The sequence below is a fragment of the Streptomyces smyrnaeus genome (assembly GCF_017676345.1).
GTDB classification, from domain to species: Bacteria; Actinomycetota; Actinomycetes; order Streptomycetales; family Streptomycetaceae; genus Streptomyces; species Streptomyces smyrnaeus.
Genome location: NZ_JAFFZM010000023.1, coordinates 1 through 114,504, shown reverse-complemented (window position 1 = coordinate 114,504; position 114,504 = coordinate 1). Strand labels below are relative to the sequence as shown.

The 114,504-nt window shown below is 71.2% G+C and carries 99 protein-coding genes, 2 pseudogenes and 1 riboswitch; of the genes and pseudogenes, 36 read left to right on the top strand and 65 right to left on the bottom strand.

Features of this window, described 5'->3' with window-relative positions; all coding sequences use genetic code 11:
* The 6 genes from JW613_RS29855 to JW613_RS29830 all read right to left on the bottom strand — a co-directional run.
* On the bottom strand, positions 1 to 506 hold a 506-nt coding region (locus JW613_RS29855), incomplete at its 3' end, for an ATP-binding cassette domain-containing protein (RefSeq protein WP_209213994.1).
* The gene (locus JW613_RS29850) at positions 469 to 1,413 is read right to left on the bottom strand and encodes an ABC transporter permease (protein WP_209213993.1); all 945 of its coding nucleotides are present in this window, start codon (positions 1,411 to 1,413) and stop codon (positions 469 to 471) included. The genes JW613_RS29850 and JW613_RS29855, both read right to left, overlap by 38 nt.
* On the bottom strand, positions 1,406 to 2,335 hold the full coding sequence (locus JW613_RS29845) for an ABC transporter permease (RefSeq protein ID WP_099883823.1): 930 nt from the start codon (positions 2,333 to 2,335) through the stop codon (positions 1,406 to 1,408). The genes JW613_RS29850 and JW613_RS29845 overlap by 8 nt, the downstream gene beginning before the upstream one ends.
* Positions 2,336 to 2,421: 86 nt before the next feature.
* Entirely contained in the window at positions 2,422 to 4,032 is a 1,611-nt protein-coding gene (locus JW613_RS29840; RefSeq protein ID WP_209213992.1) for a peptide ABC transporter substrate-binding protein, read from the bottom strand.
* A gap of 468 nt (positions 4,033 to 4,500) precedes the next feature.
* Positions 4,501 to 6,372, bottom strand: coding sequence for a translational GTPase TypA (gene typA / locus JW613_RS29835; RefSeq protein WP_209213991.1), 1,872 nt, complete (start codon positions 6,370 to 6,372; stop codon positions 4,501 to 4,503).
* Positions 6,373 to 6,574: 202 nt separating this feature from the next.
* A complete protein-coding gene (locus JW613_RS29830) occupies positions 6,575 to 8,842 on the bottom strand; it encodes an ABC transporter family substrate-binding protein (RefSeq protein ID WP_245226520.1) in 2,268 nt (755 codons plus the stop codon).
* Positions 8,843 to 9,286: 444 nt separating this feature from the next.
* Between JW613_RS29830 and JW613_RS29825 the strand changes: the two genes are divergently transcribed.
* The 7 genes from JW613_RS29825 to JW613_RS29795 all read left to right on the top strand — a co-directional run bounded on the left by JW613_RS29825 (position 9,287) and on the right by JW613_RS29795 (position 16,363).
* Positions 9,287 to 9,892 carry a Uma2 family endonuclease gene (locus JW613_RS29825; RefSeq protein ID WP_209213989.1) on the top strand — a complete coding sequence of 202 codons (606 nt, stop codon included), beginning with the start codon at positions 9,287 to 9,289 and terminating at the stop codon, positions 9,890 to 9,892.
* Between the two features lie 127 nt (positions 9,893 to 10,019).
* Positions 10,020 to 10,307, top strand: coding sequence for an Rv0250c family protein (locus tag JW613_RS29820; protein WP_099883813.1), 288 nt, complete (start codon positions 10,020 to 10,022; stop codon positions 10,305 to 10,307).
* Positions 10,308 to 10,388: 81 nt separating this feature from the next.
* A complete protein-coding gene (gene sdhC / locus JW613_RS29815) occupies positions 10,389 to 11,240 on the top strand; it encodes a succinate dehydrogenase subunit SdhC (protein ID WP_245226500.1) in 852 nt (283 codons plus the stop codon).
* A gap of 16 nt (positions 11,241 to 11,256) precedes the next feature.
* The gene (locus JW613_RS29810; protein WP_209213987.1) at positions 11,257 to 13,236 is read left to right on the top strand and encodes a fumarate reductase/succinate dehydrogenase flavoprotein subunit; all 1,980 of its coding nucleotides are present in this window, start codon (positions 11,257 to 11,259) and stop codon (positions 13,234 to 13,236) included.
* Positions 13,237 to 13,277: 41 nt separating this feature from the next.
* Positions 13,278 to 14,093, top strand: a complete 816-nt coding sequence (locus JW613_RS29805) for a succinate dehydrogenase/fumarate reductase iron-sulfur subunit (protein ID WP_209214005.1) — start codon at positions 13,278 to 13,280, stop codon at positions 14,091 to 14,093.
* Positions 14,094 to 14,229: 136 nt separating this feature from the next.
* Positions 14,230 to 15,663 (top strand): sensor histidine kinase, encoded by a 1,434-nt coding sequence (locus JW613_RS29800; protein ID WP_209213986.1) that lies wholly within the window; start codon positions 14,230 to 14,232, stop codon positions 15,661 to 15,663.
* A gap of 13 nt (positions 15,664 to 15,676) precedes the next feature.
* Positions 15,677 to 16,363, top strand: a complete 687-nt coding sequence (locus JW613_RS29795; protein ID WP_209213985.1) for a response regulator — start codon at positions 15,677 to 15,679, stop codon at positions 16,361 to 16,363.
* Between the two features lie 67 nt (positions 16,364 to 16,430).
* On the opposite strand, the gene JW613_RS29790 is transcribed toward JW613_RS29795, so the two are convergent.
* From JW613_RS29790 to JW613_RS29750, 9 genes are all read right to left on the bottom strand, one after another.
* Entirely contained in the window at positions 16,431 to 17,162 is a 732-nt protein-coding gene (locus tag JW613_RS29790; RefSeq protein ID WP_209213984.1) for a phosphatase PAP2 family protein, read from the bottom strand.
* 160 nt (positions 17,163 to 17,322) lie between these two features.
* Positions 17,323 to 18,171 carry an ABC transporter permease gene (locus tag JW613_RS29785; RefSeq protein ID WP_245226499.1) on the bottom strand — a complete coding sequence of 283 codons (849 nt, stop codon included), beginning with the start codon at positions 18,169 to 18,171 and terminating at the stop codon, positions 17,323 to 17,325.
* Positions 18,168 to 19,145 carry an ATP-binding cassette domain-containing protein gene (locus JW613_RS29780; RefSeq protein ID WP_209213983.1) on the bottom strand — a complete coding sequence of 326 codons (978 nt, stop codon included), beginning with the start codon at positions 19,143 to 19,145 and terminating at the stop codon, positions 18,168 to 18,170. Before JW613_RS29780 ends, JW613_RS29785 begins: the two co-directional genes overlap by 4 nt.
* Positions 19,132 to 19,638: a lasso peptide biosynthesis B2 protein gene (locus tag JW613_RS29775; RefSeq protein WP_209213982.1), complete on the bottom strand. Its 507-nt coding sequence runs from the start codon at positions 19,636 to 19,638 to the stop codon at positions 19,132 to 19,134. The genes JW613_RS29780 and JW613_RS29775 overlap by 14 nt, the downstream gene beginning before the upstream one ends.
* The gene (locus JW613_RS29770) at positions 19,635 to 19,901 is read right to left on the bottom strand and encodes a lasso peptide biosynthesis PqqD family chaperone (protein WP_209213981.1); all 267 of its coding nucleotides are present in this window, start codon (positions 19,899 to 19,901) and stop codon (positions 19,635 to 19,637) included. Before JW613_RS29770 ends, JW613_RS29775 begins: the two co-directional genes overlap by 4 nt.
* On the bottom strand, positions 19,898 to 21,865 hold the full coding sequence (locus tag JW613_RS29765; protein WP_209213980.1) for an asparagine synthase-related protein: 1,968 nt from the start codon (positions 21,863 to 21,865) through the stop codon (positions 19,898 to 19,900). Before JW613_RS29765 ends, JW613_RS29770 begins: the two co-directional genes overlap by 4 nt.
* 138 nt (positions 21,866 to 22,003) lie before the next feature.
* The gene (locus JW613_RS29760; RefSeq protein WP_107488709.1) at positions 22,004 to 22,129 is read right to left on the bottom strand and encodes a lasso RiPP family leader peptide-containing protein; all 126 of its coding nucleotides are present in this window, start codon (positions 22,127 to 22,129) and stop codon (positions 22,004 to 22,006) included.
* A 168-nt stretch (positions 22,130 to 22,297) separates the two neighbouring features.
* Positions 22,298 to 23,161, bottom strand: a complete 864-nt coding sequence (locus JW613_RS29755) for a DUF2705 family protein (RefSeq protein ID WP_209213979.1) — start codon at positions 23,159 to 23,161, stop codon at positions 22,298 to 22,300.
* Complete coding sequence (locus JW613_RS29750; RefSeq protein WP_209213978.1) at positions 23,148 to 24,092, bottom strand: ATP-binding cassette domain-containing protein; 945 nt, start codon at positions 24,090 to 24,092, stop codon at positions 23,148 to 23,150. Before JW613_RS29750 ends, JW613_RS29755 begins: the two co-directional genes overlap by 14 nt.
* 168 nt (positions 24,093 to 24,260) lie before the next feature.
* Here JW613_RS29750 and JW613_RS29745 point away from each other — a divergent pair, with 168 nt between their 5' ends.
* Both JW613_RS29745 and JW613_RS29740 read left to right on the top strand, forming a co-directional pair.
* Positions 24,261 to 25,640, top strand: a complete 1,380-nt coding sequence (locus JW613_RS29745) for a sensor histidine kinase (RefSeq protein ID WP_307866097.1) — start codon at positions 24,261 to 24,263, stop codon at positions 25,638 to 25,640.
* Positions 25,637 to 26,335 (top strand): response regulator, encoded by a 699-nt coding sequence (locus tag JW613_RS29740; protein ID WP_209213977.1) that lies wholly within the window; start codon positions 25,637 to 25,639, stop codon positions 26,333 to 26,335. The genes JW613_RS29745 and JW613_RS29740 overlap by 4 nt, the downstream gene beginning before the upstream one ends.
* 246 nt (positions 26,336 to 26,581) lie before the next feature.
* Here the strand turns inward: JW613_RS29740 and JW613_RS29735 are convergent, their stop codons facing one another.
* From JW613_RS29735 to JW613_RS29715, 5 genes are all read right to left on the bottom strand, one after another.
* Positions 26,582 to 27,265: a response regulator transcription factor gene (locus tag JW613_RS29735; protein WP_209213976.1), complete on the bottom strand. Its 684-nt coding sequence runs from the start codon at positions 27,263 to 27,265 to the stop codon at positions 26,582 to 26,584.
* Positions 27,266 to 27,470: 205 nt separating this feature from the next.
* Entirely contained in the window at positions 27,471 to 29,564 is a 2,094-nt protein-coding gene (locus JW613_RS29730) for a SpoIIE family protein phosphatase (RefSeq protein WP_209213975.1), read from the bottom strand.
* Between the two features lie 401 nt (positions 29,565 to 29,965).
* Positions 29,966 to 32,551, bottom strand: a complete 2,586-nt coding sequence (locus JW613_RS29725; RefSeq protein ID WP_307866096.1) for a SpoIIE family protein phosphatase — start codon at positions 32,549 to 32,551, stop codon at positions 29,966 to 29,968.
* Positions 32,552 to 32,720: 169 nt separating this feature from the next.
* Positions 32,721 to 32,936, bottom strand: a complete 216-nt coding sequence (locus tag JW613_RS29720; RefSeq protein ID WP_099883781.1) for a hypothetical protein — start codon at positions 32,934 to 32,936, stop codon at positions 32,721 to 32,723.
* Positions 32,937 to 33,110: 174 nt separating this feature from the next.
* Entirely contained in the window at positions 33,111 to 33,863 is a 753-nt protein-coding gene (locus tag JW613_RS29715; protein ID WP_209213973.1) for a GntR family transcriptional regulator, read from the bottom strand.
* 289 nt (positions 33,864 to 34,152) lie between these two features.
* Here JW613_RS29715 and JW613_RS29710 point away from each other — a divergent pair, with 289 nt between their 5' ends.
* Complete coding sequence (locus tag JW613_RS29710) at positions 34,153 to 34,776, top strand: hypothetical protein (protein ID WP_209213972.1); 624 nt, start codon at positions 34,153 to 34,155, stop codon at positions 34,774 to 34,776.
* 91 nt (positions 34,777 to 34,867) lie between these two features.
* Here JW613_RS29710 and JW613_RS29705 read toward each other — a convergent pair whose 3' ends face one another.
* Together JW613_RS29705 and JW613_RS29700 are read right to left on the bottom strand one after the other, a co-directional pair.
* Positions 34,868 to 35,530, bottom strand: a complete 663-nt coding sequence (locus tag JW613_RS29705) for a helix-turn-helix domain-containing protein (protein WP_307866095.1) — start codon at positions 35,528 to 35,530, stop codon at positions 34,868 to 34,870.
* Positions 35,527 to 36,828, bottom strand: a complete 1,302-nt coding sequence (locus JW613_RS29700) for an MFS transporter (protein ID WP_307866094.1) — start codon at positions 36,826 to 36,828, stop codon at positions 35,527 to 35,529. The genes JW613_RS29705 and JW613_RS29700 overlap by 4 nt, the downstream gene beginning before the upstream one ends.
* 145 nt (positions 36,829 to 36,973) lie before the next feature.
* Here JW613_RS29700 and JW613_RS29695 point away from each other — a divergent pair, with 145 nt between their 5' ends.
* Positions 36,974 to 37,465 carry a VOC family protein gene (locus tag JW613_RS29695; protein ID WP_209213970.1) on the top strand — a complete coding sequence of 164 codons (492 nt, stop codon included), beginning with the start codon at positions 36,974 to 36,976 and terminating at the stop codon, positions 37,463 to 37,465.
* Positions 37,466 to 37,596: 131 nt separating this feature from the next.
* Here the strand turns inward: JW613_RS29695 and JW613_RS29690 are convergent, their stop codons facing one another.
* Entirely contained in the window at positions 37,597 to 39,318 is a 1,722-nt protein-coding gene (locus JW613_RS29690) for a BCCT family transporter (RefSeq protein WP_307866093.1), read from the bottom strand.
* 514 nt (positions 39,319 to 39,832) lie between these two features.
* On the opposite strand from JW613_RS29690, the gene JW613_RS29685 reads away from it, so the two are divergent.
* On the top strand, positions 39,833 to 40,213 hold the full coding sequence (locus tag JW613_RS29685; RefSeq protein WP_209213969.1) for a hypothetical protein: 381 nt from the start codon (positions 39,833 to 39,835) through the stop codon (positions 40,211 to 40,213).
* 209 nt (positions 40,214 to 40,422) lie between these two features.
* Positions 40,423 to 41,199 (top strand): DUF4232 domain-containing protein, encoded by a 777-nt coding sequence (locus JW613_RS29680; protein WP_307866092.1) that lies wholly within the window; start codon positions 40,423 to 40,425, stop codon positions 41,197 to 41,199.
* A 222-nt stretch (positions 41,200 to 41,421) separates the two neighbouring features.
* On the opposite strand, the gene JW613_RS29675 is transcribed toward JW613_RS29680, so the two are convergent.
* The 3 genes from JW613_RS29675 to JW613_RS29665 all read right to left on the bottom strand — a co-directional run bounded on the left by JW613_RS29675 (position 41,422) and on the right by JW613_RS29665 (position 46,489).
* A complete protein-coding gene (locus tag JW613_RS29675) occupies positions 41,422 to 44,739 on the bottom strand; it encodes a lantibiotic dehydratase (protein ID WP_209213967.1) in 3,318 nt (1,105 codons plus the stop codon).
* Positions 44,736 to 46,169: a lanthionine synthetase C family protein gene (locus tag JW613_RS29670; RefSeq protein WP_209213966.1), complete on the bottom strand. Its 1,434-nt coding sequence runs from the start codon at positions 46,167 to 46,169 to the stop codon at positions 44,736 to 44,738. The genes JW613_RS29675 and JW613_RS29670 overlap by 4 nt, the downstream gene beginning before the upstream one ends.
* Positions 46,170 to 46,336: 167 nt before the next feature.
* Positions 46,337 to 46,489 carry a hypothetical protein gene (locus tag JW613_RS29665; protein WP_209213965.1) on the bottom strand — a complete coding sequence of 51 codons (153 nt, stop codon included), beginning with the start codon at positions 46,487 to 46,489 and terminating at the stop codon, positions 46,337 to 46,339.
* Positions 46,490 to 47,016: 527 nt separating this feature from the next.
* Between JW613_RS29665 and JW613_RS29660 the strand changes: the two genes are divergently transcribed.
* Positions 47,017 to 47,664 carry a dihydrofolate reductase family protein gene (locus JW613_RS29660; protein WP_209213964.1) on the top strand — a complete coding sequence of 216 codons (648 nt, stop codon included), beginning with the start codon at positions 47,017 to 47,019 and terminating at the stop codon, positions 47,662 to 47,664.
* Between the two features lie 212 nt (positions 47,665 to 47,876).
* Here JW613_RS29660 and JW613_RS29655 read toward each other — a convergent pair whose 3' ends face one another.
* The 5 genes and pseudogenes from JW613_RS29655 to ychF all read right to left on the bottom strand — a co-directional run bounded on the left by JW613_RS29655 (position 47,877) and on the right by ychF (position 52,473).
* Positions 47,877 to 48,986 (bottom strand): cytochrome P450, encoded by a 1,110-nt coding sequence (locus JW613_RS29655; protein WP_307866091.1) that lies wholly within the window; start codon positions 48,984 to 48,986, stop codon positions 47,877 to 47,879.
* Positions 48,983 to 50,281 (bottom strand): cytochrome P450 family protein, encoded by a 1,299-nt coding sequence (locus JW613_RS36085; RefSeq protein ID WP_307866090.1) that lies wholly within the window; start codon positions 50,279 to 50,281, stop codon positions 48,983 to 48,985. Before JW613_RS36085 ends, JW613_RS29655 begins: the two co-directional genes overlap by 4 nt.
* A gap of 399 nt (positions 50,282 to 50,680) precedes the next feature.
* Positions 50,681 to 50,879 (bottom strand): annotated as a pseudogene (locus JW613_RS36965) (sugar phosphate isomerase/epimerase); the annotation flags it as partial.
* Between the two features lie 29 nt (positions 50,880 to 50,908).
* Positions 50,909 to 51,109 (bottom strand): annotated as a pseudogene (locus JW613_RS36960) (sugar phosphate isomerase/epimerase); the annotation flags it as partial.
* A 275-nt stretch (positions 51,110 to 51,384) separates the two neighbouring features.
* On the bottom strand, positions 51,385 to 52,473 hold the full coding sequence (ychF, locus tag JW613_RS29645) for a redox-regulated ATPase YchF (RefSeq protein WP_209213962.1): 1,089 nt from the start codon (positions 52,471 to 52,473) through the stop codon (positions 51,385 to 51,387).
* A 213-nt stretch (positions 52,474 to 52,686) separates the two neighbouring features.
* Here ychF and JW613_RS29640 point away from each other — a divergent pair, with 213 nt between their 5' ends.
* Positions 52,687 to 53,409 carry a DUF6542 domain-containing protein gene (locus JW613_RS29640; RefSeq protein ID WP_209213961.1) on the top strand — a complete coding sequence of 241 codons (723 nt, stop codon included), beginning with the start codon at positions 52,687 to 52,689 and terminating at the stop codon, positions 53,407 to 53,409.
* A gap of 18 nt (positions 53,410 to 53,427) precedes the next feature.
* On the opposite strand, the gene JW613_RS29635 is transcribed toward JW613_RS29640, so the two are convergent.
* Entirely contained in the window at positions 53,428 to 54,465 is a 1,038-nt protein-coding gene (locus JW613_RS29635; protein ID WP_099883750.1) for a 4-hydroxy-3-methylbut-2-enyl diphosphate reductase, read from the bottom strand.
* 142 nt (positions 54,466 to 54,607) lie between these two features.
* Between JW613_RS29635 and JW613_RS29630 the strand changes: the two genes are divergently transcribed.
* The 4 genes from JW613_RS29630 (at position 54,608) to JW613_RS29615 (ending at position 58,441) form a co-directional block, all read left to right on the top strand.
* A complete protein-coding gene (locus JW613_RS29630) occupies positions 54,608 to 56,056 on the top strand; it encodes an APC family permease (RefSeq protein WP_209213960.1) in 1,449 nt (482 codons plus the stop codon).
* Positions 56,057 to 56,128: 72 nt separating this feature from the next.
* Complete coding sequence (gene xseA / locus JW613_RS29625) at positions 56,129 to 57,343, top strand: exodeoxyribonuclease VII large subunit (protein ID WP_209213959.1); 1,215 nt, start codon at positions 56,129 to 56,131, stop codon at positions 57,341 to 57,343.
* A 10-nt stretch (positions 57,344 to 57,353) separates the two neighbouring features.
* Positions 57,354 to 57,674: an exodeoxyribonuclease VII small subunit gene (locus JW613_RS29620; RefSeq protein WP_245226497.1), complete on the top strand. Its 321-nt coding sequence runs from the start codon at positions 57,354 to 57,356 to the stop codon at positions 57,672 to 57,674.
* A 173-nt stretch (positions 57,675 to 57,847) separates the two neighbouring features.
* Positions 57,848 to 58,441, top strand: coding sequence for a malonic semialdehyde reductase (locus JW613_RS29615; protein ID WP_209213958.1), 594 nt, complete (start codon positions 57,848 to 57,850; stop codon positions 58,439 to 58,441).
* A gap of 185 nt (positions 58,442 to 58,626) precedes the next feature.
* On the opposite strand, the gene JW613_RS29610 is transcribed toward JW613_RS29615, so the two are convergent.
* Positions 58,627 to 59,229: a DUF4245 domain-containing protein gene (locus JW613_RS29610; protein WP_307866089.1), complete on the bottom strand. Its 603-nt coding sequence runs from the start codon at positions 59,227 to 59,229 to the stop codon at positions 58,627 to 58,629.
* 241 nt (positions 59,230 to 59,470) lie between these two features.
* Between JW613_RS29610 and glpX the strand changes: the two genes are divergently transcribed.
* Positions 59,471 to 60,505, top strand: coding sequence for a class II fructose-bisphosphatase (gene glpX, locus JW613_RS29605; protein ID WP_209213957.1), 1,035 nt, complete (start codon positions 59,471 to 59,473; stop codon positions 60,503 to 60,505).
* 256 nt (positions 60,506 to 60,761) lie between these two features.
* Here the strand turns inward: glpX and JW613_RS29600 are convergent, their stop codons facing one another.
* A complete protein-coding gene (locus JW613_RS29600) occupies positions 60,762 to 61,136 on the bottom strand; it encodes a WhiB family transcriptional regulator (RefSeq protein WP_209213956.1) in 375 nt (124 codons plus the stop codon).
* Between the two features lie 238 nt (positions 61,137 to 61,374).
* The gene (locus tag JW613_RS29595; RefSeq protein WP_209213955.1) at positions 61,375 to 62,148 is read right to left on the bottom strand and encodes a DUF1707 SHOCT-like domain-containing protein; all 774 of its coding nucleotides are present in this window, start codon (positions 62,146 to 62,148) and stop codon (positions 61,375 to 61,377) included.
* Between the two features lie 157 nt (positions 62,149 to 62,305).
* On the opposite strand from JW613_RS29595, the gene JW613_RS29590 reads away from it, so the two are divergent.
* Both JW613_RS29590 and JW613_RS29585 read left to right on the top strand, forming a co-directional pair.
* A complete protein-coding gene (locus tag JW613_RS29590; RefSeq protein WP_245226496.1) occupies positions 62,306 to 64,006 on the top strand; it encodes a fumarate hydratase in 1,701 nt (566 codons plus the stop codon).
* Positions 64,007 to 64,099: 93 nt separating this feature from the next.
* Positions 64,100 to 67,615, top strand: a complete 3,516-nt coding sequence (locus tag JW613_RS29585; protein WP_209213954.1) for an NACHT domain-containing protein — start codon at positions 64,100 to 64,102, stop codon at positions 67,613 to 67,615.
* A gap of 50 nt (positions 67,616 to 67,665) precedes the next feature.
* Here JW613_RS29585 and JW613_RS29580 read toward each other — a convergent pair whose 3' ends face one another.
* Positions 67,666 to 68,034: a VOC family protein gene (locus JW613_RS29580; protein ID WP_209213953.1), complete on the bottom strand. Its 369-nt coding sequence runs from the start codon at positions 68,032 to 68,034 to the stop codon at positions 67,666 to 67,668.
* A gap of 65 nt (positions 68,035 to 68,099) precedes the next feature.
* Here JW613_RS29580 and JW613_RS29575 point away from each other — a divergent pair, with 65 nt between their 5' ends.
* The 4 genes from JW613_RS29575 (at position 68,100) to JW613_RS29560 (ending at position 73,347) form a co-directional block, all read left to right on the top strand.
* Positions 68,100 to 69,548, top strand: coding sequence for a class II fumarate hydratase (locus JW613_RS29575; RefSeq protein ID WP_209213952.1), 1,449 nt, complete (start codon positions 68,100 to 68,102; stop codon positions 69,546 to 69,548).
* 142 nt (positions 69,549 to 69,690) lie between these two features.
* Positions 69,691 to 70,407 (top strand): cytidylyl-2-hydroxypropylphosphonate hydrolase, encoded by a 717-nt coding sequence (gene fomD, locus JW613_RS29570; protein ID WP_209213951.1) that lies wholly within the window; start codon positions 69,691 to 69,693, stop codon positions 70,405 to 70,407.
* 104 nt (positions 70,408 to 70,511) lie between these two features.
* Positions 70,512 to 71,222, top strand: a complete 711-nt coding sequence (locus tag JW613_RS29565; protein WP_209213950.1) for a class I SAM-dependent methyltransferase — start codon at positions 70,512 to 70,514, stop codon at positions 71,220 to 71,222.
* A 49-nt stretch (positions 71,223 to 71,271) separates the two neighbouring features.
* Complete coding sequence (locus JW613_RS29560; protein ID WP_209213949.1) at positions 71,272 to 73,347, top strand: SpoIIE family protein phosphatase; 2,076 nt, start codon at positions 71,272 to 71,274, stop codon at positions 73,345 to 73,347.
* Positions 73,348 to 73,541: 194 nt separating this feature from the next.
* On the opposite strand, the gene JW613_RS29555 is transcribed toward JW613_RS29560, so the two are convergent.
* The 3 genes from JW613_RS29555 to JW613_RS29545 form a co-directional block, all read right to left on the bottom strand.
* Positions 73,542 to 74,072 carry an alkyl hydroperoxide reductase gene (locus JW613_RS29555; RefSeq protein ID WP_209213948.1) on the bottom strand — a complete coding sequence of 177 codons (531 nt, stop codon included), beginning with the start codon at positions 74,070 to 74,072 and terminating at the stop codon, positions 73,542 to 73,544.
* Positions 74,073 to 74,078: 6 nt separating this feature from the next.
* Entirely contained in the window at positions 74,079 to 74,633 is a 555-nt protein-coding gene (locus JW613_RS29550) for a peroxiredoxin (RefSeq protein WP_209213947.1), read from the bottom strand.
* 217 nt (positions 74,634 to 74,850) lie between these two features.
* Positions 74,851 to 75,153, bottom strand: coding sequence for a hypothetical protein (locus JW613_RS29545; protein ID WP_209213946.1), 303 nt, complete (start codon positions 75,151 to 75,153; stop codon positions 74,851 to 74,853).
* Between the two features lie 271 nt (positions 75,154 to 75,424).
* On the opposite strand from JW613_RS29545, the gene JW613_RS29540 reads away from it, so the two are divergent.
* On the top strand, positions 75,425 to 76,399 hold the full coding sequence (locus JW613_RS29540; protein WP_209213945.1) for a LysR substrate-binding domain-containing protein: 975 nt from the start codon (positions 75,425 to 75,427) through the stop codon (positions 76,397 to 76,399).
* A 14-nt stretch (positions 76,400 to 76,413) separates the two neighbouring features.
* Here JW613_RS29540 and JW613_RS36665 read toward each other — a convergent pair whose 3' ends face one another.
* Both JW613_RS36665 and JW613_RS29530 read right to left on the bottom strand, forming a co-directional pair.
* Positions 76,414 to 76,743: a type II toxin-antitoxin system antitoxin gene (locus tag JW613_RS36665; protein WP_209213944.1), complete on the bottom strand. Its 330-nt coding sequence runs from the start codon at positions 76,741 to 76,743 to the stop codon at positions 76,414 to 76,416.
* Positions 76,740 to 77,675, bottom strand: coding sequence for an SPFH domain-containing protein (locus tag JW613_RS29530; protein WP_209213943.1), 936 nt, complete (start codon positions 77,673 to 77,675; stop codon positions 76,740 to 76,742). Before JW613_RS29530 ends, JW613_RS36665 begins: the two co-directional genes overlap by 4 nt.
* A gap of 221 nt (positions 77,676 to 77,896) precedes the next feature.
* On the opposite strand from JW613_RS29530, the gene JW613_RS29525 reads away from it, so the two are divergent.
* Positions 77,897 to 79,873, top strand: coding sequence for an alpha/beta hydrolase (locus JW613_RS29525; RefSeq protein WP_245226495.1), 1,977 nt, complete (start codon positions 77,897 to 77,899; stop codon positions 79,871 to 79,873).
* A gap of 34 nt (positions 79,874 to 79,907) precedes the next feature.
* On the opposite strand, the gene JW613_RS29520 is transcribed toward JW613_RS29525, so the two are convergent.
* From JW613_RS29520 to JW613_RS29505, 4 genes are all read right to left on the bottom strand, one after another.
* Positions 79,908 to 81,317 (bottom strand): AI-2E family transporter, encoded by a 1,410-nt coding sequence (locus JW613_RS29520; protein WP_209213942.1) that lies wholly within the window; start codon positions 81,315 to 81,317, stop codon positions 79,908 to 79,910.
* 241 nt (positions 81,318 to 81,558) lie between these two features.
* Complete coding sequence (locus tag JW613_RS29515) at positions 81,559 to 82,293, bottom strand: aggregation-promoting factor C-terminal-like domain-containing protein (protein WP_209213941.1); 735 nt, start codon at positions 82,291 to 82,293, stop codon at positions 81,559 to 81,561.
* Positions 82,294 to 82,712: 419 nt separating this feature from the next.
* Positions 82,713 to 84,053, bottom strand: a complete 1,341-nt coding sequence (gene phoH2 / locus JW613_RS29510) for an RNA 5'-3' helicase PhoH2 (RefSeq protein WP_209213940.1) — start codon at positions 84,051 to 84,053, stop codon at positions 82,713 to 82,715.
* Positions 84,054 to 84,625: 572 nt separating this feature from the next.
* A complete protein-coding gene (locus JW613_RS29505) occupies positions 84,626 to 85,387 on the bottom strand; it encodes an isoprenyl transferase (RefSeq protein ID WP_099883706.1) in 762 nt (253 codons plus the stop codon).
* Positions 85,388 to 85,536: 149 nt separating this feature from the next.
* Here JW613_RS29505 and mgrA point away from each other — a divergent pair, with 149 nt between their 5' ends.
* Positions 85,537 to 86,631, top strand: coding sequence for an L-glyceraldehyde 3-phosphate reductase (gene mgrA / locus JW613_RS29500; RefSeq protein ID WP_209213939.1), 1,095 nt, complete (start codon positions 85,537 to 85,539; stop codon positions 86,629 to 86,631).
* Between the two features lie 137 nt (positions 86,632 to 86,768).
* Here the strand turns inward: mgrA and JW613_RS29495 are convergent, their stop codons facing one another.
* Positions 86,769 to 87,530, bottom strand: coding sequence for a prepilin peptidase (locus tag JW613_RS29495; protein WP_209213938.1), 762 nt, complete (start codon positions 87,528 to 87,530; stop codon positions 86,769 to 86,771).
* Positions 87,531 to 87,739: 209 nt separating this feature from the next.
* On the opposite strand from JW613_RS29495, the gene JW613_RS29490 reads away from it, so the two are divergent.
* Together JW613_RS29490 and JW613_RS29485 are read left to right on the top strand one after the other, a co-directional pair.
* Entirely contained in the window at positions 87,740 to 87,961 is a 222-nt protein-coding gene (locus JW613_RS29490; protein ID WP_099883702.1) for a hypothetical protein, read from the top strand.
* Between the two features lie 146 nt (positions 87,962 to 88,107).
* Positions 88,108 to 88,995 carry a hypothetical protein gene (locus tag JW613_RS29485; protein WP_209213937.1) on the top strand — a complete coding sequence of 296 codons (888 nt, stop codon included), beginning with the start codon at positions 88,108 to 88,110 and terminating at the stop codon, positions 88,993 to 88,995.
* A 22-nt stretch (positions 88,996 to 89,017) separates the two neighbouring features.
* Here the strand turns inward: JW613_RS29485 and JW613_RS29480 are convergent, their stop codons facing one another.
* The 5 genes from JW613_RS29480 to JW613_RS29460 all read right to left on the bottom strand — a co-directional run bounded on the left by JW613_RS29480 (position 89,018) and on the right by JW613_RS29460 (position 92,030).
* Positions 89,018 to 89,629 carry a hypothetical protein gene (locus JW613_RS29480; protein ID WP_209213936.1) on the bottom strand — a complete coding sequence of 204 codons (612 nt, stop codon included), beginning with the start codon at positions 89,627 to 89,629 and terminating at the stop codon, positions 89,018 to 89,020.
* Between the two features lie 165 nt (positions 89,630 to 89,794).
* Positions 89,795 to 90,547, bottom strand: coding sequence for an OmpA family protein (locus tag JW613_RS29475; RefSeq protein WP_209213935.1), 753 nt, complete (start codon positions 90,545 to 90,547; stop codon positions 89,795 to 89,797).
* A gap of 3 nt (positions 90,548 to 90,550) precedes the next feature.
* A complete protein-coding gene (locus tag JW613_RS29470) occupies positions 90,551 to 91,159 on the bottom strand; it encodes a hypothetical protein (protein ID WP_209213934.1) in 609 nt (202 codons plus the stop codon).
* A gap of 32 nt (positions 91,160 to 91,191) precedes the next feature.
* Positions 91,192 to 91,803, bottom strand: coding sequence for a hypothetical protein (locus JW613_RS29465; RefSeq protein ID WP_245226494.1), 612 nt, complete (start codon positions 91,801 to 91,803; stop codon positions 91,192 to 91,194).
* A gap of 11 nt (positions 91,804 to 91,814) precedes the next feature.
* Positions 91,815 to 92,030: a hypothetical protein gene (locus JW613_RS29460; protein ID WP_099883690.1), complete on the bottom strand. Its 216-nt coding sequence runs from the start codon at positions 92,028 to 92,030 to the stop codon at positions 91,815 to 91,817.
* An 837-nt stretch (positions 92,031 to 92,867) separates the two neighbouring features.
* Positions 92,868 to 93,077: riboswitch (cyclic di-AMP (ydaO/yuaA leader) on the top strand.
* A 5-nt stretch (positions 93,078 to 93,082) separates the two neighbouring features.
* Here JW613_RS29460 and JW613_RS37080 point away from each other — a divergent pair.
* Complete coding sequence (locus JW613_RS37080) at positions 93,083 to 94,303, top strand: transglycosylase family protein (RefSeq protein WP_209213933.1); 1,221 nt, start codon at positions 93,083 to 93,085, stop codon at positions 94,301 to 94,303.
* Positions 94,304 to 94,383: 80 nt separating this feature from the next.
* On the opposite strand, the gene JW613_RS29450 is transcribed toward JW613_RS37080, so the two are convergent.
* From JW613_RS29450 to JW613_RS29420, 7 genes are read right to left on the bottom strand one after another with little or no spacing between them, the layout of a single operon-like run.
* Complete coding sequence (locus tag JW613_RS29450) at positions 94,384 to 95,274, bottom strand: DUF5936 domain-containing protein (protein WP_209213932.1); 891 nt, start codon at positions 95,272 to 95,274, stop codon at positions 94,384 to 94,386.
* A 4-nt stretch (positions 95,275 to 95,278) separates the two neighbouring features.
* On the bottom strand, positions 95,279 to 96,241 hold the full coding sequence (locus JW613_RS29445) for a type II secretion system F family protein (protein WP_209213996.1): 963 nt from the start codon (positions 96,239 to 96,241) through the stop codon (positions 95,279 to 95,281).
* A gap of 35 nt (positions 96,242 to 96,276) precedes the next feature.
* Complete coding sequence (locus JW613_RS29440; RefSeq protein WP_099883684.1) at positions 96,277 to 97,644, bottom strand: TadA family conjugal transfer-associated ATPase; 1,368 nt, start codon at positions 97,642 to 97,644, stop codon at positions 96,277 to 96,279.
* A 13-nt stretch (positions 97,645 to 97,657) separates the two neighbouring features.
* Positions 97,658 to 98,056: a TadE family protein gene (locus JW613_RS29435; protein WP_209213931.1), complete on the bottom strand. Its 399-nt coding sequence runs from the start codon at positions 98,054 to 98,056 to the stop codon at positions 97,658 to 97,660.
* 6 nt (positions 98,057 to 98,062) lie between these two features.
* Positions 98,063 to 99,910: an AAA family ATPase gene (locus JW613_RS29430; RefSeq protein WP_209213930.1), complete on the bottom strand. Its 1,848-nt coding sequence runs from the start codon at positions 99,908 to 99,910 to the stop codon at positions 98,063 to 98,065.
* 7 nt (positions 99,911 to 99,917) lie between these two features.
* Positions 99,918 to 100,667, bottom strand: a complete 750-nt coding sequence (gene cpaB / locus JW613_RS29425; RefSeq protein WP_209213929.1) for a Flp pilus assembly protein CpaB — start codon at positions 100,665 to 100,667, stop codon at positions 99,918 to 99,920.
* Positions 100,664 to 101,617, bottom strand: coding sequence for a hypothetical protein (locus JW613_RS29420; protein WP_209213928.1), 954 nt, complete (start codon positions 101,615 to 101,617; stop codon positions 100,664 to 100,666). The genes cpaB and JW613_RS29420 overlap by 4 nt, the downstream gene beginning before the upstream one ends.
* A gap of 238 nt (positions 101,618 to 101,855) precedes the next feature.
* On the opposite strand from JW613_RS29420, the gene JW613_RS29415 reads away from it, so the two are divergent.
* Positions 101,856 to 102,818 carry an RpnC/YadD family protein gene (locus JW613_RS29415; RefSeq protein ID WP_209213927.1) on the top strand — a complete coding sequence of 321 codons (963 nt, stop codon included), beginning with the start codon at positions 101,856 to 101,858 and terminating at the stop codon, positions 102,816 to 102,818.
* Positions 102,819 to 102,851: 33 nt separating this feature from the next.
* On the opposite strand, the gene JW613_RS29410 is transcribed toward JW613_RS29415, so the two are convergent.
* Positions 102,852 to 104,159 (bottom strand): Nramp family divalent metal transporter, encoded by a 1,308-nt coding sequence (locus JW613_RS29410; protein ID WP_209213926.1) that lies wholly within the window; start codon positions 104,157 to 104,159, stop codon positions 102,852 to 102,854.
* A 235-nt stretch (positions 104,160 to 104,394) separates the two neighbouring features.
* Here JW613_RS29410 and JW613_RS29405 point away from each other — a divergent pair, with 235 nt between their 5' ends.
* On the top strand, positions 104,395 to 105,420 hold the full coding sequence (locus JW613_RS29405) for a chitinase (protein WP_209213925.1): 1,026 nt from the start codon (positions 104,395 to 104,397) through the stop codon (positions 105,418 to 105,420).
* Positions 105,421 to 105,486: 66 nt separating this feature from the next.
* On the opposite strand, the gene JW613_RS29400 is transcribed toward JW613_RS29405, so the two are convergent.
* From JW613_RS29400 to JW613_RS29375, 6 genes are all read right to left on the bottom strand, one after another.
* Positions 105,487 to 106,329 (bottom strand): S1 family peptidase, encoded by an 843-nt coding sequence (locus JW613_RS29400; RefSeq protein ID WP_209213924.1) that lies wholly within the window; start codon positions 106,327 to 106,329, stop codon positions 105,487 to 105,489.
* A gap of 69 nt (positions 106,330 to 106,398) precedes the next feature.
* On the bottom strand, positions 106,399 to 107,253 hold the full coding sequence (locus tag JW613_RS29395) for a S1 family peptidase (protein ID WP_209213923.1): 855 nt from the start codon (positions 107,251 to 107,253) through the stop codon (positions 106,399 to 106,401).
* A gap of 152 nt (positions 107,254 to 107,405) precedes the next feature.
* Positions 107,406 to 108,869 (bottom strand): GntP family permease, encoded by a 1,464-nt coding sequence (locus tag JW613_RS29390; protein WP_209213922.1) that lies wholly within the window; start codon positions 108,867 to 108,869, stop codon positions 107,406 to 107,408.
* 87 nt (positions 108,870 to 108,956) lie between these two features.
* Positions 108,957 to 109,370 (bottom strand): RidA family protein, encoded by a 414-nt coding sequence (locus tag JW613_RS29385; RefSeq protein WP_209213921.1) that lies wholly within the window; start codon positions 109,368 to 109,370, stop codon positions 108,957 to 108,959.
* On the bottom strand, positions 109,367 to 110,161 hold the full coding sequence (locus JW613_RS29380) for an IclR family transcriptional regulator (protein WP_209213920.1): 795 nt from the start codon (positions 110,159 to 110,161) through the stop codon (positions 109,367 to 109,369). The genes JW613_RS29385 and JW613_RS29380 overlap by 4 nt, the downstream gene beginning before the upstream one ends.
* On the bottom strand, positions 110,158 to 111,345 hold the full coding sequence (locus JW613_RS29375) for a sugar kinase (protein ID WP_209213919.1): 1,188 nt from the start codon (positions 111,343 to 111,345) through the stop codon (positions 110,158 to 110,160). Before JW613_RS29375 ends, JW613_RS29380 begins: the two co-directional genes overlap by 4 nt.
* 197 nt (positions 111,346 to 111,542) lie before the next feature.
* On the opposite strand from JW613_RS29375, the gene JW613_RS29370 reads away from it, so the two are divergent.
* Complete coding sequence (locus JW613_RS29370) at positions 111,543 to 112,871, top strand: alanine racemase (RefSeq protein ID WP_209213918.1); 1,329 nt, start codon at positions 111,543 to 111,545, stop codon at positions 112,869 to 112,871.
* A 14-nt stretch (positions 112,872 to 112,885) separates the two neighbouring features.
* Positions 112,886 to 114,487: an N-acyl-D-amino-acid deacylase family protein gene (locus JW613_RS29365; protein WP_209213995.1), complete on the top strand. Its 1,602-nt coding sequence runs from the start codon at positions 112,886 to 112,888 to the stop codon at positions 114,485 to 114,487.
* Positions 114,488 to 114,504: the final 17 nt, after the last annotated feature.

Sequence of the window (114,504 nt, the reverse complement as noted above, 5' to 3'; positions counted from 1 at the left end):
TAGTCGTTCACCCGGGCCTTGGCCGCGGGGATCTTCACCCGCTCCATCAGCTCGACCGCCTTGGCCTTGGCCTCCTTGCGGCCCAGGCCCTGGTGGACCCGGAACATCTCGGCCAGCTGATAGCCCACCGTCAGCACCGGATTGAGCGACGAGAGCGCATCCTGGAAGATCATCGCGATCCGGGCGCCGCGGATCTTGCGCCGCTCCTCCTTGGACATGGTGAGCATGTCCTCGCCGTGGAAGAGGATCTCGCCCTTGGGGATACGGCCGGGCGGCATGTCGAGGATGCCCATCACCGCCTGGGCGGTCACCGACTTGCCGGAGCCGGACTCGCCGAGCACCGCGAGCGTCTCGCCTGCCTCGACGCTGTAGTTGACACCGTTGACGGCCTTGACGACACCGTCCCGGGTCTGGAAGTCGACGTGCAGATCACGCACTTCGAGCAGGGTCATGTTGGACGCGCCTCCCTCAACGGCTCTTCGGATCGAGGGCGTTGCGGACCGCATCGCCGAGCATGATGAACGCCAGCACGGTGAGGGACACCATGACGGCGGGGGATATGAGAATGTGCGGCGCCGTACGCAGCGCGTCCTTGCCGGTGTCCACGTCGACGCCCCAGGAGACGGCCGGTGCGGCCAGGCCGATGCCCAGGTAGGAGAGGGTCGCCTCGGCGGCGATGTAGCCGCCGAGCGCGGTGGTGGCGACGACCACGACGGGGGCCAGCGCGTTGGGCACGATGTGCCGGAACATGATCCGCATGGTGCTCGCGCCCAGCGACTTCGCCGCGTGCACGAAGTCGCTCTGCTTGACGGTGATGACGGCGCCCCGGGCCACCCGGGCGATCTGGGTCCAGCCCAGGAAGAGCAGGGCAGCGCTGACGACCCACACGTTCCGGTCGGTGAACGTGGTGAGCACCACCATGGAGCCCAGCAGGAACGGAATGCCCTGGAACATGTCGGTGATCCGGGACAGCACGCTGTCCAGCCAGCCGCCGAAGTATCCGGCCACCATGCCGACGACGCCGCCGCAGAGGGTCACCGACAGGGTCACCAGGAGGCCGACGGTCACCGAGGCACGTGCGCCGTAGACCATCCGGGCCCACACCGAGCGGCCCTGGGTGTCGTAGCCGAACCAGTCGGGGGCGAAGAAGTGCCCGTAGTGGGGGTCGCCCTGGTAGTGGTTGGCCAGGTCGGCGTCGTTGGGCGAGGCGGAGGTGAACAGGCTGGGGAAGGCGACCATCGCCAGCAGCAGCACGATCAGCACGGCGGAGACGACGAACAGCGGGTTGCGCCGCAGGTCGTGCCAGGCGTCCGACCACAGGCTCCGGCCCTTGGCCGGCTTCTCGCCCTTGCCCGTGGGGGCGGGGTCGGGAGCGGTGGGCAGCTTCGCGGCCGTGTCCAGGGTCTCAGTCATAACGGATCCTCGGGTCCAGGACCGCGTAAAGCAGGTCGACGAGCAGGCTTGCGACGAGGTAGACGATGACGATCAGCGTGGCGATGCCGACCACCGTGGATCCCTCACGCCGGTTGAGCGCCTCGAAGATGGCGTTGCCGACACCGTGCACGTTGAAGATGCCTTCGGTGACGACGGCGCCCGCCATCAGGGAGCCGATGTCGGTACCGAGGAAGGTGACCACCGGTATCAGGGAGTTGCGCAGCAGGTGCACACCGACCACCCGGCGCCGGGGCAGCCCCTTGGCGATCGCCGTACGGATGTAGTCAGCGCGCAGGTTCTCGGCCACCGAGGTGCGGGTGAGCCGGGTGACGTAGGCCAGGGAGAGCGCGGCCAGCACGATCGCCGGCAACAGCAGCTGCCCCAGGTCCCGGGAGTTCTGCACGGTGGGGGTGACCCAGCCGAGCTGGAAGGCGAACAGGTACTGGAAGAGGAAGCCGAGCACGAAGCTGGGGACCGAGATCAGCAGCAGGGTGAAGACGAGCACGATCCGGTCGAGCGCCTTGTCGGCGCGCAGACCGGAGACCAGGCCGAGCAGGATGCCCGCGACGACGGTGAAGACGAAGGCGAAGAGCGTGAGCCGGATGGTCACGGGGAACGCCTGCTCGATCACGTCGAACACCGGCCGCTGGCTGGCTATCTGGGTGCCGAAGTCCCCCTGGAAGAGCCCGGTGAGGTAGTTCCAGTACTGGTGCCACAGGGGCAGATCCAGTCCGAGCTGGTGCTTGATGGCCGCGATCTGCGCCGGGTCGGGCGCCTTCTCGCCGTACAGCGCCCGCACCGGGTCGCCCGGCAGCGCGTACATCATGCAGAAGATCAGCAGAGTCGACCCGATGAAGACCGGGATCATCTGGAGCAGTCGCCGCGCGACATAGCGCCCCATAGTGCCTCCGTAACGGAAATGGAGATCAGGCGACAGCCGGTGCCGCCCGCGCAGAGCGCGGGCGGCCCGGCGTCGGCGACGTACTGCTACTTGACGGTGATGTCGGTCAGGAGGACGTTGCCGTCGAAGCCGACCTTCACGTCGTCGATGTTCTCGCTGTGCACGATGTTGGCCGCGTAGTCCCACAGCGGGATGGCCGGCATCTTCTTCAGCAGTTCCTTCTCCGCCGCCTGGTAGTCCTTGATGGACTCGTCCAGGGACTCGGCGTGGTCGCCCTTGTCGAAGAGCTCGTCGACCTTCTTGTCGGAGAACCGGCCGTAGTTGGTGGAGGCGCCGGTCTTGTACAGGTCCTGCATGAAGTTGATGTTCAGCGGGTAGTCCGCGAGCCAGCCGCCCCGGTACATGCCCTTGACCTTGTTGGCCTGGCGGCCCTCCAGGTCCGTCTGGAAGTCGGGCTTGGAGTCACCGACGCAGGTGACGCCGGTGGCCTTCTTGATGCTGTTGCAGACCGCGGTCACCCACTCCTTGTGCCCGCCGTCGGCGTTGTACTGGATCCAGATCTTGTTGCCCGGGACCCCGCCGCCCTCCTTGATGTACTGCTTGGCCTTCTTCGGGTTGTAGGACAGCACATCGGTGTCGAGCTTCTGGTAGCCCTTGACCTGCGGCGGGGTGAAGCCCTTGGAGGGGATGCGGGTGCCCTGCAGGACCGTCTTGGTGATCGTCTCGCGGTCGATGGCCATCGACAGACCCTGGATCACCTTGGGGTCGACGTCCTTGAACGGCTTGGAGTAGAAGGCCGGGACGATGCTCTGGGTGCCCGCGTAGGGCACGTCCAGGGCGCGGTCACCGAAGTCGGCCTTGCGCTTGGGCAGGTCCTTGGGGCCGACACCGTCGACCATGTCCAGGTTGCCGGAGAGGGCGTCCTGGTAGGCGGACTCCAGCTTGGAGTAGTTCTTGAACTGGATGCCCTTGTTCTTGGCCTTGTTCGGGCCCTTGTAGCTGCTGACGGCCTTGACCTGGATCAGCTTGTTGTGGGTCCACTTCTGGAACTTGTAGGGCCCGTTGCCGACCGGCTTCTGGCCGAAGCCCTTGGGGTCCTTGTAGAAGGACTCGGGCAGCGGGGTGAAGGTCTTGTAGCCCAGCTTGTACTCGAAGTACGGGACCGGCTTGGACAGCTCGATGGTGAAGGTGTGGTCGTCGACGACCTTCAGCCCCTCCATCTCGTCCTTCTTCGGCTCGCCCTTCTCCGGGTGGACGTCCTGGTAGCCCTTGATGTCGTCGAACCAGTAGCTGTTGGCCTGCTTGTTCTTGACGTTGGCCATCCAGTTCCAGGCCTTGACGTAGGACTCGGCGGTCACGTCGGTGCCGTCGTGGAACTTCCAGCCCTTCTTGAGTTTGACCGTCCAGGTCTTGTTGTCCTTGGAGTCGACCGACTCGGCGTTCATGTCGGTCAGTCCGCCCTTGGCGTCGTAGCCGACGAGTCCGGTGAACAGCGCGTCGATGACGTAGCCGCCGAACTTCTCGTTCGTGTTGGACGGCAGGAGCGGGTGCTGCGGCTCGCCGTTGAAAATCGAGACGTACCCCGCGGGCTTGCCGGCGGCCGAGCCGCCGTCGCCGCCCGACCCGCCGCAGGCCGTCGCCGCCAGGGCGACGGCCGCCGCGAGAGCGGACCACTTCATCGTCTTCGCGCCACGCATGGGCCCGTCCTCCTCAGAGTTTTCGCCAAGAGAAAAAGGGCGGTGCCAGGACCGGCAATCTGCCGACCCCGCAACAACGCCCCCACGCTCGCTGAGTCGGCGCCCATTTGACGGTGCGTGACCCTTTAACCCGAGCTCGATGGCTTCACTATCCGCCCTCGCACCCCTGTTGAACCAGGGTCAACCGGTTTCATTTTGGTTACACGTACAACTTCTTTTCCGTTATTCGGAGATCAACACCGGGCAAACACCAGCAAAACAGACAGCCGATGCGGGCTGCTGCTCTCTTTCCGGACACCGAGGAGGTGTCAAGACGTCGCCGGGCAGGAGGCGGAACGCAGGAAGGGGCCCCATCCTGGCGGATGGGACCCCTTCCTGAACTCCTCCGGCCGTTACGGAGCGCGACCGACGGTATGAGAAGGCGGCCGATGCCCGGCTGCGTCCGACCGGCGTTCGGCCGCCGTGCGGCTAGCGCTTGGCGCGTGCCGCCGCGCGGGCCCGCTCCTTCATGTCGAGGTTGACCTTCCGGATGCGCACCGTCTCCGGCGTCACCTCGATGCACTCGTCCTCGCGGCAGAACTCCAGCGCCTGCTCCAAGGAAAGCTTCCGCGGCGGCACCAGGTTCTCGGTGGTGTCCGCGGAGGCGGCCCGCATGTTGGTGAGCTTCTTCTCCTTGGTGATGTTGACGTCCATGTCGTCGGAGCGGGAGTTCTCCCCGACGATCATGCCCTCGTACACCTCGGTGCCCGGCTCGATGAAGATGACGCCCCGCTCCTGCAGGTTCATCATCGCGAACGGCGTCGCGGTCCCGGAGCGGTCGGCCACCAGCGAACCGCTGCGCCGCGTCCGCAGCTCACCGAACCACGGCTCGTGGCCCTCGAAGATCGAGTGCGCGATACCGGTGCCGCGGGTCTCGGTCAAGAACTCCGTACGGAAGCCGATCAGCCCGCGCGAGGGGACGAGCCACTCCATGCGCACCCAGCCGGAGCCGTGATTGGTCATGGTCTCCATCCGGCCCTTGCGGCCGGCCATGAGCTGGGTGATGGCGCCCAGATGCTCCTCGGGAGCGTCGATCGTCATACGCTCGACCGGCTCGTGCAGCTTGCCGTCGATCTCCCGGGTGACGACCTCCGGCTTGCCCACGGTCAGCTCGAAGCCCTCGCGGCGCATCGTCTCCACCAGGATGGCCAGGGCCAGCTCGCCACGGCCCTGCACCTCCCAGGTGTCGGGACGCTCGGTGGGCAGCACCCGCAGCGAGACGTTGCCGATCAGCTCGCGGTCCAGCCGGTCCTTGACCAGCCGCGCCGTGACCTTGTGGCCCTTGCCGCCCTTGCCCACCAGCGGCGAGTTGTTGGTACCGATCGTCATCGAGATGGCGGGCTCGTCGACAGTGATCAACGGCAGCGCGACCGGGTTCTCGGCGTCCGCCAGCGTCTCGCCGATCATGATGTCCGGGATACCCGCGACCGCGCAGATGTCGCCGGGGCCGGCCTCGGCCGCGGGCTTGCGGGTCAGCGCCTCGGTCATCAGCAGCTCGGTGATCCGCACGTTCTGCACGGAGCCGTCCCGCTTCATCCAGGCCACGGTCTGGCCCTTCTTCAGCGAGCCCTCCTTGACGCGCAGCAGCGCGATCCGGCCCAGGAAGTTGTCGGCGTCCAGGTTGGTGACGTGCGCCTGGAGCGGAGCGCCCTCCTCGTAGGTGGGGGCGGGCACCGTCTCCAGCAGGGTGGTGAAGAACGGCTCCAGGCTGTCGCTGTCCGCGGGCACCGCGCCGTCGGCGGGCTGGGTCAGCGAGGCGACACCGTCGCGGGCACAGGCGTAGACGATGGGGAACTCGATCTGCTCCTCGTCCGCGTCCAGGTCCAGGAAGAGGTCGTAGGTCTCGTCCACGACCTCGGAGATCCGGGCGTCGGGGCGGTCCGTCTTGTTGACGCAGAGGATGACGGGGAGCCGCGCCTGGAGCGCCTTGCGGAGCACGAAGCGGGTCTGCGGCAGGGGACCCTCGGAGGCGTCGACCAGCAGTACGACCGCGTCCACCATCGACAGACCGCGCTCGACCTCGCCACCGAAGTCGGCGTGACCGGGGGTGTCGATGATGTTGATGGTGACCGGCTCGCCACCGTCCTTGGGGTGGTACTTGACCGCGGTGTTCTTGGCGAGAATGGTGATGCCCTTCTCGCGCTCCAGGTCGTTCGAGTCCATCACCCGGTCGTCGACGGATTCGAGCTGGTGGGCCGCGAAAGCTCCGGCCTGCTTGAGCATGGCGTCGACGAGAGTCGTCTTGCCGTGGTCGACGTGGGCGACGATGGCGACGTTACGGATGTCGTGGCGCGTGGGCACTGAGGGGTGTCTCCCGGGTTGACGGATCGGGCCGCGCTCCCCCGGTCTTCGGCCGGGAGCCCCCGGCCTGTGCGGCCGGGCCGCGCCCCTGACGCCGGGCATGGCTCGCCGCGGCCTCGTCAACCATGGTACGGGCCCCGCCGCGAAGCGCCGGACGGGGCCACTGTGCGGTCCGCCCGGCGCTCTGCGTGGTCGAAGGTGCTCAGCCCTTGCGGTAGCCCATGTCCTCGTAGACCGGGCTGGTGAACCCGAAGGCCCCCACATTGGCCAGGTCCCGCTTGGCCGCCACCAGCTGCGGCCGCTGGTAGAGCGGCAGCGAGCCGGCCACCGCCCAGATCCGCCGATCGGCCTTCTCCATCAGCGCCCGGCGCCGCCCGTCGTCCAGCTCGCCCGCCGCCTGCTCGAAGAGCTGGTCGATCCGGTCGGTACCCACCCGGGCGTAGTTCTGCTCGACCAGCAGCGAGCCGTCCGAGGCGGGCTGCGGCTTGGCGAAGATCGGCCGCGCCTCGGTGGCGGGGAACGCCGTCGCGGGCCAGGAGTACAGCGCCAGGTCGTACTCGCCCGTCGCGATGTGGTCCTTGAAGTAGCTGTCGCCCGGCACTTCCTTGATCTGCGTACGGATACCGACCTCGGTCAGCATCCGGGCGATGCGCTTGCCGGTCTCCCGCAGCTGCGCCGAGCCCTTGCCGCCCGGCAGGACGAACCGCAGCGCGAGGGGCTTGCCGTCCTTGCTGCGCACCGCGCTGGCCGGGTCGCCCGCCAGCAGTCGCAGTTCCCGGGCCGTCGCCCGCACCTTCTCGGCCGTCTCCAGCGCCGCCTTGGCCCGGCTCAGCTTGCGCTCGGAGCCGGCCTGTCTGGCGGAGGCGAGGCTGGAGTGCGCGGCCTGCGCGAGGATGGAGGCGCGCTGGGCCGTGGCCGAGACGGAGAGGCCCAGCGGCCTGTCGACGACCCGGGCGATCTGGGCGGCGGTCAGCCGGACGACGGACGCCTCGGCCTCGGCGCGGTGCGGCGCACGGCCGCCCGCGTCGGGGGAGCCTGCCGCACCGGGCGGCTCGGCGGGCCCGCCGTCGGCCCGCTTCTCCTTCTCCTTGTCGTCCTCCTTGCCGCGCTCCTTGGACCTGTCCTCGGCCCGGTCCCGCGCGTGGGCGTCCTGGGCACGCTTGTCGGCGCCTGCCCCACCGAGGCCACCGGTCTTCCAGCCCGCGTCGGCCAGCAGGGACTGCGCGGAGTCGAGGTCCGCGCTGCCGAAGGCGCCGCTGTTGTCCCGGTAGCCGTCCTGGTCGGCCATCCGCAGATGGCTGCCGAGCGGATCATCCGGCAGACCGGTGCCCGCGAGCGCCTTCTCGGCCAGCTCGTCCCGGTCGATGGCGCGGGCCACCGCGCGGCGCACCCGCTCATCGGCCAGGGGGCCGCTCGCACCGTTGAGGGTGAGCTGGGTGTAGGCGGGATCCAGCGCCCGGCGCACCTCGTACTTGCCCAGCTGCCGCGCGGCGGAGGCGCCGAAGCGCTCGCGGGCCTTCCGCTTGCGTGCCTCGCGCAGCTCGGCCTCGCGCTTGCGGGCCTCCTGCGCGTTCTTGGCGCCCTTGGCCGCGTCGGGGCGCTGGGGACCGCCCAGCCCGTTCGCCGAGCCGATCCGCTCCGCCGTCGCGGCGCCGACGTCGGCGACGTCCACCTTCCCCTTGGCCAGCGCCTTGGCCACCTTGTCGCGGGGCACGGCCGTCAGCACGATGCGGTCCAGCTTCGCCCGCTCGCCCCACCAGCGGTGATTGCGCTTGAGGACGGTGCGCGAGCGGTCCTTGTCCGCCTTGACGACCCGGAACGGGCCGGCCACGGCGGGCAGCGAGGTGCGGACACCGTCGTTGAAGACCTTGGGACTGCTCATGGCCTGCTTGGGATACAGCGGCGTGAACAGCGAGCGCCAGTCCGCGTAGGGCTTGCCGAAGATGACCTTGACCTCGTCGGCCCCCTCCCCTTCGGTGACCTTCCGGATGCGGTCGTACCCGGCGTTCCGTGCCGTCCAGTAGGCGTTGTTCTTGCCGCGCAGCGCCTTCCACTGGGCGCGGAAGTCCGCCGCGCCCAGCCGGCGGCCGTCGCTCCAGCGTGCCTTCGGGTTGAGCTTGTAGACGACGGTCTGACGGGGTTCGGTCTCGGTGACCTCGGCGCCGCGCAGGAAGTCCTCGTCGGCCTGCGGCCGCCCGTGCTTGTCCAGGGTGAACAGCGTGGGGAGAGTGGCCGCCGCGACCCGCTTGGTGGCCTCGGTCGAGTCGGGCTGGAAGACGTTGAAGGTGCTGGGCGCCGCGTCCACCGCCCAGCGCAGGGTGCCGCCGGAGGCGACCCGCGCCCGCTCGGTGGCCCGTACGTCGCCGGCCGCCTCCGCCGATCCGAGCCCGGCTCCGGCCTCGGAGTCCTGCGAGTCCGAGTCGCCGCACGCGGCCAGCGGCAGTGGCAGCAGCACGCCGGCGACGAGCATCGCCACCCAGCGCCGGGTGCAGCGCCGGTTCCGGCAGGGCCGGACGGTCGCGCCACGGCTCGGGGACTCCCCCGGCTGCGGCGGCCTGGGGGGCCTTGGTGATTCGGCTGGGACGGCTCGCATGCTGAAACCTCCGGGGCTGGCCGCGCACCCGCGTACGTCCACTTTCGGCGGTTTTGGCGGCTCATCACATCTTTTCGCCCCACTGAAGGCGGCCCCACACCCGGGACCGGGCAGACACGTCGTACGGAGCACATCTGACCACTCGTGCGGAGCAGCCCCGGGGCAGGACATGGGGGCGCACGCCCGGGCTTCGCACCGCCGTAACACCCGAACGGGGTAACCAGCGGGAAAACCTCGCACATAGCTGCGGGGAGGGCCGCAGGATGCCCCCGGGGTGTCCGGCCCCGGCGTAATCTGGGAGAGCCAGCGAGAGGACCAACGATGACCGCCGAACCTGTGATGGAGCCGGTGAAGGCCATGGACCCCGTCGACAAGCTGATCGCGGTCGAAGATGCCTCCGAGGAGGCGATTCGTCCGGAATACATCGAGGGAATGGTCATCGTGCCGCCGCACCCGGACTATCAGCACAACGATGCTGCGCTGAGTCTCGTCATCCACCTCCGAGAAGCCGGTTTCCGCCATAGCGGAATCGGCACAGGCTTCCGTGCCGCTCTTGGAACAACCACTCAAAGCCTCGTGGTTCCCGACTTCTTCGTGCTCCACCGTCGGCCGAGCGAGGTGGACGAGGCGTACCGAGAGGCCCACCGCGGCTGGTACTCGGCCGATCTCCTGGCCCTGGTGGGTGAGGTCACCTCCAGCAACCACGAAGTGGACTCCGGGCCGAAGTACCGGGCCTACGCCGCGGCCGGCGTGCCCGTATATGTGTTGATCCACCGCAAGGAAGGCAAGGCGTACGCCTTCTCCGACCCGGTTTCACACGAAGGCGACGCGCGGTACAAGACGACTTCCGAGGTCAAGCTCGGGGACCCGCTGCCCCTGCCCTCCCCCTACCCCGCCCTCGACACCTCCGCGCTGCTCCGCGGCTGAAGGCCGCCGGCAGGGTCTCGTACGGGCGGAAAGGCGTGCCGCACCCTTCACAAGCGGGAGTGTGACGCGCAACACTCGCCACGCGCATCGACCACGCCAGCCGCACCACCGCGGAGGTGGGCACGTCATGTCCTTGCACGATGAACTGACAGCCGCTCAGCGATGTCTGGACGATCTCGCGCGCTGCGTCAGCCGACTGGAGAAGCATGTCGGCAGCGGCCTGGAGATCCGGCGGGTACGCAGCGACACCGAGCATCTGAAGGAATCCCTCGCCCTGCTGGGAGCCACCGCCCCACGGCCGAGGGCCGAGCCGCACGCCGAGATGGTGACCATCACCGACCAGCCCTACGACCCGGGCCTGTGGACGGATGTCGACGACGAAGGGCTCGGAGCGCGCGACCGGCACGCACCGTGACTCGTTGGACAGCGAGTCGTTGAAGGCAGGCGCCTGCTGCCGGGCCTGCCCTGATCCCAGCCGTCTCATCCGGAGAAACCGTTGGCCACTGGCACCGAACCACAACAGAGCACGGGGCCCCGCCCACCCGCGGGCCCCCGGCCCACCGGCGTGCACACCAGCACGCGCGCCGCCATCGCCGAGCCCCATCTGCGCAAGGACCGCTGGTGGCTCGCGCCCGCCGCGACCGCGCTCGGGCTGCTGGCGTTCGTCGTCTACTCCAGCTGGCGCGCGTTCGCGAACACGGACTACTACCACGCGCCGTATGTGTCACCGTTCTACTCGCCCTGCCTCGCGGACAACTGCGCGACGATGAAGGGCGGGCCCAACTGGGGGCTGTTCGGCGAGTGGTGGGGGCTGTCCCCCGCGCTGCTCATCCTGATCTTCCCGTTGGGCTTCCGGCTCACCTGCTACTACTACCGCAAGGCCTACTACCGCGGTTTCTGGGCCTCTCCCCCGGCCTGCGCGGTGGCCGAGCCGCACAAGAAGTACACCGGCGAGACCCGCTTCCCGCTCATCCTGCAGAACATCCACCGCTACTTCTTCTACGCGGCGATGCTGGTCGCGGTGATCCTCACCTGGGACACCGTGCTCGGCTTCCGCAACGAGGAGTACGAGTGGGGCCACATGGGTGTGGGCACCCTGGTCTTCCTCGCCAACATCGTGCTGATCTGGGCGTACACCCTCTCCTGCCACTCCTGTCGGCACATCGTCGGCGGCAGGCTGCGGCACTTCTCCAAGCACCCGGTGCGCTACCGGCTGTGGGGCTGGGTCGGAAAGCTCAACGAGCGGCACATGCTGCTCGCCTGGGCCTCGTTGCTCAGCGTGGCGCTGGCGGACTTCTACGTCTACCTGCTCGCCACCGGCACCATCACCGACCCGCGGCTCTTCTGAGAGGGACTTGAGCGACATGGCACACGTCGAACGTCAGCAGTGGGACGTCGTCATCGTCGGCGCGGGCGGCGCCGGGTTGCGGGCCGCGATCGAGGCACGGGAGCAGGGCCTGCGCACCGCGGTGATCTGCAAGTCCCTCTTCGGCAAGGCCCATACGGTGATGGCCGAGGGCGGCATCGCCGCCAGCATGGGCAACGTCAACGAGGGCGACAACTGGCAGGTGCACTTCCGCGACACCATGCGCGGCGGCAAGTTCCTCAACCAGTGGCGGATGGCCGAACTCCACGCCCGTGAGGCACCCGAGAGGGTGTGGGAGCTGGAGACCTGGGGCGCGCTGTTCGACCGCACGCCGGACGGGCGGATCTCGCAGCGCAACTTCGGTGGCCACGAGTATCCGCGCCTGGCGCACGTCGGCGACCGTACCGGCCTGGAGCTGATCCGTACGCTCCAGCAGAAGGTCGTCTCGCTGCAGCAGGAGGACTTCAAGGAGAGCGGCGACTACGAGGCCCGCATCAAGGTCTTCCAGGAGTGCACCGTCACCCAGATCTTGAAAGAACCCGGTTCGGAGGGGGAGGACCGGGTGTCCGGTGTCTTCTGCTACGAGCGCGAGAGCGGCCGGTTCTTCGTCATCGAGGCTCCGGCCGTGGTGCTGGCGACCGGTGGCATCGGCAAGTCGTTCAAGGTCACCTCCAACTCCTGGGAGTACACCGGGGACGGGCACGCGCTGGCGCTGCTGGCCGGGGCCTCGCTGATCAACATGGAGTTCGTGCAGTTCCACCCGACGGGGATGGTCTGGCCGCCGTCGGTGAAGGGCATCCTGGTCACCGAGTCGGTGCGGGGCGACGGCGGGGTGCTGCGCAACTCCGAGGGCAAGCGGTTCATGTTCGACTACGTCCCGGACGTCTTCAAGGAGAAGTACGCGGAGTCCGAGCAGGAGGCCGACGGCTGGTACGAGGACCCGGACAACAACCGCCGCCCACCCGAGCTGCTGCCCCGCGACGAGGTGGCGCGCGCCATCAACGCCGAGGTCAAGGCGGGGCGGGGCTCCCCGCACGGCGGCGTCTTCCTGGACGTGTCCACCCGGATGTCCGCCGAGACGATCAAACGCCGACTGCCCTCGATGCACCACCAGTTCCGCGAGCTGGCCGATGTGGACATCACGGCCGAGCCCATGGAGGTCGGCCCCACCTGCCACTACGTGATGGGCGGTGTGGACGTCGACTCGGACACGGCGGCGGCGCGCGGGGTGCCGGGGCTGTTCGCGGCGGGTGAGGTCGCCGGCGGTATGCACGGCTCCAACCGGCTGGGCGGCAACTCCCTCTCCGACCTGCTGGTCTTCGGCCGCCGTGCGGGGCTGTACGCGGCGGAGTACGCGCGCGGCTGTGCGCGGGAGCGGCCCCGGGTGGCGGACGAGCAGATCGACACGGCGGCGGCCGAGGCGCTGCGGCCGTTCGGCGTCGGTCCGGCCCCGGCGGACGAGGAGACGGCCGGGGAGGCAGCCGAGGAGTCGGCCGAGAACCCGTACGCGGTGCACCAGGACCTCCAGCGGGCCATGAACGACCTGGTGGGCATCATCCGCCGCGAGGAGGAGATGTCCGAGGCGCTGGACCGCCTCGCCGAGCTGCGCGAGCGCGCCCGGCGCGCGAAGGTGGAGGGCCACCGGCAGTTCAACCCCGGCTGGCACCTCGCCCTGGACCTGCGCAACATGCTGCTGGTCAGCGAGTGCGTGGCCCGCGCCGCGCTGAACCGTACGGAGTCGCGCGGCGGGCACACCCGCGACGACCACCCCGAGATGGACCGCGAGTGGCGGCGCGCCAATCTCGTCTGCACCCTCGCAGCCGAGGGCGCGTCGGGCGCCGAGGCCGAGACGGGCCGCGCGGGGCGGATCGCGCTGCGGCGCCGCGAGATGCCACCGATCCGCAAGGACCTTCTTGAGCTGTTCGAGAAGGAGGAGTTGATCAAGTACCTGACCGACGAGGAGCTGACGAGCGAGTGACTACCCAAGCGCATCACGGTGCGGGCCCGGGAACCGAGGGCATCGGTGGCGCGGTCAGCGGCGAAGCCCCCGACACGACGCGGCCGGAGACGAGCTACGACGCGCACTTCGAGGTCTGGCGCGGCGATGTGGACGGCGGCGGCCTGGAGGACTTCACCGTCGAGGTGAACGAGGGCGAGGTCGTTCTCGACATCATCCACCGCCTCCAGGCGACCCAGGCCCCCGACCTCGCGGTCCGCTGGAACTGCAAGGCGGGCAAGTGCGGCTCGTGCAGCGCGGAGATCAACGGGCGGCCCCGGCTGCTGTGCATGACCCGCATGTCGGTCTTCGACCGGGACGAGATTGTCACGGTGACCCCGTTGCGCGCCTTCCCGGTGGTCAGGGACCTGGTGACCGACGTCGGCTTCAACTACGAGAAGGCCCGCCAGGTGCCGGCCTTCGTACCGCCGCCGGACCTGGGGCCGGGCGAGTACCGGATGCAGCAGGAGGACGTCGGGCGCTCGCAGGAGTTCCGCAAGTGCATCGAGTGCTTCCTGTGCCAGGACACCTGCCATGTCGTGCGCGACCACGAGGAGAACAAGGCGGCCTTCGCGGGACCGCGCTTTCTGATGCGGGTCGCCGAACTGGACATGCACCCGCTGGACGCCGCCGAGGAAGCGGGCCACGACCGCAAGACCGCCGCGCAGGACGACCACGGGCTCGGCTACTGCAACATCACCAAGTGCTGCACGGAGGTCTGCCCGGAGAACATCAAGATCACGGACAACGCCCTCATCCCGCTCAAGGAGCGGGCCGCGGACCGCAAGTACGACCCGCTGGTCTGGCTGGGCAACAAGATCCGCCGCCGGACGACATGACGGCGCAAGGCCGGGCGACGGTGTGAGGCCGGGCGACTCGACGGCGTAAGGACGCGGGGGCCGGTGGCCGGTGGCCGGTGGCTCTACTACTTTCGGCAGTGTCACCGGTCGGCGGAGCCCGGCTACCGTCGGCCTTGTGACTGTGACGGATGTACGCGGTCGGGCCCTCACCCACACCCTCACCGCCGCCGCGGGGGTGGCGGCGCTGCTGGGTGTGCTCGCCGGCCCCTGGTGGATCGCCCTGGCCGCCGGGTGCGCCTTTCTGGCCGGTCGGCGCCCCGGCAGCGCGCTCGTGCCCGCCCTGTTCCTGGCCGGGGCCCTCGCCGCGGGCATGACGGCGGCCCTGGCCCGTCCCGCCTGGCTGACACCGGGCACCCGGTTCGTCGCGGTGGCGCTCACCGCGGGGATGCTCTCCTGGTGCGCAGGCCGGTTCTGGCGGCAGTACCAGGAGCTGGCCCGTGCGGGCTGGGAGCGGGCCGAACAGCTGACGCGGGAACGCGAACTGGTCGCCGGGCAGGCCCGGCTGCAGGAGCGGTCCCGCATCGCACAGGACATGCACGACGCCCTCGGCCACGAGCTGAGCCTGCTGGCGCTCTCCGCCGGTGCCCTCAAGCTGGCGGACGGCCTGGCGGCCGAGCACCGCACGGCGGCCGAGGAGATCAGAAGCCGCGCCGAGTCGGCGGTGGACCGGCTCGGGGAAGTGATCGGCGTGCTGCGGGAGACCGCTCAGGAGGCCCCTACCCGTCCGCCGGACACCAGCGTCCGGCAGCTGGTCGAGGAGGCGTCGGCCGCCGGTCTGTCCGTCACGGCGCGGATCGAGGGCGAGCCGGACGGCGAGCACGGCCCGCCGCCGCACGCGCTCCGGGCGGCGTACCGCGTCGTCCAGGAGGCCCTGACGAACGTCGCCAAGCACGCGCCGGAGGCCGACGTCATGGTCGCGGTCACCTATGGGGCGGACGGGATCCAGGTGACGGTGGAGAACGGTCCGGGTGCCGGGCCGGACGCCGGGCAGGAGGAGCGCCCCCGCGTCGGCGGGCGCGGGCTGGTCGGGCTCGACGAGCGGGTCCGACTGGCGGGCGGCACCTTCGGCTGTGGGCCGACGCCGGAGGGCGGCTTCGCCGTACGAGCCACCCTCCCCCGCGCCCGTACCCCCCGGCCGCCCGCCGCCCCCGCCGCCGTGTACGCGGGACCGGCGCTGGAGCAGCGGCACGCCCGCCGCAGGCTGGGCCGCACCGCGCTCGTCGCCGTCACCGCCTGTCTGTCCCTGGGCGCCCTGCTGGGCGGGGCACTGACCTGGTGGGACATCCTGGTGACCGAGCGGGCCGTGCTGCCGGCCGAGGACTTCGACCGGCTGCGGGCCGGGCAGCAGCGGGCACGGATCGCCCCCTACCTGCCCGACGAGCAGACCCGGCACCGGCCCGCCGACGCCCCGCCCCCGCCACAGAGAGCCGGAACGACGTGCGAGTACTACGCGATCACCGCCAACCCCTTCGACGACCGCTCCGGGGACGCCTACCGGATCTGCTTCCGCTCGGACACGCTGATCTCGGCCGAGGTGCTGCGGGCGTGAGGGGCCGCGGGCGATGACCGGGGCACCGATCCGGGTACTGATCGCCGACGACGAACCGATGGTGCGCACCGGCGTACGCACCATTCTGGCCACGGACCCCGCCATCGAGGTCGTCGCCGAGGCGGGCGACGGGCACGAGGCCGTCGAGCTGGCACGCAGCCACCGTCCCGACGTGGCCGTGCTCGACATCCGGATGCCCAAGGCCGACGGCATCGAGACACTTGCCGCACTCGGCCGGACCGTGCCCGGCACCCGCGCGGTGATCCTGACGACGTTCGGCGAGGACGACTACATCCTGCGGGCCCTGAGCGGCGGCGCCGCCGGATTCCTGGTCAAGGCCGGGGAACCGGAAGAACTTCTCACGGGCGTACGGGCGGTGGCCGACGGCGCCGCCTACCTCTCCCCGAAGGTGGCCGCCCGCGTCGTCGCCCACCTGGCGGCGACCGGCGCCGGATCGGCGGCCGGCCGCCGCGCCTCGGCCCGTGCCCGGACCGAGGCGCTGACCGCCCGCGAGCGGGAGGTCCTCTCCCATCTGGGGGCGGGACTGTCCAACGCGCAGATCGCACGCCGCCTACGGGTGGTGGAGGGCACGGTGAAGGCCCACGTCAGCGCCGTCCTGGCGGGGTTGGGCGTGGACAACCGGGCAGCCGCCGCCGTGGTGGCCCACGAGGCGGGGCTGGTGCCACCGCCCCCGCCGTGAGGCCGCGCCCCATGAGGGGCGCGGGTAAGTGCACGACCAGCCACCACGCGCCGGCGGACGACAATCGTCAGGAAGGGGCGCCCTCTCTCCGGGGCAGGGCCGAAGACGGCGGCGCCGCAGCGCGCCGCCGGGGCCGCAGCAGCACCGCCGCACCCGCGACCGCGGCCCCCAGCAGTGCGCCCGCGAGCACATCGTGCGGATAGTGCACCCCCACCAGCACCCGCAGCAGCGCCCCGGCGACCGCCAGCGGCAGCGTCACGGCAGCGAGGCGGGGCAGCGTCAGGGCCAGGCCCACGGCCAGCGCGGCAGCCAGCGTGGCATGGTTGCTGGGGAACGACCAGTCACCCGGCGGCGGGCACTCCGCCAGCGGGTGGGCCCCGGCCAGCGCCCGGCACGGCCGCTCCTGGTCCACCACCAGCTTCAGCGCCTCGCTCGCCGCGTACGCCACGACGGTGCCGACGCCTGTCAGCACCGCGCCGACCAGCCGCGGGTCCTTGGCACGCGACCCGCACCAGCCCCGCCACCCCACCCAGAGCAGCAGCAGGCCGAGGGCGACCAGGGTGCCCTCGGTGGCCAGTTCGAAGAGCACACCCAGCCATTCGGGGCCGTCGGCCGCGGCCTCGCTCAGCTCGCGGTATCCGGAGGCCGATGCCCCGCCCGTGACCCGTACGGGGTCCTCCTGACCGAGTCCGCCGGGCGTAAGCACCCAGACTCCCGCACCGCCGACCACCAGCGCCGCCACCGCTCCGAGCGGCCCGCGCGCAGGCGACCGCCGTCGTATTCCTCGTTCCGTGGACATGGCAGCGAAGCTACGGGCGGCTCCGCTCCCTGGTCGCGGGCCGAACGTCGGCCTCCTTGTCGGTCGTTCGGCACCCTGGCCATTGGTCTTTCGTCAGGGTCCGCGCGCCGGTCCGCGGCTCCCGCTCCCGGGCCGGGGCGGCGCGCGTCGGCCCTGGGGGTCACCCCCGGCGGGCGAAACGCCGGGCCGCCACCACCAGCATCAGGGCGGCGAGCACGGTGACGAAGCAGACCTCCAGCACGACCGGCGGAGTCCACCCCGCGATCTGCGGTGGCCCCGCATAGCCGCCCATGTCGAGCTCGCCGGGCAGGGTGCGGCGCACCGCGTCGACGGCATAGGTGAGCGGATTGAGGTGAACCACCACACCCAGCCAGCGGGGCAGCCCGCTCGGGGAGAACATCGCTCCGGACAGGAACATCAACGGCATCAGAGCCAGCCCCATCAGCACCTGGAAGGTCTGGATGCGCTGGATGGTGACGGCCGCCAGCATGCCGCCCGCCGTGAACAGCAGCGCGATGACCGCGACTTCCAGGAGGGCGACCAGCAGCAGCGGGTGATAGGCGATGCCGACGGTGCCGGAGATGGCGAGCACCAACCCGCCGTAGACGGCACCGCAGGTGGCGCCGCCCAGCGACAGGCCCAGCAGCAGACTGACCCGGTGGACCGGCGCGACCATCGCCTGCCGCAGCATCCCGCTCTGCCGGTCCATCACCACGGACAGGCCCACAGCCAGTGCGGGCGCCTGGGTCGCCATCACCAGGACGCCGGGGAACAGGAAGCTGCGGAACTGCTCGAAGGAGTCCCCGGCCGTGGTGCCCATCGACTCCAGGCCGGTGCCCATCACCAGCAGGAACATCACAGGTGTCACCAGTCCCATGACGATCTGCACCTTGGTGCGCAGCAGCCGCACCATCTCGCGGTGCCACAGCACCCGCACCGCCCGCAGTTCGCGAGCGGGACGGCCACACCGTGCCCCGGCCCTGTGCGGTAGTGCCGCAACGGCGCTCATCGCCGCCTCCCCACGTCGTCGACGGTCAGCGGACCGCTGCGCTCGGTTCGGATGGTGCGCCCGGTGTGGTGCAGGAACACATCGTCGAGGGAGGGCGGGGTCACCGTCGCCGACAGCACCGGAATGCCTGCCTCCGCACAGAACTTCGGGACGAACGCGGCGCCGTCCGCCACACTCAGCCGCACCCCGTCCGGACCGGCCGACGCCTCTAGGCCGAACCGCTCCCGCACCAGGCGCACCGCATCCGCGTCGTCCCGGGTACGCAGCAGCACGGTGTCACGCGCCACCTCCGCCTTCAGCTCGGCAGGGCTGCCCTCCACCTCGACCTGACCGTCGTCGATGATGGCGAGCCGGTCGCAGTGTTCGGCCTCCTCCAGGTGGTGGGTCGTCAGGAAGAGGGTGATGCCCCGCTCCTCCCGCAGCCGGTGCAGATGCTCCCAGATGACGGTGCGGGTCTGCGGATCCAGCCCGGTGGTCGGCTCGTCCAGGAAGAGCACCTGCGGCGCGGTGAGCAACCCCCTGGCGATCTCCAGCCGGCGACGCATCCCGCCGGAGAACTCCCGCACCGGGCGGTCCCGGCACGCGGTCAGGCCCACCAGGTCGAGCATCGCCGCCACCGTGCGCCGGCTCTCCCGCCACGGGACCCCGAACAGCTCGGCGTGGAAACGCAACGCCTCCCGCGCCGTCAGATCCAGGTCGAGCGTCGTCTCCTGGAAGACGAGCCCGATCCGTTCCCTTACCGCGTGCGGCTCGGCCACCACGTCGCACCCGCCGACGAAGGCCCGCCCGGCGGTGGGCCGCAGCAGGGTGCACAGCATGCTGATGGTCGTGGTCTTGCCCGCTCCGTTCGGCCCCAGGAAGCCGAACGTCACCCCTCGGGGCACGGCCAGATCGAGGCCGACGACCGCGGGCGCGTCACCGTACGTCTTGCCCAGGTCAACGGTGCGGACCGCGCACTCCTCAACCACGGTCATACCCCTCACCCACTCCCTCACCCGGGCGGACGGGCCGCCCACCACGGACGCGTTCCGCCCGCGGCACCCGCCCGGGCACCGGATCGGCGCGTACGGCCATCACCGTGCGGAAGGCACCGATCGCTCCGCCCTCACCGACCGGTTCGCCGTCCACCTCGATCCACGCGTGCGCCCCGAACGGCCTGGTGCGAAAGCCCGAGCACCAGTCGGGCCACTCGCCGTGCAACCGGCACAACAGCGCCGCGGCGACGGACCGCTGCAGACAGCCGAGCCCGGCGCAGCGCACGCTCACGGAGACGGCCGCCTGCCGTGCGCGGAGCGCCCGCGCCCGCCCGGCGGGCCGGGCGCCACGGCTGAGCACCGCCAGTACGCGGCGCAGCCGCCCCGGCTTCAGCTTCACCAGCAGCCGGGCCGCCCCGACCGCCAGCCGCGCCTCCACCTGCCGGTGCGGCGCGAGCCGTACCGCACGCTCCCCCACTCCCGGCAGGCTCATGGCGCCTCCGCAACCAGCAGACCCGCGCTCCTGAGCGCATCGACCAGCCCGTGCACATCGGCGGTGGCCCGCTCCAGGAACTGCGGGCCGGCGGCGCTCAGCTCCTCCGCCGCCTCCCGGGGCGTGCGGCCCTCCAGCAGCAACCACAGCACGGTGGCGCCCGAGCCGTTCAGCCGCCAGAAGCGGCCGTCCTTCTCGTTGAGCAGCACCACTCCGGATTCGGTCTCGGTGAGAATGACCTCGCGGGGCAGGGCGAGCGTCATGATGCCTCCTTCAGCGGGATCGTCGGCCCGGACCCGGCCAGTGGCGCCGGGTCGGTGTGCGGGGAGCGCAGCCAGGCCTCGACCGCCACGGTGCTCTCCAGGTGCGCCGCGTAGCGGCCCTCGTCGGACGGGCTGAGCAGCGCCGTACGCAGCACATCGGGATCGGCCAGACCACGGGCGCCCAGCCGCAGCCTGGCGCACATCTCGACGGCCGCCTCCTTGCCCCGCGCCAGGCCCTCGTACAACTCGGCGCTGAACTCGCCCTTGTCGGTGCGCTCCAGGATCTCCTGCGGGACGATGCCGCGCATCGCCGCTGTCAGCAGCGGTTTGAACCGGCCGGACGGCATCCGCTCGGACAGCCGTACCGACAGCGCGGCCTCGATCACCCGGTCGTCGAGGAACGGTGCCTCCCAGGCGATCCCGTACCGCGCCATGGCCCGCGCCGTCTGCCGGATGGTGGTGCCCTCGACCGCGAGGAACTCCAGCACCTGGTGCCCGAACCGGTCACCGTCCAACGGCGGGGTCCCCGCGCGGGCCTCGGCCAGCAGCGCCCCGCGCACCAGGTCGACGGCCTCCGCGGTGCTCCACGCGGGCATCCGCGACTCGCCTGTCCAGCCGAAGCCGATCTGCCAGCGCTGCGGCGGCGGGCCGGTCAGCCGCCCGGCGAGGCCGCGCAGCGCCTCCGGGAAGTCCGAGCGGTCCGCCAGCCCACGCACGGTGGCCGGCAGCGACCAGCGGTTGAGGAGTTGGCGGCGACGGATCTGGGGGAGGGCGGCGCGGGGCTCGGTGCGCAGCATCGCCCACAGCCCGTTGGGCAGCGGACCGAACAGTTCGTCGCCGCCCAGTCCCATCAGATGCAGCCGGGAGCCCGCCTCGGCCGCCGTCCGGGACAGCGCCCGCAGATGGGGGCCGCCCCAGCGCCAGTTGAGGGGGCCCTCCCCGCCGTCGGGCTCGTCGGCGCCGGCGGTGCCGGCCAGGGGGTCGCCGGTGGCCAGGCCGAACAGCCGCGCGGAGTGGTCGTGGGGCAGGTCGGTGTGGCGCACGGTGGGGCCGAAGCGCGCAGCTGCTCGCCGGGCCCAGCGGTGGTCCGGGTTGCGCGGATCGAGCGGAACCGCGTGGTAGGTGTGCGTGGTGGCGGCCACATCGTCGGCGACGAAACACAGCGAGGTGGAGTCCAGTCCACCGGACAGATCCGCACTGAGCGTGCCGACCGTCCCGGCCCGCACCCGCACGGCCTCGCGCAGCGCATCCCGTACCGCTGTCGCGGCCTGCGGCAACGGGAGGTCGGGCGCGGGCCGCTGCCACCAGCGCCGCTCCCGCGCGGTGCCGTCGGGTGCGAGCTCCAGCCAGTGCCCGGGAGTGACCGCCCGCACTCCGCGCCACACCGAACGGCGGGAGAGCGGCCACGGCACATACGGCGTCAGCAGTCGGCAGGCCAAGGCCGTCTCGTCGCACGGCGCTTCGGTGAGCGCGGCGAGCGGTGCGGGGCTGCCGGCGGCGACCGTGACACCCGCGACCCGGACGGTGAACAGCTGCCGTGCGGTGGAGAGCGTCCCCTGAGCGCGCACCCGCCCGTCGAAGCTGGCCACCAGATGGCAGCAGCCCGCCGACGACCGGGCGGCGTGATCGAGTGCGGACAGCGATCCGGCCTGGTCCAGCAGGCGCTGGAGGCGTTCGGCCGGGGGTCGGGTGTGCCCGAGCACCGCCAGCCGCCGCGCCCCGGAGCCGAACACCCGCACCCGGCCCCCCGCTCCCTCCCCTGTCCCGGACCCGGTACCGGGACAGGGACCGGGGCGCTCCATGTCCCCACGCCCGCCCGCCTTTTCGTCCGCTTCCCACAAGGGCAGAAGAAGCAGCCAGGGGCGGCCGGAGGCATGCGGAATCACCTCGGCAGCAGCCAGTGCGGGGTTGCGGGCGACGAGGTCCTGGGCGGCCGGGTGGTCGGGAAGAATGAGAAAGTCCATGTCCTGCGCGTCTCCTGATACATGGCGACAGGTGTACGCCTCCGACAGGGCCCCGCAGCGGGCCTGACAGGCAGTGGCCGGGAAGGTCGCTTCCCGGCCACTGCGCGACATCGGCTCAGCCGTGCGGCTGGTCGGACGTCAGATGCACCACAGCGCGCGGCCGCAGCCGAGGAAGTCGGGGCAGTCGCCCGACGGCAGGCACTGCGTCAGTTCCTCGAAGTCGCCGAGCTCGATCAGGGCCGGGGGCTCGTAGGTGTGCTCCATGGGATCCTCCGTTGTGAGTCATCGGTCGGTCGGGCGATGTCGGCCGATGCACCGCCGTAACCCTTGAACATCACCGAAGTTAAGGCCCCTTGTGTCCTGGTGAGTTGGGACAGTGGTCCCTGATATGTCCCGATGTGCTCCTTCACCTCCGCATCGCCGGATTCCTGTTCACACCTCCCGGCGCCGGAAGGCCAGCCAGCCGGCCAGCAGGGCGAGCGCCGTCCAGCCGACGACGACGAGGATGCCGCCCCAGGGACCGAGGGCGGGGTCCGCGTCGGCGCCCACCTTCAGTGCCTGGATACCGGCTTTGTCGGGCAGATAGCGCGCGGCCTCCTTCAGTCCGGGGACGGCCTGGCTGAGGGGTGAGAGGGCGAACAGGAAGAGATACATCGCCCCCAGCGCGAACGCGGTGGAGCGCACCGCCGTCGCCACACCGAACGCCAGCAGCGCGATCAGGGTCAGATACACCGTGCCCAGCGCCATGCCCCGCACCACACCGGGTTCGTCCAGCGGGACGCCGTACTCGCCCAGTCCCGCCTGGTCGAGGAGGAAGGAGAGCACCACGGTGACCGCTGCCAGCGGCAGCGTCACAGCGACGCATACCGCGGCCTTCGCCAGATAGAGCCGGGCGCGCCGGGGCACCGCTGCGAGGGAGATCCGGATCATGCCGCTGCCGAACTCGCCGGTGATCAGCAGCACTCCGAAGGCGACGAGTCCCAGCTGGGTGTACCAGACGATGTTGAAGCCGGAGTCCACCGGATGGAAGTCCGGGCGCACCCTGCCGTTGTCGGCCTCCAGCGCGTTGCCGACCGAGATACCGGAGAGCAGCGCGAGCCCGACGCTGACCACGAAGGTGGCGGCCAGCACGGCGAGGGTGGAGCGCAGCGTACGCACCTTCGTCCACTCCGCACGGATCGCCGCCGGCATGGTGTTGCCGCGCACGGCGGGGCGGGCGGTGGCCCCGGAGGAGCCGGAGGCTCGGGAGCTTTCAGCGGGGCCCGAGGCGGTGGCGGGGGCTTCAGAGGACGTCATGGCGGGCACCTTTCCGCGAGCCTGCGGCGCTGTCGGCAGCAAACTGCGTCTCGCTCGCTGTCATCTCCAAGAACGCCTCCTCCAGCGAGGTGGACTCCCCCGCCAGCTCGTCGAATCCGATGTCGTGGGCGCGGGCCAGTTTCGCCACCTCGCGGCTCTCCATCCCGGTGACGCGCAGGGTGCCGTCCGGCTCCGGTGCGGCCTCGGCACCGGACTCGCGCAGCAGGACGCGCAGTCGCTCGGGCTCGTGGCTGCGGACGCGGACCACGCTGCGGCAGTGCTCGGCGGTGAAGTCGGCCAGGCTGCTGTCGGCCAGCAGCCTCCCGCGCCCGATCACGATCAGATGGTCGGCGGTGACGGCCATCTCGTTCATCAGATGGCTGGAGAGCAGGACCGTGTGCCCGGCGGCGGCCCGCTCCTTGAGCAGATTGCGGAGCCAGTGCACGCCCTCGGGGTCGAGCCCGTTGACCGGCTCGTCCAGCAGCAGCACGTCCGGGTCGCCCAGCAGTGCGGCGGCGATGCCCAGCCGCTGGGACATACCGAGCGAGAAGCCGCCCGAGCTGCGCCGCGCAACCTCCCGGAGGCCGACCATGTCGAGCACCTCCCGCACCCGGGAGGGCGGGATGCGGTGGGTGCGGGCCAGCCACAGCAGGTGGTGGTAGGCGCTGCGGGTGCGCTGGGTCGACTTGGCCTCCAGCAGCCCCCCGGCCCGCAGCAGCGGGTCGCTCAGCTCCCGGTAGGGCTTGCCGAACAGCAGGGCCCGGCCCGCGTCCGGCTCCCCCAGGCCCAGGAGCAGTCGTAGCGTGGTCGACTTGCCGGCTCCGTTGGGGCCGAGGAAGCCGGTGACCCTTCCCGGCCGCACCACGAAGCTGAGGTCGTCGACGGCCCGGGTGGGGCCGTAGGACTTGGTCAGATGCTGGACTTCGATCACCCGTCGAGCATGGCCGGGGACAGGGCCCGCGCACATCGGACCGGGCTCCGAAATGCCGAAGGGGACCGGGGGTGGAGGCGGCCGAGGTCGGCGCGGTGGGTTTCCTACCGTGGTCTGACCGACCGTGGTCCGACGTGCGCAGGACCGGGTGCGGGCTACGGTGTGCGAGTGGCCGGTGACTCCGAGGAAAGCAGGGAAGGGCAGCGCCGCGGCTGGGCGCAGCACGGTCTGACCCGGCGGCAGCTCGTGGCGTGGGACGGCGCCGCGGCGCTGGCCTTCGCCGTGGGCTACCCCGTGCTGTCCCCCGTGCAGCACGGGGATCCGGCGCCCGTCGCCTCCCATCTGCCGCTGTTCCTCGCGATGAGTCTGCCGCTGGCCGTGCGCCGGCTGTGGCCGCGCACCGTGCTGCTCGTCGTCGTGGCGGCGTCGGCGGCGGGCGCGATGCTCGACATCGTCCTGGAGCCGTTCCTGGCGGTGGCGTACGCGCTGTACGCCGTCGCCGTGAGCACGTCGAAGGCCGGTCGCGCGGCGCGGTGGATCGTCATCGGCGGCAGCGCCCTGATCCTGCTCGTGCTGGTCGCCGGAGGCGCGCCGTCCGCCGCTTTCGGCGCGGGGCTGCCCGTCCGGCTGTCCGGCCTCATCGTGTGCGGGCTCACCTGGGTCTCCGGGCAGGCCGTTCGGGAGCGGCGCGCCTATGCCGAGCGGGCCGCCCGGCAGCTGGCGCTCAACGCGGTGGCGCAGGAGCGGCTGCGGATCGCACGCGAGCTGCACGACGTGGTCGCGCATCACGTCGGGGTGATCGCGGTGAAGGCGGGCGTCGCGCGCCATGTGGCCGCGGTGGCGCCCGAGGAGGCGACCGAGGCGCTGCGCGTGATCGACCAGGAGAGCCGTACGGCGCTCCAGGAGATGCGCGGCATCCTGGGCCTGCTGCGCAACGAGCCCGACGGCACGGAAGGGCCGCGCCACCCGGACCGGAGCCTGGCCCATGAGGCGGACGTCCAGGCGCTGGTGCACCGCGCTGGCGAGGCCGGCGTGGAGGTGAAGCTGAGTGCGCAGGGGCTCGGCGCGCTGCCGGACGGGGTGGCGCGGGCCGGGCACCGGGTGGTGCAGGAGGCGTTGACGAACGTCATCAAGCACGCGGCACCCTGCTATTGCCGACTCGTGCTGCTGGCCGGTCGCGATCAGTTGCGGTTGGAGATCCTCGACGACGGCGGCCATTGGGAGAGCCACGGCAGGAAGGGCGTGGCGCACCGGGTGGCACACGGGACGTCTCCCGAGGGGGAGCCGCGGAGCGCAGCCGGTACGGGCCACGGGCGGGCGGGGCACGGGCTGATCGGCATGCGGGAGCGGGTGGCGATGTACGGCGGTGAGTTGACGGCGGGCCCGCTGCCCGGTGGCGGTTTCGTGGTGCGTGCCCGCATCCCGCTGCCGCCTCGACAGGTTGCACCACATGCGGCGCGGGCGGCGGCCCCGGACGCGCCCGGCGAGAGCGGCTCCGCGTCGGAGCCGGTGCAGGACACGGATCAGGAGGCGTCACAGTCGAGATGAGCGAATCCCCCGAACCGGTGCGGGTGTTGATCGCCGACGACCAGGAGCTGCTGCGCGAGAGCTTCCGGGTGCTGGTGAACGCCGAACCGGGGCTTGAGGTCGTCGGGCTGGCCGAGGACGGTGACGCCGCGGTCCGGTCCGCGCTGCGGGAGCGCCCGGATGTGGTGCTGATGGATGTACGGATGCCCGGTCTCGACGGTATCGAGGCGACCCGGCTGATCCGTTCGCATCCGGACGCCGAGGGCGTGCGGGTGCTGGTGCTGACCATGTTCGACATGGACTCGTACGTGTTCGCCGCGCTGCGGGCGGGGGCCAGCGGCTTCCTCCTCAAGGATGTCGCGCCCGCCGATCTGGTGCGGGCCATCCGTACGGTGGCGGCGGGGCAAGGGCTGTTGGCGCCGAGCGTCACGGCGCGGCTGATCGCGGAGTTCTGCCGTCAGCCGCAGGGCGTGCCCGCTGTGTCCGACAGCCTTGCCCCGCTGACCGGCCGGGAGCGCGAGGTGCTGCTGCTGGTGACCCAGGGACTGTCGAACACGGAGATCGCCGCCGAACTGCATGTGTCCATGGCCACGGTGAAGACGTACATCGGACGGCTGCTCGACAAGCTCGGCGCCCGGGACCGCGTCCAGCTCGTGATCACCGGGTACGAGCACGGCCTCGTCACCCCTTCCGTATCGAGGCCGAAAGGGAGATGAACGGGGCACCGGCCGGGGACCGGTGCCCCACCGCGCCACCGCCTCGCGAACCCGCCACCTCACGAACCCGCCGCACCGCACGAATCGGCACCCTCGCGAATCCGCACCGCACGAATCCGCCGACTCGCGGCGACTCAGGGAGAAATCACGGCGCGTGATTCCGTGCCCTCGATTTTCCGTGGGTGGCATCCATTGGATTTCTCACTGTCCGTGAATTCCTGGCCGCAGGATTCCCGAGCTCTGAATTCAGACCTCCGCCGCTTTCTGCTCCACACCGATCCCCACCGCCCGCGCCCGCATCATGGCAGCGTTCCGGTCGGGGACCTCCAGCTTTCTGAAGAGACCGGTGATGTGGTTGCGCACCGTCTTCTCCGCGAGCACCAGGCGACGGGCGATGCGCTTGTTCTCCCAACCGAGCGCGAGCAGTTCCAGGATGTCCCGCTCCCGCTCGGTCAGGGTGGGGAAGGCGAGTCGGCTGGGCAGTTGGGGCAGCATCCCCAGACCGCCGCGCAGCCCCTCGGCGACCCCGGCCCCGAAGGCGGCGCCTCCCTCGGCGAGCAGATGCACCGATCTGAGCAGCGTGCGGGCGCTGACGCTCTTCATCACATAGCCCATGGCACCGGAGCGGACCACCGAGACGACAGCTGCGGTGTTGCCGTCGTCGGAGGCCACCAGCACCCGCGCCACCGGCCCGGCGCGCTGCCGCGCCTGCTGGGCGTCGAGCGCCGGCAGCCGCTGCGCGTCGGAGGTCAGCAGCCGTACCGTACGGGCCAGCCGGGCCGGGCTCGGGCCGCCGACGAGCACCACGTCCGACTGCGCCACCAGCTCCGCGAGCGCGGGCGGCTTCCGGCCGGGGCGCCACTCGGGAAGGCCCTGCTCCGCCACGACGGCGATGGCGCTGTCGCTTTCCGCCGCCGCTCTGACGCCCATCCGATACACCGGGTCGTCATCAAGGATTATGAGCCGCACACCCACGCAGCATCCCCCGTTTCAAGAATCACTGATCCCCGAGCGGAAATCTTATCGGGGCGGGGACCCAGAAAAAAGGGGCATCCAGCCATATGAAGGGTGCTGTGCAGCGCCTTGGAATACAGGCGCTGCATTTCAGCCACTTTCTCCAACCGCTGTGCGTCACTCAGAACAATTTCAGCAACGCCTCGGTCGGATCCGGTGCGGCCCTGCCCTCCTCGGGCCGGGGCATCTGGAACCAGACGGCCTTCCCCGTGGGCACCCGTCGGCTCCCCCAGCCGGTGCTGAGCAGATCCACCAGCTGCAGCCCCCGGCCGCCCTCGTCGGTGTCCTGTGCCCGGCGCCTGCGCGGCTGGACCTGGCCCGCGTCCCACACCTCGCACACCAGCGTGCGCTCCAGCAGCAGACGCAGCCGGATGTTGCCCTCGCCGTACCGCAGCGCGTTGGTGACCAGCTCACTCACCAGCAGCTCCGCGGTGTCGCTGAGTGCGTCCAGCCCCCAGGCGGCGAGCTGTTCGCAGGTCAGCTCGCGGGCCCGCGCCACCGAACGCGGCTCGGGCGGCAGCGTCCAGTCGCCCACCTGCTCCGGGTCCAGGCCCTGCACCCGGGCGACGAGCAGCGCGATGTCGTCCTCGCCGTGATGCACGTTGAGGGTGCGCAGCACCCGGTCGGCGGTGTCCTCCAGCGGCTCGGTGGCATCCGTGAGCGCCGAGCGGAACCGGTCGAGGCCCTCGTCGAGCGGGTGGTCGCGGGACTCGACCAGCCCGTCGGTGTAGAGGGCGAGCATGGCGCCCTCCGGCAGTTCGATCTCGATCTCCTCGAACGGTTCGCCGCCCACCCCCAGCGGCACCCCCTTGGGGACCTCCAGCAGCAGTGCGGGCTCCCCCGGTTCGACCATGATGGGCGGCAGGTGCCCGGCGTTGGCGAAGGTGCAGCGGCGCGAGACGGGGTCGTAGACGGCGTAGATGCAGGTGGCCAGGTACACCTCGGACAGGTCGGTGTCGCTGCCGCGGTGCCCGCGCTGCGGGTGCTGTCTACGGGGGTCGCCGAGTCCGCGGGCGATCTCGTCCAGCGCCCCCAGCACCTCGGCCGGTTCCATGTCGGTGAGAGCCAGCGTGCGTACGGCGGTGCGGAGTTCGCCCATGGCGACAGCCGCACGCAGCCCCCGCCCCATCACATCGCCGACGACGATGGCGGTGCGGTGCCCGGGCAGTTCGATGACGTCGAACCAGTCGCCACCCACCTCGGTGGCCGGGTTGCCCGGCAGATAGCGGCAGGCGATCTCCAGGCCCGCCGCCTCCGGGTCGCCCGGCGGCAGCAGGCTGCGCTGCAGGATGAGGGCGCGCTCGTGTTCCCTGCGGTAGAGGCGCGCGTTGTCGATGCAGACGGCGGCGCGGGCCGCCAGCTCGGCGGCGAGGGCACCGTCCCGCTCGCCGAACGGCTCGCTGCCCTTGGCGCGCGAGAACTGCGCCAGTCCCAGCACCCGGTCCCTGGCGACCATCGGTACCGCGAGCGTCGACTGCACGACGGCCCCGAACTGCGCCGGGACGGTGCCGTCCTGGCTCGTGATGTTCTGCACCCGACCGGTGCGCAGCGCTATGGCGAACGGGGAGTGCTCGGCGTAGCAGTGTGTGGAGCCGACCTCTGCGGGCTGCCCCGGCTGTGCGGCATCAGCGGGCGGGACGCCGTTGGCGTGGGCCCGGCCGGCACCGCCCTGCGCAGGGTGGCCGCCCGGCCCGGCTGCATCCCGCCCGGCTGCGTCCTGCTCGAATGCGTCCCGCCCGGCTGCGTCCTCGTGCGCCGCCTCACGCGGGCCGACCACCGTCTCGCCGGTGCGGGCCTCCTCGTCCGGAAGCCCGTAGGTGTAGGGGGTGTTCGAGACGGCGCTGGCGAAGGCCACCCGGCGCAGCTCGCCGCGCGGCGAGCCGACCGGTGTCCGGCGGCGCCGCGGCAGCTCGCCGGGAAGGCGCACCACCGGCCCCTCCCGGCGTACGGTGTCCGCGTCGTGGAAGCCGGTCTGCCCGGTCGGCGCGGAGTCCGTCGGTCCTACCGGGCGCGGCTCGTCTCCGGCCAACACGCTCTCGTAGAGGTCGACGGAGGCCAGATCGCAGAACTGGGGCACCGCCACGTCCAGCAGTTCGCGGGCCGTGGTCTCCAGATCCAGTGAGTTGCCGATCCGCGCGCCTGCGGCGTTCAGCAGGGCCAGGGCACGACGTACGTCGTCCTGCTTACCGGCCGCCTCCACCGGGATATCGCTCAATGCCGCCCCTTCCACTGCCGGTGCTCGCCTCCGGTCCGAGCAGTGTGGCAGCCCGGAGAGCCATCCGGAGCCCGCTCTTCCCGATCGCCACAAGTCTTCCTTGTCACGACGAGGCAACATGCGCATACCCCCGTTTTCACGGGGGTCACCCCTGACTCCTAACCAGGTAATGCCGGGTCGAACCCCAGGAGTACGCACGGGCCCCGGGCCGTCTTGTGCGGCAGCTCCTCGCCACCCCGCGCCACCGCGGTCCCTCCGGGAGAAACCGTTACCGACACGTTGTTCCGAATACGTTGTTCCAGGCCGTTCGAGGCCCTTTCAAGGGCCTGGCGGACCGCTGCGGGCCGCTGCGGACCGTTGCGGGCCGGAGGGGGCGCGTTGCGCACGAACAGCGGCGCTGCTCAGGGCAGGGGCAGTTCGAACCACACCGTCTTGCCCTCCGGTCCGTGCCGGGTACCCCATCGGCGGGCCTCACTCGCCACCATTTGAATCCCCCGGCCGCCCTCCTGCTCCTCGGTGACGACGCGTTCACGCGGCGGCTCGGTCAGCGGGTCCGAGACCTCCACGATCAGCACCCCTTCGCGGCCGGCCGGGTCACGGCTGGTGTCGCGCACCATCCGCACCCCGATGGGCCCGTGCGCGTACCGCAGCGCGTTGGTGACCAGTTCACTCACCAGCAGCACACCGGTGTCCTCCAGCCCCCTGAGCCCCCACTCGCGCAGTGTCTCGCGTACGGCCTCCCGCGCCCGGCGCACCGCGTAGCTCCCGGTGGTGAACGACCAGGAGGCGGCGGTGTGACCCGGCAGCCCGCCCAGCCGGGCCATCAGCAGCGCGACGTCGTCGCCCGTGCTGAGGTGGCCGTTGACGCTGGAACCGTGCCGGCGCAGCGAGTCGATGAGAACGTCGCACGCCTCCTCGATGCTGCCGCAGCCGGTCTCCGCCATCGGTCCGGGCGAGACGTGGACGCCGGCACCGTTCCAGGTGAGTTCTTCCTCCGATGCCACCCGGTGGCAGTCGGGACCGGCGAGCAGCGCACAGACCCGGTCGATGCCCTCGGTGATGTCCTCGCCCCTGCTCTCCACGAGCCCGTCGGTGTAGAGGACGAAGACGCTGCCTTCCTCGATCTCCACCTCGGCCAGCTCGTACGCCCCGCCCGGGGCGGCCCCCACGACGCCGAGCGGGGTGCCCGAGGGGATGTGGACGGGCCGGGCCCGGCAGCCGCCGCCGCTCTCCTGCGTGACCAGCAGCGGGGGCACATGCCCGGCGCTGGCCATGGTCAGCACTCCGCAGCGGCGGCCCGCCGAGGTGGGCGCCGGCTCGTAGACCGCGTACAGGCAGGTCGCCATCAGTGGCTCGTCCGGCCCGTGGGACAGATCGTCGCCGACAGTGCTGACGCGGGCGAGCAGCTCGTCCGGCGGCAGATCGAGCCCCGCCAGCGTACGGACGGCCGTACGCAGCCGACCCATGGTGACGGCCGAGTGCAGGCCATGGCCCATCACATCCCCGACCACGAAGGCGACCCGGCCGCCCGGCAGCGGAATGACGTCGAACCAGTCGCCGCCCACCTCCGTACCGCTGCTGCCGGGTACATAGCGGTAGGCGAGACTGACGCCGGGCGGCTCGTGGATGTGCTGCGGCAGCAGACTGCGCTGGAGCATCAGCGCTCCCTCGCGCTCCCGCGCGTACAGCCGGGCGTTGTCGAGGAAGGTACCGGCGCGATCGCTCAGTTCCACCGCGAGCGCCCGGTCCTCACCCACGTACGGCAGGTCCCCGTGTGCCCGGCTCACCAGCAACAGCCCGAGCACCGTCCCACGCGCCCGCAACGGCACCGCCATCAGCGAGTGCACCCCCAGCTCGAAGGTGGCCTGCACCTTGGGATCGCCGGGCCGGGTGGCGCGCAGAATCTCCTCGGGCGTGGTGGCCAGTTGGGGCGTCCCGCTGTCCAGCGCCCGGCCGAGCAGCGACTCGCGCTCGTAGATGATCTCTCCGCCGAGCCGCAGCAGTCTCTCCACCCGCTCACCGGCCTCCCGGGCCGCGAAGCCGAACAGGTGCAGCGGCGTGCCCACGGGGATGACGGGTTCGGGCAGTTCGCCACCGACAGCGACCTCGCCGCGCAGCATGACCCCGGCGTAGTCGGCGAAGCGCGGTACCAGCACATCGGCCAGCGCCTGGGAGATGGAGCGGACGTCGAGCAGATCGCCGAGGGCCACCCCCACGTCGTCCAGCAGCGCGAGCCGCTGCCGTGCCGCCTCCGCCTTGTTGAGCGCCTCCAGCCGCTCGGTGATGTCCATGACGGTGCAGCTGACACCGAGCACCTTGCCGCTGCGGTCGGTGATCCGGGAGTACGAGACGGAACGTGCGCCCGTACCGTCCGGCGCGGTGGTCACCACGTCCACGACGGAGCGTCCGGTCTCCAGCACGCTGGAGATGATCTGCCTCACCTCCTCGGCCATCTCGGCGGGAAGCAGTTCGGCGACCGAGCGGCCGAGGAGGTCGGTGTCGGTGGCGTTGTTCAGCCGTACGAGGGCGTCGTTGAAGCGGACGAACCGCTGCTCCGTGTCGAAGACGGCGATCCCCAGGGGCGAGGAGGCGAACAGCGCGTCCAGCGCCGCCAGATCGTGTTCGACGGCGCTGATCCTGCTGGTCTCCATGATGTTCGCGAGGACGAACGGACGCCGGTCGGTGCCCCGCAGCAGCGATCCGCGCCCCTCGACCTCGACCACATGTCCGTCCCGGTGGCGGATGCGCAGATTGCCGCGCCAGCTTCCGGCGCGGCCGAGGCTGTTGCGGCGGGTGCGGCGCTCGACGTCGTCGCTCTCCAGGAAGTCCTCGATCGGGCGGCCCACGGTCTCCTCGGCCGGCCAGCCCAGGATCTCCTCGGTGGTCGGACTCCACACCAGCACGGTGCCGTGGCCGTCGAGCATGACGATCCCGACGCGGAGGGTGTCGAGGAGCGAGGTCGCCTCGTCGGCGGGTTCGGTGCTCACACGGCCCACGCCCCCGGTCGGGATCTGGATACGTCCAAGATGGACCAATTATCCACACGTCGGGCACGCTGTGCTGTCGTACGCACACGGAGCGTCGCAGGTGCGCAGAAGTCCGATGCCCCGGAAGCCCAGCCGGTGCCGGTTGGCCGAGACCCGGCGGCGCCAGGCGTCAGGCGTGGCCGTCGTCCGCGCGCTCGCCGTGCGCGGCGAGGCGGTCGCGGTGTTCCACCAGGTAGCCCTCGCCCTGTTCGCTCAGCCGTTCGGCGAGATGCTGGGCCTCGCCCCGGGTGGCATAACTGCCGACGCGGTAGCGGTTGCCGTGGCAGTCCTGGCGGATGAGCTGCCAGGGCAGCACCGCTTCACTGTCGCCGCTCGCACTTCGCATATGCCAGAGCTTACGCCCGGCCCTCACTCACCGCATTCAGCTTTGCACACCGGGCCAAATTTTTCGGCCAGATGTTCGCTCTCGCGGAAAGTACGCCGACGCGCAGGCCGGGGAGCCAGAAGATCCCCCCCCCCGAGCGGACGGCCATGGCGGGGGGCGAGAGAAAGAAGCCCGCTACTTCACCGGAAGGTGGTACGCCAGCCTGAAGCGGTCGGCGGGCACCACCACGTCCGCCGTCTCCACGGGCCGCTTGCCCGCCAAGTACGTACGCGCGATGACCAGCACCGCATGGCCCGGCACGCCCCCCAGCGCCGTCATCTCCTCGGCCCGGCCTGGACGGGTGCCGACCTCCTCGGTCACGTTGTCCACCACCAGGTCGATCGCCGCCATCCGCTCCACCACCCCCCGGCCGCCCAGCGGGCCCTCCTCGGGCAGCATCACCGGCGTCCGGCCGGTCACCGCCAGCGGCTCCCAGGAGGTGGAGAGCATCACCGGGGCGCCGTCGACGTGGAAGACGTAGCGGGTGCGCATCACCCTCTCGCCCCGCTCGATGAACAGCCGCTCGGCGATGTCGGCCGGGGCGTCCTCCTGCTCGCTCTGCGACTCCCAGGTGCCCTGCACCCGCTCGTCGGACTGCTCCTGCCGGAAGGGGGTGCACTCGCCGAGTGAGCGGTAGCCCGTACGTGAGACCCGGCGCGCGGCCGGGAGCTCCCGTACATAGGTTCCGGAGCCTGAGCGGCCCTCCACCAGCCCCTCGGCCATCAGCACCTTGCGCGCTTCCAGCGCGACCGTGTCGGAGACGCCGTACTCCTCGCGGATGCGGGCCTGCGAGGGGAGCCGGGCGTGCGGCGGCAGGGAACCGTCCGCGATCTTCTTGCGCAGATCCGAGGCCACACGCAGATACGCGGGCTGCTCACCGAATGGCACGTGTGCCCTCCCCGTTTCGGCCAGATACTGGTGAAGCCGACTGGTGCTGAGTACTGCTGACGGTCAGCAACAGCTTGGCAACAGAGGGTTGTTGGCCGCAACAGTCGGCCAAAGTTTCACCCGATGTGATGAGCGCCTGCTCAGACCCCTCACATCCCCTCCTTCCGCCCGCGCTCGGAACGGAACCGGGGCGCACGGGGAGTTCGGGACGGAGTGGGCCCGACGCGGACGCGCCCGGTGCCGAGCGCCCCGCTAGAGTTCCGCACCACCGGCCCTGGGAGCACACTCGATGACCTTCCGACAGCACATGAGACAGCTGGCGGTGAACGCCCTCGCGGAATTCCCCGACGCTGCGGAGTCCGGCCTCTACACCGTCACCTTCCGGATCGACAGCGTCGACCAGGACCCTCGCTTCCCCTGTCTGGCCCTCGGCTACAACACTGAGGCCGAGGTGGCCCGACTGCTCGCGGAGCCGAACCCGCCCGAGCCGTGGGAGGCGCGCTGGAACTACGCGTACTTCCCACCCTCCGGACTGGAGGGCGTCCGCGTCATCGGGCACGACGAGGAACACGACCCGCACGGAGCCGCCCTGCACCGCCAGGAGGCAGCGGCCAACGGCCTCTGGTACGAGGACGACGCCCCGCAGCATCTGCAGGACGAGCGGGCGGAGCTGCTCGACGCCGAGTTCCACCAGTTGTGCGTCGAGGTGGCGCGGCAGCTGCACGCCGACGGCGACCTCGTCCGCGCCCTGGGGCGACCGGTGCCCGTGATCCTCTACGACATGTTCGACCCGGAGGCGATGTTCGCCCTCACCCGCGCCGCCAACCCGCCGGAGCTGGCCGCCGACTTCCTCAGTGGACAAGAGGCGGACGAACAGGCAGCTGAGGAGCCGGCGCCCGAGCCGGGCGTGTGACCGGGCCACCGGTCCGGCGTCGCGACGGTCGGACCCGTCCGCGACGGCGACGCCCGCTCCGGCGCCTCACGCGCGGCCTCGCCGCGCGGCCTCAGCCGCCCTTGCTCTCCCCCTGGTTCGCCTCCCCCTTCATCGCGAACAGCACCATGGTGGCGCTGACCCGTACCGCGCCGTCCGTGCCGGGCGGGAGGGCGTGCCGATGCAGGTCCTCGCCCAGCTCCTTGGCGCTCTCCCGCACCCGCGCCCACATCTGCGGCTCCAGCCAGACCTCGGCGTCCGTCATCTCTCCCCGCACCTCGGTGTCCCGCTGCGCCGTTCGGCGCCGCAGTTCCTCGCCCAGCGCCCCCGCCAGAGCGAGGTACGCGTCGACGCCCTGCGGAGTACCACGTCCCACGCGTTCCCCGCTGTCCGGATCGTGGCGGTACCGCTTGGCCGTGCCCCCGCGTACGGCGACCTCGGCCACCGCGTCCACCAGTCCGGCGGCGTGCAATCGGCGCAGGTGGTAGCTGACGTTGGCCTGTGACTGGTCGAGGACGCGCGCCGCCTCGGCCGCGCTGTACGCCTGGCCGGTCAGCAGCGACAGCAGCCGCAGCCGCAGCGGGTGGGCCAGCACCCGCAGATCCGCGACCGAGGCCTCGGTCGCGGCGGAGCGGCCGGACGGTTCGGCAGGGCGGGACGGTCCGGCAGAGCCAGGTGGATCGGAAGGGCCGCGTGGGTGGGTGCGAGGTTCGGGCACCCGGTCAGTCTGCCTCACACCTCGACACCTTCCCGAGCGCCCTGATCCGGCACCGCTCCGCCCGTCGTCAGCCCCCGCACCTGACTGCTGCCCAGCGCACCCACCGTCACCAGCGCGACGAGCACGACCCCGCACAGCAGCGTCGGGCGCACCCCGAAGCGTTCGGCCAGCGGTCCGGCCGCCATCTCGCCCACCGGGAGGGCGAGGGTGGAGCCGAGCGCGTCGTAGGAGTAGACACGGGCCAACTTCTCCTGCGGGACGTTCTCCTGGAGGGAGAGGTCCCAGGCGACGCTGAACTGCTCGATGGCGATGCCGTTGACGAACATCGCCGCCAGCAGCAGAGCCACATCGGCCGACTGCGCGAGAGCCAGGAGCGGGAGCGCGTCCAGCGCGACGACGGCGACACCGATCCGCAGCGCGTGCCGGGAACGGGAGCGGGCCACCAGCAGCCCGCCGACCAGCGCCCCGGCCATCTGGGCCGCCAGGACGAAGCCCCACACGGTGCGGCCGAACGTCGCGTCGGCGACCGTCGGCCCCAGTACCTGGATGCCGCCGGCCGCGACCGCGTTCACCACGAAGAACTGGAGCACCACCACCCACACCCAGGTACGGGAGACGAACTCCGTCCAGCCCTCGCGCAGTTCCTGCCAGGGCCGCACCGGCTCGCCGACCGGGGCGGGTCCCGGCCCGGCGTCGTGCCGGGCGAGCTCGCGTCCTGCGAGACGGTAGGCGAGCGCGGCGCCCAGGAACGCCGCCCCGTTGAGCACCATGCCCCACCCCGGCCCCGCGACGGCGGCCAGCAGCCCGCCGAGCGATGTGCCCGCGATCATCCCGGTGTTGACCCCCATCCGGGAGAGGGCGTTGGCGGGCCGCAGCTCACCGGGCGGCACGGTGAGCGGAAGCAGCGCGGCAGAGGCCGGTATGGAGACGGCGGCCACCGCTCCTTGCACCACGCTGAGCACGAGGAGCACACCCATCGGCGCCCGGTCCGCCAGCACCGCTAGCCCGACCCCGCCTTGCACCAGAGCGGCGGACAGTGCCGCGCCCTGCAGCACCAGGGCCCGGGGCAGCCGGTCGGCCAGCAGCCCGCCGAACAACAGCAGCGCCACATTGCTGATCGACCGGGCCCCGACGACCAGCCCCACGTCCACCGCGGAGCCGCCCAGGTCCAGGACGGCGAAGGCCAGTACGACAGGTGCCATGGAGTTGCCGAAGAAGGACAGCGCCCGGCCCAGCGCGAGTTGGCGGAAGCCGCGTCGGCGCAGCAGGTCGCGGAGCGCGGCACGGCCGGGGCGGGAAGCGTCGGAAGTGGTCACGCAGTGAGTGTGCGGCAAACGACCCCAACCGTCAAACACTTCTTTGGAGGTTGGGCCGGGAGCAGCCCGTCCTGCTTCCAAGGACGGAGCCCTCCTCCGCCCTGCGACCGAGGAACAGCGCCCCCGTCCGTGCCACCGTCACCCCATGAGCAGCAGCCCCCTCCCGCACGCCTGGCCCGAGCACCTGTCCGTGGGCGCGGTGCGCTTCGCCCGCCCGACCGCCCACTTCGACGCCGTCCGCGCCTTCTACCGCGACGACCTCGGCCTGCCCGTCCTCGCCGAGTGGCGTGACCACGCGGGCTACGACGGAATCGTCCTGGGCCTCCCCGGCACCCCCGTCCACATGGAGCTGACCCAGCACGGCGACCCGCCCCACGTCCCCGCCCCGCACCCCGAGAACCAACTGGTCCTCTATCTGGAGGACCAGGCGGCCCACGACCGCGCGGTGGCCCGGTTGCGCTCCCGCGGCCACCGCCCCGTCCCCGCCGCCAACCCCTACTGGCCCGACCGCGGAGCAACCCTCTTCGAGGATCCGGACGGCTGGCACGTCGTCCTGGCCCCGTGGGTCTTCGGCCGCACCCCGCCTTCGCCGCAGCCGGCCGCCGAAGACACGCACGAAGGGCGCCGGCCGCACTGAGGCGACCCGCCCTGGCCTGCGGGCCACCAGGAAACGCAACAGCTGCTGGTGACCGCGGTGGTCGCGGTCACCAGCAGCTGAAGCGGGCCGGTCGGACGGTGAGCCCTCCCCGGCGGGCGGACGATGCGGGCTCAGCCGACCGGGTCCTTCACCGCCCCGGCGGCCGGCGCCTCCGGCTCGGTCGGCGTCTCGGGGTCGATCAGCGCCTCCGGCTCGGCAGTCGCCTCCGGCCCGGCCGCCGTGCCGCCCCGCGCCTCCAGTTGCTTGGTCAGCGGATTGCGGCCCAACTCCGGGTAGTCCGACTTCAATGCCCGGAGCAGGGAGAACATCATCACGAAGGCGATCACGAAGAACGGCAGCCCGATGACCGTGATGACCTGCTGCAGGGCGTCCAGCCCTCCCTTGCCGGTGGCCGCCAGCAGGGTGCCCGCGACCACGCCCTGGGTGACGGCCCAGAAGACACGCTGCCGGGTGGGGCTGGGCAGCTTGTCGTCCACCCGCTCACAGAGCATGTCGACCACCATGGCGGCGGAGTCGGAGGAGGTGGTGAAGAAGATGACCACGATCAGCACCGACAGCGCCGAGACGAGGGTGGCCGCCGGGTAGTTCTCCAGGAAGGCGAAGAGCGCGCCGGGGACATCCCCTTCGTCCACGACGGCCTTGACCAGTCCGCCCGAGCCGTTCATCTCGATGTCGAACGAGCCCATGCCGAAGATGCTGAACCAGATCACGGTGAAGGCGGTGGGCAGCGCCAGCACGCCGAGGACGAACTCGCGGATCGTGCGCCCCTTGGAGATACGGGCGATGAAGATGCCGACGAACGGCGACCAGGTGATGGTCCAGGCCCAGTAGAAGACCGTCCAGCTGCCCTGCCAGCCGCTGTCGGCGAAGGTGTCGTTCCAGAACGACAGCGGCACCACGGAGCTCACATAGGTCCCGGTCGTCTCGACGATGCCCTTGGCCATGAAGAGCGTGGGACCGGCGAGGAGGACGAAGATCAGCAGGCCGATGGCCATCAGGATGTTGATGTTGGACAGGATCTTGATGCCCTTGTCTAGGCCGCTCATCACCGAGGCGGTGGCGATCGCCGTGACCACGGCGATCAGCACCACCTGGACGAGCTTGTTCTCCGGGACGCCGAAGAGTTCGTTCAGCCCGCTGTTGATCTGCAGGGTGCCCAGCCCGATGGAGACCGAGACCCCGAAGAGGGTGCCGACCACGGCGGTGACATCGACGCTCTTGCCGATCGGCCCGTTGATCCGGTCGCCCAGCAGCGGATGCAGGACCGAGCTCAGCCGGAACGGCAGCCCCCGCTGGTAGACGAAGTAGGCGAAGGCCAGCGCCGGGAGGCAGAAGATGGCCCAGGTGTGCAGGCCGAAGTGGTAGAGCGCGAAGGCCATCGCCCGCTCGGCTGCGTGGGCCGACTCCGGCTCGACGCCCTGCTCGGGCGGTTTGGCGAAGTGGCTGATCGGCTCGGCGACCCCCCAGAACATCAGGATGGTGCCGATCCCGGCGGCGAAGAGCATCGCGAACCAGGCGCCGTTGCTGTATTCCGGCCGGGTGTTCTGCCCTCCCAGCCGCACATGCCCGTAGCGGCTGAGCGCGATCCAGATCAGGAAGATCACGAACGAGGTGACGCCCAGGATGTAGAACCAGCCCAGATTCTTGAGGATCCAGTCCGAGGCGGTGGTGAAGACGCTGTCGACCTGGTCGGTCAGCGAGATGGTGGTGAGGACGAAGAGGATCGTCAGGGCCGCGGAGGTGAAGAAGATGACCGAGTCGGTACGGAGACCCAGCCTGCGTTGCAGCTTGTCCAGCATGGAGTAGTCCCAACAGGTGGGGAGGGAGTTCACTGAGGCGCTCCGGAACCAGCGGGCGTCATGGGATGTGCGTTCGCCAATGATCGTCCCGGCCGCGTTGAGCGTTGATGGTGGCACTCCCGATCAACCCCCCGCATCCGATGGCCCGTTCCGTTGCACATTCGTGACCCCTGAGACAACTGCCATGTAAACAAGCGGTGTTGGTGGCCCTGAGTGCCAGTCGGACGGTTACCGACGGTCGGATCAAATGCCCAGATTCCGCTCTTGCCCGGTCGCCGTCGGAATCCTCCCCCGGCGCCGGAGTTGATCAGTCACATAAACGGACGCAAAGGGTTGTCGGAGCGCGGCGGAGCGCCACGGCCTGGTCGGTGAGCGCGGGTGACCCACCAGGCGGCCCGGCCGGGGAACAGCGAGGAGACAGCCGTGAACTTTTGCGCCGGGTACGGCATCACACGTGGGGACGGGCCGGTGCGGCGCGGTGGTCGGACACAGACGGACGGGACGGCGACCGACCGGCGACAAGCAGCGACGAGGGCAGGTGAGAGCAGTGGACGAGCCCCGCGACCCGGACACGAGGCGACGGTGGTGGACCCGCCACGACGGCGCAGCCGCGGACCATGATGAGGACGAGCGGCGGCCCGCCGAAGGTCGTCGCCGCCCCGGCGTTCAGGCCTCCGACGTGCTTGCCGCCCTCGCACTCGCCATCGGCGTCGTGCTGGGGACCGGCACCTGGCGCACCTACCTCGCCCAGAGCACGGCGCCGGAGGGCGAGGAGACCGCCGAGAGCCGGGGGCGGGCCCTGGCCGGGCCGCAGGAGAGCACCGGACCGGTGGGCGTGACGGCGGACGCCGCCCCCGCGCACCGCTCCGGTGTGCACCACTTCGGAACGCGGCGCCCCACGCGAAGCGCCATCCACCCTGCCCTGTGACCCGCGCTGTCCGGCGGCCGCTTTGCCGGCCCGGGCGCACGGGCCGCCGCGCGGCGGCGGTTGGAAAGAAGCGGTGGCGGTTCGCAAGACGCAGACCCGTGATGAACTTTCCTGTCGTGCCCATCATCAGACTGTGTACAACGGAAGAGCCGGGCGGAGGGGGCTCGGCTGTCCGTATCAAGGGGACTTTCGCGCGGAATGATCAGGAAGTGACGACAGTGAGAGAACAGCAGCAGCACGCGGCGCGGACAAGCGGACGGGCCGAACCAGCAGCCTCCGGGCGGCGGCGCGTCGATGGGAGCGCACGCCTGGCAGCGGTTGCCGCGGTGGGGGCTGCCGCAGTGCTGCTGACCGGCTGCGGGAGTGAGGGGTCGGGGTCCTCCGCCCCCAAGAAGGTGGCCGGGGAAGCGGCACCCGCGCCCGCCGACTCCCCCAAGGACTCGTCGAAGAAGCGGAGCGCGTCCCCCTCGTCGTCGTCCGATCCGCGCGGCGGCGGCGCCAAGGACGACGACGCGCCGCCCGCGTCGTCGGACGACAAGAACGAGGGCTCCGCAGGGACGACGGGAGGAGGCTCCGGGGGCGGGGCGGCCGACTCCGGCTTCTGCAAGACCCCCGGGCTCGCGATGAGCACCTCGAGCGGCATGGCCGAGGGCACCCTTCTGGTGAACCTCAGGAACACCAGCTCCGCCACCTGCACCCTGCGGGGCTTCCCGGGGGTCGACCTCAAGAGCAACGCGGGCTCGTTCAACGCCGCCCGCAACAACACCGCACCCCCGACGGTCACCCTCCAGCCCGGCCAGACGACCCGCTTCACCCTTCACTACCCGCGCAACGACACCGGCGGCAGCGGTGTGACCGTCACCAGCCTCGTCGTCACCCCGCCCAACGAGACCCAGTCCCAGACCCTGCCGACCAGCATCAATCTGCCGGTCTCCGACAGCCCCACACCCCCGGTCACGGTCGGCCCCGTCGGCGCCGGCAAGTGACTGCAGCAACCGGATGAGCAGCGGGTGTCCCCCGAAGGGGACCCGCCAGTGCCAGGGCGCCCGGATCTCCTCGCCGTCGAGCCGCATGCCCGCCTGCTCCGCACGAGTCGACTTCTCAAAACGCCGCACGAGCCCCCCGGCGCAGCACGAACAGTTCCCGGAGCCTGCTGCACCGCGATCCGCGCGGTGCGAGGGACGCGGTGCGGTGTCCGGATCGGCGGCTCAGCGGGAGGCGTGCGCGGCCCGGTCGAGGAGGCGTCGCCACACCCCGTAGGAGATCGCCTCCTCGGTGGGACGCAACCCCATGCGGTTGCAGTGCATGTGCAGCAGGGCCAGGACGATGTCGCCGCGGTCCGCCTGGAGTTCGCCTCTCCCCTCCAGCTCGGCCATCCGGCGGGTGAGCCGCTCCGCGGCCGGTCGCCACACGGCGGTGGTTCGGTCGAGCAGTTCACGGGCCGGGCCGTCTTCCGCGCGTGCGGTCCACAGGCTGCGCCCGGCCGTCCGGTACAGACCGCCGCCGGAGTTGCGCGACGCCGCGATGCGGGCGAGGGCGTGGCGGGCCTCGGGTTCGGGGATCAGGGAGGCGCACAGCCGGTCGACGGTGAGGGTGACCAGCGCGGCACGTTCCTGGGACGCGTCCATGCCGAGGTCCGGCAGCCCCGGCAGACCGGTGGCCGAGCGGCGCAGGTGCCCAAGAAGCTGGACGACGGCCGCGCTGTCCTGCCGGAACCATTCCTCGACGTCGGCGATCAGTTCGGGCCCGCCGTACCGCTCGACCTCTCGCTGATAGCTGACGAAGGTGTGGTCCGAGATGTGTCCGCCCTGGGCGAGGTCGTAGGCCCAGGCGGTCACCTCGCGCAGGACATCCGCGCGCGCGGCCTGATCGGGCACGAAGAACCGCACCCGCAGATGGGGGGCCGGATCGCCGTAGCGCAGGAAGAACGGGGCGGCCACGCCGTACTGTTCGGACAGTCGCCCGGCGAGCCCGGCCAGGCCCACGCCCAGCAGCGCGTCGTGCGCGTCCGGCTCGGCGTAGAGCTTCACGGCGAGCCAGTCGCTGCCGACCCGCTTGATCCGTGCCCCGGGATCCTCGGCGGTGTCGCGGACCGGGCGGGGCCGCACATGCCGGGCCACCGGGCCCGGGTCCTCACTGGTCCGTACGAGGGGAACCACGATCTCGGAGGCGTACGCCTCACCGGCGGCGTCCCGCAGGAAGCCCTCGTCGGGCGCGGGCAGGACCTCCTCCAGGACGATCCCGTCCTCCGGAGCCTGTTCCAGGCTGTCGCGCAGCTCACGCAGGGAAGGAGCGCTGGTGAGGTCGAGCAGCAGCGTGTTGTCGTTGCTGGCGATGTTGACCAGGCGGGGCACCATCCACCTCTCGGCCCAGGCGCCGACGGCGTCGGCGAACCCGGCCAGTCCGTCGCCGCCGTCGCCGTCGGAGGGGCTGCCGGACGGCGTGAGCTCGCCCGGGCGCAGCCGCCACCGCGCCCGGCGCAGCACCAGGTTGCCCCGCTCGACGCGGGGCAGGAACGGCATCGTCCAGATCAGGCCTTCCCAGCTGAACCACGAGACCGTGCTGGAGAGGGACTCGGAGACCTCCAGCAGGAACCGGCACGGGTCCGGCGCGCCCGCCCAGGTGAGCATCGTGCGGTCGGTGACGTGCAGCCGCCGGCCCAGGGTGCGGCTGCGCAGATAGAGCTTTCCGTCGGCCACGCCGACGAGGACGTCGTCCAGCCGGATCACATGGCTCTCGTCCCGGCCCGGCGTGACGTTGACCGGCAGTTCCCACGTGTGCGTGGTGGGGCGGATCAGGACGTTGATGGACCGGGCGTCCTGCGGGAGGGAGGACAGCTCGGCGCAGACGGCGTCGCCCTGCCGCTGTTCCTCGGCGGCGGCCAGCTCCCGCAGCGACGCCCGGGTCCCGTCGTCGAGGAGATCGTGGAAACGGGAGAAGGTCCGACCGCCCATCCCCACCCCGGCGGTACCGCAGACACCGCGCCATTGATCACGACCGGGCCCCGGTGGCAGCAGGCCCAGGTGCAGATCGAGGACGGGCATCGGCGGCCGGTGGTCGTCCTCGGCGGCCGAGGCCTCGGCGAGCTCGTCGAACAGCCGGTCGTCGAGCTGGACGCTCAGCTCCCGGCGGGCCAGTGCCCCGGTGACCAGCCGGGTCAGCACGGCCTCCCGTGACGACCCGTCCGGCACCTGAGGCCCGTCCGCGGACTCCGGGACGACGCCGGGCAGCGGGTAGGACCGTCCCGGGGAGCGGTATCTGCGCGGCGGCCCGAGGCCGGTCTCCGGGGTCAGCGCCTCCAGCAGGGGGATCTCGGAGCAGTGGCCGTACCGTTCGCAGAACGCGTCGGCGTACTCCTTGAGATGCGGCGGGTAGCGGTCCTCCGCGCCCACCCGCAGGAGCACATGGGCGGCCTCTTCGGCCAGGTCGGCCACCGGCCGGGGAAGGACCAGCGGCGCGTCGAGGTTCAGCGCCGAGTCGAGCTGGAGGGTCGGGCCCCGATGACCGCCGATGGCGTCGGGCATCGGCGCGCTCGCCGTGCTGAGCAGCTCCGGTGCCGGGATCTCGCCCTGGTTGAATGCGCCGATCGCCGCCTCCATACCGTCGACGGCGCGCGCGACGGCGGGGTCGGTGACGGGCGGCAGCATCGAGCGGAGCAGCGAGTCGGCCCGGTCCGTCCGGCCGGCCGGCGGGACGAGCAGCCGGGGGCGCTCGGCGGTGATGAGGATGTCGCTGTCGAACAGGCCCTCGATCAGCGTGGTGATCCGCTCGGCACCGGCGTTCGGATAGGCCTCGGTGAGCGCGGCGGTGAGGTCGCCGAGCGTCGTCGGGGTTCGGGTGAGGTCGAGCACGGTCCGTATCGGCGCGGTCAGCCGCACGCTGACGGAGCGTCGCCCCTTGGGCGCGGTCCGCCCCTCGCCGCCGTTCGCGCCGGGGAGAGCGGGTTGTGCCCTGTCGTTGAGCCCATAGCCCTCGGCGGTGGACAGCCACACCCGGCCGCGGGCCACATGGAGCAGATCGTTGCGCCGCACCCGCAGCTCGCTGGGGCGTTCCGCGCCGAAGGCGAGCCGCTTCACCAGGTGCATGACCCACCCGGAGTCCGCGCGTGCGCGGGCCCTTCCGATGGCGCCGTGCCCGAGCCGGGTGCGCTGCTCGGCACCGAACACGCCGGTGGCCACGCCCGCGAAGAGACCGAACGGTGTCGAGCGGAAGCTCATCCGGTTCAGGTAGCGGCCCAGGCCGCGCACGGCCTTGCGCCGGTTCTTGCCGGTGAGGCCGTCGAACCGCTCGACGGCGTCCGCCAGATGAGGCGAGGCGGCCCGCACGGCGTCCGGCACGCCCGGGGTCCACCACAGCTTGAGGAGCTGATCCGCGTAATCGTCCTGCCAGGCATCCGTACGCACGGCGCCGACATCCGCCATCGGCAGCGATCTGAGCAGTTCGAGCATCGGGCGCGCGGGCAGGGCCGGCGCCCTGAGCATGAAGAACCCGCAGGCCCGGTAGATGTCGGCGCCTTTTTCGTTCATGTCTCCCCCGCTCCTCGATCCCGGTTCGGTGCCGCACCGCTCCCGCCCGGCCCGTACCCGCTCGGGGGCCTGGGAGTCAGGAACAGCACCTCGTCCCACTCGGCCGCCGCGTCGGACACGGTGCCCAGAAGGGCGAGCAGGACTCCGGCCGCACCGGTCAACAGGCCGGCGTTGTGCTCCTGCCGCCCCCACGGGTCGTAGTCGGGGAAGAGATAGGGGTGGTCCGGGTCCGCGTACGAGCACATCCGCGACAGGAACTCGTCGTGCATGCGCCGCAGGTCCGGCAGGCCGGTCTGTGCGGCGGCGCGGCCGTAGATGGTCACCAGCCCCGCCAGCCCGTGGCACAGCGTGGGCGAGTTGAGACGCTGATCGTCGGCAGGTGTGCGTTCGAGACCGAGGAGCGTGGCCACCGCGAGGTCGGTCGGCTCCGGGTCGCCGCAGGCCGCCGAGGCGGGCAGCAGGGACGCTGCGATGCCGGGCGGGCCGTAGCACCACGCGCTCCTGGCCGGTACCTGCTCAGCATCGGTGTCGGGGCGCCCGGTGTCCGGGTGGGGCAGCAGAAGGTTGGCCCACGCCGGATGGTCGAGACCGTCGATGCGCAGCGATTCGAGCATCCGGGCGAGGTCGCGAACTCCCTGCCGTACTCGGCGTGACCGTGCTTCTTGCCCCGCGCTGCCGGCCGCGCCGCCGACCGCGTGGGCGGCGTCGGGACGGCAGAGGGCCGCGAGAATACCCGGCGGCCCGTGGGCGAATCCCAGGTTGTAGACGCCGTCGGGGAAGTTCTTCACATATCCCGGAAGGGGCGTCGGCTGTCCGTCGGGGCCGGGAATGCTGGGGAAATGGGAGGGCGCGCAGAACCACCTGAGCTTGCCGCCGTCGTCCCGGGACAGCTCCACCAGGTAGTCGACCAGGCGGTCCGTGGCCTCCCTGACCGCGTCCGTCGCGCGCCCGCCGAGGACACCCGCCGCCTTGGAGAGCGCGGCGAGCCAGCCGGCCGCGCCCCCGATGACGTCGTAGTCGTGCGAGGCGACGCTTCCCGCGGCGGTGTCGAGCTTGATCGCCAGCGTCTGCCGGGCGAGTTGGTCCGTCATCGTGGCGAGCGTCGGCAGGTAGCGCGGCTCCACTCGGGCGTACTCGGTCACCGCCCAGACGACACCCGCGGTGCCGAGGTACAGACCGGGCGCGCGCAAGGGCGCGGCGGCACTCGCCTCGGCGGTGCGGCGCAGTTGGAGCCGGCCGGCTTTGAAGTAGCGGTCGTCGCCGAAGACTTCGGCGGCATATCGGAGGGCGAGCGCGATGCCGGGGGCACCGTCGGCGAGATCCGCCTTCCCTTCGGCTTCCCCGGCCGATTCCATGAGCCGATCAGCCACCTCGCGAGCCAGACGCAGAACCTCGTCGTCGGTCACTTTCCCCGCGGAACGGGACTCCATAACGCGGCCGTTCCCTCTCTCAGCTCTCGCGGCCTTCTCAGCGAATCTCAGCCTTCTCGACCTTCTCGGCGAACGACCATACGGAGGGCTCGGAAATCCCCTGAGCGCGGACTGCAGGGCCCTCCGCGTGGCTCGCCATGGATGTGCGTCACATCAGATGCGGCGTGTCAGCAGCACCCGCTGAGCGTGTCGGTGCACAGCGATGTGCGCGACGTCGCGCAACCGCCGTTGTCCGTGGCAGCGGCGGAACTGGTCGAAGCCTCCGCGTGGCCAACACGCAGGTCGAGGGAGAATTCGTCTTCCAGCAGGTCTTCGCTCATTTTGTTCCTTCCGAACGGAAGTCGGCACGGACTTCCCTGTGACATCGACGCGTATGAACGCCGGACATCTCAGGGACTTCTGGAACGTAGTGGAGCATCATGAGGAGCGTCAACACATCTGCCACAGCCGCCACTTGAGGCATTTACCGCCATGCGGGGAACCCGCAACAGCGCTGAGTTCCAAGACGTCGACAGACCGAGACGATTGCCAGTTCAGCCGACCCTGGCAGCAGCCGGGAAAGCGGAATTCCGTCCTGCTGGCGTATCGGTATTGTCCCTTTTTAGAAGGATTGGTATGCCGAACTGCTACTAAAGCGATATCGAGTTGGCCGTCTCACTGTGCGGTCTGTGCGTCGGGCACGCCCTCATGGGTTTTGCGGAGGCGGTCGACCACCCACCGGGAGTCGCCGCCCGGCGCGCGGCTGCGGGAGCTTGATGAGAACGGCACGATGCGGCGATGAGTTTTCCCGTCCCGGCCGGTCCACCGTTCGTCAAGTGATCACAAAGCGCGAAGCAGGAGGAGCGACATGAGCCAGTTGCTGCGGGTCCAGAACTTCACCGTCTCAAGCGACGGGTTCGGCGCCGGCGAGGGCCAGAGCCTGGAGAAGCCGTTCGGCCATGCCGATCCGGGGACCTTGCTCGCCTGGGCCTTCGCCACCGACCACCCACCCGTCAGCCGCTCCGGGCCCGCCGGCAGCCGAGGCCTGGACGACTACTTCACACGGGACCACACCCGCAACATCGGCGCCGAGATCATGGGCCGCAACAAGTTCGGGCCGCAGCGCGGGCCCTGGCAGGACCACGAGTGGCAGGGGTGGTGGGGTGACGAGCCCCCCTTCCACACGCCGGTGTTCGTCATGACGCACCACAAGCGCCCGTCGTTCACGCTGTCCGACACCACGTTCCACTTCGTCGACGACGACCCGGCCGCGGTGCTCGCCCGGGCGAAGGAGGCAGCGCAGGGCCGGGACGTCCGGCTCGGCGGTGGGGCAACGACCATCCGTCGGTTCCTGGAGGCCGGCCTCGTCGACACCCTGCATGTGGCGGTAGCCCCGACGAAGCTCGGCTCCGGGTCCCGGCTGTGGCAGTCCCCCGACGAACTGCTCGACCGGTTCCACCAGGACGTCGTCCCCAGCCCGAGCGGCGTGACGCACCACCTGTTCTGGCGCAAGTGAGCCGATCAGCCGTCGGGGCACACCAGACGTTGCCCCGGAACTCCACCCCAAGGCTCTGACCTGCAAGAATTCCAGCTCTTCCCAGTGCCGCCGGCACGGGAGCCGCGAGAGAGTGCCGGACGGGCTGAAGTCGGCCCGTCCGGCAGGACCGGGGCCTTAGGGGCGGAGCCCCCGGGAGCAACGGGAAGGGCCGACCACCGGCAGTGTCGGCCTCAGCGCAGCCGGACCGGCAGTTCCTGGTAGCCGTTGATGCCCAGGGACGGCACCCGGGAGGCGGGCCGTCCCGTGAGAGCCAGTCCCGGGAAGGCAGCGAAGAGCCGCTGCAGGGCGATCTCGGCTTCCAGCCGGGCCAGCGACGCACCGGGGCAGCGGTGCGGGCCGTAGCCGAAGGCGAGATGCCGGGAGGCGTCGGCACGGCCGGGAGCGAAGACCTCCGGATCACCGTCCGGGAAGGCGTGCGGGCAGCGCTGAATGGCCGACAGTGGCACCAGTACGGCCTCTCCCTTGCGGATCATGTCGCCCTCGACGTCCACGTCGTCGAGCGCGTAACGGAACATCAGATGACGGGTGGGAGACTCCCAGCGCAGCGCCTCTTCCACGATGCCGGGCCACGGGTCCTCCCCCGCCTCCTGCCGGGCTCTCGCGGCCTGGAGCGTCTCGGGGTGCGTCAGCAGCCCTTTGACGGCGTGGCAGATCAGACTGGCCGTCGTCTCATGGCCGCCGATCACGGTGGTCACGAGGTTTCCGATGACCTCCGCCTCGCTCAGCTCCCCCTCGTCCATGGCGGCAACCAGGTCCATGGTGAGGTCGTCCCGGTCGCCGCGGGCGCGCTTCTCCTCGATCAGTGCCAGCAGCGTCGCCGGGAAGCGGTGGGAGACCGTCTGCTGCACCTCTTCCGCGCTGGCCTCGGAGTTCAACGCCGCCGCCGACAGCTCGTGCAACTCCTTGCGCAGGATGCCGTCTTCGGGCACGCCGAGCAGTGAGCAGATGACATCCAGCGGCAGCGGCAGCGCGAACCCGGCGAGCAGATCCGTCTCCGTCCCGGCGGGGACGGCGGCCAGCCCCGCCAGCAGGCGGTCGGTAATGGCCTCGATCTGGGGACGCAGCGCCGCTACGCGGCGGGGCGAGATGGCACGCTGGATGGGGAGCCGCAGCCGGCGGTGGGTCTCGCCGTCGGTGGTGAGCAGGCCCTTGCCCTCCACGATGAACAGCAGCGGCCAGTCGGCGGGTATCTCCCCGCGTGCGTGCGCGCCCCAGTGCTGGATGTCCTTGGAGAAGCGGGGGTCGCCCAGCACCAGGGCGCCCGCCTCCCGCGTCGTCACCGCTTTGGCCACCACGCCACCAGGGAGCGCCACAGTGGCAACCGGCCCTGCGGCTCGGAGGGCTGCGCCTTCCGTTCCGTGGAGATCGGCCGGGGCGGGTTCGAGAGAAAGCGGTGCTGTGCTGTCCACTGCTGTCCGTTCATGGGAGAAGTCGGCGGATAAGGGAATATCACGGGAAGCGCAGTGGGCGACCTGGCCATGTACGGAAGGTCCCAGGTGAGGCTCTCCTTGGGAACGGCCAGCCGCATGCCCGGCAGCCTGTTCCACAGCACTTCGAGCCCCGTACGGACGATGAGCGTGCCCAGGTCCGGTACCGGGCAGCCGTGGGAACCGGCGCCCCAGGCCAGGTGCGACCTGTTGGTGCGGGAGACGTCCCAGCTGGTCGACATCATCATCGGGTCACCTCCGGTCGCAGCGAGGCAGATGATCGCCATGTCCCCGCAGTTGACCGGATAGCCGCCCAGCGTGGTGTCCTGGGTGGCCCAGCGGCCGATGAGGTTCTGGACGGGGGCGTTGACCCACATGACGCGGTTCATCGCCTCCTCCATCTGACAGCGCCCGGCGATGACATCCGCGTTGAGCTCCGGATTTGTCAGCAACTCCAACACGGTGTTGCAGATCCAGGTGTTGCCGGCGCCGCGCCCGCAGACGATCTGCAGCCACACGTCCTCGCTCAGCTCATGAACGTCCAGCTGCTGCTCCATCTGCCGGTTGTAGTGGTGCATCCAGGAGATGAGGTCGGGCCCCGGGTCCCTCTGCTTCTCCTCCACCAGGGCCCGCATCCGGACGTCGAGATCCGCGGCGGCACGGTGGGCCCCGGGACCGCCGCTGAGCATCTCGTGAATAGCGGTGCCGGTGGCCAGCGCGCCGGCCTCGTCCATACCCATCAGCCGCATCATGACCAGCAGCGGCAGCTGGAGCGCGTACTGGTCGAGGATGTCGGCCTCGTTCCATTCCCCGGGCCCGTCCGCGGGGAAGAACGAGGCGATGAGCTGCTCCGCGAGGTCTTCGATGAGGGTGCGGGTGAACAGCAGGTCGATCTTGGCCAGCGCCTTGTTGCCCGGACCGGAGAGGCGTGAGTGCTCCATGCCCTCGGCGTAGAGGCGGCTGCGCCGGTAGGCGATCTGGGGAATCAGCGGGTGGTCGGGGAGCGCACCTTCGGCGAAGTCGCGGTACCAGCGGGAGTCCCGCGTCCACACATGGCCGCGGTTCTGGAGAATCTCCAACTGGTAGGCGTGGTCCAGGACGAGGTACCCGCGGAAGGCGCCGGTCTCCTCCAGGGTGACAGGCGCCACAGGACCGAAGGTCTTGCGCAGACTTTGGTAGTACGAGAACGGGTCGCGCGCGAAATCCTGGCCGTAGAGGGGGGCACTACGTGTCGGCCAGGCAGTACGGACATGCGGCCAGGGATCGCCAAGCGCAGTTCTTGAGGCATGAGTTGGCACGGCCACATCCTCCAGGGCAGTACTCACCTGAGGCAACTGTTACTGGAGGGGCAGAAGTTACTTCTGTGCTCAGAGGCCCGGCCCGACAGCGCCTTCCTCACCAGGCCGTCAGGAGTACTCGACAGACCTTTCCGGAGATAAGGGGGCGCACCGCCTCGGGAGGTGAAGGGTGAACCCGGGAGGTAAGGGGCGGCACCCGCAGCCCTACCTCCCGCCGGCATCCGCGCCACCTCCCGGAGCGCGAACCTCTCAAGGGGCCGGCTCCTTGGTGATGCGGTCCGGCATCAGCGCCGAGGGCTCACGTGCCCGCTCCTCCCAGGCGAAGACACAGGCGGTGGCGACCCCGTCGAAGCTGAGCTCACGCTGGGTACCGAAGAAGCTGTTCCAGTCGACCTTGGCCCTGGCCGATGCCGAGGTGCTGATGGATACGCGCCGGCGTGCCTTGGGGTGTCCCCCCAGCTCGAAGAGCTGGGGGACGGAGTGCGGGGCGCAGTACAGACAGTTCGGCCAGAGCTTGTCGATGGCGCGCACGAGGTCGACGACGGGAGTGTGCTCCTCGCAGAAGTCGTCCGGGTGCGCTTCGAGGTTGAGCGCCATGCCTTCGCGTGCGAAGGACGGAAGCAGTTCCTCCGTCGAGCGCCAGAGGACGGCCTCGCTCTGCGCTGCCCGAGCCGGTCGTGGCCTGTTGTACAGCGTCGTCTTGAGGACCGGGACCGGCCTGCTGGAGATGTCGGCTGCTTGCGTCCTGAGCGCGCGCACCGGCGCGGGGCCGCGACCCGTCGCCGAGCGCGTACAGCCGGTCGGCGCCACGTTCCCAGGCGCCCGGTGACGAGTTATCAGTTCACCAGCGACCAACCAGCGACCAGAATCCCGGCGGGCTGGGCCCGGCATCGGACCCACCCCACCTGACCTGATGGTTTGACTGGACGCGGACGATCAGTCAGCGGTGCGCGCTACACGTTGAAGCGGAACTCCACCACGTCGCCGTCGCGCATGACGTAGTCCTTGCCCTCCATGCGGGCCTTGCCCTTGGCGCGGGCTTCGGCCACGGAGCCGGTTTCCAGGAGGTCCTCGTAGGAGATGACCTCGGCCTTGATGAAGCCCCTCTGGAAGTCGGTGTGGATGACGCCGGCGGCTTCGGGGGCTGTGGCGCCCTTCTTGATGGTCCAGGCGCGGGCTTCCTTGGGGCCTGCCGTGAGGTAGGTCTGCAGGCCGAGGGTGCGGAAGCCGACGTGGGCGAGGGTGGCGAGGCCGGGCTCTTCCTGGCCGACGGTCTGGAGGAGTTCGAGGGCCTCTTCCTCGTCCAGTTCGACGAGGTCGGCCTCCAGCTTGGCGTTGAGGAAGACCGCCTCGGCGGGGGCCACCAGGGCGCGCTGCTCCTCCTTGAAGGCCTCGTCGGTCAGCTCGTCCTCGTCGACGTTGAAGACGTAGATGAACGGCTTGGTGGTCAGCAGGTGCAGCTCGTGCAGCGGCTCGGCGCGCTCGGTGCCCTGGGCGAGGCCGGCGGAGAAGAGGGTGCGGCCCTCCTCCAGGATGTCCTTCGCCTCCTGGACGGCCTTGACCTGCGGCTGCTTGTCCTTCTTGACCCGCGCTTCCTTCTCCAGCCGGGGAAGGACCTTCTCGATGGTCTGGAGGTCGGCCAGGATCAGCTCGGTGTTGATCGTCTCGATGTCGTCCTTGGGCGAGATCTTTCCGTCCACGTGTACGACGTTGTCGTCCTTGAACGCGCGGATGACCTGGCAGATGGCGTCGGACTCACGGATGTTCGCCAGGAACTTGTTGCCCAGGCCCTCGCCCTCGCTCGCGCCGCGCACGATGCCCGCGATGTCGACGAAGTCGACGGTTGCGGGGAGGACGCGCTGGGAGTCGAACAGCTCGGCGAGCTTCCCCAGCCGGGGATCGGGGACGCCCACGACGCCGACGTTCGGCTCGATGGTGGCGAACGGGTAGTTGGCCGCCAGCACCTCGTTCTTGGTCAGGGCGTTGAAAAGGGTCGACTTGCCGACGTTCGGCAGGCCGACGATTCCGATCGTGAGCGACACGTTGCGACTACTTCCCGTTGCCCCTGGCGGGGGATCTCCATAGTGGGGTCTCTGCGCGGACAGACGGCCCGGAGGCCGACCACCCAGTCTACGGGCGCCCGCACCAGCGCTGCCGGGCCCTGCCCGGAGCTGCACAGTGCCGGTTCGGTGGTATTGGCGGAATCCGCGTGTCCATGACCTCGCCTGCGCCCCCACAGCACCTACCGTGGCCAGGTGGAGCAACGCAGCGCGCGCACGACCCAGCACGATCCGTACGAGCGGTACGGTGCCGCTCCCCCGGGCAGCGGCGCCGACGGGGGCGGGGCCGCCGTCCGGCACAGCCCCAGGCTCCCGCACCTGGCCGCACCCGCGCCCGCGGACCCCGGAGCCCAGGCGCAGGCGCATGCCCCGGCGCAGGCGGGGCCCTCGGCCGGTGCGAGCGGCGCCGCATCGAGAGCCGCCCCCCGGCGGGCGGCGTCCCGGCAGCCGGCGGACCGGCGGTCGACCGACCGGCAGTCGGCCGACCGCAAGCGGACACCGCGGCGTGGGACGGCCCGGCAGGCACCGCGGCTGACGGGGCTGGGCGTCGGAGTGTTCGCCTCGCTGCTGATGGTGCTGCTCGGCGGTCTGGTATCGCTGATGCCCGGCGGGGCGCCCGCGTTCTACGGCATCGGTTTCCTGCTCGTCGCCATGGCCGCCGCGGTGTGGGTACGGCCGGCGGAGCTGTTCGCCGCGCCGGTCGCCGCTCCCCTCGCGTACACGATCGGGCTGTTCTTCGCCGGGGGCACCGGCGACGGCTTCACCGGTGTCCTCCAGAACGTCTTCACGGGTCTCGCCCTGCACGCGGTGTGGCTGTACGCGGGCACGCTGGCCGCCGCCGCGATCGCGCTCATCCGGAAGGGAGCACTCAGCCTGGAGCGCCGCCGTGCCTGGCGGCGCGCCGGGAAGAGCGGGTGACGGGCGGCCCCGTCGGGGTCAGGCCCGCAGCCGTTCGGCGGCCTCGGCACGCAGATCGCGGCGCAGCTCCTTGGGAAGCGAGAACTGCATGTGCTCGTCGACCGGCTTGACGATCTCGACCTCGTCCCAGCCGCGCTGCGCCAGCCACTCCAGGACGCCGTCGACCAGCACCTCCGGCACGGAGGCTCCGGAGGAGAGGCCGATCGTCTCGACGCCCTCCAGCCATGCCTCGTCGATCTCGTCCGCGTTGTCGACCAGGTGGCCGTCCTTGGCGCCGTGCGTCAGGGCCGTTTCGACCAGGCGTACGGAGTTGGAGGAGTTCTTGGAGCCGACGACCAGCACCAGGTCGGCGTCGGCGGCGACCTGCTTGATGGCGGTCTGGCGGTTCTGGGTGGCGTAGCAGATGTCGTCGCTGGGCGGCGAGAGGAGGTTCGGGTAGCGGCCCTTGAGCGCGTCGACCGTCTCCATGGTCTCGTCCACCGAAAGGGTGGTCTGGGAGAGCCACACCACCTTCTCGGGGTCGCGGACCTCGACGTTCTCAACATCCTGGGGCCCGTCGACCAGCGTGATGTGGTCGGGGGCCTCGCCGCTGGTGCCGATGACCTCTTCGTGGCCGTCGTGGCCGATCAGGAGGATGTCGTAGTCCTCCTTGGCGTACCGCACGGCCTCCTTGTGCACCTTGGTGACCAGCGGGCAGGTGGCGTCGATGGTGGCGAGCTTGCCGCGCTCGGCCTCCTGGTGGACGGTGGGTGCCACGCCGTGCGCGGAGAAGATGACGATCTCGCCCTCGGGCACCTCGTCGGTCTCCTCGACGAAGATGGCGCCCTTCTTCTCCAGGGTCTGGACCACGTACTTGTTGTGCACGATCTCGTGCCGCACGTAGATCGGAGCGCCGTACTGTTCCAGCGCCTTCTCCACGGCGATCACCGCGCGGTCCACGCCCGCGCAGTAGCCACGGGGGGCCGCGAGCAGGACGCGGCGGCGGCCCGGAGCGGTGGATTGCGGAGCGTCGGCTTCCGGTGCGTCGTCGGGCCTGCGGTCGGGCGAACCAGTCATGGCTCCATCGTAAGGGCCGTACTCATGTCCTTCCGGGGAGCACCGGGAGCGTGGAAGCGCGGAGGGCGCGCGGTCGCGCAGCGCGCACGGGGCCAGGCGTGTGTCCGCTGCCGACAGGTGTGATCTGCGGCAAGCTGGCCCCATGCCTTCAGCTCGCTCGCACACAGCCGACATCCTGGGAGGCGGCCCGGGCGGTTCCCTGCGGCGCAGCCTGTCGCTGCGCGACCTGATCGTCTACGGGCTGCTGTTCATCGCGCCGATGGCGCCGGTGGGGATCTACGGTGCGCTGGACGCGCGCAGCCACGGTGTGGTCCCGCTGGTGTACGTGGTCGCGACGGTGGCCATGTCGTTCACGGCCTACTCGTACGCCCGGATGATCCATACGGTGCCGCAGGCGGGCTCCGTGTACGCGTACGCGCGCGTGGGCCTCGGAAACGGCCCCGGCTTCGTGGCCGGCTGGATGATGATGCTCGACTATCTGCTCATCCCGGCCGTCGCCTACCTCTTCTCCGGGATCGCCATGGCGCAGCTGGTGCCCGAGGTGGACCAGTGGATCTGGACGGCCATCGCGGTGGTGGTGACAACAGCGCTCAATCTCTCGGGCGTACGCCGTGCGGCAGTGGTCGGTTTTCTGGTGCTGGCCATGGAGATCCTGGTGCTGCTGGTGTTCGTCGTCGCGGCACTCGTCGTCCTGGCGCAGGACGGGCCGCAGCGCGGCTGGCTCTCGCCCCTGACCGGGGACCGCGCCTTCTCGATGACGGCGCTGCTGGGCGCGGTCTCCGTCGCGGTGCTGTCCTTCCTGGGCTTCGACGCCATCGCGAACTTCGCGGAGGAGGCGGTGGGCGGCAAGGGGAGCAGCGCCCGGCTGGTCGCCCGGGCACTGGTGTGGTGCCTGCTGGTGACCGGTGTGCTCTTCGTGCTCCAGACGTATCTGGCCGCGCTGCTGTCGCAGGACTCCTCGCGCCATCTCGCCGAGAACCCGGCCGAGCAGGGGGCTGCCTTCTACGCCGCGACCGAGTCGGCGATCGGCGGCTGGCTGGAGACGACGGTGGCGGTCAGCAAGGCGATCGGCGCCGCGTTCGCGGCGCTGGCCGGGCAGGCGGCGGCCTCCCGGCTGCTGTACGCCATGGCGCGGGACCGGCGGCTGCCGCGCTTCCTGGGCAGCGTCGGGCTGCGTACCGGGGTGCCGGGGCGGGCGCTGCTGCTGAGTGCGGTGCTGACGATGTGCGCCGCGGTGTGGGCCGCGCGGGCCGCCGACGGTCTGGACCGGCTGGTCTCCATCGTGGACATCGGCGCCCTGTTCGGTTTCGGCATGCTGCATCTGTCGGTCATGGGCTACTACGGGCTGGGACGGCGCGGGGGCGGGCGACCGGCGGCCGGGAGCGGACAGGCCGAAGGCAGCGCCGAGCGGCATCGGATGAGCGCGCTGTGGGACTGGGCGGTGCCGCTGGTGGGGCTCGCAATCGTCGTCGCGGTGATCGTCACCGCCAACCGTGAGGCGCACTGGGTGGGGCTGGTGTGGCTGGTGATCGCGCTGGTGGCGCTGGCAGTGCTGCGCCGCCGGGACAAGCGGGAGGCGGCGGCCGGCTGACCCGCTCCCGAGGTTCCCCGGCCCCCGGGTGGGCAGGGCGGGGCTGTCGGTGGCAGGGCCTAGCCTTCTCGCATGGCTCTCACCACGTCCGCCGAATCCCCGATCCCCGTCAGCGAGGTCTCCCGGCTGATCCGCGGCTGGATCGACCGGTTGGGCGCCGTCTGGGTCGAGGGGCAGATCATCCAGCTCTCCCCCCGGCCGGGCGCCGGAATGGTCTTCTTGACCCTGCGCGACCCCTCCCGCGAGGTCTCGCTGAGCGTCACCTGCTTCCGCCAGGTGTACGAGCAGGTCAAGGACGTCATCAGCGAGGGCACCCGGGTGATCGTCCACGCGAAGCCGGAGTGGTACGAGAAGACGGGGCGGCTCTCGCTGCGCGCCGCCGAGATCCGGCCGGTGGGTGTGGGCGAGCTGCTGGTCCGGTTGGAGCGGCTGCGCAAGGCGCTGACGGCCGAGGGGCTGTTCGCGGCGGAGCGCAAGAAGCGGCTGCCGTTCCTGCCGCAGCGGATAGGGCTGATCACCGGCCGCGCCTCGGACGCCGAGCGCGATGTGCTGCACACCGCGCGGGAGCGCTGGCCCGCCGTGCGCTTCGAGGTGCGCAACACGGCGGTGCAGGGCGCCTACGCGGTCCCGCAGATCATCGAGGCGCTGCACGAACTGGACGCCCGCGAGGACGTGGACGTGATCATCGTGACACGGGGCGGCGGCGGGATGGAGGATCTGCTGCCGTTCTCGGACGAGCGCCTGGTGCGCGCCGTCGCCGCGGCACGCACCCCGGTGGTCTCCGCGATCGGGCACGAGGCGGACTCGCCGCTGCTGGACCTGGTGGCCGACCTGCGCTCCCGTACGCCCACCCACGCGGCCAAGGACACCGTTCCCGACGTCGGCGAGGAGCATGAGCGGGTGCGAGCGCTGCGGGAGCGCGCCTGGCGAGTGATCAACGGGCTGCTGGAGCGCGAGGAACGCGGCCTGGCCGAGGTGATGAGCCGACCGGCGATGGCCGACCCGCACGTCATGGTGGAGGACCGCGAGGAGGAGGTCGCGGCGCTGCTCGACCGCTCCCGGCGTGTGCTCGACCACCGGCTGGCCCGCGCCGAGGACGCACTGACGCACACCCGTGCCCGGGTCGTCGCGCTGTCACCGGCCGCGACGCTGCAGCGGGGCTACGCGGTGCTGCAGCGGGAGAACGGCGCCGTGGTGCGGGACGCCGCCGAGGTCGCGGAGGGCGACCGGCTGCGGGCCCGGGTGGCAGAGGGAGAGTTCGGCGTCGCTGTCGGACCGCCCGCATAGGCTTGCGGTCATGACGACGGAAACGGAAGCTCAGGCGGCCGGGAGCGGCCCGGCAGCCGCCGCGGGGGACGCGGCGGCCGACGCGTCGCAGGCGGAGCTGGCCACGGCGGACGCGCTCAGCTACGAGCAGGCGCGGGCCGAGCTGGTCGAGGTCGTACAGCGCCTGGAGTCCGGCGGCTCGACGCTGGAGGAGTCACTGGCGCTGTGGGAGCGCGGCGAGGAGCTGGCGGGCATCTGCCGCGCCTGGCTGGAGGGGGCACGGGCCCGGCTGGACGCGGTGCTGGAGGAGGAGGAAGAGGAAGCCGCGGAGGAGGACGAAGAGGAGCGGTGAGCGGGAACCGGTGAGCGGGAGCCGTAGGACGGGGGTCGAGGGGGTTCGCCAGGGCGGCGCCCCCGGCGGCGGATCCGGAGCCCGGACCGGGGCCTTTGTTCAAGGTTGAACTAGTGCTGGTTACACTTGCCTGACCACCCTGTACGTCGCACGAAAAGGCAAGGCACCCGACCATGGCTCTCGCCCTCGACCCCGCAGCCCAGGACCTCCTCTTCCGTGAGGCCCGTACCGCCAACACGTTCACGGACGAGCCGGTCACCGAGGAGCAGGTCCAGGCGATATACGACCTGGTGAAGTACGGGCCCACGGCGTTCAACCAGTCGCCGCTGCGTCTGACGCTGCTGCGCTCCTCCGAGGCCCGCGAGCGGCTGCTGACGCACATGGCCGAGGGCAACGTGCCCAAGACCCGCACGGCGCCGCTGACCGCGATCCTCTCCTACGACCTGGACTTCCACGAGCGGCTTCCCGAGCTGTTCCCGCACGCCCCGCACATCAAGGACGCGTTCTTCGCCGAGGAGAGCGCGCGCGAGGGCGCCGGCGCCCTCAACGCCACGCTGCAGGCCGGGTACTTCATCCTCGGCGTGCGCGCCGCCGGGCTCGCGGCCGGGCCGATGACCGGCTTCGACCCGGAGGGCGTCAACAAGGAGTTCTTCGGCGACGGCCGCCAGCGCGTACTGCTGGTCGTCAACATCGGCAAGCCGGGCCCCGACGCGTTCGCCCCCCGCTCGCCCCGGCTGTCCTACGACGACGTCGTGACCTCCCTGTGAGGCGACGACCTGCCGGCTGTCAGCCGCACAGCTGACAGCCGCCCCACAGACGGCCCCCCGCGCACACCCCCCCCTCGCGCGGGGGGCTTTCGCCTTTCAAGGGTCCAGAACTGGACCCTTCCCTTCGCACCCCTACGCCCCATGGCGACCATGGGGCCGGACCATGGCGACCGCCGTGGAGCCGCCTACTCGGCTGCGGGCTGCGCGGAACCGCTCCCGTCGGGCTTCTGGGAGTTCCCCGGCTTCAGGGACTTGGCCTCCAGCGCTTCGGCGAGCTCGCCCAGCTGCCGGAAGCTCGCGGTGCCCGTGACCACCGTCACCGACTTGCCGTCGGCGGCGGGCCGCACCAGCGCGTCGTACTTCTGGCCCTGGTAGCGGGTCCACTCCTCGCCCGCGACGCGCTGCTTCTTCGATGTCTTCTGGGCACCCTGTGTGACGTCGTCGATGAACCGGACCGGCCGTTCCTGGTCGCTCTGTTCGACGGCGGCGTACTCGTTGTCCGGCGTCACGAAGCCCAGGTGCCAGACGGTGCCCTTGGGGCCGTCCGCCGTGTAGCGGACGGAGGTGGCACGCCACTCCTTGGACAGCCCCTGCGGTGCGGCCACCGGATACGGTGCCGCGCGCCGTGCCGATGCCAGCTCCACGCGATAGCTGACCGTCTTGACCGGGTCCTTGTTCTCGTCGTGCGGGATGAACAGGTAGATGACCCAGGCGGCGAGGATGATCACCGCCAGCGAGATCACCATGTCACGCACGGCCTGGGCGCCGCGCTTCTTGTCTGCTGCCACGCCCCCATCGTCCCTTATGCCGGTCGGCGGCTTGCGTGAGGGGGCGGCCGGTCCGGTGCCGCCCCTGCTGCCGCGGCGTCGCCTCCGGCCCTCCTCGCCGCCTCCTTGGACCTGCTCATCCGTGGGCGCCCCTGCTCAGTCTGCGATGTACAGGTAAAATCCTGCCCACCCTCGCCGAATCGGCACAGCTCGCGTCGCCGTAGTGGCCGTCCAGAGTCGCCGTACAGAAAGGTGTGTTCCGATGACTGAACACAACCACCTGCCCTCCCCGCTCGAAGTCAGCCCGGAGGCCCCGGACCGCAACCTGGCGCTGGAGTTGGTGCGGGTCACCGAGGCGGGGGCGATGGCGTCGGGCCGCTGGGTCGGCAAGGGCGACAAGAACGGCGCCGACGGGGCGGCCGTCAAGGCGATGCGCACCCTCGTCTCCACGGTCTCGATGAACGGCGTGGTGGTGATCGGTGAGGGCGAGAAGGACGAGGCCCCGATGCTCTACAACGGGGAGCGCGTCGGGGACGGCACGGGCGCCGAGTGCGATGTCGCGGTGGACCCGGTCGACGGTACGACGCTCACCGCCAAGGGCATGGGCAACGCCGTCTCGGTGCTGGCGGTGGCCGAGCGGGGCTCGATGTTCGACCCGAGCGCGGTCTTCTACATGGACAAGCTGGTCACGGGCCCCGAGGCGGCGGAGTTCGTCGACATCACGGCACCGCCGGCGGTGAACATCCGGCGGATCGCCAAGGCCAAGGGCTGCGGCGTCGAGGACGTCACCGTCGTCGTGCTCGACCGCCCGCGCCACGAGGGGCTGGTGAAGGAGATCCGCGAGGCGGGCGCGCGGATCAAGTTCATCTCGGACGGCGATGTCGCGGGCGCCGTGATGACCGTGCGCGAGGAGACCGGCGTCGACCTGCTGCTGGGCGTGGGCGGCACTCCCGAGGGCATCATCGCGGCCTGCGCGATCAAGTGCCTCGGCGGGACGATACAGGGCAAATTGTGGCCCAAGGACGACGAGGAGCGGCAGCGCGCGCTGGACGCGGGCCACGATCTGGACCAGGTGCTGCTCACCGACGACCTGGTCGGCGGCGAGAACGTGTTCTTCGTCGCCACCGGCATCACCGACGGCGACCTGCTGCGGGGCGTCCACTACCGCGGCGAGCGGGCCTTCACACAGTCGCTGGTGATGCGCTCGAAGTCCGGCACCATCCGTCAGATCGAGTCCGTGCACCGGCTCTCGAAGCTGCGCGCCTACAGCGCCATCGATTTCGACCGCGCGCGCTGAGGGCGGCGCCGCGCTGAGGCCGCCGCCACTGGTGACCCCCTCCCGCGAGCGCACCCCGCGTGGGCGGCTGCGCTTGCCCACCCTGCTCCCCCAGACTCCTCCCCCAGCCTCCGGCCGGGCGGTGCCCCCAGGGAGGTACCCCCAGGGCGCAGACTGCCCAAGCTTGCGGGGTAGCGATTCAGGGGCGCGGGGAACTGCGCGACCAGCCACAGAGCACCCGCAGAGCCCCACGGCCCTCCGCCCGGCGGCGAGGCGGCTACGCGATGCGGGGCACCTCCGTCGTCGGCTGCCCCGCGGCCGCGGCCTGTGCGGCGCGGCGGCGACGGGAGAGGACGACGCGGCGTTCGGCGGCGGTGAGGCCGCCCCACACGCCGTAGGGCTCGGGCATCACCAGGGCGTGCTCGCGGCACTCGACCAGGACAGGGCAGCGGGCGCAGACGCGCTTGGCGGCCTGCTCACGGGAGAGCCGGGCGGCCGTGGGCTCCTTGGAGGGGGCGAAGAAAAGGCCCGCCTCATCGCGGCGGCAGACGGCGTCCGCGTGCCAGGGGCCCGCTTGATCATCTCGCTCAGGCGTTCGCTGTACGGGGATGGTGGCGGCGGCCTGCAGGGACTGATGCGGCGTGTGCAGCACGGTCTGCTCCTGACGCGACGACGGAGGTTTGTTTCCCCTTCACCCGTCTTGCGGCGCACAGCAGTTCACGTTCCCCCACGGGCCCTCTCGGGGAGGGCCGGCTCGCGAACTCTCGCTGTGCGCAAGACGATGCCCGAGCCCTACCCGCTGTACGCGCCGGTATGCATTGCGTGTAGTCCGATACGCGCCCAGGCGTACGCTCCCCAGCGCGCGCAGAACCTCCGGTGCGCCCGCGTGCTCACAGCTCCTTGCGGAACCGGTCGCGCAGATTCTGAATGACGCGGCCACGCTTCGGTTTGGCGTCCACACCGCCGAAGATCGCGGCCCCCTCCACCAGCACGACCGGCGCGGTCGGGTCCGTGGAGTCGGTCACCTGGACGTCGAACCCACCGAAGATGCCGGCACCCTTCTGCTGCAGGGTGACGTTCTCCGGGACCCGGATCTCGATCCCTCCGAAGATCGCAGTGGCGTTGATCTGCACATGCGGGTGCTCGAACAGCGCCTCGGTCAGATCGATCTCGATACCGCCGAAACAGGCGAACGCGTTGATCTTCCGCGGAACCCGCCAGCGCCCCTTGCGCCCGGTGCCGCTGAAGATGGCGACCAGGTTCTCCTTGGGGCCGCTGCCGTGCATGGCATGGCTGGAGGTGTGGGAGGCGGCGAAGGTCGCGAACGAGGTGCTGTAGGAGCGCTGACCGCTTCCGCCCGGCTGCCCGTCACCGTCCTGCGACCCGACGGTGCCCGAGCGGCCCGCCGGCAGATCGCGGACGAGCGGCTCCAACTCGCCCATCGTCTTTGCCGCGTAGGCGGCCTCGACCCGCTCGCTGTGCTCCTCCGCGTCCAGCCTGCCCTCGGCAAGGGCCTCGCGGAGGATGTCGGCGACCCGGTCCCGGTCGGCGTCCGAGGCACGGACGGCGGCCTCCGCGGCAGGAGCGGGCGCGGCCGCGGGCTTCGGGGACCGCTCGGCGGACGGCTGCTTCTGGAGCGAAGTGCGCGAAGAGTCTTCAGTCACAACAGCAGCCTACCCAAACGCGATAGATCGCGACTACCCCCGCAGCGGCCTCTTGCGGGCGGGTTCTACGCTGTGAGACGCGCTCCCATCGTCGAGAGCCGGGCTCTTGTCGTCGAGCATCGTCGAGAGCCGCAAGTGTGAGAGGAAGAGTCCCCGTATGTCTGCCAGCTCCCAACCGGCCAGCCCGGAGTTCTCCTACACGGATCTGCTCCCCACCGGTGCGGACCCCGCACCGTACCGCCTGATCACCAGCGAGGGCGTGAGCACTTTCGAGGCGGACGGGCGCACCTTCCTCAAGGTGGAGCCGGAGGCACTGCGCAAGCTGGCGGCCGAGGCCATCCACGACATCCAGCACTATCTGCGCCCCGAGCACCTGGCGCAGCTGCGCCGGATCCTGGACGACCCCGAGGCCAGCGCCAACGACCGCTTCGTCGCCCTCGATCTGCTCAAGAACGCCAACATCGCGGCGGCGGGCGTGCTGCCGATGTGCCAGGACACCGGTACGGCGATCGTGATGGGCAAGCGCGGTCAGCAGGTGCTCACGGCGGGCGGCGACGAGGAAGCGCTCTCGCGCGGCATCCACGACGCCTACACCCAGCTCAATCTGCGCTACTCGCAGATGGCTCCGCTCACCATGTGGGAGGAGAAGAACACCGGCACCAACCTGCCCGCCCAGATCGAGCTGTACGCGACGGACGGCGACGCCTACAAGTTCCTGTTCATGGCCAAGGGCGGGGGCAGCGCCAACAAGTCCTTCCTCTACCAGGAGACGAAGGCCGTGCTCAACGAGGCGAGCATGATGAAGTTCCTGGAGGAGAAGATCCGTTCGCTGGGCACCGCCGCCTGCCCCCCGTACCACCTGGCGATCGTCGTCGGCGGCACCAGCGCCGAGTACGCGCTCAAGACGGCCAAGTACGCCTCCGCGCACTACCTCGACGAGCTGCCCTCCTCCGGCTCGCCCTCCGGGCACGGCTTCCGGGACAAGGAGCTGGAGGAGCAGGTCTTCGAGCTGACGCAGAAGATCGGCATCGGCGCCCAGTTCGGCGGCAAGTACTTCTGCCACGACGTACGCGTGGTGCGGCTGCCGCGGCACGGCGCCTCCTGCCCCGTGGCCATCGCGGTCTCCTGCTCCGCCGACCGCCAGGCCAAGGCGAAGATCACCGCCGAGGGCGTCTTCCTGGAACAGCTGGAGACCGACCCGGCGCGCTTCCTGCCGGAGACGACGGAGTCCGAGCTGACCGAGGGCGCGGGCCCGGACCTCGAAGCCGTCAAGATCGACCTGTCCCGTCCCATGGACGAGATCCTGGCCGAGCTGACCAAGCACCCGGTCAAGACCCGGCTGTCCTTGACCGGCACGCTGGTGGTCGCCCGCGACATCGCCCACGCGAAGATCAAGGAGCGGCTGGACGCGGGCGAGGAGATGCCGCAGTACCTCAAGGACCACCCCGTCTACTACGCGGGCCCGGCCAAGACGCCCGAGGGGTACGCCTCCGGCTCCTTCGGCCCCACCACGGCCGGTCGGATGGACGCCTACGTCGAACAGTTCCAGGCCGCCGGCGGCTCGAAGGTGATGCTCGCCAAGGGCAACCGCAGCAAGCAGGTCACCGACGCGTGCGCGGCGCACGGCGGCTTCTACCTCGGCTCCATCGGCGGCCCGGCGGCCCGGCTGGCCCAGGACTGCATCAAGAAGGTGGAGGTCCTGGAGTACGAGGAGCTGGGCATGGAGGCGGTCTGGCGGATCGAGGTGGAGGACTTCCCCGCCTTCATCGTCGTCGACGACAAGGGCAACGACTTCTTCGCGGACCCCGCACCCGAGCAGCCGTTCGTCACCTCGATCCCGGTACGCGCCGGGTCCTGACGGCCATCGAAAGCCCCCGCAACCGCGGGGGCGCTCCCGGCGCTCCAGGGCTAGGATCCTGCTTCTGACGGGTCGTGGGGCGGGGGGTGACCGGTGGCCCCGGATGGGACGGACGGCGCGCCCCGCTGGGGGAACCGGATCGACGGCGGCACGTTCGGCACGGTCATCCAGGCCGAACGGATCGACGCCGTGCACATCCACGTGCACGAGGAGACCGCCGAGCTGCCCAGGTCGCCGCTGCGCCTGTTCGTACTGGCGGGGCTGTTGCTCTGCGTCAGCGGCGGGCTGTGGATCGTTCAGCCCCTGGTGGCGGACGCGGTGCTGGCGGAGCAGCGGCGGCTGCCGGCGCTCGCCGCGCTGTTCGCCGCCCTGTCGGCGGGTGTCGCGGCAGTCGGCCGGATACGCGACCGGCGGCGGCTCACCCGCCCGCGGGCCACGCACTCCGGGCACCGGCTGGACCGGGCCGCCGAGGGGCTGGCCGAGGCACTGGTCCGGCAGTACGGCAGGCAGGACCAGCTCGCACTCGCTCCGGTGCACACCCCCACGCCCATTCCCGTGCGGTGGACGGCCGCCGACCCGTTGGTCACCGATCATGTGCCGAACGTGCTGGGCGCCTCGGCCCGGCACGACCTCCCGGCCGGGGACGACGCCGTCGCGGGCGGGCTGGAGACGGACGGCGAGTTCGCGGGAACGGCGGCGTTCTTCACCACGCTGCCCAGGCAGCGGCTGGTCATCCTGGGAGCGCCCGGCGCGGGCAAGACCGTGCTCGCCCACCGGCTCGCTCGTACGCTCCTGGAGGCGCGGGGCCCCGCGTCGGCGGCACCCGTCCCGGTCGTCCTGCCGCTGGCCTCCTGGAACCCGGGCGGCGGGCAGGGGCTGTGGCGCTGGGCCGCCGAGCGGCTGTGCGCCGAGCATCCGGTGCCGCTGCCCACGGTCGAGGTCGCCCTCGACCTGATCGAGTCCGGCCGTGTCCTGCCCGTGCTGGACGGCTTCGACGAGCTCCCGGACTCCGCGCAGGCGTACGCGCTCCGGCAGCTGCGCACCAGTCTGACCAGCCACGCGCGCTGCGTCCTCACCAGCCGCACGGCCGAGTACGCGCGGGCGGTGGAGCAGGCCGCCCTCCCGCTGCCCGGTGCCGTGGCGGTGGAACTGTGCCCGCTGACCACGGACGACCTGTGGCGCTATCTGCCCCGTACCAGCCGCCGCACCAGCCGCAGCGACCCGGCACACACCAAGTGGTCGCCGGTACTGGAGCGGCTTGCCGACGCCGACGACACGAGGCGCGAGACTCGGGTGCTGCGCCGGGTGCTCAGCACCCCGCTGATGGTGGCACTCGCCCGCGTCGCCTACAGCGAAACGGACGCCGACCCCGCCGAACTGCTCGGCGCCGGACGCTTCACCACCCGGCAGGCCGTCGAACGGCACTTGTACGACGCGTTCCTGACCGCCGCCTACGCGGACGCCTCGGGTGCGAGCGCAGCGAAGACACGGGAGCACGCCTCCTTCCTGGCCGCGCTCACCGGCCGCCTCGGCGGGCAGGAGGTCGCCTGGTGGCGGCTGGAGGAGGCACTGCCGACCTGGCTGCGACGGCTGAGCGTGCTGCCCGCCGCGCTGACGGCGACGCTCACCGTGTACCTGGCGGACTACAGCGCGCCCTGGTGGGACCGCTGGGTGCCGGTGCCGCTGTGGGCCGGATTCGGGCTGGGACTGTGCGCGTACGTGACCGCCAGGTACGGGGGCAGCGCCGCGCGGGCCCCGCAGCAGGTGCGGCTGCCACGCCCCGCGGATGTGCGGCAGGCGCTGCGCTGGACGGCGGTGGGGAAGCTCACCGGCTGGACCCTGGGCGCCGGCTGCCTGGTCTACCTGCTGACACTGGCCGACGAACCGGGGCAGCTGCGCCTCGCACTGCTGCTGTACGCCGTCTTCTTCGCACGCTCCGTGACCCGCTGGTGGCTCGCACGGGCCCGGCCGCCCGCCGATCCGGAGACGGCGGCGGAGCCCGCCCAACTGCTGCACCGGGACCGGCGCGCCACGCTGGCCCTCGGCGCGGCACCCACCTACCAGCCTGAAGAGATCCCCCTCGTGTGGGCCGCCCCCGTGCTGATGCTGGGCCTGTGGCAGCTGTCCCTCGGACGGGACGTGGTGACGGCCGGGACGTGGCTGGTGACCGTCGCCGGGACCCTGCTGAGCGGCTGGCTGTGCGAGATCGCCACCTCGGCCTGGGGCCGTTACACCCTGGCCCGCATCTGGTTCGCCGCGACCGGACGCCTGCCGTGGCGGCTGATGGACTTCCTCCGCGAGGCGCACGCCAAGGGTGTGCTGCGCCAGGCGGGTGGCGTCTACCGCTTCCGCCACATCGAACTGCGCAATCGGCTGGCCGACGACGTCCCCGCCCCGCGGAAGCCCCGTCACCGGCTCCCGAAGCTGGCTGAGGCGGCCCAGAACGGGGTCGTGGGCCTGGCCGGACTGCTCCTTTGCACCGCCGTGGTCCCGGGCGTGCTCGCGACGGGCCCCGCCCCGGGCCCGTATCCGGTGCCCGGCTCCGTCTGCACGGTGCTGTCCCCCGAGGTGCTCGACGCACTGATGGACGATCCGCGCCGGGTCGCCGACGGCGACACGTGTGCGGCGGGCGAGCAGGCGCCCTTCCGGCCGGAGGTCCAGGTACGTGTGCGGGTGCAGGCCATGGCGGGCGACTGGGCGGACAGCGGCCCGGCAAAGGCCCGACGGCGGTTCGCGCTCCTGCTCGGCAGCGAGCGCAGCGCCTGGAAGATCCAGCGGGCGGGCACGGGAGCCGACCAGATGTCCTTCGACGCCGCACCGGACCCGGCCGACCAGGCGGTCCGGGTGGTGACCGTGGCCCGCTTCACGGGCACCGGACGCCCCGCCCTGCGGCAGGCCCGGTACGCGGCACGCGACGGGAATCTGCTGGTGACCGTGGAGTTCGCCGAGGAGTTCGCCTCCCGGCGCAGGGTCGCGGCGGTCGCCGAGTCGCTGCTGCGCCGGGCGCTGGGCCGCACCGACGCCCGGGACCTGGCGGACATCCCCCGCACCGAGGTGCCCAAGGGCTCCCGGCTCGCCCGCTACCGGCACTCCGAGCAGCGCCTGCACGGTGCGGTGTGGGGCCGCGCGGAACGCTCGTTCATCTGGAAGTTCTCCCTGTTGGCCCTTCCGGTGCGCGCACCGAAGCACATGACGTGCACCTGGGCCCCGGAGGAGGAGGACCATGTGCGCGCCTACAACTGCGAGAACGCCACCTCTTTGCCTCGCACCTATCCCGCCGCCACCGAGCCGCCGGGCAACGCCCCCTGGCTGCGCCTGTACGCTGCCGAGCTGTCCTGCGGAGACAGCTGTGCGGACAACGAGGTCCGCGCCTTCGTCCGGGAGCGCCCCACCGGGAAGAGGAAGGGATGGCGCCGGGAGTCCGGCCAGCCCCTCTACTCGGTCCGGCGCACCGACGACGAGTACGAGCTGCGTATGTGGGGTGAGTACCGATACGGGCACGGCGAACGACGGCAGATCTGGCTGCGGGTGCGAGTGCGGCCGAACCACGCCGAACTCGCGCAGAAGATCGTCAACAGTGTGTACACCCAGGCCGGCGGCGGCCGGTGAGTCGCGCGCCGCAAGCGGCACAGGTCCCCGCCGGTGCGGCGGGGCGGGCCTCACAGCTCCTGCATCGTCCGGTGCAGCAGGCAGAACTCGTTGCCCTCCGGGTCGGCCAGCACCGTCCATGAGGCGTCCGGGGGCTGGCCGACATCGACCCTGGTGGCGCCCAGTTCCAGCAGGCGCCGCAGCTCCTGCTCCGTGGTACTGCCGTCGGCACGCAGATCCAGGTGGAGACGGTTCTTTCCGGGCTTGCGCTCCGGGACGGGCAGCACGTCGATGCCCGGCTGCGCCGGGTCGGACGGGCCGATCTCGATGCCGCCCTCGGACTCGTCCCTGACCTGCCAGTCCAGCACCCGGCACCAGAAGTCCGCCACGGCCGGCGGGTCCACGGCGTCGATGCACAGCACCGCGATACGACTCGTCATGGGACGGACCCTAGCCAGGAATGCGGCCGCGATACGGGATGCTGAACCGCACGGAGGTGTAGACGATGACCGACAGCACCAGCAGCACCAGCGGCACCAGCGGCACCGGCAGCGCCGCATACCGGATCGAGCACGACTCGATGGGCGAGGTACGGGTGCCCGCGCACGCCAAATGGCGGGCGCAGACGCAGCGGGCCGTGGAGAACTTCCCCCTCAGCGGGCAGCGGCTGGAGCGTGCGCACATCGAGGCGCTGGCCCGGATCAAGGCGGCGGCCGCCACCGTCAACGCCCGCCTCGGGGTCCTCGACCAGCAGCGGGCCGACGCCGTGCGGGAAGCGGCCGAGGAGGTCGCCGAGGGGCGATGGGACGAGCACTTCCCGGTCGATGTGTTCCAGACCGGCTCGGGCACCTCGTCCAACATGAACATGAACGAGGTGCTGGCGACGCTGGCCACCGAGCGGCTGGCCGCCTCGGGCGGTGCGGCGCCCGCCGTGCATCCCAACGACCACGTCAACGCCAGCCAGTCGTCCAACGACGTCTTCCCGTCCTCCATCCACATCGCCGCGACCGCCGCCGTGACCGCCGATCTGATTCCGGCCCTGGAACATCTGACGGCGTCGCTGGAGGGCAAGGCGAGCGAGTTCGCCGATGTGGTCAAGAGCGGGCGCACCCATCTGATGGACGCCACTCCGGTGACGCTCGGCCAGGAGTTCGGGGGCTACGCGGCCCAGATGCGGTACGGGGTCGAGCGGCTGCATGCCGCGCTGCCCCGGCTCGCCGAACTGCCGTTGGGCGGTACGGCCGTGGGCACCGGCATCAACACTCCGCCCGGCTTCGCCGCCGCCGTCATCGAGGAGGTGGCCCGCTCCACGGGGCTCCCGCTGACCGAGGCGCGCGACCACTTCGAGGCGCAGGGCGCCCGGGACGCGCTGGTGGAGACCTCCGGACAGCTGCGGACCATCGCGGTCGGGCTCACCAAGATCTCCAACGATCTGCGCTGGATGGCTTCCGGGCCGCGGACGGGGCTGGCGGAGATCGCGCTGCCCGATCTGCAGCCGGGCTCCTCGATCATGCCGGGCAAGGTCAACCCCGTCGTCCCGGAAGCGGTGCTGATGGTCGCCGCGCAGGTCACGGGGAACGATGCGACGGTGGCTGCGGCGGGCGCCGCGGGCAACTTCGAGCTGAACGTGATGCTGCCCGTCATCGCCAAGAACCTGCTGGAGTCGGTGCGGCTGCTGGCCAACGCGGCGCGGCTGCTGGCCGACCGCACCGTCGACGGCATCACCGCGAACGTGGAGCGGGCGCGCCAGTTCGCGGAGTCCTCCCCCTCCGTGGTCACTCCGCTCAACAAGTACATCGGCTACGAGAACGCCGCCGCCGTCGCCAAGACGGCCATGGCGCAGCAGCTCACCATCCGCGAGGCGGTACTGGCCGCCGGCCATGTCGAGCGGGGTGAGCTGACGCTGGAGCAGCTGGATGAGGCCCTGGACGTCCTGCGGATGACGCATCCCTGAGGGGGCGGCACTTCCCGGGCGCGTTCCCGGTACCTCCCGGGCGCTTTCCGGGCCCGGCGGAACCGAGGGTTCCGGGCCCGTTGTGGGCGCGCTGCGGCGCAGCTCACGGCGGGCCGGTGGGTCGCGCACCTAAGATCCCGTCATGACAGCGGAACAGGCGGCGCCCCGGCACCGGTGGCCCACAGGCACCCCGATCCTGTGGCGCTACCGCGCCAACGGCGGTGCGCACCCCCACATCTGCCGTCCCGTCACCGTCGTGCGCGACACGGCCGAGCTGCTGGCGGTGTGGATGGCGCCCGGCACCCTGTGTGTCAGACCCGAACTCGCCGACGGCACCCCCGTGCACCACGAGCCGCTGGCCACCCGCTACACCAAGCCGCGCCGGGTCGCCTTCACCCGCTGGTTCGGCATGGGCGTGCTGAAACTGGCCCGGCCGGGGGAACCGTGGTCGGTGTGGCTGTTCTGGGAGCGCGGCTGGCTGTTCAAGAATTTCTACGTGAACCTGGAGGAGCCCCGGCTGCGCTGGCCGGGCGGGGTGGACTCCGAGGACCACTTCCTGGACCTCGAGGTCGGCCCCGACGGCCGTTGGGAGTGGCGGGACGAGGACGAGTTCGCCCAGGCGCAGCGCGCGGGGCTACTGGACGCGGAGCAGGCCGACCGGATCCGCGCGGCGGGGCGGCGGGCCGTGGAGGCGGTACGGTCCTGGGGCTCGCCGTTCGCGGACGGCTGGGAGCGGTGGCGGCCCGACCCGGAGTGGCCGGTGCCCGCGTTGCCGGACGACTGGGACAGGCCGCCGTTCGGCGGGCAGGACAGGCCGCCGTCCGGCGCGTGTCTGCACCGACCTCCCGATGCCCCTTGATACGCCCCCATACTGCAAACGTAGGATCAACGTCCGTAAACGTACGCTGCACAACTCCCCTCACCCCCCGGGGACTTGACCGGCAGCCAGGAAGGAGCCCAGCCGTGAGCAGCTCTGCGGGTTTTGGGGCTAGCGGGAGATCCGGGGCAGGTGCCGGGGCATATGACGGATTCGACCGTACGAACATCGACCGTTCGGGCCAGTCCGAGGCGTTCGACGCCATCGGGGACCGCTACGACGAAGCCTTCCCGCACAAGGAGGGCCAGATCGCCTGCGCCGCCTGGCTGGCCGACCGGCTGCCGCCCGGCTCCCGCGTGCTGGACGTGGGCTGCGGCACCGGACTGCCGACGGCCCGCCAGCTCACCGAAGCGGGACACAAGGTCGTCGGTATCGATCTGTCGCCCTCGATGCTGAAGCTGTGCCGCGACAACGTCCCGGAGAGCGAATGCCGCAAACTGGACGTGGCCGACCTGGAGTCGTCGGGCCTGGGCCCGTTCGACGGAGCCGTCGCCTTCTTCTCGCTGCTGATGCTGCCCCGACCGGAGATCCCGTTCGCCCTGCGGGCCCTGCACGGGCAGCTGCGCGGCGACGCACCGCTGGTACTGGGGATGGTGGAGGCGGACGTGAACGATTTCGCCATCCCGTTCCTGGGCAACTCGATCCGGGTATCCGGCTATCTGCGGGACGAATTGCGCGGAGTGGTCCAGGACGCGGGATTCGATGTCGTAGGAGAGGACGCACGCGCGTACGCTCCTGCGAGCACGGATGTACCTCCCGAGATTCAGCTCTTCTTGCAGTGCCGACGACGCCCATAGACCGCGAGCACCCAGCGCAGGGCGTGCGCCGACGCGCAGCCCCGGATGGATGGAAACCGAACGCGTGACGGAGCACGAGAAACCTGCGGCGAACAGCACGACCGAACCGACGCACCCCGCACCGGCGGGCGGCGCCCACGACGGCACCGCCGACGCCGGCGGCCAGCCGCCTCGGCGGGGGCGCGACGGCGCCCCGCCGCGACCGCGGCCGCACCCCCCGCAGCCGGGCGAGCCGGGCGTGCCCGCCGGGCCGGTGCCCGACGACGAGGCGGGCAACGAGCGGTCCGAGCGGGAGCGCAGGGGCGGGGACCGGCTGCGGTTCGTCGGCGCGGCGACGCGGCGCATCGCCCGCGGTGTCGACCTGGACGAGACGGTGCTGGGCCTGTGCCGGGCCAGCGTGCCCGCGTACTCGGACGCGATCCTCGTCTATCTGCGCGACCCGCTGCCGGTCGGTGACGAGCGCCCCACCGGCCCCTTCATGCTGCGGCTGCGGCGCAGCGACCGGATTCCCGAGGATCCGCTGGCCGCGCAGGCGTTGCAGGCCGCCCAGCCGGCGGCGCCCGGCGTGCGTACCACGCAGGCGACCGGACATCCGACCCAGGCCGCCGACTACCCCGGACACAGCGCGGCCGAGGCGGCCGGCCTCTCGTTGGGCATGGTCACGAGCGCGGCGGCCGGCGGGACGGGCACGACCGCCTCCAAGCTCACCGAGGTGCGCCCGGGCGGCCCGCTGGCCGAAGTGCTGCGCGGGGTACGGCCGGTCTTCGCCGACTCCCCCGCCGCCAGCGCCGCACTGCCCGAACTCCTCGGCCCGGAGCGGGACGTGCCCGCCGGGCACCGCGCCATCCTCGCGCCGTTGCGGGGACGGCGCCGGGTGATCGGCGCCGCGGTCTTCCTGCGCCGCCCGGACCGGCCCGCGTTCGAGCCCGACGACCTGCTCATCGCGGCGCAGCTGGCCACCCATACGGCACTCGGCGTGGACAAGGCCGTGCTGTACGGGCGCGAGGCGTACATCGCCGACGAGCTGCAGCGCACCATGCTGCCCGACGAACTGCCGCAGCCCACGGGCGTCACCCTCGCCAGCCGCTATCTGCCCGCCGCCGAGACGGCACGGGTGGGCGGCGACTGGTACGACGCCATCCCGCTGCCCGGCTCGCGGGTGGCGCTGGTGGTGGGCGATGTGATGGGCCATTCGATGACCTCCGCGGCGATCATGGGCCAGCTGCGCACGACGGCGCAGACCCTGGCCGGGCTCGATCTACCGCCCCAGGAGGTGCTGCACCACCTGGACGAGCAGGCGCAGCGGCTGGGCAGCGACCGCATGGCCACCTGCCTGTACGCCGTGTACGACCCGGTGGCGCACCGTATCGTCGTCGCGAACGCGGGCCATCCGCCGCCGGTCATGCTGCACCGCAGCGGACGGGCGGAAGTACTGCGGATACCGGCGGGCGCACCGATCGGTGTGGGCGGCGTCGACTTCGAGGCCGTCGAGCTGGACGCGCCGGCGGGCGCCACACTGCTGCTGTACACCGACGGGCTGGTCGAATCGCGGCAGCGCGACGTGTGGACGGGTATCGAGCATCTGCGCGAGAAGCTGGCCGCCACCGCGCGGCTCACCCGGCCCGGCGCCTCGGCCCCGCTGGAGCCGCTGTGCGACGAGGTGCTGGACATCCTCGGACCCGGCGACCGGGACGACGACATCGCCCTGCTGGCCGCCCGGTTCGACGGCATCGCACCCAGCGATGTGGCGTACTGGTTCCTCGACCCGCGCGCCCAGACGGCACGTCAGGCCCGGCGGCTGGCCCGAAGAGCGCTGGCCCGCTGGGGCCTGGAGGAGCTGTCGGACTCGGTCGAACTGCTGGTGAGCGAGATCGTCACCAACGCCGTACGGTACGCCGAACGCCCCATCACGCTGCGGCTGCTGCGCACGGACACGCTGCGCTGCGAGGTGGGGGACGACGTACCGCAGCTGCCCCGGCTGCGGCAGGCCCGCGCCACCGACGAGGGCGGGCGCGGGCTGTACCTGGTCAACCGGCTGGCCCGGCGCTGGGGCGCCACACGGCTGTCCACGGGCAAGGTCGTCTGGTTCGAGCTGCCGGTCCCGGAACCGGAACCGGAGCTGTGACCCTGCGCCACGCGGCGCCGCCCTTTACGGCTGCGCCGGGCTGAGCTGCGCGAGCTGCGCTGTGCTTGGGAGGACTGCGCAAGGCGCAGGGCTGGCATGTCTGCGGCCCGGTGGGCTGCGCTTGCCCACCCTGCGCCCCTGGCACAGACTGCCCAAGCGCAGCACGGCGCAGCCAGCGGGAGGCGCAGCTCGCGTCAGGCGAGCTGCGCCTCGGCGTCGAGGGTGGTGGCGACCGCCTGGACGACGGCGGCGATCTTGAACGCCTCCTGGATCGTCTCGCGGTCGACGCCCGCCTTGCGCAGTACCTGCTCGTGCGAGTCGAGGCACTGGCCGCAGCCGTTGATGGCGGAGACGGCGAGCGACCACAGCTCGAAGTCCGTCTTCTCGACACCGGGGTTGCCGATGACGTTCATCCGCAGCCCGGCGCGCAGCGTGCCGTACTCCGGGTCCGACAGCAGGTGCCGGGTGCGGTAGAAGACGTTGTTCATCGCCATGACGGCGGCGGCCGACTTGGCGGCCGTGTACGCCTCGTCGCTCAGGTTCTCCTTGGCCTCCGGCTCCAGCGCGCGCAGCACGATCCCGGAGCGGGACGCGATGGCGCAGGCCAGAACGGTGCCCCAGAGCTGCTGCTTGGGCAGCTCGGAGTTGCCTATGACGGAGCCGAGGTTGAGCTTGAGGTCCTTCGCGTAGTCCGGAAGGGCCGACTTCAGTTCATCGAGCGCCATGGTTGCTCACTCACCAGCCAGCAGCTTGACCGGGTCGAGGGTCTCCTCGCCCTGCGTCCAGTTGCAGGGGCACAGCTCGTCGGTCTGCAGCGCGTCGAGGACCCGCAGGACCTCCTTGGGGTTACGGCCGACGGAGCCGGCGGTCACCATCGTGAACTGGATCTCGTTGTTCTGGTCCACGATGAAGACGGCGCGCTGCGCGAAGCCGTCCTCGCCCTCGATGCCGAGCGCGCGCATCAGCTCGTGCTTGGAGTCGGCCATCATCGGGAAGGGCAGGTCGGTCAGGTCCGGGTGGTCCTTGCGCCAGGCGTGGTGCACGAATTCCGAGTCACCGGAGAAGCCGAGGACCTGCGCGTCGCGGTCGGCGAACTCCTCGTTCAGCTTGCCGAACGCGGAGATCTCCGTCGGACAGACGAAGGTGAAGTCCTTGGGCCAAGCAAAAACGACCTTCCACTTGCCCTCGTAGGTCTTGTGGTTGATCGTCTCGAACTCCTTGCCCTTCTCCAGAGAGACACAGGCGGTCAGCTCGAACTCAGGGAACTTGTCACCGACAGTGAGCACGTACACACTCCTTGCACTTGCGGCCAGGATGCCCGTATTGCATGCATTCCTGGAGGTTGGTCACCACCACCTAACCACATGCGGCATTGATCACGGAAATAGCCCACAGCGAGTTGATTGATCGGGCAAAACTATCGGCCGCTGCCACGGGAGTTCACAGCAGACCGGGGGCCCGGACCGGCAGAACCGGTCCGGGCCCACCTGCGGGGCGGTTCGCTCAGGCGTTCTCGCCCTGGTCCTGCTCGGCGCCCTCGACCTCATTGGTGACGGTGGCCTGACCCACCTTGCCGAGGATCTTCGTGATGATGTCGCCCGCCCGCACGGACTTGTCCAGCTGCGACGTCTTCACGCCGTAGGAGTCCTCCACGTTGGTGTAACCCAGGTCACCGGGGCCGCTCTCGTGGATGGTCGGACCGGCCTTGTTGATGAGAGTGACGTCGGCCATGGCAGCCGGTGCCGAGAGACCACCGAGAGCGACGGTCAGACCGACGACGGCTGCGGCACGCGCGCATCTCTTCATTGCTGACTCCTTCTCCTGCGTGTCGAATACGTCCTGTTTTATAGGACAATGCACTTATTCGCACTTGATGAAGTATTTACGCAATATATGGCGATGATTCACCTGTCAGGCGGCAGCAAGCAGCGCGGCCTCTCCCTTCGAACCCGCAGTTGACCTGCCAAAAGGCTGCTCAAGGAGGGACCAGGGGCGCCGCCGGTCCGGACGGCCCGCTGAGAGCCTGCGAGCTCGGGTGATAGCTACAGTGGCCGTGTTTGATTGGAGAGCACTATCAATGACCGCCGCCACTGTCCTCGCGCAGCCGACCCGTCCGGCGCGCGGACGCCAGCCCAGCCTCGCCCAGCTGCGCGCCTTCGCCGCCGTCGCCGAGCATCTGCACTTCCGGGAGGCCGCAGCGGCACTCGGCATGAGCCAGCCAGCGCTCTCCGGCGCGGTCGCCGCACTGGAGGAGACCCTGGGCGTGCAGTTGCTGGAGAGAACCACCCGAAAGGTGCTGCTCTCCCCCGCCGGCGAACGCATGGCCGCCCGCACCCGGGCCGTGCTGCACGCCGTGGGCGAGCTCATGGAGGAAGCCGAAGCGGCCCAGGCGCCGTTCACCGGTGTGCTGCGGCTGGGGGTCATTCCGACGGTCGCGCCGTATCTGCTGCCCACCGTGCTCGGCCTCGTCCACAAGCGCTACCCGGACCTGGACCTGCAGGTCCACGAGGAACAGACCGCCTCACTGCTGGAGGGGCTGGGCCACGGACGGCTCGACCTGCTGCTGTGCGCCGTGCCCCTGGGGGCCTCCTGGGTGCGTGAGGTGCCGCTCTTCGACGAGGACTTCGTACTGGTCACCCCGGACGACCACCCGGCCGCCGGGCGCACGGACCTGCCGCGCTCCATGCTGCGCGAGCTGGATCTGCTGCTGCTCGACGAGGGGCACTGCCTGCGCGACCAGGCGCTCGACATCTGCCGTGAGGCGGGACGCACCGAGTCGGCCAGTGTGACGACCAGTGCGGCCGGCCTCTCGACGCTGGTCCAACTGGTGGCCGGCGGCATGGGCGTGACCCTGCTGCCGCGGACGGCCGTAAGGGTGGAGGCAGGGCGCAACGAGGTCCTGCGTACCGCGCACTTCGCCGACCCGGCTCCCTCTCGGCGGATCGCGCTGGCGATGCGGGAGGGCGCGGCGCGCGAGGAGGAGTTCCGCGCCTTCGGTGACGCCCTGCGGGCCGCCATGCGCTCGTTGCCCGTACGGACCGTACTGCCGTAGGAGCACGCCCCCGCTCAGCCCTCGCGCGGCGGACGGCCCCTGCGGGGATGGGGGCGGGCCTCCTTGGGCAGCCGGCCGGCCTCTTTGAGGGCCCGGCGCAGCAGATAGTCGATCTGCGCGTTGGTGGAGCGCAGTTCGTCGGCCGCCCAACGGGCGAGGGCGTCGTACATCGCGGGATCGAGCCGCAGCAGCACCTGCTTGCGCTGCCGGGAGCCGCCCTTTCCGTCCTTGCCCGACCGGCTTCGCGCAGGCTCCCCCGCCCGGTCCCCCGTCGGCTTCTGCGATGCCGCCCGCTCGGGGTCCGGGGCGGTGTCCTCGCCCTCGCCGTCGCCGTCGACCGTCACTGGTAGAGCGACCCCGTGTTCAGTACGGGCTGCGGGGAGCGGTCGCCGCACAGCACCACCAGCAGGTTGCTGACCATGCTGGCCCGGCGCTCCTCGTCCAGCTCCACGAAGTCCTGTGCGGTGATCCGGGCCAGCGCGTCCTCGACCATCCCGCAGGCGCCCTCCACGATCTGCTTGCGGGCCGCGACGACCGCGCCCGCCTGCTGCCGCTGGAGCATGGCGGAGGCGATCTCCGGCGCGTAGGCGAGGTGGGTGAAGCGGGACTCGACGACGGACACCCCGGCCGCCCGCACCCGGGCCGTCAGCTCCGCGGCCAGCTTCTCGGTGATCTCCTCGGCGTTGCCGCGCAGTGAGAGGCCGGCCTCGTCGTGTGCGTCGTAGGGGTACTCGATGGCGATATGGCGGACGGCGGCCTCCGTCTGCGTGGAGACGAACTCCGCGTAGTCGTCCACCGAGAAGGTGGCCTGCGCGGTGTCCCGCACCTGCCAGACCACCACCGCGGCGAGCTCGATCGGGTTGCCGTAGGCGTCGTTGACCTTGAGGACCGCCGTCTCGTGGTTGCGGACCCGGGTGGAGATCTTGGTGCGGCTCGTCAGCGGATTGACCCAGCGCAGTCCGTCGGCGCGGATGGTGCCGGTGTAGCGGCCGAACAGTTGGACGACGCGCGCCTCGCCGGGCGCCACCATGTTCAGCCCCGCTGTGGCGAAGACGGAGCCGATCACCAGCACCACGCCGAGAGTGATCAGCACTCCGCCGCCCGCTCCACCCCCGTCCGACGCCGAGCCGCCTCCCGCGACGACGGCGCCGACGCCGAGCAGGAAACCGATCAGCCCCAGCAGCAGGGCGAGTCCGCCCGGGATGCTGTGCGCTGTCGTCTCCCGCACTTCGGGTGTGGGCATCTCAGGTGCGTCAGTCGGCTGGTCAAGGCTCATCGCGATCCCCCGGTTCGTTCGTTCCCGCATTATCAAAGTGATAGCACTTTAATACGAAGGACCGACCCCTGGCCAGTACCCCGGTCGGGGTCGCCGGCTCCCCAGGCCCTCTCGGGACCGCACAAGAGCAACCCCTTCGCTTCTGGTTGCGTCAGCCAACGGGACCGTCATAGCCGGACGGTCCCGGCACCTTGGACAGACATCGAGCGGGAAAGTGGGCGATGGGACAGGCAGCGGACGACCGGCTCGCACCGCCCCCTCGCGCAGAGCCGCCCGAAGAGACCGAGCCGACCGGCCGGTTGGAGCCGCCCCGTTCCGGCGCACGGCCCCGGCGCGGCGCACGCCCCCGCCCGCCCCGGGTGCCCCGCCTCGCCGGGCCACCGCGGCGTACCCGCCCCGCGGGTCGCCTGCGCTCGCTGGGCAACACGCCACCGGTGCGCCGGATACGGCGGCGCGCGCTCACCCTTCTCGCACAGCCGTACTGGGAGGCGCCCAGCTCCGCGTACGTCGTCCGGCGCTGGCCCGGCCTGACGGCGATGTGCTGCGCGACACTGTTCTTCTGGCTCTCGCTGACGCCGTCGCTCGTGCCCCGGCCCTGGCTCCTGCAAGGGGTGATCGGCGGGATAACGGCCGCCATCGGATACGCCATCGGGGCGCTGGTGGAGTGGCCTGCACGGCTCTGCCTCGGAACGCTGTACCGCCGGTACCGGAGCCGGGTGCTGCGTCGGCTGCCGGGTCGGCCCGGCCCGCACTGGCGGGCGCGTGCCTGGCTGGCGTACTACCTGCTCAGCACCGGCCTCACCATCGCGGCCCTGTCCTGGAGCGCCGACGCGCAACGGGAACTGCGCCGCCTCCAGGAGATGCCGGAGACCCTGACCTGGCACTCCATGATGATCGCCCTGATCGCCATGGCGATCTGCTTCGCGCTGGTAGCGGTCGGCCGCGCCGTACGACTCGGCACCCGGGTGCTGATCCGGCTGCTGGGCCGCTTCGTGCCGCGCCCGGTGGCCATCGTGGTGGGACTGCTGGTCAGCGCCACCGTCGTCGTCTTCGGCACCCGCGACGTCGTCTTCGACCGCGGCATCATCGACGTCGCCGCGCGACTGGCCGAGAACACCGACAAGAGCACCAAGGACGGCATCGTCCGGCCCACCTCGCCGCTGGTCTCCGGCAGCTCCGCCTCCCTGGTGCGCTGGGACGAGCTGGGCTATGAGGGCCGGAACTTCACCGGCTCGTCGCTCACGCCGCACCAGATCAGCACCGTCACCGGCAAGCGGGCAGTGCAGCCCATCCGGGTCTACATCGGCCAGGAGGCGGCACCGACCTTCACCTCCCGCGCGAAGCTCGCGGTACGGGAACTGGAGCGTACCGGCGCGTTCGACCGGGACGTGCTGGCCATCGCCGGCACCACGGGGCGCGGCTGGGTCAACTCCACGGACGCCGAGCCGCTGGAGTACATCCACGGCGGAAACACCGCGATCGTCGCCGTGCAGTACTCCTATCTGCCCAGCTGGGCCTCCTTCCTGGTCGACAAGGAGCAGGCCGGCCGCGCCACCCGGGCACTGGTCGAGGCGGTACGTGCCCGCTGGCTGCGGATACCGGCCGACGAACGGCCGAAGCTCGTCGTCTTCGGCGAGTCCCTCGGCGCCTACGGGATCGAGGCCTCCTTCGACGGCCCCGACGACATGCTGGCCAAGGTGGACGGCGCGCTGCTGGCCGGAACGCCCAACTTCTCCCCCATCCGTCGGCAACTGACCGCGCACCGCGACCGGGGCAGCCCGGTCTGGCGGCCCGAGTACCGCAAGGGGCGCCACTTCCGGTTCGCGCAGTGGCCCCGCAAGGACCTCGCCCGGCCCGGCCCGGATTCCGCGTGGAAGCAGCCGCGCGTCGTCTATCTGCAGAACGCCTCGGACGCGATCGTGTGGTGGTCGCCCGACCTCGCCCTCGAACCGCCCCGCTGGCTGCGGAAGCCGCTGGGCCCGGACATCACCGACGAGGTCAACTGGTTCCCGTTGGTCACCTTCTGGCAGACGACGGTGGACATGGCCGTCTCCTACGGCGTCGGAGCCCCGCACGGACACCGCTACGGCAACGGCTCGGTCGAGGGCTGGGCCGCCGTGGCGCCCGCCGAGGGGTGGACGCGGCAGGACACCGAGGAGCTGCGGCGGTTCATGGACCAGCGCGAAGCGCCCTACTGAGCACCCTGCGACGCGCCCTGCGGATGCGGGCTGCTCACCGCTGCGGCGGCCCCGCGTCACCTGGGGCCTCGGCCCCGGGCTCCTGCTCCGGTGCGGCTCCCTCGGTCGGGGCGTTCGGCTGCGGGGTGGCCTCCCGCAGTCTGCTGAGGGTCTGTTCCTGGGCGTAGCCCCGCAGATAGCCGACGACGGTGTTGGTGACGGCGACCAGCGGCACGGCCACCACGGCGCCGGGAATGCCGGCGATGAGGCTGCCGCCGGTCACACCGAGGACCACGGCGAGCGGGTGGACGCGCACCAGGCGGCCGAGGATGAACGGCTGCAGGATGTGGCTCTCGATCTGCTGGACGGCCAGCACCACGGCCAGCGCGAGCAGCGCCGTGACGATGCCGTCGGTCACCAGTGCGACCACGACGGCGAGCGCCCCGGAGACCACGGCACCGATGATCGGGACGAAGGCGAAGAGGAAGATGAAGACGGCGAGCGGCACCGCCATCGGGACGTTGAGGAAGTACAGCCCCACCCCGATGAAGACCGCGTCGATCAACGCGACTATGACCGTCCCGCGCACATAGCCGGTGAGCGTCGCCCAGGCGCGCGGACCGGCACCGGCGACCCCGTCCCGGGCGGCGGCGGGGACGAACTTGAGCGTCCACTCCCAGATGCGGCGGCCGTCGTAGAGGAGGAAGAGCGTGACGAACATCGCCAGCAGCGCGCCGGAGAAGAACTCCAGGATGACGGTGACGCCCTCGATACCGGCGGTGGTCAGTTCCTTGCTGTTGTCGCCGATCCAGTCGCTGAGGTTCTGCGCGATCTCGTTGATCTGGTCCTCGGAGACATGGAACGGGCCGTTCAGCGCCCAGTTCTTCAGCTCCTGGATACCGTCCTGCACCTTGTCGGTGAGGGTGTCCAGGTTCTCCATCACCTGCCAGACCACGAACCAGCCGACCAGGCCCATGATGACGAAGCCGCCGATGAAGGTGATGGCGGTGGCCAGTCCGCGCCCCAGTCCGATCCGCCGCAACCGGGCGACGGTGGGCTGGAGCAGTGCCGTGATCAGCAGACCGGCGGAGAAGGCGATGATCACCAGGCTTATCGTGCTGACGACCTTCATCAGCACCCAGATGACCCCGGCGAGCACCAGCAGTCGCCAGCCGGCCTCGGCGGCGACCCGCACCCCCCACGGGACGGCGGCCGACGGCTCCGGCTTGGCCGCTATGGCGGGCGCGTACTGCGGGGGCGGTGGTACATAGCCGCTGCCGCCGGCGGCTCCGCCCGCCTCCGCCTCGGCCTGTGCCCGGCCCGCCTCGGTGTTGGAGAGCTTGGGATCGATGCCGTCGGCCCTGCGCGCGGCAGCAGAGCTCCGCTCCGCTTCGGCACGCCGCTCGGCGGCCTTCGCGGCCCAGCGGCCCACGGCCGCCCTGAGCCTGTCCATGCTGCTCGTCATTCCGGTTCCTCCGCCCCCGGGCCAGTGGCTTCGCCGTGTGAGGGACGACGTTACCCGCGCCGATGGTTGCTTTCCGAACCGGAAACCTCGGCCGACGCGCTCCTGGCGGGAAGCCGGGCACGCCGCGCGGCCGTGCCCGGACATACGAGATGCCCCCTGGGCCGATCCTCACAGATCGCCACGAGGGGGCATCCCGTCCGGACTCGTCAGCCTCCGGTCGGCCGCTGCGGACCGGTGCGGCTCAGTACCAGTGGTTGGCCTGCCAGAAGTCCCATGCACCGCAGGGGCTTCCGTAACGGTCGTTCATGTAGTTGAGGCCCCACTTTATCTGGGTGGCCGGGTTCGTCCGCCAGTCGGCACCCGCCGAGGCCATCTTGGATCCGGGCAGCGCCTGGACGAGGCCGTAGGCACCCGAGGAGGCGTTGGTCGCCTTGTAGTTCCAGCCCGACTCCCGCGAGACGATCTCGGAGAAGCACTGGTACTGGCCGCCACCGACGATCTGCTTGGCCATCGACTGGACCTCGGCGGTCGTGTACGACGACTTCTGGGCGAAGTCCGTACGCTCGCTGGACCGGCTCGCGGCCGTCTTGAGCTTGTCACGCTCCTTGGCCTTCTCGGCGGCCGCCTTGGCAGCGGCCTCCTTCTCGGCCTTCGCCTTCTTGGCTGCCGCGTCCTCGGCGGCCTGCTTACGGGCGGCCTCTTCGGCGGACTTCCTCGCCTCGGCTTCGGCGGCCGACGATGCGGCGTCGGCCTGCTGCGTGAGGGAGGCGGTCTGCGCCGCGGCCTGCGACCCGGCTGGTATGTCCTCTAGGAGCGTCGCCTGGGCGGCGGTGGCCTCGGCGTCACCGGACGCCTGGCCCTGGTCGGCGCCTGCGGCAACACCGACGACGGCGCCGACGGTGGTGACCGCGGTGGCGGACGCCACGGCGAATCCCCGGACCGAAATCCGAGCAGTCACACGGTTTCCTTCCAACATGCCCGCTGGGGTGACCTCGCGGACGCAATCGTGCCCCTGACACTGACCTCCCTCGTACTGGCCACGGGAGGTACTGGCCCGGTGGGTCTCCCCGACAGGAGAGCCCGCGTGGTGCTTCGGGCGGCATACGGCGCTACTGCTGTTCAGTTCTGTACTGCTTTGCGGTGTCGCACCGTTGGTGGTGCGGGTGTGCCGTATGCGGGGCCTGACAGGAACCACACCCTGCCGGAACCGGACGCGCCGAAGCAATTCTGCGTTGAGTGGGAAAGCTCACACGGCGTTTGGGGCACAGGAATCCCGGAAAGAGGCGCGCGGCCGGGCCCCGTGCGGCTAAGGTGCTGTGCCCTTTGCGCACGGGGCCCGGTTTCGACGGAGCTTGCTATGCGGCTTTGTTGAACGTCACGCGGAGGCCGTGCCGGTCAAACGCGGCCTTCCTCCAGCATTTCGGTCACCAACGCGGCAATCGGAGAACGCTCCGAACGCGTCAGAGTGATGTGCGAGAAGAGCGGATGCCCCTTCAACCGCTCGACCACGGCCACGACTCCGTCGTACCGGCCCACCCGGAGATTGTCCCGCTGCGCCACATCGTGGGTGAGCACCACCCGCGAGTCGGTGCCGATCCGGGACAGGACGGTCAGCAGCACGTTCCGCTCCAGCGACTGCGCCTCGTCGACGATGACGAACGCGTCGTGCAGCGAACGGCCCCGGATATGGGTGAGCGGCAGCACCTCCAGCATGCCCCGGGCCACGACCTCTTCGATGACCTCCCGGCTGGTGACGGCGGAGAGCGTGTCGAAGACGGCCTGCGCCCACGGGCTCATCTTCTCCGCCTCGGTGCCCGGCAGATAGCCCAGATCCTGACCCCCGACCGCGTAGAGCGGACGGAAGACCATCACCTTGCTGTGCTGCCTGCGCTCCAGCACCGCTTCCAGCCCGGCGCCCAGCGCCAGGGCGCTCTTCCCGGTGCCCGCACGGCCGCCCATCGACATGATGCCGACCTCGGGGTCGAGCAGCAGATCGAGGGCGATGCGCTGCTCCGCGCTTCGGCCCTTGATGCCGAACGCCTCACGGTCGCCGCGCACCAGCCTGATCCGCCCGTCCGGAGTCACCCGGCCGAGTGCCTTGCCCTTCTCCGACTGGAGCACCAGCCCGGTGTGCACGGGCAGTTCGGGAGCGTCGTACGGCATGGCCACGCTCTCCGCCGTGAACAGCTCGTCGATGTCCTCACCCGGAAGGGTGAGTTCCGCCATCCCCGTCCAGCCGGAGTCGGTGATGGCCAGCTCCGCGCGGTACTCCTCGGCCAGCAGCCCGACGGACGACGCCTTGATACGCAGCGGAAGGTCCTTGGAGACCACCGTGACGTCATATCCCTCCGCCTGGAGGTTCCGGGCGACGGCGAGGATGCGGGAGTCGTTGTCACCCAACTGGCCGTGCCTGTTCAAGAAGGCAGCCGGCAGCACGGCCGGATCCGAGTGGTTGAGCTCGACCCGGAGCGTGCCGCCCGTGTCGTTGATCGGGAGTGGCGCGTCGAGCCGCCCGTGGCGGATGCGGTACTCGTCGAGCCGACGGAGGGCCTGCCGGGCGAAATAGCCCAGCTCTGGGTGGTTGCGCTTGGCCTCCAACTCGGTGACGACGACCACGGGGAGCACGATCTCGTGCTCGTCGAACCGGTCCATGGCGGCCGGATCCGCCAGCAGCACGCTCGTGTCGATGACGTACGTGCGTCGGTCGGACTCACTGCGCTTCTTGCTGATCACCACGGTGGGACGAACCCCCTCGGATGAGGTCGGGGAGCGACGGCGTCGCGGGGGACGAGACCGGAGAAGACCCGCACCACACGGGCCGGACTCCGGCCCTCCGCGTCCTGCAACCGGCCCGCGCGCGTCAGTGCTCCGCGCGGCCCGGAGGCATCCGTGGTGTCCAAAGGGCCTCCCGGCGACCGCGACCCGTGGAAGGGGCACGGTCGTGAGGGATATTCCCCCGCGAGTGGCGAGCCATGCAATGCCGCTGCGCTCCGCCCCGCCGCCCAACCATTCGCGGGGCCCTTTTTCTTGCGACCCTTCGCTGCACCTCGCTGTGCTTGGGAGGTCTGCGCGAAGGCGCAGGGCTGGCAAGCGCAGCGCACCGGTCCGCACCCGGCGACGATGCGTCAGCCCCGACGTGGGGCGGCCGCCGTCCGGGGGTGCGGGCCGTTTCGTTGCCGTCTGCGGCCCGGTGGCTGCGCTTGCCCACCCTGCGCCCTGGGGGCACCTCCCGGCCGGAGGCTGGGGGAGCAGACTGCCCAAGCACAGTGCAGAGTGCTGCGCCAAGCGGGGGGCGGCGTGGGGCGGCGTCAGCCGCCGTAGCGGCGGTGCCGCGCGGCGTAGTCGCGCAGGGCGCGCAGGAAGTCGACCTTGCGGAAGCCGGGCCAGAGCACTTCGCAGAAGTAGTACTCGGAGTGTGCGCTCTGCCAGAGCATGAAGCCGGACAGCCGGGTCTCACCGCTGGTGCGGATGATGAGGTCGGGATCGGGCTGGCCGCGGGTGTAGAGGTGCTCGGAGATGTCCTCGACGGTGAGGCGGTCCGCGCACTCGTCGAGGCTTATCCCGCGCGAGGCGCGGTCCATCAGCAGCGAGCGGACGGCGTCGGTGATCTCCTGCCGGCCGCCGTAGCCGACGGCGACGTTCACCAGTATTCCGTCGACCTCGCCCGCCTGCTGCTCGGCCTCCTTGAGCACCTTCTGCGTGCTGGCGGGCAGCAGGTCGAGCTGCCCCACGTGGTGCACCCGCCAGCGCCCGTCGGCCGCCAGATCACGCACCGTGTCCTCGATGATTCCGACCAGCGGGAGCAGTTCGCTGTCGGGGCGGTTCAGGTTGTCCGTCGAGAGCAGCCAGAGGGTGACGACCTCGACATCCGTCTCGTCGCACCAGCCGAGCAGTTCCTGGATCTTGGAGGCGCCGGCCTTGTGTCCCTGCTCGGTCGTCCCGCCGGCGGCCCGCGCCCAGCGCCGGTTGCCGTCCAGGATGACGCCGATGTGCTTGGGCACCTGGGCGTGGTCGAGACGGTCCTCCACCCGGCGCGCATAGAGCTTGTACACCAGGTCGCGCAACTTCATGGGAACGGCCAGCCTCTCCGTGCCGAGTCGGGATTCCCAGCACCTTACTGCCGTTCGCCCGAGCGTACGAACCGAGCCGGTCACGGGTGCGAGGGGACCCCCATGGGGGCGACAGGGGCCGGTGAGGACGCGGTGATAGGAAATGGCATATGACGCACGGCACACACCGCACCGCACCCCCTGTCCCTGACCCCACGGCCGTCCCGTCCGACACGCTGCACCGCGCGGACCCCGGCCGCTACGACGCCATGGAGTACCGCCGCACCGGCCGCTCCGGGCTGAAGCTGCCCGCGATCTCCCTCGGTCTGTGGCACAACTTCGGTGACGACCGCGCGCTGGACACCCAGCGCGCGATCCTGCGCCGCGCCTTCGACCTGGGGGTGACCCACTTCGACCTGGCCAACAACTACGGCCCGCCGCCCGGCTCGGCGGAGCTGAACTTCGGCCGGGTCTTCGCCCAGGATTTCCGGCCTTACCGCGACGAGCTGGTCATTTCGACCAAAGCGGGCTACCTGATGCACCCCGGTCCGTACGGGGAGTGGGGCTCGCGCAAGTACCTGCTCTCCTCGCTCGACGCCTCGCTCAGCCGGATGGGCCTCGACCACGTCGACATCTTCTACTCCCACCGCTTCGACCCCGAAACCCCGCTCGAAGAGACCATGGGCGCGCTCGCCACCGCCGTCCACCAGGGCAAGGCGCTCTACGCCGGCATCTCCTCCTACAGCGCGGCGCGCACCCGCGAGGCCGCCCGGCTGCTGCGCGAGATGGGGGTGCCCGCGCTCATCCACCAGCCCTCCTACTCGATGATCAACCGCTGGACCGAGGAGGACGGACTGCTCGACGCGCTGGAGGACGAGGGCATGGGCTGCATCGCCTTCGCGCCGCTCGCCCAGGGACTGCTCACCGACAAGTACCTCGACGGCGTCCCCGAGGGCTCCCGGGCCAGCCAGGGCAAGTCCCTGGACCCGGGGCTGCTGACGGAGGAGGTCGTACGGCGGCTGCGGGGGCTGAACGCCATCGCCGAGCGGCGCGGACAGTCCCTCGCACAGCTGGCGCTGAGCTGGGTGCTGCGCGATCCCCGGATGACCTCCGCGCTGATCGGGGCCAGCTCCGTGCGGCAGCTGGAGGCCAATGTGGCCGCCCTGCGCGCAGGGCGGCTCACCGAGGACGAGCTGCGCGAGATCGACGAGCTGGCGGTGTCCGAGCCGGGCACCAACATCTGGTCGGCCAGCAGCGACGCCTGAGCAACATAAAGCGGGCCGGTCCGTGGGGGGATACGGACCGGCCCGAGGGGGGGTTCCCACCATAGCCCCTCGGGCACGATGTTCCGCACACCAACGACCGTGTCGCGCAAGCGGATCCGCCGCCTCGCCCGCCGCCGTCAGACGGCCAGCCCGCCGAGGGCGACCCCCGCCATCGCTCCGAGCACCATGAAAGGGCCGAAGGCCATGGCGCTGTTGCGGCGGGCCCGCCCGGTCGCCATCAGCGCGAAGCCATAGCCGGCTGCCGACAGAAAGCCGAGAAAGGCTCCGGTGAACAGCACCCCCCACCCGTACCACCCAAGGGCTACCCCGACCGACAGCGCGAGCTTGACGTCACCGAAGGCCACCGCCCGTGGGCTGATCACGAACAGCACGAAGAACGCCCCGGCCAGCACCAGACCGCCCCACAGCGCCCGGCGCCAACTGCCGCCCGCGTCCGGCAGCAGGGCCGCCAGCCCCAGCAGGGCGGCGGTGCCGACCGCGAGCGGCAGGGTCAGCATGTCCGGCAGCCGCATCACCGCGAGGTCGACCGTCGCGAGCAGCAGGGCGACGGGCACGACCAGCAGCCACACCGCCAGTTCCGGGCGCAGTCCGACGGCCGCCGTCAGCCCGGCGCAGCTGAGTGCGCCCCATACGGCGAGAGCGCGCCGCCCACGTCCGTACGCCTCCTGAGGCTCCTGGCTCCCGGCGCACGCGTCGCACGTGGCGGGGCCCAATACGCCGCGCACTCCCCCGCCCAGCGGATGTCCCTGCGGGCAACTGCGCCGCCACGGCTCCCCGGGCTCCACGGAGAGCCGGTAGGTGGCGCGTGGCAGCAGAGAGCCGGCCGCGGCACCGTAAGCGGCGGCGGCCACGATCGCTATCCACTCCAGCAACGGCACACCGCGAGCTTACGTCGGGCTTACCCCGGGCTTACGGGACGGCTCCGTACTCGCCCGTACGGAGGGGTTCCGGAGCGATTCATCTCACACCCGGTCGGAGCATCTCGGAGCCGGACAGCGCCGACACCTGCGACGCAGCACCAACCGGCCGTCCCGGGCGCCTCGTTATCCAACTGCCGTTGTCAGTGGGGGGCCGTACTGTAGTCCGTATGACATCGACTTCCACCGGGCCCGGAGAGCCCGGACGCTCCCGGGCGACCGACGCGGGCCGTGCGCCCTCGCCGGAGCTCTCCGTCACCGCGGCCAACGAGGCGATCAGGGAGTACGTCGCGGGCCGCACCCTCTGGTCCAAGGAAGCACTCGCCGAGCTGGACCGGCTGCGCGGGCAGTGGCAGCGCGCCGTCCGTGCCGAGATGGTCAAGGCGGCGTGAGGGCCGCCGCCTTGGCCATCTCCTCTCCGTGAGCTTCCCGCTCGTCGCCGTGAACGGGGTCTCGTCACCCGCCCGTTGATCCGCAAGCATGTACGGGTGAGCGGAACGCGCGGGGGGCGCGGGCCCATGGGGAGACGGAGCGTGCGGTGCACCAACGCGGACTGTGGCGGCGAACGGAACGGGCGGAGCGCGCGCCGGAGGTCGAATACGACAGCGATGGTCCCCAGGAGCGGGCCCGGCGCGGCAGGCGGCGACTGCTGGTCGCCGGAGCGCTGTTCGCGACGCTGATCCTCCCCAGGGTCGTCAGTACCCCCGGTTACGCGGACGGCGCGGAAGCCGCCCGGCCCTCGCCCGGCCCCACCGGCGTCCCCGCCCACCCGCAGCCCGGCCCGGAAGACGGCCGAGGCCCCACGACCCCACCCGCCCCCACGCCCTCCCTCCCCGGGACCGGCCCCGGCGGCGCACTGCCCGACCCGCCCACCGGGGCGCCCTCGCCCGCCGGGCCGCGCTCCGGGACAGCGCCGGAGTCCGACTCCGCCGCGCGCGCCTTCCGTTCGGTCCGGGCGGGACAGTGCCTGACGGTGCACGGCAACGGTTCGGGGTGGAGCCGTCCGGCGCCCACCGAGGCCACCCGGGTCCCCTGCGGGGACGATCGTGCCTACACCCGGGTGACTGCCGTACGCCGTACCGGTGCCGGCGGCGAGCCGCACCGCGCGTGCCCGGCCGGGAACGGGCGCGCCACCTGGACACACGGCGACACCACCCTCTGCATCACCCGCCAGTTCCGCACCGACCAGTGCCTGTTGGCCGAATCGAAGGGCGGCGAAGTGCGCGCCGCGCTGATGTCGGCGCCCGCGTGCTCGACGGAACCGCCCTCGGGCACCGGCAGATACGACAGGCTGCTGAAGATCACCGGTGTCCACGACGAGCCGACCCCCTGCCGGGAGAGCGACTCGCACGGGCACTCGCGCTACTGGACGTGGCGGATCGACGGCGGCAGCCGGACCCTGTGCACGGCGGACGCCACCGAGTGACGCCCCGCCGTCGTCGGCCCGCTCACCCGGTGAGGCGGCGCCAGGCACCCGGAGCGGCCGTCGCCAGTACGACCGCCAGCGCGCCGACGAGCAGCGCGAAGGGGAGCGCCGCACCCGCCAGGACGAGGAACGGGACCGCGGAGAGCGCCGCGACGACGCAGTAACCGGCGCCCGCGAGGGAGAGGAAGCACTGGGTGCGGGGCGGGCCGTCCAGGTTGAGGCGTACGACCAGCGCGGCACACACCGCCGCCCACAGTGCGGCGCGCGGCTCCCCGAAGCTGACGGCGTCCCGCACCGTTTCGGCCGCCCGGAACCACCATTGGCCGTCCAGGGTGTCCACGAGGTGCGGGAAGTCGGCGGCGTAGTCGGGAAGGTGGGCCCCCTTCGGCACCTTCGCACCGAGGGCCGCGACGTCCTGCCGTACGAACTCCGTGATCAGCAGCACCGCCGCGCCGAGCGCCTGCGCGAGTCCCGCCGGCCAGCCGACCGTCCAGCCCCGGAGCCGGGCGCCGCCGCGCGCTGTGCCGTCCGGGGCGTCACCCGGACCGTCGCCGCTCGGAGCTTCACCGTCCGCCGCCGTCGCCGTCGCCGTCTCGCCGGCTACCGGGCCGGCTTCCGTCGCCGCGCTCCCCACGCCCGCACCGCCCCCTCGCTCACCGGCCGTCCGGCCCACCCGGACCGGCCCCGCTCATGATCCGGCGCCGCGAACCCGCCCGCAAGCCCGCAAGCCCGCAAGCCCGCAAGCCCGCAAGCCCGCAGCGGCAACAACGCGGACGCGGACGCGGGTTCGCGCGGCGGGTCAGTCCTTCTTCGGGAAGGACACCTCGACGCGGCGGTTCTTCGCGCGGCCCTCCTCGGTCCTGTTGTCGGCGACCGGATAGTCCTCGCTGTATCCCCGCACGTTGAAGCTCACCTCGGAGCCCAGCCGCTGGGACAGTTCCGTCTGGACGGCCGTGGCACGCTTCTTGGAGAGCGTCTTGCCGTGCTCGTAGGAGCCCAGGTCGTCGGTGAAGCCGAAGACGTTGACCTCGGTGCTCTGCTGCTTGTCGATCTCGTCAGCGATGGTCTTGATGCGGGCCTTCGCCCCGCTGTTGAGCTTGGCGCTGTTCTTGGGGAACAGCACCTCAGCCTGGAGGGTGAACTTCGTCTTCGCCGTGCTGTCCTCGCGGCGCTCCTCGCCTCCCAGGTCCTCGGTCACGAACTTGATGTCCAGCACCTTGGGCTCGGCCAGCTTCGCTCCGCCGGCCAGCCGCAGCCCGTCCGCCTTCGCATCCACCTCCACCGGCTCCTCGCTGTCCCCGATGTTGTCCGGCGGCTCGCTGAACCCCGGATCGCCCGGCCCCTTCTCCCCGGGGAGGGAGGGCGCCTGACCGGTGGGCAGGCCGGTGGGGTTGTCGGTGGGGTACTGGGTGGCGATGTCCGGGATGGAGGGCGTCGGCCCGGGGGTCGGGTCCTCCGCCCGCGCGGACGGGGCGAACACCCCGAGTACGAGCGCGGCGGAGAAGGACGAGCACGTCACGGCTCTGATCAGCTGTCGCCTGGTGAAGCCCATCCCTCACTCCCCTCCACCGATCGTGACCTCGGCGGGAGGCATGTCCGCGATCTGGAACTCCACCTTGTCGTTGCCCTTGGGGGGCGCGGGGAACTGCGCGTACCAGGTCTTCGAGTCCCCCGCCTGGATCGGCTGACCGAACGAAGTGCACAGACACCGGCCCTCGGTGTCCCTGAGGACGAGATAGCGCTTCTTGCCCTTCTTGTCGACGAGTTTGCCACCGGCGACCGACAGTTTGTTGCGCAGGGCGAGCTCGGACTCGTCACCCTCCCAGCCGGGCGCCACCCAGGCCTTGCCGCTCCCGTTGGTCACCTTTCCGGTGAGCGTCACGAAGCCGCCCGTCTCGCGGCGGGCCGAGTCGACGGTGAGGGTGATGTCATCGCCTCCTCGCACCTTTGCCAGCGGTTCGCCGCCGGTGGAGCCGCCGGACTCCCCGCCGTCCCCGCCGCCGCTGCCGCCTTGGAGGTCGCCCGCCTTCTCGGAGGGCCTGGGCTCCTTGGCGTCGTCGCCGTCGCCGCCCCCGCCGCAGCCCGCGGCCGTGAGGACCAGTCCGGCCGCCAGGGCCACCGCGGTCATACCCCTGCGAGCCCGCAGGACGCGCCGAAGATTCATGGAGTACTCGACTCTCGTTCGTCGTTCGCTCGTCATTCGACCAGCACCACCGAGAAGAGATCCGACGGTTTCAGGTCGCGGCCCCCGTCCTCGGGGTCGATCGTCAGCTCCTCGCCGCCGCAGACCAGTTCGATCTCCTCGGCGGCGTTCGTGGTGTTCTCGGTGTCGCCGGTCTCGCACCGTGGTCTGATCACCGCGGTGGCGGTGGCCTTGGCGGTCTTGTTGTCCGTGCCGGGGATGATCGTGTCGCCCGTGTCGAACCGCGTCTCGATGCTGACGCGGTAGCCGTCGTCGCCCTCGCGGGAGACCGGATCGCAGCTGAGCAGGTCGGAACGGTTGCGGTCGGCGAAATGTGCTGCCGCGCCGCAGCCGTCGCCGCTGAGCGGGGCGACGGCGTCCAGCCACTCCTGCCGGCCTTCCCCGTCGTCTCGGCCTTCCTCGTCGTCGAGTGTGTCCAAGAAGCCGTCGAAGAGCTGTTGCCTGTCGTCCTCGGCGGCGCCGAGGGCCGCCGCGTCGGCCGCCGTCTGGCCGCCGTTGCGCACCGTTCCGGCCTGGGCGACCGCGAAGAAGGCGAAGGCGAGGAAGAGCAGCCCGGCGATCACCGCGCCGTACAGCAGGACCGTCTGCCCGGCGTCACCGGACATCCGGCGCGCGGTCAGCCGCCCAGTACCGCGCTCACCGCGTTGGCGATGGCTCCGGAGATCATCGAGTCGAGCCCCAGCGCGCGGATCGCCAGGATGATGCCGGCGACGAGGATGACGATGCCGGCGTATTCGATCGAGTTGGCGCCCCGGTCCCCGGGCCGCCCCCGCGTATGTCCTCGCAGGAGGGCGAGGCGGGCGCGGACGCGCCCGCGCGTGGCGTTCGACATCGGGTTCTCCTCCGTTGCTGGCTGACTCGGTACCCCCACAGGGGTACGCCCCCATGTCTTTCCGGTCGTTCCGGGTCACCCGTCCCGCGTGGCCGCCCTCTCGGGGGCGGCAGCAGCGTGGTGTCACGTCGTGCGCCCCCTCCCGTCGCCACCCCGCGGTGTAGCTAACAGTCGCTGCCCGAATGCAGACTGTGCCACAACTCATTGCGGTGGCGAAGGGGTGGACGGGAACCTGACCGGCATCCGGTGCGGCGGCCGAGGCGGGAACCGGTGCGGTCGCGCGCGTTCCGACCTGCGGGAAGGCGGGGAGTGAGCCGGACATTGACCGACGCCCCTCCTCTCGACGGGCCATGGCGACGGAGCGAGCGGTACGGCGCGTTTCCGGAACGCGCCTGTGGGGCCGGGGTGTTGGGCGGGCCGGACGGTGGGTGGGGCGCCTCTCACCATAGCGAGCGAGGTGCCGAACGCACCCCTTCCGCATCCGGACCGCAGATTGAACAGAAACATGTATTCCCCCACCAAACGGTCATATCTCATGCTACGCACATCAATCCCCCTCGCCCTCCGCTCACTTCGCGAAGGGAAAGAGGCCGGAGATTGGGTTTGCCGCCGTGAGTCGCCTCACAGGACGGACGGGAAGAGGGCGTTCCCCCTTTCGTGCCCACCGGCTCACTCTCGGGTATTACCGCTGGGCAGCCATGGAATGCGATCAAGAAATTCGAGCCGACCGTGAAATGCGTCGCATTACCGGTCCCCTCTGTCGGCGATCATTTTCTTGTCCCTCGGAAATTTGTGTGTTTAAGGTGCCCGAGCTGTCGCGCCCGACGTGCGGCAGTTCGCAGCCAGACGCCGAGTCCTGCCGCTGGTCTGCGAGAACTCCACCGTTGGCAGGAGCGGGGGAACCAGGTAAGTGCCCCGAAGGATCGGTGATCCCACGGGGCTTGGGGTGAAGCCGGAACTGCGCCCGCACAGGGCACGGCAGTTGCGGCCGGGCTACTGCTCCAGCCCGAATCCGACAGCTCACCTCGTAGGCGTAGGAGAGGAACTCCCCTATGTCCGGAAAGCATGCCCGAAAGTCCCAGCGCCGTCTCAGGCGCGGTGCTGTACTCGCGCTGACCGCCGGCGGCGCCGGTGTCGTGCTGCCGCTGTTCGCGTCCGGCAACGCCCAGGCCGCCTCCGTCGACACCTGGGAGAAGGTCGCCCAGTGCGAGTCGAGCGGCAACTGGCAGACCAACACCGGCAACGGCTACTACGGCGGCCTGCAGTTCTCGCAGTCCAGCTGGCAGGCGGCCGGCGGTACGAAGTACGCGCCGCGCGCCGACCTGGCCACCAAGGACCAGCAGATCGCCGTCGCCGAGAAGCTGCTGGCCATGCAGGGCCCGGGTGCCTGGGCCTGTGCGGGTGCCGGTGGCCTGACCGCGGGCGGCCCCGCCCCGGACGTCACCCCGGACGGTGGCGGCAACAGCGCCGAGCCGCAGCGCAAGTCGGCGCCCCAGCAGGCGGCCCCCGAGAAGTCCGCTCCGCACAAGTCGCAGCCGTCGCAGAAGTCGCAGCCGTCGCAGTCCGCACAGTCGTACACCGTCGTCAGCGGCGACACCCTGTACAAGATCGCCACCGCGCACGACGTCTCCGGCGGCTGGAAGACCGTCTACGACGCGAACCGCCAGGTGATCGGTGCCGACCCGGACCTCATTCTGCCCGGGCAGAAGCTGTCGCTGAAGGCGCAGGCCGAGGTCGAGAAGGGCGGCAGCGACTCCGGCGCCGAGGCGCAGGGCAGCAGCGACGACGGCGCCGAGGCGCAGGGCGGCGCCGAGAAGTCCGCCCCCGAGCCCGCCGCCAAGTCCGAGTCCGAGTCCGAGTCCGCCCAGGGCGGTCACGTCCGGCCGGTGCCGGGCGGCACCAGCACTCCGTACCGGGCCGCCGGTGGCAGCTGGTCGAGCGGCCACCACACCGGTGTGGACTTCTCGGCCGCCAGCGGTACGCCGGTGAAGTCCGTCGCCGCGGGCGAGGTCGTCACCGCGGGCGACGGCGGCGCGTACGGCAACCAGGTCGTCGTCCGGCACGCCGACGGCAAGTACACCCAGTACGGCCACCTGTCCTCGCTCTCCGTCCAGGTCGGTCAGCAGGTCGGTGCGGGCACCCAGCTGGGGCTGTCCGGCAGCACCGGCAACTCGACCGGGCCGCACCTGCACTTCGAGGTGCGCGCGACTCCGGACTACGGCTCGGACGTCGACCCCGTCGCCTATCTGCGGGCACACGGCGTCTCGCTCTGACCCGGCACATATGACCCGGCCACCGGTCCTGCTCCCCTCCGGGACCGGTGGCCGATGCCGTTGTGTGCCGTGCGGCCGCGTCAGCCCCCCAGCACGGCGCCGAAGTCGGTGTCCGAGCCCAGGATGAACGTGGCGACGATGAGGATGAGGGTGCCGGGCAGCAGGAAGGCGATGGTGGTCATCGTCGCCTTGGGCACCGTCTTGGCCGCCTTGCGCCGCGCGTTCTGGGCGTCGGTGCGACGCATGTCGGTGGCGATCTGGATCAGCGTCTCGGCGATGGGGGCGCCGAGCTCCTCGCCCTGCTGGAGCGCCGTCACGAACTGGTCGACCTGGTCGCTGGCGTTGCGTCTGCGCAGCTCGTCGAAGGCCTGACGGCGGCTGACGCCCATGTCCATCTGCCGCAGGGTGATGCGCAGCTCGTCGGCCCACGGCCCCCGGTACCGGTCGGCGACGCGCTCCAGGGCCTGCCGGAAGCCGAGCCCGGCGGAGACCACCACGGCCAGCACGTCGAGGAAGTCGGGCAGGGTGCGTTCGATGACGCGCCGGCGGTCCTTGATCGCCTGCCGGATCGCGAGATCGGCGGCGAACCAGCCGAAGGCCAGCACGAGTACGGTGAAGAACAGGCTGCCGGCCGACAGGCCCACCACGGCCATCAGCGCGCCGAAGATGCCGTAGACGGCGCGGCGCGCCGCGTACCGCTGGAGGGTGAGACCGCCGGGGTTGCCGGCCTGGTCGATCCTGCGGCGTTTGGCGGCGACCTGCTTGGGCCCCATCAGCCGCAGCACCAGCGGCGCCAGGCGCATGCCGAGCCGGTCGACGGCGGCCTCGCCCTTGGTGGTGCGGGTGGCACCGACCTCCAGCGCCACGGCCAGGTCGGGCGGCAGCCGGGCCTCGGATCGGTACATCCGGATGCCCGCGAAGGCGCCGTACACGGCCAGGGCGCAGAGGGTGGCCAGTCCGACAGCGATCATGCGCTCACACCTCGATCCGGCCGAGGCGGCGGATGACGAGGAACCCCGCGGCGAACAGTCCGACGGCGACGACCATGGCGACCTGCCCCACCGGGCTGCCGGTCACCCGGGTGAGGGCGCCCGGCATCATCGAGTTCATCATCAGCATGGCGCCGAGGCCGAGCAGCGGGATGGTGAAGGCCGTCGCGTTGACCTCGGCGAGCATGGTGCGCACCTCGCGCCGGGTCTCCTTGCGCTCCTCCAGCGTGGTGGTGAGGTTGCGCAGCGAGGCGACGATGGTGCCGCCGGCGCGGTTGGCCAGGACCAGCGTGGTGACCAGCACGACGAGTTCGCGGGAGGGCAGCCGCTCGGCGAGTTCGTTCAGCGCGTCGTCGATGGAGCGGCCGACGGCGAGCTGATCGGTGACCAGTCGCAGTTCGTCCCCGGCCGGGGCCTCCAGCTCTTCGGCCGCCATGCCCAGGGCCGTGCGCAGCGCCAGCCCCGCCGAGGTCGCGTTGGCGAGTATGCGGGCGAGTTCGGGCAGCTGGTTGATGAACTGCTCGGTGCGGCGCTGCCGCTGCTGGTTGAGGAAGGCGTTGGCGGCCAGCACGCCGACGAGTCCGGCTATCGGCCCGAAGAACGGGGCCAGAACGGACGAGGCCAGCATCCACACCACCGCCACCAGGCCCGCCAGGTAGACGACGTACTCGCCGGGCGTCAGGTCGAGTCCGGTGGTGGCCAGCTTCGCCTGGAGGCGGCGGCCCGGTCCGGTGGCACGCACCCGCCGGTCGACCCCGGTGAAGCGGCGCCGTCTGCCGCCGCTGCCGGGCGGGAGGGCGAGCGCGGGCCCCTCGCTCCGGCTGAGCCGTTCGATCAGGTCCCGGCGGCGGGCGCGTCCGGAGGAGTAGAGGAGCACTCCCGCGGTGGCCAGGGCGCAGGCGGCCAGGGTGGCGCCGAGTGCGAACTGCGCCGCGGCTGCGGAGTCCATCGCCAGGGTCGCGAACCGGTGGGGGGTCTGTGTGCTCACACCGCCTCCCGGGTGGCGAGCTGGTCGTCGGAGCGGGCGACACCGAACGCGGCGGGCACCGGTTCGCCCGCCAGCTGGAGCCGGTCGGCGGCGCGGCGCGGCAGCGGCAGATGCTCGTAGGTGCCGTGCACCCGGCCGTCGGGACCCATGGGCCGGGCCGCGAACCGGGAGACCGTCGCGATCTGGAAGGACTCGCGGCCGTGCGAGGCCAGCAGGGCGATCTCCACGATCTTGCGGGAGCCGTCCGCCAGTCGCGCCAGCTGGATGATCACGTCGACGGCGGAGTTGATCTGGTCCTGGAGGGCCTCGAAGGGCACGTCGACCTCGGACATGGAGGCGAGGGTCTGGAGCCGCATCAGGGCGTCCTCGGCGCTGTTGGCGTGCACGGTGGCCAGCGAGCCGTCGTGGCCGGTGGACATGGCCTGGAGCATGTCCAGCGTCTCGCCGCCGCGTACCTCGCCGACGATGATGCGGTCGGGGCGCATGCGCAGCGAGTTGCGGACCAGGTCCCGGACGGTCACCTGGCCCTTGCCCTCGACGTTGGGCGGCCGGGTCTCCAGCCGGATCACATGCCGCTGCTGGAGCTGGAGTTCGGCGGCGTCCTCGACGGTGATGATGCGCTCGTGCTCGGGGATGAGCGCGGACTGCGCGTTGAGGAGGGTCGTCTTGCCGCTGCCCGTACCGCCGGAGACGATCACGTTGAAGCGGGCCCTGATGAATCCGGACAGCAGCGAGAGCATGTGTTCGTCCAGCGTGCCCAGGCCGATCAGCTCACCGAGGGTGTAGGCGCGGGGGAAGCGGCGGATGGTGAGGGTGGCGCCGGTCAGCGAGAGCGGCGGGATGATGACGTTGACCCGCTCCCCGGAGGGCAGCCGTGCGTCCACCATCGGATTGGACTCGTCCACGCGGCGGTTGACGGTGGAGACGATGCGCTCGATGGTCTGCATCAGCTGCTCTTCGGAGGCGAACCGCACGGGAACCTGTTCGACGCGCCCGCCGCGCTCCACGAAGATGTTGTCGGGCCCGTTGACCATGATCTCGGTGATGGAGCCGTCCTCCAGGAGCGGTTCGAGCACCCCGAGGCCGAGCGCCTCGTCCACCACCCGCCGGATCAGCAGCGCCCGGTCGCCGGTGGCCAGGACGGGACCCTCGCGGCTGATGAGATGGCCGAGTACGCGTTCGAGGCGGGCACGGCGTTCGGCGAGGTCGAGCGCCGACATCTCGGCGAGGTCGATCTCCTCCAGCAGCTTGGTGCGGTAGGCCGCCACCAGGTGCCCGGTGCTGTCGGCGGCTGATCCGGGCGCCCGGGGGTCGCCCGGCGCGGTGCCGCTCTCGTGCGCGGTGATACGGGAGCGCAGGCTCATGGACCGACCTCGCTCATTCGTCTCCCCCTCGTTCGGCACTGTCGCTGGGCATGGTCGCGGAGCGGGCAGCGGTGCCCATGCTGTCGAGTCCGGGCAGCAGGGAGGGAATGGTCACGGTCGTGGTCACCGTCACCTCGTCGCCGCCGTCCGCGAGCTGGAAACTGCTGCGGCGCGCCGTCCAGTCGGACATGGCGGCGCGCCCGCTCGCCGCGTACCGGTCCGCGATCTCCTCCTGGGAGGCCACCCGTGCCGCGGCCCGGGCGCCCGTGCCCGCCTGCTGCACCGCGTAGCCGACGATCCCGAGCTGGATGGCCGCCATCGCGACGAGCAGCAGCAGCGGCAGCATCCCGGCGAACTCCAGCGCGCTGGAGCCCCGGTCGCGTTCGCTCGCGCGGATACGCGCAGCCGTCATACGCCCTCACCCCTCCTCCGCGGCGCCCGCCTCGCCGCCGACCGTGAACGGCAGGCCGGCGGCGCCGGGGAACAGCAGCGGTGTCCGCAGGTCGACGTCCGCCTTCCAGACGGTGCCGCCGCGGGAGCAGCTGACCGAGGCGTCCTGGCGCCACTTGGCGGGCAGGTGCTCGCGCGCCGCCGCCTCGCACGCACGCTGCGGGTCCCCGTGGGCGGCGGCCGCGGTGGCGGCGCGGGCGGCCTCGTCGGCGGAGTTGCCCGCGAGGGAGAAGGTGTAGCCGATCAGTACGCACTGCCACAGCAGCACCAGGGTCACCAGCACGATCGGCGCCATCCCGGCGAACTCCACGGTCAGCGAACCCCGGTCGCCGCCCTCACGGGCGCCGGGCGGCATCCGACGACGCAGAAACCCGACGGCCCCGCGATCGGATCCGAGTGCCGGCCCGGACGGGGCCCCGGGCTCGGTGCCGTGAGCCGGACCGGGCGCCGGACCGGGTGGCAGGGCGTGCTGTGCCCGGGGGGCTGTCGTGCGTCCGCCCCCGGCCGCGTCGCCCGTCCCCGTACCGCCGCCGGACCGCTGCTGCCGCCCGCCGGCCGTGCGGCGTCCGCTCCCCCGGCCCCGGGCGCCCCCGCGCGCGAGCTCGTCCACCGGCGCGGCCACCAGGCCGAGTTCGCCCGCGAGCCCCCACAGCGCCTGACGCACGCTGCCCTTGGCCTCCAGATCCTGCAGCCGTCCGGCGTCCAGCGCGGACTGGAGCTCCTTGAAGCCGGCGGGCACCGTCGTACGCGCCACCGGGCTGCCGGTGATCCGGGCGACGAGCTGCGGCTGGATCTCCGCGTGGCGCGAGGCGCGGTTGACGACGGTGACGGTCTCCTCCGCCTTGCGGATCTGCAGCCGGTCCCACAGCCGCACCATGCGCTTGGCGCCACGCACGGCGATCACATCGGGGGTGGTCAGCAGCAGCGCGAGGTCGGCGGCCTCGATGGCCGCCGCGTTGCCCGTGTGCATCTGGGTGCCGCAGTCGACGACGACGATCTCGTAGCGGGAGCGCAGCGCGGCCACCAACTGGCGGGCGGCCCGCTCGTCCACCTCCTCGCCGCGCTCGCCCTCCTCCGGCGCCAGCAGCAGGCTGACACCGGTCTCGTGCACATAGACGGCGTCCTGCAGGACGCGCGGCGTCAGGTCCTTGATACCGGCGAGGTCGACCACGGACCTGCGGAAGCGCACATCCAGCAGCGAGGCGACGTCCCCGGCCTGGAGGTCCAGATCCACCAGCGCGGTGGTACGGCCGGAGGCGCGGGCCGCGAGGGCGAGCTGCACGGCGGTCAAGGTGGTACCGACACCGCCCTTGGCACCGGCGACGGTGACCACGGTGCCCCCGCCCTGCCCGCCGTGGCCGTGCGCCCCCGTGCCGTACCCGGCCTCGGGGCCCTCGTAGCCGCCCAGATGGCGGCGGACCCCGGTGGCCCAGGCCGCGGCGGCCGTGACGCGGGCCGCGAGCTCGTCGTAGCCGAGCGGCAGCCCGGCGACGCCGCGCGCTCCGGCGTCCATGGCCGCCGCGTACAGCGCCGGGCTGGTGTCCCGGGTGGCCAGGACGACACCGACGGCGGGGAACCGGAGGGCGACCTGGCTGATCAGCTCCAGCGCCGGGACCGGGCCGATCAGCTCGTGGACGAGGACCACTTCGGGCAGCTCGGCGGGTGCCTCGCCGGCCAGCTGGGCGAGGGAGTCCAGCAGCTGGGTGGAGTCGACGGCGGGCGGCACGGGCTCCGCGTCGGGCAGCTGACCGAGCAGGGTGACCAGGGGGCGCGCCGCGTCCGGGTCGCTGACGGCCGGCTGGATGCGAATGACCATCTGGACCTCACTTGTCTCCGGGGAGCGTGTAGATGCGGTCCTCCTCGGGGACCTCGGTGTCGTCACCCGGAGCCACCAGCGCGAGCCGCACATGCTCGGCGAACGACTCGGCGTAGGCGACGCGCTGTGCGTCCTTCGTGGTGAGCGCGAAGGTGATGGGCACACCGTCGCGTTCGCGCTGCCGGGTGCGCTCGTCGCGGTCGCCGCCGTCCTTGAGCGGGGTGAGCTTGCCGACGTCGATGACCTTGGCGCGGCTGACGATGACGCGGGACTCGGACGGTGCCCTGGTCTCCCCCTCGTCCCCGCCCTTGGCGCCGGGTCGCTGCTCGCCCTCGAAGGTGGCGTAGATGTTGACGCGGTTGCCGGGGTTGATCTTCCCGGCGACACCCGTCTCCGCGTCGATCATGATGGCGATCTCCTGCTCGCCCGCCGCGAGTTCGGGCCGCTTCGCCATCATGTCGGACTGCAGCAGCGAACCCTTCTTGAGCGGATTGACGGCGATCTTGCGGCGGATGTCGCTCAGATCGGTGACCGCGGTCTTCGGCAGCCACCGCTCGGGCATGGAGACCTCGGTGAACTGCGAGCTGTCCAGCGACTGGTAGGCGGGCACGTCCTGCTTCAGCTTGTAGGCCGTCGTCTCGTCCCCCACCTTGGACTCCACGTTCCTGACGACGGTCAGCACCCCGGCGAACGCGGCGAGGGCGCACAGGACCGAGAGGGCCAGCAGGAGGACGCCGCGGCGCTGGCGTGAGTTCATGGACGGATACCTCGGGGATCGGCGACGACGGGCTCGCAGGTGGCGGACGGCGGGGGCCCGGCGGGCGGCCCGGACGGCTCGGGTGGAGCCGCCCGGGTGGGCGGGGCGGGCCGGGCAGGTGCGGCGGGCGGCAGCGGTGTGGCGCAGAACGCGCACCGGTCCCCGATGAGTTCGAGACCGCACCCGGGACACACGTCCCGCCGCACCGAGGCCACCAACTGGTAGAGGACCGAGACGTCCGGGATGGCGGCCACGAACTCCGTCAGCCGGGCGGTTCCCCACCAGGCCGCCGAGTCGCGGGGCAGCGGCACCTCGTGCACCTGGCCGACCCGCCAGCGGGCCGGCAGGGTGTGCGTGGCCCAGTCCGAAGCCGGCTGCCCGTGCGCAACGGTCAACTGGGTGGCGAACTGCGGGCCGGTGAGCCCCTTGTCCGCCTCCGGCGTCCCCAGCCGGATCAGCTCGGGCGCGGGCGCTGCGAGCACGGCGAAGCGGGAGCCGGGCAGCCAGGAGCGGGCGTGCGAGGTGACGTCCACCGGCACCCGCTCCAGCTTGGCGACCGAGCCGAGCACGGCACCGGCGTACAGATAGTGGGTCAGCAACCGGGCCGCCGCACCCAGCACCCCGGGGGCGAAGTCGCACAGGGACAGCTGCCGCAGCTGCCGTACGAGCATCCCGGTGGCCAGCGGGGGCAGCTCCACCGGCAGCAGCGCGATGCGCCGGCTCTCCAACAGGGAGCGCACGGTGTGCAGCCGGTGCCGGAAGCGGATGGGGAGGGTGGCCGGATAGACGGTGACGAGGTAGCCGTGCTGTTCGAGGAGGTCCTGCGTCTGCGCCAGCGCGACCGCCAGCGGCTGCTCGTCGGGCGGGGAGAGCACATGGGCGCGCGGCGTGTGCCGGTCGGGCGGGGCGAGCAGATGGTCGGGGCTGGTGACCGCTAACGCCGTAGACATGTTCGCCTCCCCCGGGCCCGCCACCGGCCTACCACACTAGCCATGGCCCCCCACAGCGTGAACCGTTCGCCGAAACGTCCCCTGTTCCCCGAAACCGGGCCAGCGTGACCACTACCCGCCCCGGCCCCACCCCCAACCCCTCGTACGCCCGCTCACTCCAGGAACGCGCGTTCACCCGTCCTGGTGAACGCGCCGGCGTTCCCCCTCCCGTCCACCCCGCTTGTCATATGTTCCCGGCATGGTCACCGCACGCCACGAGGCAGCGCACCGCATCTTCCAAGAACGCCCCGCGCTGCTGGCCCCCACCTTCCGCTTACTGGGCGTCTCCCTACCGGAAAAGCCCCGCGTAGAAGTACTCACACCCGACGTGACCGAGTTGGAGCCCGTGGAACGACGCATCGACAGCGTCCTGCGGCTCTCACCGGAGAAGGGCGGGACGCCACTGCTACTGGCGATCGAGGCGCAGAGTCGTCCCGACCCGCGCAAAGCACGGAACTGGGCCTACTACCTCTCGTTCCTGGAGTCGAAGAACGAGTGCCCGGCCTATCTCCTGGTCGTCTGCCAGGACAAGGCCACCGCCGAGTGGGCCAGTGGCCCCTTCGACCTGGGCACGGACGACTGGAGCCCCCTCACCGTTCGCCCGCTGGTCCTCGGCCCGGGAAACGTGCCCCTGATCGTGGACACGGAAGAAGCGGAAGAAGATCTCACCATGGCCACCTTCGCGGCCATGACACATGGCAAGAGCTCTGACGCCCCGGCCATACTGGAAGCGCTGGCATCGGCGCTCCACCGCACGGACCCCAAGACTCGGAAGTACTACTCGGAACTGCTGGAGGCCGGACTCGGGGACACCCCGACCCGGCAGACCTGGAGGGACCTCATGAAGAACGGCAGCTTCTTCCCCGGGCGCGGCACCCTCGTGGAGGAGACCTTCCTCGAGGGCAAAGCCGCCGGCATCGTCGAGGAACGGGTGCGGTTCATCCTCCGGACGCTGGAGAAGCGGGACATGCCCGTACGAGCGAGTCAGCACGTCCGGATCACTGGGACCGACGACATGACGGCGCTGGCGCACTGGATGGACAAGGTGCTCACCGTCACGGACGTCTCCGAACTCTTCGACGACATCCCGCCGGACGACGATGTGACCGTCTCCAGAGGTACCGTGCCGCTCCCCCTCCCCGACGACGCCGACAAGGGCTGACGGGCTCACCAGGGCGGCCTCACCGAGGCAGGCTCACCAGGGGAGGTCGCGGACCTGTTCGACGCACAGGATGAGGAACAGTACGCAGGAGGCGGCCAGCAGGAGGTTGCTGAGCTTGCCGTTGCGCCACTCGGGCGGGGTTCGGTCGCTGTTGAGCAGCCACAGCAGGGTGGCGGCGAGGAAGGGCATGAAGAAGGCGCCCAGCACGCCGTAGGCGACGACGAGGGCGAAGGGCTGGTCCAGCCAGAGCAGCGTCATCGGGGGGAAGGTCAGCCACAGCAGGTAGCCGCGGAACGGCGTGGAGCGCTCCCGTTCACCACGGGTGAGCGGCGCGACGCCGGTTTCGGCGGTCAGGCCGCGGGCGGCCTTCACCCGCTCCACGAAGTCGGCGAACATCAGGCTCACTCCGTGCCACACGCCCACCAGCGAGGAGAACGAGGCGGCGAAGAAGCCGACCAGGAAGAGGGTGGAGGTCGAGCTGCCGAAGCGCTTCTCCAGGATCTTGTCGAGGTCCAGAAGCCCCTTGTCGCCGGAGGCGAGGGCCAGGTGCGAGCTGTGCAGCAGTTCGGCGCCGACGATCAGCATGGCGACCACGAAGATGCCGGTGGTGATGTAGGCGACGCGGTTGTCGAGCCGCATCATCTTCATCCAGCCGCTGTCGGCCCAGCCCTTGGCGTTGATCCAGTAGCCGTAGGCGGCCATGGTGATGGTTCCGCCGACGCCGCCGATCAGGCCCAGCGTGTAGACCATGGAGCCGGACGGCAGTACCGGGAGGAGCCCGGCGAAGGCGTTGCCCAGATCCGGGCTGACGCGGATCGCGACGTACACCACGACCAGGAACATCACCCCGACGAAGGCCATCATGATCTTCTCGACGATGGCGTAGCGGTTGGTCCAGACGAACAGCAGACCGACCAGCCCGGTGAGGATCGCCCAGGCCTTGAGCGGTAGCACGTCCGGGAAGAGCGCCTGGAGCGGCAGCGCGCTGGAGGACATGGCCGTGGCGCCGTAGACGAAGCCCCAGATGACGACGTACACCGCGAAGTAGACCGTCGTCCAGGTGCCGAGGCTGCGCCAGCCGTCGAAGATGGTGCGGCCGGTGGCCAGGTGCCAGCGGCCGGTGGCCTCGGCGAGGGCGATCTTGACGATGCAGCCGATGACGGCGGCCCACAGCAGTGTGTAGCCGAACTTGCTGCCCGCCACCAGCGTGGCGACCAGGTCCCCGGCGCCGACGCCGGTGGCCGCGACGACGATGCCGGGGCCGATCATCTTCCAACTGGGCTTGCGAACCGGGGGTGCGGCGCCGTCGGCCGTGCCGGGTGTGATGTCCTCCGCTGCCATGACGCCTCCGCCGTACGCGTGCTTCGAGGGTGGACGACCGTGCAGGTCGCAGGCGATGTAACCGTCTGCGGAGGATCAGCACAAGGGGTTGCGGGCCGCGAGGTGTGCCGGTGGGCGACTGCCGGATGCCGCGGGGGCGTTGTCGGATCCCTTGACAACCCTCATTGGTCTGGACCAGGTTGTACGGCGCACCACGCTCCACCAACTTTCCTCTCCCCCCACACCGGAGGCAGTTGTGGCACGTTCCAGACGTCTCTCCTTCCCCCGTGCGCTCGTCGGCCTCGTCGCCTCGGCCCTGGCCGCCGGCGGTCTGTTCGCCCTCGGACCGGCCACCGCGCACGCGCAGCCCTCCACCGGGCCCGGCCCGCGGGTGGGCGCCTCGCAGGTGCCCGCGCACGCGGTCACCGGCTACTGGCAGAACTTCGACAACGGTGCGACCGTCCAGACCCTCGCCGACGTGCAGAACGAGTACGACATCATCGCCGTCGCCTTCGCCGACGCGACCGGTACTCCCGGCCAGGTCGACTTCACGCTCGACCCGGCGCTGAACTACTCCGAGCAGCAGTTCAAGGCGGACATCGCCGCCAAGCAGGCGGAGGGCAAGTCGGTCATCGTCTCCGTCGGCGGCGAGAAGGGTGCCGTCTCGGTCAACAGCGACGCCTCCGCGGACGCCTTCGCCACCAGCATCGTCTCGCTCATGGACGAGTACGGCTTCGACGGTGTCGACATCGACCTGGAGAACGGCCTCAACTCCACCTACATGACCAAGGCCCTCAACGCGATCCACGCGGCCAAGAGCGATGTCGTGGTGACGATGGCGCCGCAGACGATCGATATGCAGTCGCCGCAGAACGAGTACTTCAAGACGGCGCTCAACATCAAGAGCTTCCTGACCGTCGTCAACATGCAGTACTACAACAGCGGCTCGATGAACGGCTGTGACGGCAAGGTGTACTCCGCCGGCACCGTCGACTTCCTCACCGCGCTCGCCTGCGTCCAGATCAAGGGCGGCCTGGACCCCTCCCAGGTCGGCATCGGAACCCCCGCCTCGCCGAGGGCCGCCGGCTCCGGCTACGTCGATCCGGGCGTGGTCAACGACGCGCTGGACTGCCTGGCCAAGGGCACCGGCTGCGGCAGCTTCACGCCCGACGAGAAGTGGCCCGGGATCCGGGGCGCGATGACCTGGTCCACGGCGTGGGACGCCAGCAACGGCAACAAGTGGTCCAGCACGGTGGGCCCGCACGTGCACGCGCTGCCGTAGCCACCGCGCCGTTCCCCGCGCCCCGTCAGGGGTGCGGGGAACGGCTCCCGCTCAGCCGCCGGGCGACTACTTGGCCGGCTCCGGCAACGCGCAGCGCCGCGCGTCGAGGTCGAGCTGGTTGCCGCGGCCGAAGCAGGAGTTGATCAGATAGGTCTGCTGACCGTAGGCGTTCAGATAGCGGACGGTGACCTTGCCGCTCTTGTCCACCTCACACGGGTTGTTGAGCGTGCAGCGCTCCCCGTCCTCGTTGTGGGTGTTGTTGACGCCGACGACCTTGCCGGTGCGGTCGTCGATCACCGGGGAACCGGAGGTGCCGCCCTTGGTCTGGCAGGCCATGGTGTAGCGGATGGAGTCCTTCCAGGTCCAGTCGGCTTCCTTGAGCCGGTGGGCGAACCCGTCGACGGCGCAGCTGAAGGTCTCCTTCCAGTAGCCGGAGACGACGGTGATGTCCCGGCCCTGGCGCGGGTGCTTCGCGTCCAGCTTGAGCGCGTCGATGCCGTACTTCTTCTTGATCTCCTTGTACGTGGAGGTCGTCTCGTACAGGGAGATGTCGGTGTCCGTCATCGTCGCGTACGCGATCTTGTCGGAGTGGATCTTCCCCGCGTCGCTGCCGTCCGCGTTCAGCAGCGTGAAGTCGCGGCTGGTCTTCTTGTTGACGACGACCTCGCCCGCTCCGGGCATGCCCTCCTGCAGGCAGTGGCCGTTGGACAGGACGAGCGCCGGGTCACTGGGCTTGGAGTGCTTGAGCTTGACCACGGAGCCCGAGCAGTTGCTGAGCGCGACCGTGCCCTCGAAGGAGGGGGTGCCCTTGCCGTGGTCGGCGGCCACCGCCGGTGCCGCGGCTATGCCCGCGAGTGCGGCGGCGCCGAACAGCGCCGCCGCGAGCGTACTGACGAGGGGCTTTCTCATGTACTCCTCATTCTTCCGGGTAGTGCGACTGGGATGGAACCGCCCCAACGTCCGTACAGCGATGACGCGTTACGGCTTGGGGAGCGTGCAGCCCGCGCGGTTGAGGTCGATCTTGTTCCCCTCGCCCACGCAGGGCGCGATGATGTAGGTCTGCTGGCCGTAGCCGATCCCCGGGTGGACGGTGACCCGCCCGTTCTCGTCCACCTCGCAGGGGTTGTTGAGCGCGCAGCGCTCGCCGTCCTCGTTGCGCGTGTTGTTGACACCGACGACCTTGCCGGTGGCGTTGTCGATGACGGGAGAGCCGGAAGTGCCGCCCTTGGTCCGGCAGTCCGCCGTGTAGCGGATGGAGTCCTTCATCGTCCAGCCGTCTTCCTTGAGCCGGTACGCGAAGCCGTCGACGGCGCACCCGTACTTCTCTTTCCAGTAGCCGGAGACGACGGTGATGTTCCGGCCCTGGGCGGGGTGGGCCGTCTCCACGTCGAGCGCCTTGACGCCGAACCTCGACTCGATCTCCTGGTAGGTCGAGCGGACTTCGTAGAGCGAGACGTCGGTGTCGGTCATCGTCGCGTAGGCGATCTTGCTGGCGCGGACGGTGCCCGCGTTGCTGCCGTTCGCCTTCAGGAGGGTGAAGGAGCGGCTGGACGGCTGGTCCTTGACGACCTGGCCGGGCCGGGGCATGCCCGTCTCCAGGCAGTGGCCGTTGGACAGGACGAGCGCCCGGTCGCCGGGCCGGGAGTTGGGCATCTTGACGACGGAGCCCGAGCAGTTGCTGAGCGCCACGGTGCCCTCGAAGGAGGGGGCCGCCTGCTTGGCCGGGCCGGGTGCGGGCGCCGGGGCGGCCGCCGCGGGTGCCGCGGAGACGCCGGTGAGCGCCGCGGCACCGAGGAAGGCCGTGGACAGGGAGAGTGCGAGAGGTCTGTTCACAGGTGGGGGTTCCTCTCTTGATACCGAAGGTTCGTTCGGTCTTGACGCCGTGCATTCTTGGGCCAGTTGCCGCCCACCACAAGAGCGCCCCCGGAATCGGGAGAAGAGATTCCGGGGGCGCGACGCACGCGGGCGGCCGAACGGCCGTACGGCTAGACGAAGATGCTCACCACCGCCGCCACCGCGAAGCCGGCGATCGAGAGCACGGACTCCAGCACCGTCCACGACGCGAGCGTGTCCCGCTCGGAGATGCCGAAGTACTTCGAGACCATCCAGAACCCGCCGTCGTTGACGTGCGAGGCGAAGATCGACCCCGCCGAGATCGCCATGATGACCAGCGCGAGGTGCGCCTGCGAGGGGTCGCTCTGGGCCAGCAGCGGCGCCACGATGCCCGCGGTGGTGACGATGGCGACCGTCGCCGAACCCTGCGCCACCCGCAGCACCAGCGAGATCAGATACGCCAGCACGATCACCGGCAGCCCCGCGTCCCCGAACACGTCGGCGAGGGCCTGCGCGACACCGGAGCCCTGCAGGACGGCGCCGAAGACACCACCCGCACCGACGACCAGCAGGATGTTGCCGACCGGCTTGAGCGAGGCGGTGGAGACCGTCTCCAGGGACTTGCGGCTCCAGCCCTGGCGCAGCCCCAGCAGGTAGTACGACAGCAGCAGTGCAATGGTCAGCGCCACGAACGGGTGCCCGACGAACTCGATGACGGAGCGGAGCGTCGAGGGATCCAGCGCGAGGGAGGAGAAGGTGGCCGCCAGAATCAGTATCAGCGGCGTACCGATGATGGTCAGCACCGTTCCGAGGGCGACGGGCCCGGCCTCCCCGTCGGTGCCGAGCGTCCGCTTCTCGGCCGCGACGGCACGCTTGGCCTCCTCAGCGGCCTCCAGCATGTCCTGCGGCACCTCGACGAAGAGCCGGTTGCCGATCCAGGCCGCGTACGCCCAGGCGGCGAGGACGGCGGGGATGCCGCAGACGACGCCCATCAGGATGACCCAGCCCAGTTCCACGTCCAGCAGCCCGGCCGCGGCCACCGGGCCCGGGTGCGGGGGCAGGAACGCGTGCGTCATCGACAGTCCCGCCAGCATCGGCATGCAGTACAGGAGGATCGACTTGCCGCTGCGCTTGGCCGCCGCGTAGATGATGGGCGCCAGCACGAAGATGCCGACGTCGAAGAAGACGGGGATACCGAAGATCAGACCGGTCAGCCCCATGGCGAGCGGCGCGCGCCGCTCGCCGAACAGTCCCAGCAGCCGCGCCGACAGCGCCTCGGCACCGCCGCTGACCTCCAGAATCGCTCCCAGCATGGTGCCCAGACCGATGATGATGGCGACGTGCCCGAGAATGCCGCCCATCCCCGACTCGATCATCGAGACGGCGTCGGACTTCTGGACGGTGCCGAACAGTTCGGTGACGGACAGACCCGCCCCCAGCCCCACCGCGATGGAGACGGCGAGCAGCGCGACGAACGGCTGGAGGCGGACCTTGATGATCAGTACGAGCAGCAGGACGATGCCGAGGGCCGCCACGGTGAGCAGGCCCCCGGTCCCGGGTATGAGCGCGAGCAGGCCGCCCGTATGGGGCGGTGCCGCCTTGTCGGCGAGCAGCATGGGAACTCCGTTGTTCGGTGCTGGGAGGGGGCCCGGACCCTCCCCCGGGCACAGCGGCCCCAGGGGGGAGGGGGGCGGAGGAAGGGCTCAGCCGAGGACGGCGAGCGCGTCGATCTCGACCAGAAGACCGGCGGGAAGGCCGACGTACACCGTCGTACGGGCGGCCGGAGCCTCCTGGAGGGAGGCGAAGTACTCGTTGTAGATCTCGTTGAACTCCGCGAAGTGCGCGGTGTCCGTCAGATAGACGCGAAGCATCATCGCGTCCTCCCAGCTCGCGCCGCCCTCCTTGAGGATGGCCGCCACGTTGGCGAGGGTCTGCAGGGTCTGCTCCCGCAGCCCGGGGCCGACCGGCGTCGGGGCCTGGCCCTCGACCGCGGGACCGAACCCGACCTGCCCGGCGACCTGGAGGATGTTCCCCTTGCGGACGCCGTGCGAGAACTTCGCGGGCGGCGTGGTGTGCGTGGCCGGGGTGAGGGCGGTCTTGGCAAGCTTCTCGCTCATGGTGCGGCTCTCTTGTTTCTCGGTTGCTGTGGTGGGTGCTGGGGGCGGGCCGGTTGTCCCGTGTACTCGGCGCTGATGGCCTCAGCGGTCCGGCGTACGCGGGGCAGCAGGGAAAGGAGTTCGTCGGCGGAGACGACCACGTTCGGCGCGGAGACCGACATGGCCGCCACCACCCGCCCCTCGGCGCCGCGGACGGGCGCCGCGACGCAGTTGATGGACTCCTCGTGGCCACCGAGGTCGGTGGCCCAGCCCTGCTCGCGCACCTTGGCCAGCTCCGCGAGGAACGCGGTGGCGTCGGGCGTCGAGCGGGACGTGTACCGGGGGTAGTCGAGCCGTTCGGCGACGGCGCGCCGTTCCGGCTCGGGCAGATCGGCGAGCAGCAGTTTGGCCACGGCGGCGACGGTGATGGCGACGGGCTTGCCGATGCGCGAGTACATCCGTACCGGGTAGCGGCTCTCGACCTTGTCGATGTAGAGGACCTCGCCCTCCTCGTGGACGGCGAGGTGCACGGTGTGCCCGCAGGCCGCGTTGAGTTCGGCCAGGTGCGGGTGGGCGATCTCGCGGATGTCGAGGTTCTCCATGGCCTGCTGCGCGAGGGCGAACAGCCGGGCGCCGAGCCGGTAGCGCTGGTCGGCCTGGCGGTAGACCATGCCGTGCTCGTGCAGGGTGCGCAGCAGCCGCAGCGCCGTCGACTTGTGCACGTCCAGGCGGGCCGCGACCTGCTCCAGATTGGCGGGTCCCTCGGCCAGTAGCGGCAGAATGCTCAGCGCCCGATCGACGGTCTGACTCATACGGAACGTACCTCCGGCTCCTGTTCGCCGGGCCGGCCGGCCCGCCCGGCGACTGCGGTCTGCGGCCCACCTGCCGTCCAGCCGGGGCCCAGCCGCAGTCTCCCCCAGCTCTCGTCGTCGAGGGCCGCCAGCCGGTCGGCGACCTCGCGGGCCGGCGGCGCTGCGAGGTCGCCGGCATCCGTGAGCGCCGCTGCGGCCATCAGGTGCCCGTGCCGCAGCCGTTCGCGTACCGGCAGCCCGCGCAGGGTCCCGGCCAGGAAGCCGGCGGCGAAGGCGTCGCCCGCGCCCACGGGGGAGACGACATCCACCTTCAGCGCGGGCGCGAAGACGGCGGCAGTTTCCCCGGCGTCCCCGGCGTCCCCGGCGTCCCCGGTGGCCCCGGCGTCCCCGACGAACGCGGTGGCTCCGGCGTCGCCCTGCTTGACGACGAGCACCGAGGGCTCGTGCAGCGCCTCCCGTACGGCCTCCGGGCCTCCCGTCACCCCCCAGGCGGCGGCTGCCTCGTCCTCGCCGACGAAGACGATGTCGCTGTGCCGGGCGAGTTCGTGCAGGACCTCGGCCCCGGAAGTGCCGGGCTCCCCGGGGGCACCGGACCGGGCAGCGGTGCGCCACAGCTCGACGCGGTAGTTGACGTCGAAGGAGACCAGAGGCCGGGGGGTGCCGGTGGGAGTGCGGTCGGAGGTGAGGGCCCGCATCAGCGCGAGGCAGTCGGCGGAGAGGGCCGCGGTGATCCCGGTCAGGTGCAGCACCTGTCCGGCGTGGACGGCACGGGAGGGGACGTTGGCCGGGGACATGGCCGAGGCGGCCGATCCGGCGCGGTAGTAGAGCACTTCGGAGAGTGCGCGGGGGCCGGGCGCGACGCTGTCGGCGCCGGTGGCGCGCTCGCCGTCGGTGCGGAAGTAGATGCCGGTGGGCCGCACGGGGTCGCGTTCGACGACCGTAGTGTCCACGCCGTGCGCGGCGATCTCACGGACCAGGTGGTCGCCGAAGCCGTCGGTGCCCACCCGGCTGACCCAGCGGGCGCGGTGTCCGGCGCGGGCCAGCGTGCAGGCGACGTTCGACTCCGCGCCGCCGATCGCGCGGTCGAAGGAGGGCACGTCGGCGAGGGGTCCCGGGCGGGAGGGCAGGAACGTGACCATGGACTCGCCCAGGCAGACGACGTCGGTGTCGGGGGTGGTGGTCACGACGGGTCCTGCTCCTCGCTGCCGCTCGTACGTCGGCTCATCGGCTGCTGTTCCGGATCGGCAGGTGCCCGGATCCTCGGATGTCCGGTTCCATTGACCGGCCGTTCCGCGGGATGCTAGACAGCGGTAAGCGTCATACGCAATGGACGTTGCAACATATGCAACATCTTCTTCTACGGATCTTCCACGGAGACCGCATGGCAGCCCCCGCCCCCTCCCCCGACCAGGGCAACGACCTAGCTCACGCCGCCACGGCGGCGGTCGCCCGCCTCGCCGACGAGCCCGTCGACCACCGCTTCAAGGGGCTGCCCCTCGACGTCGCCCCGGGCACCACACTCGGCGAGCTGGCCGCCGAGCGCCGCTCCCTGTTCACCGGCGGTTTCAGCACACCGGTCCTCGCGCTGTCGGCCGAGCGCCTGGAGCACAACCTCGTCGCGCTCGCCGACTACTCCGCACGCCACGGCCTCGCCTTCGCGCCGCACGGCAAGACCTCCATGGCGCCGCAGCTGTTCGCCCGCCAGCTCCAGCACGGCGCCTGGGGCATCACACTGGCCGTACCGCACCAGGTGCGGGTGGCCAGGGCACACGGCATCGCTCGGATCTTCCTCGCCAACGAGGTGGTGGACGCGGCGGCGCTGCGCTGGCTCGCCGCCGAGCTCGACGCCGACCCCGACTTCCGCGTCATCTGCTACGTCGACTCCCCGCGCGGTGTCGCCCTCATGGACGAGGCCCTGCGCGCGGCCGGCGCCCGGCGCCGGCTGGAGGTCGTGGTGGAGCTCGGCGCCGGAGACGGCGCACGCACCGGAGCGCGTACCGAGGCCGAGTGCGCCGCCGTCGCCGACGCGGTGGCCGCCACCGGCACGCTGCGGCTGGTGGGCGTCGCGGGCTACGAGGGCGAGGTACCCGACGCCGATCTGGCGGCGGTACGCGGGTGGCTGCGGCGCCTGACCGACCTGGCCGTCGCCTTCGACGCGGAGGGGCGCTTCGCGGGGCTCGACGAGATCGTCGTCAGCGCGGGCGGCAGCGCATGGTTCGACGCGGTCGCCGAGGCCTTCACCGCACTGCCCGAACTGTCGGCCCCCGCCCTCAAGCTGCTGCGCTCGGGCGCCTATGTCTCCCACGACGACGGCCACTACCGCAGGCTGACGCCGTTCAACCGACAGCCCGACGAGGGGGCGCTGCAGGCCGCGTTCACGCTGTGGACACAGGTCGTCTCCCGGCCCGAGCCCGGGCAGGCGTTCCTCAACGCGGGCAAGCGGGACGCCGCCTTCGATCTGGAGCTCCCCGAGGCGCAGTTGGTGCGGGGCACCGGGGCAGGGTCCGTGCGCTCGGCCGCCGGGCTCACCGTGACCGGGCTGAACGACCAGCATGCGCGGCTGCGGGTGGACGAAGGGGTCGATCTGGAGGTCGGCGAGTGGGTGGGCCTGGGGATGTCCCATCCCTGCACCATCTTCGACAAGTGGCAGGTGATCCCCGTCGTCGACGCCGACGGCACGGTCACCGAACTGATCCGTACCTTCTTCTGAGGCCGGTGCCCACCATGGATCTGGTCATCCGCGACGCCCGTGTCATCGACGGGACGGGCGCCCCCGCCTTCCGGGCGGATGTCGTCGTCAGCGAGGGCCGCATCGTACGGCTCTCCCCCGAGGGCGAGCCACGCCCGAGCGGCCCGCGCACCAGCACGGTCGACGCCGACGGCCTCGCCCTGGCGCCGGGCTTCATCGACATGCACGCCCATTCGGACCTGGCCGTCCTACGGGACCCGGAGCACACCGCGAAGGTGGCCCAGGGGGTCACCCTGGAGGTGCTGGGTCAGGACGGGCTCTCCTACGCGCCCGTCGACGAGACCACCCTGGCGGCGATCCGGGAGGCCATCACCGGCTGGAACGGCGACGGCAGCGACATCGACTTCGACTGGCGCACCGTCGGCGGCTATCTGGACCGGATCGACCGGCAGGGCACGGCCGTCAACGCCGCCTATCTGATCCCGCAGGGCAGCGTCCGGATGCTGGCCATGGGCTGGGACGACCGCCCGGCCACCGCGGACGAGCTCGCCACCATGAAGCGCCTGGTCGCCGAGGGGATGGCACAGGGCGCGGTGGGCATGTCGTCAGGACTGACGTACACCCCCGGGATGTTCGCCTCGGACGCGGAGCTGACCGAGCTGTGCCGGGTGGTGGCCGCCTACGACGGCTACTACTGCCCCCACCACCGCTCCTACGGTGCCGGTGCGCTGGAGGCGTACACGGAGATGGTGGCGCTCACCCGCGAGGCGGGCTGCGCGCTCCATCTGGCGCACGCCACCATGAACTTCGGCGTCAACCGGGGCCGGGGGCCCGAGCTGCTGGCCCTTCTCGACGAGGCGCTGGCGCACGGTGCCGACATCACTCTGGACACCTACCCCTACACCCCGGGCTGCACCACGCTGGCCGCCATGCTGCCGAGCTGGGCCAACGAGGGCGGCCCCGAGGCGACGCTGGCGCGGCTGGCCGACCCCGCGACGGCGGCCCGGATCCGGCACGTCATGGAGGTGGAGGGCGCCGACGGCTGCCACGGGGTGCCGATCGAGTGGGACACCATCGAGATCTCCGGCGTCAGCCATGACGCGCTGGCCGACCATGTGGGCCGTACGGTCGCTCAGTCCGCGGCGCTGCGCGGCGAGGAGCCGTGGGAGACGGCGCTGCGGCTGCTGACCGAGGACCGGCTCGGCTCGACGATCCTGCAGCACGTCGGCCACGAGGAGAACGTGCGGGCCATCATGCGGCACCGGGTGCACACCGGCGGCAGCGACGGCATCCTCCAGGGCGCCAAGCCCCACCCGCGGGCCTACGGCACCTTTCCGCAGTACCTGGGCCGGTATGTACGTGAGTTGGGCGTTCTCTCCCTGGAGGAGTGCGTCGCCCACCTCACCGGCCGCCCGGCGGCCCGCCTCCGCCTCCCCGACCGGGGCGTGGTACGCGAGGGGTACGTGGCGGACCTGGTGCTCTTCGACCCGGAGACGGTCGCGGCCACGGCCACGTTCGCCGAGCCCCGCTCCCTCCCGGCCGGCATCCCCTACGTCTTCGTCGCCGGTCAGCCGGTCATCGAGGAGGGCCGCCGCACCGACGCCCTGCCGGGCCGGGCGATCCGTCGCACGGAGTGAGGCGTGAGGCGTGAGGG

Coding starts and splice junctions, on each gene's coding strand:
- JW613_RS29850 (WP_209213993.1), bottom strand. CDS start 1,413: ATGACTGAGACCCTGGACACGGCCGCGAAGCTGCCCACCGCTCCCGAC.
- JW613_RS29845 (WP_099883823.1), bottom strand. CDS start 2,335: ATGGGGCGCTATGTCGCGCGGCGACTGCTCCAGATGATCCCGGTCTTC.
- JW613_RS29840 (WP_209213992.1), bottom strand. CDS start 4,032: ATGCGTGGCGCGAAGACGATGAAGTGGTCCGCTCTCGCGGCGGCCGTC.
- JW613_RS29830 (WP_245226520.1), bottom strand. CDS start 8,842: ATGCTCGTCGCCGGCGTGCTGCTGCCACTGCCGCTGGCCGCGTGCGGC.
- JW613_RS29825 (WP_209213989.1), top strand. CDS start 9,287: ATGACCGCCGAACCTGTGATGGAGCCGGTGAAGGCCATGGACCCCGTC.
- JW613_RS29820 (WP_099883813.1), top strand. CDS start 10,020: ATGTCCTTGCACGATGAACTGACAGCCGCTCAGCGATGTCTGGACGAT.
- JW613_RS29810 (WP_209213987.1), top strand. CDS start 11,257: ATGGCACACGTCGAACGTCAGCAGTGGGACGTCGTCATCGTCGGCGCG.
- JW613_RS29795 (WP_209213985.1), top strand. CDS start 15,677: ATGACCGGGGCACCGATCCGGGTACTGATCGCCGACGACGAACCGATG.
- JW613_RS29790 (WP_209213984.1), bottom strand. CDS start 17,162: ATGTCCACGGAACGAGGAATACGACGGCGGTCGCCTGCGCGCGGGCCG.
- JW613_RS29785 (WP_245226499.1), bottom strand. CDS start 18,171: ATGAGCGCCGTTGCGGCACTACCGCACAGGGCCGGGGCACGGTGTGGC.
- JW613_RS29780 (WP_209213983.1), bottom strand. CDS start 19,145: ATGACCGTGGTTGAGGAGTGCGCGGTCCGCACCGTTGACCTGGGCAAG.
- JW613_RS29775 (WP_209213982.1), bottom strand. CDS start 19,638: ATGAGCCTGCCGGGAGTGGGGGAGCGTGCGGTACGGCTCGCGCCGCAC.
- JW613_RS29770 (WP_209213981.1), bottom strand. CDS start 19,901: ATGACGCTCGCCCTGCCCCGCGAGGTCATTCTCACCGAGACCGAATCC.
- JW613_RS29765 (WP_209213980.1), bottom strand. CDS start 21,865: ATGGACTTTCTCATTCTTCCCGACCACCCGGCCGCCCAGGACCTCGTC.
- JW613_RS29760 (WP_107488709.1), bottom strand. CDS start 22,129: ATGGAGCACACCTACGAGCCCCCGGCCCTGATCGAGCTCGGCGACTTC.
- JW613_RS29755 (WP_209213979.1), bottom strand. CDS start 23,161: ATGACGTCCTCTGAAGCCCCCGCCACCGCCTCGGGCCCCGCTGAAAGC.
- JW613_RS29740 (WP_209213977.1), top strand. CDS start 25,637: ATGAGCGAATCCCCCGAACCGGTGCGGGTGTTGATCGCCGACGACCAG.
- JW613_RS29735 (WP_209213976.1), bottom strand. CDS start 27,265: ATGGGCGTCAGAGCGGCGGCGGAAAGCGACAGCGCCATCGCCGTCGTG.
- JW613_RS29720 (WP_099883781.1), bottom strand. CDS start 32,936: ATGCGAAGTGCGAGCGGCGACAGTGAAGCGGTGCTGCCCTGGCAGCTC.
- JW613_RS29710 (WP_209213972.1), top strand. CDS start 34,153: ATGACCTTCCGACAGCACATGAGACAGCTGGCGGTGAACGCCCTCGCG.
- JW613_RS29695 (WP_209213970.1), top strand. CDS start 36,974: ATGAGCAGCAGCCCCCTCCCGCACGCCTGGCCCGAGCACCTGTCCGTG.
- JW613_RS29675 (WP_209213967.1), bottom strand. CDS start 44,739: ATGAACGAAAAAGGCGCCGACATCTACCGGGCCTGCGGGTTCTTCATG.
- JW613_RS29670 (WP_209213966.1), bottom strand. CDS start 46,169: ATGGAGTCCCGTTCCGCGGGGAAAGTGACCGACGACGAGGTTCTGCGT.
- JW613_RS29665 (WP_209213965.1), bottom strand. CDS start 46,489: ATGAGCGAAGACCTGCTGGAAGACGAATTCTCCCTCGACCTGCGTGTT.
- JW613_RS29660 (WP_209213964.1), top strand. CDS start 47,017: ATGAGCCAGTTGCTGCGGGTCCAGAACTTCACCGTCTCAAGCGACGGG.
- JW613_RS29635 (WP_099883750.1), bottom strand. CDS start 54,465: ATGACTGGTTCGCCCGACCGCAGGCCCGACGACGCACCGGAAGCCGAC.
- JW613_RS29630 (WP_209213960.1), top strand. CDS start 54,608: ATGCCTTCAGCTCGCTCGCACACAGCCGACATCCTGGGAGGCGGCCCG.
- xseA (WP_209213959.1), top strand. CDS start 56,129: ATGGCTCTCACCACGTCCGCCGAATCCCCGATCCCCGTCAGCGAGGTC.
- JW613_RS29620 (WP_245226497.1), top strand. CDS start 57,354: ATGACGACGGAAACGGAAGCTCAGGCGGCCGGGAGCGGCCCGGCAGCC.
- JW613_RS29615 (WP_209213958.1), top strand. CDS start 57,848: ATGGCTCTCGCCCTCGACCCCGCAGCCCAGGACCTCCTCTTCCGTGAG.
- glpX (WP_209213957.1), top strand. CDS start 59,471: ATGACTGAACACAACCACCTGCCCTCCCCGCTCGAAGTCAGCCCGGAG.
- JW613_RS29590 (WP_245226496.1), top strand. CDS start 62,306: ATGTCTGCCAGCTCCCAACCGGCCAGCCCGGAGTTCTCCTACACGGAT.
- JW613_RS29580 (WP_209213953.1), bottom strand. CDS start 68,034: ATGACGAGTCGTATCGCGGTGCTGTGCATCGACGCCGTGGACCCGCCG.
- JW613_RS29575 (WP_209213952.1), top strand. CDS start 68,100: ATGACCGACAGCACCAGCAGCACCAGCGGCACCAGCGGCACCGGCAGC.
- fomD (WP_209213951.1), top strand. CDS start 69,691: ATGACAGCGGAACAGGCGGCGCCCCGGCACCGGTGGCCCACAGGCACC.
- JW613_RS29560 (WP_209213949.1), top strand. CDS start 71,272: ATGGAAACCGAACGCGTGACGGAGCACGAGAAACCTGCGGCGAACAGC.
- JW613_RS29555 (WP_209213948.1), bottom strand. CDS start 74,072: ATGGCGCTCGATGAACTGAAGTCGGCCCTTCCGGACTACGCGAAGGAC.
- JW613_RS29545 (WP_209213946.1), bottom strand. CDS start 75,153: ATGAAGAGATGCGCGCGTGCCGCAGCCGTCGTCGGTCTGACCGTCGCT.
- JW613_RS29540 (WP_209213945.1), top strand. CDS start 75,425: ATGACCGCCGCCACTGTCCTCGCGCAGCCGACCCGTCCGGCGCGCGGA.
- JW613_RS29530 (WP_209213943.1), bottom strand. CDS start 77,675: ATGAGCCTTGACCAGCCGACTGACGCACCTGAGATGCCCACACCCGAA.
- JW613_RS29525 (WP_245226495.1), top strand. CDS start 77,897: ATGGGACAGGCAGCGGACGACCGGCTCGCACCGCCCCCTCGCGCAGAG.
- JW613_RS29520 (WP_209213942.1), bottom strand. CDS start 81,317: ATGACGAGCAGCATGGACAGGCTCAGGGCGGCCGTGGGCCGCTGGGCC.
- JW613_RS29515 (WP_209213941.1), bottom strand. CDS start 82,293: ATGTTGGAAGGAAACCGTGTGACTGCTCGGATTTCGGTCCGGGGATTC.
- JW613_RS29505 (WP_099883706.1), bottom strand. CDS start 85,387: ATGAAGTTGCGCGACCTGGTGTACAAGCTCTATGCGCGCCGGGTGGAG.
- mgrA (WP_209213939.1), top strand. CDS start 85,537: ATGACGCACGGCACACACCGCACCGCACCCCCTGTCCCTGACCCCACG.
- JW613_RS29490 (WP_099883702.1), top strand. CDS start 87,740: ATGACATCGACTTCCACCGGGCCCGGAGAGCCCGGACGCTCCCGGGCG.
- JW613_RS29475 (WP_209213935.1), bottom strand. CDS start 90,547: ATGGGCTTCACCAGGCGACAGCTGATCAGAGCCGTGACGTGCTCGTCC.
- JW613_RS29470 (WP_209213934.1), bottom strand. CDS start 91,159: ATGAATCTTCGGCGCGTCCTGCGGGCTCGCAGGGGTATGACCGCGGTG.
- JW613_RS29465 (WP_245226494.1), bottom strand. CDS start 91,803: ATGTCCGGTGACGCCGGGCAGACGGTCCTGCTGTACGGCGCGGTGATC.
- JW613_RS29460 (WP_099883690.1), bottom strand. CDS start 92,030: ATGTCGAACGCCACGCGCGGGCGCGTCCGCGCCCGCCTCGCCCTCCTG.
- JW613_RS37080 (WP_209213933.1), top strand. CDS start 93,083: ATGTCCGGAAAGCATGCCCGAAAGTCCCAGCGCCGTCTCAGGCGCGGT.
- JW613_RS29450 (WP_209213932.1), bottom strand. CDS start 95,274: ATGATCGCTGTCGGACTGGCCACCCTCTGCGCCCTGGCCGTGTACGGC.
- JW613_RS29445 (WP_209213996.1), bottom strand. CDS start 96,241: ATGGACTCCGCAGCCGCGGCGCAGTTCGCACTCGGCGCCACCCTGGCC.
- JW613_RS29440 (WP_099883684.1), bottom strand. CDS start 97,644: ATGAGCCTGCGCTCCCGTATCACCGCGCACGAGAGCGGCACCGCGCCG.
- JW613_RS29435 (WP_209213931.1), bottom strand. CDS start 98,056: ATGACGGCTGCGCGTATCCGCGCGAGCGAACGCGACCGGGGCTCCAGC.
- JW613_RS29430 (WP_209213930.1), bottom strand. CDS start 99,910: ATGGTCATTCGCATCCAGCCGGCCGTCAGCGACCCGGACGCGGCGCGC.
- cpaB (WP_209213929.1), bottom strand. CDS start 100,667: ATGAACTCACGCCAGCGCCGCGGCGTCCTCCTGCTGGCCCTCTCGGTC.
- JW613_RS29420 (WP_209213928.1), bottom strand. CDS start 101,617: ATGTCTACGGCGTTAGCGGTCACCAGCCCCGACCATCTGCTCGCCCCG.
- JW613_RS29415 (WP_209213927.1), top strand. CDS start 101,856: ATGGTCACCGCACGCCACGAGGCAGCGCACCGCATCTTCCAAGAACGC.
- JW613_RS29410 (WP_209213926.1), bottom strand. CDS start 104,159: ATGGCAGCGGAGGACATCACACCCGGCACGGCCGACGGCGCCGCACCC.
- JW613_RS29400 (WP_209213924.1), bottom strand. CDS start 106,329: ATGAGAAAGCCCCTCGTCAGTACGCTCGCGGCGGCGCTGTTCGGCGCC.
- JW613_RS29390 (WP_209213922.1), bottom strand. CDS start 108,869: ATGCTGCTCGCCGACAAGGCGGCACCGCCCCATACGGGCGGCCTGCTC.
- JW613_RS29385 (WP_209213921.1), bottom strand. CDS start 109,370: ATGAGCGAGAAGCTTGCCAAGACCGCCCTCACCCCGGCCACGCACACC.
- JW613_RS29380 (WP_209213920.1), bottom strand. CDS start 110,161: ATGAGTCAGACCGTCGATCGGGCGCTGAGCATTCTGCCGCTACTGGCC.
- JW613_RS29370 (WP_209213918.1), top strand. CDS start 111,543: ATGGCAGCCCCCGCCCCCTCCCCCGACCAGGGCAACGACCTAGCTCAC.
- JW613_RS29365 (WP_209213995.1), top strand. CDS start 112,886: ATGGATCTGGTCATCCGCGACGCCCGTGTCATCGACGGGACGGGCGCC.